The following is a 114,136-nucleotide window of genomic DNA, read 5'->3' as shown; positions in this document are numbered from 1 at the left end:
GGCTGATCTCGGCCACGATCTGCTGCTGGCTGCGCGCGCGCTCGCTCCACGGCGCCAGCGTCATCACCATGAAGCCTGAGTTGTAGGCGCCGTTCTGGCCGGCGTTTTCGAAGGTGCTGCGGATATCGCCGGAATCGCGTAGCGGCTGGATCAACCTCTCGATCTTCTGCATCTGCTCGGTCGTGTAGTCGAGGCTGACGCCTTGCGGCGCGCTGATGCGCAACAAGACGACGGCGCGGTCCTCGCTCGGCGTCAGCTCCTGGCGGATGGTGCCGAAAAGCGTGAAGGCGATGCCGGCAAAGAGCACGGCCACCAGCACCACCAGCCACGGCGCGTCGAGGCAGGCGTGCAGGCAGCGCCGGTAGGTCGCGTTCAGCGCGCCGCCGATGCGGGCGCCGACGCCCTTGCCGCCTTCATGGTGGAGCGAGGCGCTGGACAGCATGCGCGAGGCGAGCATCGGGCAAAGGGTGAGCGCGACCACGCAGGACAGAAGCACCGACATCGCCAGCACGAAGCCGAATTCGCGAAACAGGCCGCCGGTCTGGCCGGGCAGGAAGGAGATCGGCACGAAGACGGCGACCAGCGTCAGCGTGGTGGCGATGACGGCGAAGAACACTTCCTGCGCGCCGAGCACGGCGGCGGCGCGGGGCCCCATGCCTTCGTTGCGCCGGCGCACGATGTTTTCGAGCACGACGATGGCGTCGTCGACGACGAGGCCGGTCGCCAGCACCAGCGCCAGCAGCGTCAGGATGTTGACCGAGAAGCCGGCGAGATAGATCGCGGCGATGGTGCCGATCATGGCGACCGGCATCGACAGGCCGGGGATCAGCGTCGCGCGCCAGTCGAGCAGGAAGGCGTAGATGACGATCAGCACGATCGAGACCGAGAGCGCCAGCGCGATCTCGACCTCGTGCACGGCGCCGTTGACAAAGACCGCGTCGTCGCTGGTGACCTTGATCGACATGCCCTTGGGCAGGTTCTCCTGCAGCTTGGCGACCGCCGCCCTGACGCCGGTCGAGATGTCCAGCGTGTTCGATTCCGCCTGGCGGATGATGCCGAGGCCGATGCCGGTCTTGCCGTCCGAACGCAGCGCCGTCTGGCCGACGTCGGGGCCGAGCGTGACGGTGGCGACATCGCGGATGCGCGTCTTGCCGCCGACGGTGATGTTCTCGAACTCCTCCGGCGTCGTCACGTCCGCCGTCGTGCGCACGATCAGGTCCTGGTTGGTGGTGGTGATCGAGCCGGCCGGCGAATCGAAGGCGACCGAGGCAAGGGCCGTGCGGAGATCGGCGACGGTGAAGCCGTGGCTGGCGAGCTTGTTCTGGTCGACGTCGATGCGGAAGATCTTGTCGCGGTCACCGGAGACCTGGACGTCGGCGACGCCCGGGACGGCGGCGAGCTCGTCCTCGATCTGGTCCTGGACGATCACCGTCATGTCCTGCACCGACATGGTGTCGGAGGTGACCGCCAGTCGCATCACCGGCTCGGAATTGGCATCGGCCTTGACGATGCGCGGCGTGTCGGCCGTGTCCGGTATCTGGTTGGAGATGCGGCTGACGGCGTCGCGCACATCGGAGGCGGCGACGTCGAGATCGACACCGTCGTTGAACTCGATGGTGACGCGGCTGTTGCCGAAGGAGGAGGTCGACGAGATCGACTTGACGCCGGAGACGCGCGCGACCGCACCCTCGATCGTGTCGGTAAGCTCGCGATCGACGGTCTCGGCTGCCGCGCCCTCGAAGGTGGTGCTGACGGTGATGACGGGGCGGTCGACATCCGGCAGTTCGCGGATCTCGACGCCATAGAAGGCGGCAAGGCCGGCGACCGCGATCAGCGTGTTCAGCACCAGGGCCATGACCGGCCGGCGGATGAACAGCGCGGTGAAGCCGCTCTCGCTGGCGATGTTGGCGCCGCCGCTCATGGGTTGCCGGCTTCGGCGGCGCGCTGCTCCTCGCCGGCGATGCGGACCTCGCCGCCCTCGCTGACGCTCTGGGTGCCTTCGGTCACCACCATGTCGCCGCTGACGATCGGCGCGTCGATCAGCACTGTCTCGGTGTTGCGCTGGATGATGCGCACCGGAACGCGTTTGGCCTTGCCGTCGGCGACCGCCCAGACATAGGCGCCGTCGGACCCCCACAGGATGGCCAGCGGACTGACCGCCGGATAGGAGTCGCCCGGGAATTTCATGCTGATCTGGAACGACATGCCGGCGCGCAGCGAGTCCGCCGGGTTGGCGATCGTCGCCTTGACCAGCAGCGTGCGGCTGACCTCGTCGATATGGTTGTCGATTGCCGAGACCGTGCCGGTATAGACCTGGCTGGGGTTGGCGATCGGCGTCGCCGACAGTTGCGCGCCGACCTTGACGGCGGCGGCGAAGCGCTCGGGCACCAGGAAGTCGACCAGTATCGAGGAGCGGTCGTCGAGCGTGGCGATGGCCGACTGGCTGGTCACGTAATTGCCGGCGGAGATCGGCAGCATGCCGACCGTACCCGCTATGGGCGCCACGATCGAACGGCGCTGCAGGGCTAGCTCGGCGTCGCGCAACGACAGCTTGGCGTTGGCCAGCGCCACCTCGGCATCGGCGACGGCGACCGGCGTCGCGGCGTTCGAGGCCCGCAGCGACTTGACCCGGTCGAGCTTGTCCTGCGCGTCCTGCAGGCCGACCTTGGCGCGGTCCTCGGCAATCACCTCGGTGTCGGAATCGAGCGTGGCGATGACCTGGCCCTTGTCGACATGGGTTCCGGAGGCGACCAGGAATTGCACGAGACGTCCGGAACTGTAAGGGTTGACCGTCACCGAGGCGTTGGCTCGGCCGGTGCCGATCGCTTGCAGGCGGTCGTTGATGGTGGCGGTGCTCGCCGGCAGGGCGACGACATTGGCCGGTCGCCGGGTGCTGTCGCGACCGCTCGCCTGCCTTGCCGGGTCGACGGCGCCGGTCGTCTGCGCCGATGTCGCGGCATCGGCCCATTCGATGCCCCAGCGTGCCAGCACCTCATGCGCGCCGGGGAAAAAGCGTACCCAGGCGGCCGCGGCGGCCACCAGGATCACAAGCGCAAAAACGATCTGTTTCCAGGCGGCCATCGGCACTCCGGTCGGCAAAACGCCTACAGTTTCCCCAAGCAAAAAACGCAGCGACGCACCCCGGCAATGTGCGAAGCCACGCGATATCATGGCTTTATGGCAATTCTGCCGCTGCCGTGCACATTAAATCTGCGTAACGTTGGCCGGCCGCCGGACCAAAGGTTGCCTAGCGCAGCCCTTCCAGCTCACGGATGCGCTTGGCGCCGTCGGCCTCGAGCTGCCTCGTGACGGCGCCGATCAGCGTCTCGGCGACGACGAAGAGGGCGGCCGAGGAATCCCAGGCCGAGGGCACGGCGGTGCGCCCGGCGATGACATGGCGGGCGAAACGGGCGATCGGCGACAGCCACTGGTCGGTGAACAGCACGATCTGGACGCCGCGCTGATGCGCCGTCTCGGCAAAGCGCACCAGGCTGTCCTGGTAGCGCCTGATGTCGAAGATCACCAGCACGTCGCGCTTGCCCATGTCAATCAGCCGGTCGCGCCAGATGCTCTCCTGTCCGGCGAGGTGGTAGACGTCCGGCTGGACGATGGCGAGGTGGGCGGCCATGTAGCGCGCCAGCGGATCGGTGAAGCGGCCGCCGATCAGGAAGGTCTTGCCGCGCCGCTCGGCAAGTTTCGCGGCGATGTCGGCCAGTTGCTTGTCGGACAGGTGCCTGAAGGTCTCGCGCATGTTCTCGAGCGTCGCCTCGAGCATCGGCGACACCGCGCCGCCGCCGGGCGAGGCCGGGTTGAGCGTGCGCGATGCCGGCGACTGCAATTGCGCCGCCAGCTCGTCCTGAAGCGCCGACTGGAATTCCGGATAGTTCTGGAAGCCGAGACGGGCAACGAAACGCAGGATCGTCGGCGAGGACACGCCGGCGGCGGCCGAAAATTCGGCGACGGTCTTAAGCCCGATCAACGGATAGTTGGCGATCAGCGTCTGCGCCGCGCGCCGCTCGCCGGCCGGCATGGCGCCGATGCGGTCGGAAATCAGTTCGGCGATGCTGGAGATCATGGTTTTTCCCCCACCTATTGGCCCGGTCGACGCCGTTCCCCGAAATCGCGTTTGACAAAGCCGGACAAACTGTATGAAATCATCCGCAGGGACGCAATGAGACAAAATACGTAACATACGATACAGCGCTCCCGAGGGGACGACTGACTATGGAGACAGCACGGCCCGCCAGCCCTGCATCGCCTGAAACCGTAAGGGTGACCAACCCCGGCGGGGCGAGCCCATTTGTTCTGACTTGCGACCACGCCTCCAACTTCCTGCCGCCTGAATTCGGCACGCTCGGCCTGCCGACGGAGGACCTCTCCCGCCACATCGCCTGGGATCCCGGCGCACTGCCCGTCGCCCATCGCATGGCCGCCGCGCTCGATGCCACGCTGGTCGAAACCCGCATCTCGCGCCTCGTCATCGACTGCAACCGGCCGCTCGATGCGCCGGACCTCGTGCCTCCGGTCAGCGAGACCACGGTCATTCCCGGCAATGCCGGTCTGTCGGACAATCAGCGCGCCGCGCGTATCGATCTGTCGTGGCGGCCGTTCCATGACTCGATCGCAGGCATCATCGACGAGCGGCTGGCGCGCGGACAGGAAACGCGGCTGGTGTCGGTGCATTCCTTCACGCCGGTCTACAAGGGCAAGAGCCGGCCCTGGCACATCGGCATCATCCATGACGAGGACCGCCGGCTGGCAGCGCCCCTGATCGCAGCGCTCAAGCGGCTCGCCGGCGTCACTGTCGGCGTCAACGAACCCTATTCGCCGGCCGACCGCGTCTATTTCACGCTGGAACGCCATGCGCGCTCGCGCGGCCTTGCCTGCGCGATGATCGAAATCCGCAACGATGAAATCTCCGGCGAGGCCGGGCAGCGGAGATGGGCGGATCTGCTCACCGGCATTTTTTCTGATCTGGAGCCCGAGGAGGCCAGCGGCTCCCGACAACGCGCAGTGGGATAGTCAGTACAATCGGCCAGCTAAGAACTAAAGGGGACTTCAAATGGCAGCACCGGGTTATACCGAAGTTGATAAGGCGGAGGACGTAAAGCACCTCCACAGCATGGGCTACGCCCAGGAACTGGAGCGGCGCCTCAGCCGCTTTTCGAATTTCGCGGTTTCGTTCTCCATCATCTGCATCCTGTCCGGCGGCATCAATTCGCTGGCGCAGGCCACCTCCGGCGCCGGCGGCATCGGCATCGGCATCGGCTGGCTGGTCGGCTGCTTCGTCTCGCTGACCTTCGCGGTCGCCATGTCGCAGATCAGTTCGGCCTATCCGACGGCCGGCGGCCTCTATCACTGGGGTTCGATCCTCGGCAATCGCGGCACCGGCTGGGTGACGGCCTGGCTCAACCTGCTCGGCCTGATCACCGTGCTCGGCGCCATCAATGTCGGCACCTGGACCTTCTTCGTCGGCGCCTTCGGACCGGCGCTCGGCATCGAGGGCAATCTGACCAACCAGATGATCTTCCTGATCATCATCACCGGCGCCCAGGCGCTGATCAACCATCTCGGCATCAAGCTGACGGCGAAGCTCACCGACTTCTCGGGCTATCTCATCTTCTTAGGCTCGATCCTGATCGCGATCGTCTGCCTTGCCGCCGCCGAGACCTGGGATTTCAGCCGTCTCTTCACGTTCCACAACTACTCGGGCGAGGCCGGCGCCAATGTTTGGCCGTCGGTGTCGAATGCCTGGGTGTTCGCGCTCGGCCTGCTGCTGCCGATCTACACCATCACCGGCTACGACGCCTCGGCACACACCTCCGAGGAAACCATCAAGGCGGCCAGTTCCGTGCCGCGCGCCATGGTCATGTCGGTCATCTGGTCGGCCGTCTTCGGCTACCTGTTCCTGGCCGCCTTCATCCTGATGATCCCGAACATGGACGATGCCGCCAAGCAGGGCTGGAACGTGTTCTTCTGGGCCTTCGACCAGCGTGTCAGCCCCGGCATCAAGGAGTTCGTCTACCTCGTCGTGTTGGTTGCCCAGCTGCTGTGCGGCCTGGCGACGGTGACTTCGGCCTCGCGCATGATCTTCGCCTTCTCGCGTGACGGCGGCCTGCCGGGTTCGGCAGCGCTCGCCAAGGTCAGCCCGACCTATCGCACGCCGGTGGCGGCGATCTGGACGGCGTCGATCCTGTCGGTGCTGTTCGTCTGGGGTTCGACCCTGGTTTCGGTCGCCGGTACCTCGGCCTACACCATCGTGGTGTCCTGCACGGTCATCTTCCTGTTCCTGTCCTTCACCGTGCCGATCGTGCTCGGCATGCTGGCCTGGGGCACGCCGAAGTGGGACAAGATGGGCCCGTGGAACATGGGGCGTGCGATCTTCATGCTGTTCGGCGTCCTCTCCATTCTGTCGATGATCCTGATCTTCGTCATCGGCATCCAGCCGCCGAACGACTGGGCGCTCTACATCACCGTCGGCTTCTTCATCCTGACGGCGATCGTGTGGTTCGCGTTCGAACGCAACCGCTTCCAGGGCCCGCCGCTCGGCGACATCATCGCGGCGCGCCAGGCGGCGATCCAGGCGGCCGAACAGGCGGTCGGCGAAACCGGCCACTGACTTCCATAACCATGGCCATGGCCGGCCTCGCGCCGGCCATGGCTGCGTTTATCCCTCTCAACGACCAAGCGCTGGAGTGCCAAAAGAATGGCCGGAAATTTCTCGTTCGATCAGTTGAAGAAAGCGGTCTCCAATGGCGAGATCGACACGGTGTTGGCTTGCATCGTCGACATGCAGGGCCGGCTCGTCGGAAAGCGGTTCCTTGCCCAGTATTTCGTCGATTCCGCGCATGGCGAAACGCATGGCTGCAACTATCTGCTTGCCTGCGACATCGATATGGAGCCGGTGCCGGGCTACAAGGCGGCGAGCTGGTCGAAGGGTTATGGCGACTTCGTCATGAAGCCGGACCTTGCGACGCTGCGGCGGCTGCCGTGGCTCGAAAAGACGGCGCTTGTGATTTGCGACGTGCTCGACCACCACGACCATGAAGACCTCGCGCATTCGCCGCGCGCGATCCTGAAGAAGCAGGTCAAGCGCCTGAAGGATCGCGGCTATATCGGCTACTTCGCCTCCGAGCTCGAATTCTACCTCTTCAACGAGACCTACGATTCCGCCCGCAAGAAGCACTGGCACGGCCTCGACTCGGCCTCGCCCTACATCGGCGACTACCAGATCGGCATCACCACCAAGGAAGAAGGCGTCATGCGCCGGCTTCGCAACGAGATGGAAGCTGCCGGCATTCCGATCGAGAACTCCAAGGGCGAATGGGGCCCGGGCCAGGAAGAGATCAACGTGCGCTACGCCGAAGCGCTCGACATGGCCGACCGCCACGTCATCCTGAAGAACGGCGCCAAGGAGATCGCCGATTCCGAAGGCAAGTCGATCTCCTTCATGGCCAAGTACAATTACGGGCTCGCCGGCAACTCCAGCCACATCCACAATTCGCTGTGGAGCGCCGACGGCAAGACGCCGCTGTTCTTCGACAAAAACGCCGAATGGACGCTGTCGACGCTCGGCCAGCAATGGGCGGCCGGTCAGCTCAAATACGCCAAGGAATTCACCTGGTTCCTGGCGCCCTACATCAACTCCTACAAGCGCTTCCAGGCCGGCACCTTCGCGCCGACCAAGATCATGTGGAGCGAGGACAACCGCACCGCCGGTTTCCGCCTGTGCGGCGAGGGCACCAAGGGCATCCGCATGGAATGCCGGATCGGCGGCGCTGACTTGAACCCCTACCTCGCCTTCGCGGCGCTGATCGCGTCCGGCCTTGCCGGCATCGACGAGAAGCTGGAACTGCAGAAGCCGTTCGTCGGCGATGCCTACCAGGCCTCGCGCCTGCCCGAGATCCCGAAGACGCTGCGCGACGCCACCGAGACGCTGTCGAAGTCGAAGATGCTGAAGCAGGCCTTCGGCGAGGATGTTGTCGAGCATTATGTGCATACGGCCCGCTGGGAGCAGTTCGAATACGACCGCCGGATCACCGATTGGGAACTGCACAGGGGGTTCGAGCGGTACTAGGGTGCCGGGTTAGCGCCGGCGCTGCCCTCGCCCCTACGCTCTATCGGTGAAGAACGGGGAGGGGGCGTCAGCGCAGGAGTTTCGCCCTTCTCCCCGTATGGGGGAAGGTGGCGGCAGGCGGATGAGGGGCGGCGCCACGCCACATGATTTTCGATTGTTGTAAAACTGCGAGGAAGACATGACCGAGACGGTCAAACTCAAATCACCCATCGACGGCTCGATTTACGCCGAGCGGCCGGTCGCCACCGATCAGGCGATCAATGCCGCGGTCGAGCGCGCCAAGGCGGCGCAGGAGAAGTGGGCGGAGACGCCGGTCGTCGAGCGTGGCAAGTACATGCTGGCGATGCTCGAAGCGCTGGTCGCCATGACCGACGAGATCGTGCCGGAGATCGCCTGGCAGATGGGCCGCCCGGTGCGCTATGGCGGCGAGTTCGGCGGCGTCAAGGAACGCGTCAACTACATGGTCGAGATCGCCGAACAGGCGTTGAAGCCGGTCCTGGCCTCCAACCCGAAGGACGGCTTCCGCCGCTATGTGAAGAAGGTGCCGCTCGGCGTGGTCATGGTTATCGCGCCGTGGAACTACCCCTATCTCACCGCCGTCAACACCATCGTGCCGGCGCTGATGGCCGGCAGCGCGGTCATCCTCAAGCACGCGGCGCAGACGCTTCTGGTCGGCGAACGCTTCCAGCAGGCTTTCGACAAGGCCGGCCTGCCCAAGGGCCTGTTCCAGAACCTCGTCCTGAACCACGGCCAGACCGAGAGGCTGCTCGGCTCCGGCAAGATCGACCATGTCAACTTTACCGGCTCGGTCGCCGGCGGCCGCGCAATCGAGAAAGCCGCGGCCGGCACCTTCATGAGCCTCGGCCTCGAGCTCGGCGGCAAGGACCCGGCCTATGTGCTGCCCGACGCCAAGATGGACCATGCGGTCGCCAATCTGGTCGACGGCGCCTTCTTCAATTCCGGCCAGTGCTGCTGCGGTATCGAGCGCGTCTATGTTCACGAGAAGGTCTATGACGAGTTTGTCGAGGGCTTCATCGCCGAGACCAGGAACTATGTCGTCGGCAATCCGCTGGAGCAGGCGACGACGCTGGGGCCGATGGCGCAGGCACGCTTCGCCGACCTGATCCGCGAGCAGAAGGCCGAGGCGCTGCGCAAGGGTGCCACCGCGCATGTCAACATGAAGGTCGCCAGTGACAAGCCTGGCTCGCCCTATCTGGCGCCTGAAGTGCTCACCAATGTCGACCACCAGATGAGCGTCATGCGCGAGGAGAGTTTTGGTCCGATCGTCGGCATCATGAAGGTGCGCAACGACGAGGAGGCGATCGCTTTGATGAATGACAGTCCCTACGGGCTGACGGCATCTATCTGGACGCGCGACACCGAGCATGCGGCGGCGATCGGCGACCGCGTCGAGACCGGCACCGTGTTCATGAACCGTTGCGACTATCTCGATCCGGCGCTCGTGTGGACCGGCGTCAAGGACACCGGCAAGGGCGCAGCACTTTCGGCGATCGGCTACGACAATCTGACCCGGCCGAAATCATTCCACCTGCGTGAAGCGATCTGATTTTTTTCGAAAGACAAGCAATGTCCAAGCTCATCTCCAAATGGAACTACCCGACCACCGTCCGCTTCGGCGCCGGCCGCATCAAGGAACTGCCAGACGTGCTGGCAGCCACAGGCATCAAGCGGCCGCTCTTCGTCACCGATCCTGGGCTGGCGAAACTGCCGGTCGTCGCCTCGACGCTGAAGATCCTCGACGACGCCAAAGTTCCGTATGGCGTGTTTTCCGAGGTCAAGCCGAACCCGGTCGATTCCAACCTGACCGCCGGCATCGCGGTGTTCAAGAAGGGCAAGCATGACGGCGTTATCGCCTTCGGCGGCGGCTCGGCGCTCGACCTCGGTAAGCTGATCGCCTTCCAGGCCGGGCAGACGCGGCCGGTGTGGGACTTCGAGGATGTCGGCGACTGGTGGACGAGAGCCGATTCCGACGCGATTGCGCCGATCATCGCGGTGCCGACCACCGCCGGCACCGGTTCGGAAGTCGGCCGCGCCGGCGTCATCACCAATGAGGCGACGCACACCAAGAAGGTCATCTTCCATCCGAAGCTCCTGCCGGCGATCGTGATCGCCGATCCGGAGCTGTCGGTCGGCATGCCGGGCTTCATCACCGCCGGCACCGGCATGGACGCGCTGGCGCACTGCCTCGAAGCCTATTGCGCGCCGGGCTATCATCCGATGGCTGACGGCATCGCGGTGGAAGGCATTCGGCTGGTGTTCGAGAACCTGCCCAGGGCCTTCGCCAACGGCAAGGACCTGGTCGCCCGCGCCCATATGATGAGCGCCGCGGCGATGGGCGCGGCGGCCTTCCAGAAGGGGCTGGGCGCCATCCACTCGCTGTCGCATCCGATCGGCGCGCTCTACGACACCCATCACGGCATGACCAACGCCGTGTTCATGCCCTATGTGCTGGCCTTCAACCGCGACGCCATCGACGAGCGCATCGCCCGGCTCGCCGCCTATTGCGGCATCAAGGGCGGCTTCGACGGTTTCGCCAAGGCGATCATCAAGCTGCGCAAGGAGCTCAAGGTGCCGCATGCGCTGCCTGGCCTGATCAAAGGTCTCGACATGGACAAGAAGCGCAAGGGGCTGATCGCCGACATGGCGGTGGTCGATCCGACCGCCGGCGGCAACCCGGTCAAGCTGACCAAGAAGGCGGCACTCACGCTGCTGGAAAACGCCATCGCCGGCGCCGTCTGAGATCGATTTCAGGCGTCGGAATTGATCCGGAAAACGAGGGGAAAGGAAAGGGGAGAGGGCGAAAGACAAGGCGGGAAATAATTAGCCGGAAAAATAATCGCGAGGCGATTGCTACACCCGGTTAAAAAGAGTTTACTTTTTCGTACTGCGGGGTGCCGGTTTCACAAAGCTTTCATCTGGCTGTCACACGAAAACGATACCGCATCGCAGGCGTCCAACGGCGTCAGTTCAACGGAGAGAACACATGTTCAAATTCACGGGGAAAGTGCTTTCCCTTTCGGCCGCGACCCTGATGGTGTCGTCGGTGATTTCGTCCGCGGCTTCGCTGGATGAACTCGTCAAGGCGGCCAAGGCGGAGGGCGAGCTCACCACGATCGCGCTGCCGCATGACTGGTGCGGTTACGGCGCCGTCATCGATGGCTTCAAGGCGAAGTATCCGGAGATCAAGATCAACGAACTCAACCCGGATGCCGGCTCGGGCGACGAGATCGAGGCGATCAAGGCCAACAAGGACAACAAGGGCCCGCAGGCGCCTGACGTCATCGACGTCGGCCTGTCCTTCGGCCCGTCGGCAAAGGCCGACGGCCTGATCCAACCCTACAAGGTGTCGACCTGGGACTCGATCCCGGACAGCGCCAAGGATGCGGATGGCTTCTGGACCGGCGACTATTACGGCGTGCTGTCCTTCCTGGTGAACAAGGATCTGGTCAAGGAAGCGCCGGCTGACTGGGCCGACCTCTTGAAGGCAGACTATGCCAACACGGTTGCGCTCGCCGGTGACCCGCGCGCCTCGAACCAGGCCATCCAGGCCGTCTACGCCGCCGGCCTTTCCGGTGGCGCGGCCGCTGGCGAAGCCGCCGGCACCGCCGGTCTCGACTTCTTCAAGAAGCTCAACGCCGCCGGCAATTTCGTGCCGGTCATCGGCAAGCCGGCGACGCTCGCCCAGGGCCAGACGCCGATCCTGGTCACCTGGGATTACAACGCGCTTGCCGGCCGCGACACGCTGAAGGGCAACCCGCCCGTCGATGTCGTCGTGCCGAAGACCGGCGTCGTCGCCGGCGTCTACGTGCAGGCGATCAGCGCCTACGCGCCGCACCCGAATGCTGCCAAGCTGTGGCTCGAGTATCTCTACTCCGACGAAGGCCAGATCGGCTGGCTGAAGGGCTATTGCCACCCGATCCGCTTCAACGACCTCGCCAAGAACGGCAAGCTCCCGGCCGACGTGATGGCCAAGCTGCCGCCGGCCGAGGCCTATGCATCAGCTGTCTTCCCGACCCTCGATGAACAGGGCAAGGCCAAGGAAGCCATCACCAAGAACTGGGATGCCGTTGTCGGCGCCAACGTGAAGTAACACAATGTAAGGGCCGGGCGGCTTTGGCCGCCCGGCTCCTCTCCAAGACGGTAGCCGGCGCATGACCGATCTCTCCCTCTCCAATCAAGCCATTGCGGGGAAGACCGCGCCGCCCGCCGAGGCGCGAAGGCTGCGGCTGCCGACGCAGTGGCTCGGCGTCACGCCGTTCTTCGTCTTCGCGATCATGTTCCTGATCCTGCCCACGCTCTACCTGATGCTGGGCGCCTTCCAGAACGACGCAGGCGAGTTCACGTTCGAAAACATCGCGGCCCTGGCGCAGCCGTCGATCGTTGCCGCCTACTGGATTTCCATCAAGGTCAGCCTTGCCTCGGCTCTGATCGGCGCCTTCGCCGGGCTCGCCATCGCCATTGCCATCGTGCGTGGCGGCCTGCCGGACTGGATACGCTCGGCGACGCTGACATTTTCCGGTGTCGCTTCCAATTTCGCCGGCGTGCCGCTGGCCTTCGCCTTCCTTGCCACGCTGGGCCGGCTCGGGCTCGCCACCGTCATCCTGAACACCGTGTTTGGGCTGAACATTTACGCGCACGGCTTCAACATCCTGTCCTTCTGGGGCCTGACGCTGACTTATGTCTACTTCCAGATCCCGCTGATGGTGGTCATCATCACGCCGGCTATCGACGGGCTGAAGAAGGAATGGGGTGAAGCCGCCGCGACGCTCGGCGCGACCACGGCGCAGTATTGGCGCATGGTGGTCATTCCGGTGATCTGGCCGAGCTTCCTCGGCACCGTGATCCTGCTCTTCGCCAACGCCTTCGGGGCGATCGCCACCGCCTATGCGCTGACTGGTTCCTCGCTCAACATCGTGCCGATCCTGCTCTACGCGCAGATCCGTGGCGACGTATTGCACAACGCGCATCTCGGCTATGCGATCGCCTTCGGCATGATCGTCATCACCGGTCTCGCCAATGTCTTCTACATCTGGTTCCGGACCCGCTCGGAGAGGTGGCTCAAATGAAGTCCGGTAGATTCTGGGCCTGGGTCGTCTTCGCGCTGGGCGCGGCCTATTTCTTCATTCCGCTGATCGCGACCGTCGAATTCTCGATGCGCATGCGGCGCGGCGCCTATTCGTTCGACGCCTATCAGATCGTGCTGGGGGACGAGCGCTTCCAGGCCACATTCATGTATTCGGTAGTCGCGGCGATCTTCACCATCATCCTCGGCGTGCTGATCGTGGTGCCCGCGGCCTACTGGATCCGGCTGCGTCTGCCGCAGATCAGGCCGGTGGTCGAGTTCATCACGCTGTTGCCACTGGTCATTCCGGCCATCGTCATCGTCTTCGGCTACATCCGGATGTACGGCTCCAACTCGCCGCTGCCGTTCCTCGCCAGCGACACGGGCACCAACGCCCTGCTGGTCATCGGCTATGCGACGCTGGCGCTGCCCTACATGTACCGGGCGGTCGATACCGGGCTGCGCACCATCGATGTCAGGACGCTGACGGAAGCGGCGCAGATCCTCGGCGCCGGCTGGGGGACGATCATCACCCGTGTCATCCTGCCCAATGTGCTGATCGCGGTGTTGTCGGGCGCCTTCCTGACCTTCGCCATCGTCATCGGCGAATTCACCATGGCGAGCCTGCTCAATCGGCCGGCCTTCGGACCGTATCTGCAGAATATCGGCGCCAACCGCGCCTATGAGCCGGCGGCGCTTGCCATCATCGCCTTCGCCATCACCTGGGGCTGCATGTCGCTGATCCAGATCCTTTCCCGCTTCGCGCCGAAATCGGCGAACCGCCCGAACTGAAAGTCAAAGCCATGGCCGAGCCGTTCCTCTCCATCCAGCATGTGCGAAAGTCCTTCGGTGCCACGACTGTGGTCGAGGATTTCAACCTCGACGTTGCGCCGGGCGAGTTCGTGTCCTTCCTTGGCCCATCGGGCTGCGGCAAGACGACGGTGCTGCGCATGGTCGCCGGTTTCGAGGAGCCGAGCGCCGGCAAGATCGTGGTGGCTGGCAAGGACATCACGCGGCTGAAGCCCAACCAGCGCAATGTCGGCATGGTGTTCCAGGCCTACGCGCTGTTTCCCAATCTGACGGTGGCGCAGAACATCGGCTTCGGGCTGAAGGTGGCGGGCATGGCCAAGGCCGCCATCGATTCGCGCGTCGCCGAGATGCTCGACATCATCAAGCTGCCGCAGATGGCCGACCGCTATCCCTACCAGCTTTCCGGCGGCCAGCAGCAGCGCATCGCGCTGGCGCGCGCGATCGCGCCGAAGCCGAAGCTCTTGCTGCTCGACGAGCCGCTGTCGGCGCTCGACGCCAAGGTGCGCGTGTCGCTGCGCGAGGAGATCCGTTCGATCCAGAAGAAGCTCGGCATAACCACCATTTTCGTCACCCACGACCAGGAAGAAGCGCTGTCGATCTCCGACCGCATCGCCGTCATGTATGGCGGCAAGGCCGAGCAGGTCGGCACGCCGTTCGAGATCTACAACCGGCCGGCGACGAAGTTCGTCGCCAATTTCGTCGGCACACTCAACGTGCTGGAAGGCACGGTCACCGACGCCGCCGCCGGCAAGGTGCGTGTCAATGCGCAGGAGGTCGCGCTCCAGGGCAAGCTCAATGGCTCGAAGTCCGGCGACACGCTGTCGCTGGCGCTCAGGCCCGAGGCGATTTCGCTGGGGTGGCAACCCGGCCATGACACCAGCCTTTCCGGCGAGATCGCCGAAGTGCACTTCCTCGGCTCGGTCATCCGGGTGCGCGTCGGCATTGGCGGCAACACGGTGTCGCTCGACACGTTCAACAACTCGACGGCGCCACCGCCCGTGGTCGGCGAGAAGGCGGACATCTCGTTCTCGTCCGGCGACATGCTGGTTTTGCATTAGGAACAACGTCGTGGTTTCGCACGTCGTCGACCGTTGCAAACCATCAGGAGCCGATGTGTCCGCAATGACCAACCGTCGGCGCCGCCCCTCATCCGCCTGCCGGCACCTTCTCCCCGTATAGTGACGGGGAGAAGGGGCTGGCCGCGACGCCGGCGCCTCATTCCTCAACGGCGATAGTTAGCGAAATCATCGGTGCCGGCGTCTTTCTCCCCGTCACCATACGGGGAGAAATGCCCGGCAGGGCAATGAGGGGCAGCGCCGACCTGAGCGGCTAGCGTTGAAAATCCCGTCGAAGCCTTGGCCTGCCTCTTTCCAGGCAGGCCAAGGCTCCGACAATCAACAGCATCTTGCCGCTTTGCCACTGCCAAGCTCCTTGCTTCGTCGCTACGATAAGACATGGCCCTGTTCGAACTGACCCTTGTCCTGCTTTTGATCGCCGTCGCGCTGGCGGCGCTGTCGCGGCGGCTGGAGGTACCTTATCCTTCGCTGCTAGCCTTGGCCGGGGTGGGGATCGCCTTCGTGCCCGGCGCACCGACCATCGAGATCGATCCGGAACTGGCGCTTGCGCTGTTCATCGCGCCGGTGCTCCTCGACGCTGCCTATGACACCTCGCTGCGCGACCTGAAGCGCTACCGGCTGTCGCTGGCGCTGCTGGCGCTTGGCGCCGTCGTCTTCACCACCGTGGTCGTTGCCTTCGTCGGCTGGAAGATGGCCGGCCTGCCGATCGCGGCGGCGATCGCGCTCGGCGCCATCGTCGCGCCGCCGGATGCGGTGGCGGCGAGCGCTGTGCTCGGTCAGTTCAAGGTGCCGCACCGCATCACCGCCATCCTGCAGGGCGAGAGCCTGCTCAACGATGCGACCGCGCTGCTGATCTACAGGATCGCGGTTTCGGCCGCCATCGGCTCGGTCATGCTGAAGGACGCGGTGCCGGTGATCCTATTGTCGACGGTTGGCAGCGTCGTCGCCGGCTATCTGTTCGGCCGCTTCTCGCTGCTGACACTGACGCGCATCGAGGATGCGGCAAGCAGCACCGTAGTGCAGTTCGCCGGTACATTCGGTGTCTGGATAGTTGCCGACAGGCTCGGGCTGTCGGCTATCATCACCATCGTCGTCTATGCCATGACGATTGCGCGCACCGCGCCGCGCCTGATGTCGGCGCGCAGGCGCGTCAGCACCTATTCGGTCTGGGAATCGGCGGTGTTCGTGCTGAACGTGCTGGCTTTCGTGCTGATGGGCCTGCAGGCACGGTCGATCGTCGGCCGGCTCTCCGGCGACGGGCAAGGCGATGCCTTTCTCTTCGCCGCGACGGTGCTGGCCGTCGTCATCGCGGCGCGCCTCGTCTGGGTCGCGAGCTACGTTGCGGTCATGCGATGGGTTGCCCGCGTCGACGGTGAAGACAAAAAGCGCGATGCGCCGACATTTCGCGGCGCCGTGCTCGTCGGTTGGTGCGGCATGCGGGGACTGGTGACGCTGGTGGTGGCGATTGCGCTGCCGGCTGGCTTCCCGGGGCGTGACCCGATCGTGCTTGCCGCCTTCGCGGTCGTTCTCGGCACGCTGGTGCTGCAAGGCATGAGCCTGAAGCCTCTGCTCAGGATACTCGACTTCGAACCGGATACGACGATAGACCGCGAGGTGGCCGAGGCGCGCGTCGCCGTCATGCAGGCCGCGCTCGACGTCCTGAACCACAAGACTTCGGCCGCGGCGGCAGTGGTGCGCGAGCAGTATGAGGCGCAGCGCCGGGTCGCCGAGAACCCCGAGGACGCCCAGGCGGCGACCGAATACGACCGGCTGCGCCTCTATGCCATCAAGCGCCAGCGCGACGCGCTGGAGGAATTGCGCCGCAGCGGCACGATCGGCGACGAGGCCTATCACCGGCTGGAGGAGGAAATCGACTGGTCGGAACTGGCGGCGTCGCCGGCGGGGCGGTTCCAGCCGCTGACGACCTAGGCGGTTTACTCCTCCTGGCCTAGCCCCGTCGCCATTGCGGTCCATTGCAACACCATCACGGAACCGCTAGTGCCATCGCCGAAAGTTGAGCCGGGTAATCAATGAAGCTCGTCAGCTACAACATCCAGTACGGGTTCGGCAGCGACGGCCGCTACGATCTGGCGCGCGCCGCGCGCGTCGTCGACGGCGCCGACATCATCGCCTTGCAGGAGGTCGAGCGGCACTGGCAGCGAACCAACGAGGACGACCAGCCGGAAATTCTGTCGCGACTGCTGCCCGATTACCACTGGGTCTACGGCCCAGCTTTCGACATGGATGCCAGCGAGCGGCGCGACGGCCGCTTCGTCAACCGCCGCCGGCAGTTCGGGACCATGGTGCTGTCGAAGCTGCCGATCGTCTGGTCCAGGTTGCATACGCTGCCGCTGCGCCGCACCGTGCGCCCGCTCAACACGCGCAACGCCGCGCTCGAATGCATGATCCGCGCGCCGGCTGGTTCGCTCAGGGTGCTGTCGTTGCATCTCGCGCACATCGCCGCCGAGGAGCGGCTGGAGCAGATCGATTATCTGCTGGCCGAGCATCGCCGGGCGCCGTCGGACGGCGGCCCGTGGAGCGGCGCCGACGACGAACCGCAGCGCAACTGGAGCAATGGCGGGCCGGAGCCGGAGAACCCGCTGGCGGCAATCTGGCTGGGCGACTTCAACATGGAGCCTGATAGCGCCGAGTACCGGCGCATCGTCGGCGGCACACCGTACCACCGGGGGGCGGCCTATCGCGACGGTTTCGTCGATGCCGCCGCCGTCGCCAGCGAGCCGGTGGCCGATTTCCACACCCATGAAAAGATCATCGACGGCAGGCTGGCAAAGCGCCGGCTCGACCATTGCTTCGTCGGCGGCATGCTTGCCACGCGCGTGCGCTCGGTCGGCGCCGACATCGGCGAGATCGCGTCCGACCATTTTCCGCTGAGGATCGATATCGACCTCGAGACGCCAGGCCTCGCCACGACTTCCGGAGGCGGATGACCAAGGCATGACGCTTTTCGTCTTCTTCGCGGTGCTTGCCGCCGCCGCCATGCACGCGATCTGGAACGCGCTGGTCAAGGTGCATCTCGACCGCTTCCTGTCGATCACGCTGATGACGCTCGGCATGGGTTTCGCCGCGCTGCTCGTGCTGCCCTTCGTCAAGGTGCCGAAAGCCGAGGTATGGCCATTCATCCTCGCCTCGGTCTTCTTCCACATGGGCTACCGGACCTTCCTGATAGGCGCCTACAAGGCCGGCGATTTCGCCCAGACCTATCCGCTGGCGCGCGGCACGGCGCCGCTGCTCGCGGCACTCGGCGGCATGGTGGTCGTGCGGGAGGTCCCCGCGCCGCTGGCCATTCTCGGTATCCTGCTGTTGTCGGCCGGCACGCTGGTGATGTCGTTTCGCGGCGGCGTGCATCTGGAGCGCTTCAACCTGCGCGCTGTCTGCTTCGCGCTGGGCACCTCGATCTTCATCGCCAGCTACACGCTGTCCGACGGCAGCGGCGCGCGGCTGGCGGCGACCGCGACAAGCTATGCCGCCTGGCTGTTCGTCTGCGATGCTCTCTGGGCGTTGGTGCTGTGTCTCATCTTCCGGGGACCACAATCGCTGCCAGTGTTGGCGCGCGACTGGAAGGCGGGGCTGTTCACCGGTGTGCTCAGCGGCGCCGCCTACTGGATCGTCATGTGGGCGATGACCAAGGCGCCGATCGCCTCGGTGGCATCGCTGCGCGAGACCTCGATCCTGTTCGCCATGATGATCTCGGTCTTCGCACTGGGCGAGAAGATGACGCGCTGGCGCGGCGCCGCCGCGCTCAGCATCGTCGCCGGCGTCGTCGCATTGCGTCTGGGGTAATTTCTCGGCCGGTCAGTCGAGAATCTCCAGATCGACAACCATCAGCCCGTCGGTGCCGCCTTCGAGGGCGGCGACCAGCCTGGCGCCGGCACGCTGATGCGCCTCGTGCACCAGATAGGCGTCGCGGGCGGCGGCATCGCGGAAGTCGATGGTGAAGCCGTGGCTGAAGCCGCGCGCAAAGGGTTCCGGACTGACATTGGCGCTGAAATGGACCTTGTCCATGCCTTCGATCGCCCAGCGCAAAGCTTCCAGATCGGCGTGGATCGCCGCGCGTTCAGCCGGGCTGACGTCGCTGCGGAATTTGACGAAGACGCAGTGCCTGATCATGGCTCTCTCCTCAAGCGGCGCGGTTGCCGGAGAAAACGGCCGGCGGCAAAGGCTCGCGGCCGAGGATCAGGTCGGCGCCCTTTTCGCCGACCATGATGGTCGGCGCGTTGGTGTTGGAGGAGGGGACGCGCGGCATCACCGATGCATCGCAGACCCGCAGTCCCTCGATGCCGCGCAGCTTGAGTTCAGGCGTCACCACGGCCATGTCGTCATGGCCCATGCGGCAGGTGCCGACCGGATGATGGTCGGTCTTGGAACTGCGGCAGGCATAGTCGAACAGTTCGTCATCGCTCTGCAGGGCAGGGCCCGGCAGGACCTCGCGCAGCACGTAAGGGGCAAGCGCCTTCTGCCGCATGATGTCGCGCGCCAGTCTGAGGCCCTTGATCGACATGTCGCGGTCATAGGGATCGGACCAGTAGTTCGGGTCGATCAGCGGATGGTCGGCCGGGTCGGCGCTCTTCAGCCGCACCGTGCCGCGCGAGCGTGGGCGCAGGAAGGCGGAGTTCAGGGTGACGCCGGGGTTCTTAAGCTTCTCGACGCCGGCTTCGATGCCGGAGCCGAGGCCGAGGTGGAATTGGATGTCGGGCGAAGCGGCGGTCGGGTCGGCGTACCAGAAGCCGCCGGTCTCGAACAGGCTGGAGGCCACCGGCCCTTTCTTCAAAAGCAGATACTGCAGGCCGGCCCACATCGTGCGGTGCAGCTTGGCGTAGTTGTCGTAGGTGTGATCGCCGGTGCATTCGGCGATGACGAACAGGTCGAGATGGTCCTGCATGTTGGAGCCGACGCCCGGCAGGTCGTGGACTGGCGTCACGCCGACCGATCTCAGATGGTCGGCCGGGCCGATGCCGGACTGCATCAAAAGCTTGGGCGAACCGATGGCGCCAGAGGAGACGATCACCTCGCGCCCGGCGCGCAGGATCGTCTTTTCGCCGCCCGGCCTGTCGACGACCTCGACACCAACGGCGCGGCCCTTCTCGACGACGATGCGGGTGACCAGCACGTCTGTCCTGACGCTCAGGTTCCTGCGGGCGCGGATCGGCTTCAGATAGGCGACCGATGCGGACGAGCGCCGCGCGTCCTTCTGGGTCAGCTGGTAGTAGCCGACGCCCTCCTGGCTGGCGCCGTTGAAGTCCGGGTTGAAGGGGATGCCCATCTCCTGGCCGGCGCGGAAATAGGCTTCGCAGATCGGCAGCGGCGAGATCGGGTTGGAGACGCCGAGCGGCCCCTGGTCGCCATGGAAGTCGTTGGCGTAGCGCTGGTTGTTCTCGGCGCGCTTGAAATAGGGCAGCACGTCGCGATAGGCCCATCCGGCGAGGCCCTCTTCCTTCTCCCACGCGTCGTAGTCGCGGGCATTGCCGCGCGTGTAAATCTGGGCGTTGATCGACGAGCCGCCGCCGACCACCTTGGCCTGCGTGTACCAGAAGACGCGGTCCTTCATGTGCTTCTGCGGCACAGTCGACCAGCCCCAGGAGGCGATGCCCTTGGTCATCTTGGCGAAGCCCGCCGGCATGTGGATCAGCGGATGCCAGTCCTTGCCGCCGGCTTCCAGCAGCAGCACCGAATTCGAAGGATCCTCGCTCAGCCGGTTGGCCAGAACGCAGCCGGCGGGACCGGCGCCAACGATGATGTAATCGGTCATTGTCTCATCCGTTCAGAGCCGCGGTATGGAGAGCGCACCGTCGACATTGATGATCGAGCCGGTCGAAAAGCCGAACTTGCCGCTGGCAAGCGCGGCCACCACGGCGCCGATATCCGATGCCTCGCCCCAGCGTTTGGCTGGCACCAGACCGCCGTCGATCAGCGCGTCATATTTGGCGGCAACGCCTGATGTCATGTCGGTGCGGATGATGCCAGGCCGCACCTCGAACACGCCGATCCCTTCGGCAGCGAGTCGCAGCGCCAGGGTTTTCACCCACATCGACAGGCCGGCTTTCGAGACGCAGTAGTCGGCGCGTTCCGGCGAGGCCGCTTCGGCGCTGATCGAGGTGATGGTGATAATCGATTTCGCCTGATCGCTTGGTTTCGCCAGCATGGCCTTGGCGACGGCCTGGCTGAGGAACACGGTGCCGCGCAGATTGATGCCGAGGGCGCGGTCGAAATTCTCCGGCTTCAGCTCCAGCAGATCGCCGCGCACGACAGCGCCGACGCCGGCATTGTTGACCAGGCAATCGATGCGGCTGAAGGCGCCCATCGCAGTATCAACCAGCGCCGCGTGGGCGACGAGATCGGCGATGTCGCAGCTTGCATAGGCGAACTTCGCGCCGCGCGCGGTGATATTCCTGGCAAGTCCGTCCGCAGGCTTGTCGGCCAAGTCGGCGACCAGGATGTCGAAGCCGGCATCGGCCAATGCCTCGGCGCAGGCCAGTCCGATGCCCCGCGCGCCGCCCGTGATGATGGCCGCCGGGCGGGTCATGCGGCATGCTCCGTCTTGCGGATGTGCTCGGCCACGCGCAGCGCCTGCGCCGCGATCGACAGCGCCGGGTTGACCGCGGCCGAGGTCGGCAGGAAGCCGCCGTCGACGACAAACAGGTTCTGGTGGTCGTAGGCGCGGCAGAACGGGTCGAGCGGCGAGCTGCCCGGATCGTCGCCCATCCTCACCGTGCCGCACTGGTGCGAGGGCGTGCGCTTGTCGAAGGGACGCGACAGCACGATCGGATAGCCGCAGGCGCGGAAATTCTCGCGCATCACCTTGGTCAGGCCTTCCAGCGATTGCATGTTGGAGCGCCGCCACTGCATGACGATGTCCTTGCCGTCGACCATGATGCGGCTCTCCGGATCGGGCAGGTCCTCGCACATCAGGTACCAGTCGACGGCGTGGCCGGCCATGAAGTCGAGCGCGAATTTTGGGACCGTCTTCACATTGGCCCTCAGCATGTTGCCGTCGATCTTGCCGAGCAGCTGCACATTGCCGAGCGGCTTGCCGCCGTTGCCGTCCGACAGATAGTAATCGTTGAGCATCAAGGTCTTCTGGTAGACGGCGTCGTTGCGGCGGCGCGGGTCGATCGCCAGCATGGCGCTCGAATTGTGGTTCATGAAGTTGCGGCCGACCTGGTCTGAGCTGTTGGCGAGACCCTTTCCATCGGAGGAAGGCGAGCGCAGCAGGATCACGGCGGAGTTGACGGCGCCGGCCGAGAGGATGACCAGCTTCGGCGAGAGCGTTTTTTGCGCGCCCTTCTGCGTGTAGTGGATGGCGGCAATCGACCTGCCATCCGGCGATGCCTCCAGATAGTCGACATGGGCACCGGTCTCGAGCCGGATGTTCGGGTCGGCAAGGGCCGCCGCCAGCGGTCCGGTCTGCGCATCGACTTTGCCCTGGCCGGTGTTGGGAAAGGCATCCCAGCCTGTGCTGCCGTCCTTCAGCCAGGCGTCGATGTCGACGCCGAGCGGCAGCGATGCAGGATGCAGGCCGAGCCCCTTCAATTCGGCACGGGCGCGCGCGATCGGCGCCTCGTCGGGCACGGGTTTGAAAGCGTAAGGAATCGAATGGAAGGGCTCGGTCGGGTCTTCGCCCAGTGTGCCGCGCACGCGAAAAAGCTGTTCGGCCTTCGAATACCACGGCTCGAACTCCTCATAGGAGAACGGCCAGGCCGGCGAGACGCCGCCGAAATGCTCCATGGCGGAAAAGTCTTCCTTGCGGTAGCGGATCAGCACCGCGCCATAGAATTTCGAATTGCCGCCGACATAGTAGTAGTTGCCGGGATTGAAGGCTGCGCCGCCGGCCTCGCGCCACATCTCCTTCGGCCGGTAGTGGCCGTTGACGAAGATGGCGCGGGTGTCACGCGTCTCCGGCGTCGCCGGCAGCGGCTCGCCGCGTTCCAGGATCAGGATCGAGGCGCCACTGCCGGCTAAGCCGGAGGCGATCGTGGCGCCGCCGATGCCGGAGCCGATGATGACGATATCGGGGCTTGCCATGGCGGTCAGAGAATGCGCTTCTCGGTCGCCGGATCGAAGAACACAGCCTTGGTCAGGTTGAAGGCGAGCGGCGTCACCGTACCTGGCTGGATCTTGGCATCGGCGCGCAGCCGCGCCACCACCGCCTTGCCGCCAAGATTGGTGACGGCGAAGGTGTCGGAACCGGCCGGCTCGATCACCTCGATGTGGCAGTCGGCAGTGGCGATGCTGGAGGCGTTGCGTTCGGCGCCTTCCGGATCCGTCAGCGCCTCCGGACGGACGCCGAAGATGACCGGCTTGCCCTGGAAGGCCGACAAGCCGGGCGTAGCCCCGGCGAGCGGCAGCGAGATCGGCTCGCGCCCGTCGCGCTGCAGCACCACAGACAGCCCACTGCCATTGCCGCCGATCGTCGCCGGCACCAGGTTCATGGCCGGCGAGCCCATGAAATCGGCGACGAAGATGTTGGTCGGGTTGTTGTAGATCTCGGCCGGCGTGCCGAACTGCTGCACCTCGCCATCGCGCATCACGGCGATTTTGGTGGCCAGCGTCATCGCCTCGATCTGGTCATGGGTGACGTAGACGATCGTCGTGCCGGTGTTGGCGTGCAGGCGCTTGATCTCGATGCGCATGTCGACGCGCAGCTTGGCGTCGAGGTTGGAGAGCGGCTCGTCGAACAAGAACAGTTTCGGGTCGCGCACCAGCGCCCGGCCCATGGCGACACGCTGGCGCTGGCCGCCGGAAAGCTGGCTCGGCTTGCGCTGCAGCAGGTGGCCGATCTGCAGCACCTTGGCCACCTTGTCGATCGCCTTCTGGCGCTCTTCGGCCGGCACGCCGCGCATCTCCATGCCGAATGAGATGTTCCCGGCGACCGTCATGTTCGGATAGAGCGCGTAGCTCTGGAACACCATGGCGATGTCGCGCTTGGACGGGTGGAGATCGTTGATCGCGCGCCCATCGACGCGGATCTCGCCCTCGGTGATGTTTTCCAGCCCGGCGATGGTGTTGAGCAGCGTGGACTTGCCGCAGCCGGACGGACCGACCAGCACAAGGAAGCCGCCCTTCTCCAGCTCGACATTGATGCCCTTCAGGATCTCGACATTCCCGAAGCGCTTCTTCAGCCCATCAATTTCCAGAAAAGCCATGGTCGTTCCTTAAGCAAAAAGAGGGTCAGCCCTTGACCGCGCCCGCCATCAGCCCGCGCACGAAATAGCGGCCGGCGACGACGTAGACGAGAAGGGTGGGGAGGGCGGCGATCATCGCCGCCGCCATGTTGACGTTGTATTCGACGACGCCGGTCGAGGTGTTGACGACGTTGTTCAGCGCCACCGTCATCGGCATCACGTCGCCGGTGCCGGCATAGGCGGAAGCGAACAGGAAGTCGTTCCAGATGTTGGTGAACTGGTAGATCACGGTGACGACGAAGATCGGCATCGAATTCGGCAGCATGATGCGGCGGAAGATCTGGAAGAAGGACGCGCCGTCGACCTGCGCCGCCTTGATCAGTTCGGTCGGGAAGGCCTCGTAGTAATTGCGGAAGAACAGCGTGGTGAAGCCGAGACCGTAGACGACATGGACGAAGACGAGGTTGACCGTCGAATTGCCGAGGCCGAAATTGAACCCGGTCGCGTTCTGCAGGGTGACGCCGAAGCGGCCGATGCTGCCGAGGATCGTCGCCATCGGCAGCAGCACCGACTGGAACGGGATGAAGCAGGCAAACAGCATCATCGCGAAGACCAGCGTGTGGCCGCGGAAGCGCCATTTGGTCAGCACATAGCCGTTGAGCGCGCCGAGCAGCGTCGAGATCAGCACCGCCGGCACCACCATCTTGATGGAGTTCCAGAAGTAGCCCTTGATGCCGGCGCAGGTGAGACCGACGCAGGCCTCGCCCCAGGCCTTCCACCAGGGGTCGAAGGTCGGCGCCTGCGGCAGCGCCAGCATGTTGCCGTTCTGGATCTCGTCCATTGTCTTGAACGAGGTGACCAGCATGACGAAGAGCGGCATCAGGTAGAAGATCGCGAACAGCGCGAGCAGCCCGTAGATGACGATGCGGTTGATCGTCCTGCCGCTGATGCCGCTCGAGGTCGGGCGGGCGGGTGAGGCAACAGTGCTCATCGCGGCTTCTCCCTGAGCTCGGAATAGAGGTATGGCACGATGATCGCGGTCAGCGTCATCAGCATGATCACGGCGCTCGCCGAGCCGACGGCCATCTCATTGCGCTTGAAGGTGAACTCGTACATGAAGTTGGACGGCAGCCAGGCCGAGCCGCCCGGTCCGCCGCTGGTCAGCGCCACCACAAGGTCATAGGACTTGATGGCGAGGTGGGCGAGGACGATGAACGCCGAGAGGAAGACCGGCCGCAAGAGCGGAATGACGATGCGACGGTAGAGCTGGAAGGTGGTGGCGCCGTCGATCTGCGCCGCCTTCATGATCTCACCGTCGATGCCGCGCAAGCCGGCCAGAAACATCGCCATGATGAAGCCGGAGGCCTGCCAGACACCGGCAATCACCACCGTGTAGATGACGAAATCCTTGTTCTTGATCCAGTCGAAATGGAAGCTCGTCCAGCCCCACTGGTGCAGCGTCTGCTCGAGGCCGAGGCCGGGATCGAGGAACCATTTCCAGGCGACGCCGGTGACGATGAAGGAGAGCGCCATCGGGTAGAGGTAGATTGGTCTGAGCATGCCTTCGCCGCGGATCTTCTGGTCGAGCAGGATGGCCAGGAACAGGCCGAGCGCCAGGCAGATGAAGATGTAGAGGAAGCCGAAAATGCCCATGTTGGTGATCGAAGTGTACCAGCTCGAGGGCGGATCGCTCTCGAAAGTCCAGCGCCACAGCCGCTGATAGGCGCGGGCACCGGTGATGGCATAGGACGGGAAGGTCTTGGAGTTGGTGAACGACAAATAGATCGTCCACAGGATGAAGCCATAGACGAAGACGATCGTCGCCGCGAAGCTCGGCGCCAGCACGATCTTCGGCAGCAGATCCTGCAGCCGCGAGCGAACGGACGCACCTGGGCGGGCGTCGTGCTCCGGTGTCAGCTTCGCAGTGGTTTCGGCTACTGTGCTCATCGGCTCATCCAGTACCGGTTCGTCGGGGGCCGGCCGGCGCGACGCGCCAGCCCGGGCAATCCCGGACCTTGCCTCGGTGAAAGTCTCCCCCGCCCATGGCGGGGGAGATTTGTTTTGAGCGCCGCTTACTTGGCGTCGTCGATCGCCTTGACAAGCTCGGTCACGGCCTCGTCCGAGGTCTTGATCTGGCCATGGACGAACTTCGAGACGACGTCCTTGTAGGCGTTGGCGACGGCCGGCGGGGCGCCATAGCCCTGAGCCAGCGAGCCGAACAGCGTGCCGCCTTCGTTGGCGGCCTTCAGGTCGGCGATGCCCTTCTTGCCGCAAGCGTCGAAGTCGGTGTCAGGCACGTCGGTGCGGGCCGGAACCGAACCCTTGACGACGTTGAAGGCCGACTGGAAGCTCTTCGACAGCGTGGCGGTGGCAAGCGCTGCCTGGGCGGCCTTGCGGTCGTCCGGAACGTTGAACATGCCGAACATGTCGGAGTTGTAGATCACCGAGCCGTCGGTGCCCGGGAAGCGATAGCACAGGAAGTCGGTGCCCGGGGTCTTCTTGGCGGCGTGGAACTCGCCCTTGGCCCAGTCGCCCATGACCTGAACCAGCGCGTCGCCCTTGATGACCATGGCAGTGGCGAGGTTCCAGTCGCGGCCCGAGAAGTTCGGGTCGACATAGGTGACCAGCTTGGCGAGGTTGTCGAACGACTTCTTCATCGTGTCGGACTTCAGCGATTCCTCGTCGAGGTCGTTGAAGGCCTTCTTGTAGAATTCCGGGCCGCCGGTCGACAGCACGACGGAGTCGAACATCGTAGCTTCCTGCCAGTTCTGACCGCCGAGCGCGAGCGGGATGACGCCCGCGGCCTTGGCCTTGTCGAGCAAGGCGACGAAGTCGTCGAAGGTCTTCGGCTCGGCGCCGCCGATCTTGTCCATCACCGCCTTGTTGATCCACAGCCAGTTGACCGAGTGGACGTTGACCGGAGCCGCGACCCACTTGCCGTCATAGACCGAGAACTTCTGCAGGGCCGCCGGAACCGACTTGTCCCAGCCTTCCTTCTTCGCCGTCTCGGTCAGGTCGCCCATGACGCCGGCGGCGGCATAGTCGAGCACGGTGTAGCCGAGCATCTGAGAGGCGGTCGGGTAGTTGCCGGCCGCGACCATCGCCTTCAGCGCCGTCATCGCGGCGTCGCCGCCGCCGCCAGCCACCGGCACGTCCTTCCAGGCATAGCCTTCCTTGGACAGATCCTCCTTGAGGACGTTCAGAGCAGCCGCTTCGCCGCCCGACGTCCACCAATGCAGCATCTGCACTTCCTTGACGTCGGCGGCATGCGCCGAAAACGCAAAGGTCGACGCAAGAGCCGTTCCGATAAGCAGTTTGCGCAACATGTAGTTCCTCCCTTGTTGCATGCACATAACCGACGGATGTCCGCCGGGGTCTCCCAACTCAGCCGACCCACCAACCGGTGCGCTGGCCGCGATGAAACTGGATTGTCTTTTCCTCTGTATAGTCCTCGACAGCGCGCTTGCCGAGTTCACGTCCGAGACCGGACTGTTTGTAGCCTCCGAACGGCAGCTCGGGGTAACCTTCCATGAACGTGTTCACCCAAACCGTCCCCGAACGCACACTCCGCGCCACCGACATGCAGGTGTCGATGCTGGCGCTCCACACACCCGCAGACAGACCATAGGGCGTGTTGTTGGCGATGTGCAATGCCCTTTCAATCGATTCAAAAGTCAGCACGGAAAGCACCGGGCCGAACACTTCTTCGCGCGCGACGGCCATATCCTCGGTGACGCCGCGGATGATGGTCGGATCGAGATACTGGCCGGCGTTTGACGCGAGCTGGCGGCCGCCGGCATAGACGGCGCCGCCGTCGCCGGCCGCAGCCGTCACATAGCCGGCTACCTTGGCCAGATGGTCGGTGGAGATCATGGCGCCGACCTTGGTGCGATCGTCGAGCGGATCGCCGACCGTCACCCTTGCGGTCAGCGCCTTGACGGCGGCGAGGAAGTCGTCGGCGATCGCTTCATGCACGATCAGCCGGCTGCCGGCATTGCAGCATTCGCCGGCATTGAAGAAGCCGCCGAACACCGCGGCGTCGGCGGCGGCTTCGAGATCGGCGTCGGGGAAGACGATCTGGCCATTCTTGCCGCCGAGTTCCATCGACACCTTTTTCAGGGAATTCGAGGCGGCAGCCATGGTCATCTTGCCGACCCGGGTCGAGCCGGTGAAGGACACCATCTCGACCAGCGGATGGCTGACCATCGGCGCGCCGACATCGCCGCCCAAGCCGGCGAGGATGTTGACTACGCCGGCGGGGAGGCCTGCTTCGAGCAGGATGTCGCCGAGCACGAAGGTCGAGGCCGAGGTCATCTCGCTCGGCTTGACCACCGCCGTGCAGCCGGCGGCCAGCGCGAAGGGCAGTTTCTGGCTGACGATCAGGAAGGGGAAATTCCACGGCGTGATGATCGAGACGACGCCGATCGGCTCGCGCAGCACGACGCCGAGCATCGCGTCTCCGAGATTGGCATAGCTCTCGCCATGCAGCGCGCGGGAGAGCGAGGCGGCATAGCGCCAGATGTCGACGGCGCCGCCGATCTCGCCGCGCGCCTGGGCGATCGGCTTGCCGGACTCCAGCGCGTCGAGCCTGGCGATCTCTTCCAGTCGGACCTCGATCAGGTCGGCCGCCTTGAGCAGGATGGCAGCGCGCTCGGACGCCTTCATGCGCGGCCATGGGCCGGTCTCGAAGGCCTTGTGCGCGGCGGCCACCGCGGCCTCGACTTCCGCTTCGCCGGCCTGCGCATAGTGCGAGACGGTAAAGCCGTGGCCGGGGCTTCTGCGCTCCAGCACGCGGCCGTCGCGGGCCTCGACATGCTTGCCGTCGATCAGCAGCTTGTAGGTCTTCGGCGCCGCGGACGCCTCGGCCGGCATGGAAATCTTGAGGGGTGCGTTCATCGGATTCCTCTAGGACCTCGAAAAGGCCGGCTTCTGCTTGGCCTTGAAGGCATCGACGCCGGCCTTGAGGTCGCCGGTCAGCGCGATGAAGCCGCTGGCCAGCGCTTCCGTGGCTGCAGCACTCTCCTCGCCTTCGGCGACCGCGATCATCAGCTTGGCGGCTTCGGTCGCCAGCGGCCCGCGCTCGGCGATTTTTTCTCCCCATGTCCTGGCCTCGGCGAGCGCCTTGCCGGTCTCGACGACGCGGTCGACAACGCCGAGCGCAAGCGCTTCGCTCGCCAGCAGGACTTCGCCTCCAATGGTCATGCGCCGCACCGTCTGCGCGCCGAAGCGGCGCACGGCGCGCTGCGTGCCAGACCAGCCGGGGACGACGCCGATCGAGGTTTCGGGAAAGCCGAGCTTCACCTGCGTCTCCGCGACGCGGAAATCGCAGGCCACCGCCAGCTCCAGGCCGCCGCCCAGGGCATGGCCGGACAGCACCGCGATGGTCGGCTGCCGGAGCCGTGCCAGCCGGTCGAAGACACGGTGGCCATAGCGGACCCATTGCACCTGGAAATCGGCGGCGCTCAATCGCGCCCAGGCCTCGACGTCGCCGCCGGCGCAAAAGCCCTTGCCTTCGCCACGGACGAGCACGACACGCACGCCCTCAGCCAGCTCCGCCTCGTCAAGCGCCGCTTCGAGCGCGCGCAGCATCGGAATGTCCAGCGCGTTGAACTTTTCCGGCCGGCGCAGCGTGACGATGCCGATGGCGCCGTCCTGTTCGAAGCTGACGAGACGTTCAGCCATGCGCGCCTCCGAGCGAAGCGCCGCCATTCAGCAATAGGCCGATCGGCCGATCCTGGTAGAGCGACTCCGGCGTCACCTTGAGGTCATTGGCAATACCGAGCGGAATGTCGGCCTGCGCCAAGACATCGCGTTCCAGGTCGATGCCGGGCGCAAGCTCGGTCACCATCAACCCGTCGGGCGTCAGCTTCATCACGCAGCGCTCGGTGACATAGGTGATGTCCTGCCCTTGCGCGACCGCGCGCTTGCCGGAGAAGGAGATGTGCTCGACCTCTTCGACGACCTTCTTGACCTTGCCTTCCTGGTCGATGCGGATGCCGCCGTCGGCCAGCGACAGCTTGGCGCCGGCGTTGAAGAAGCCGGAGAAGACGATCTTCTTCGCCCGCGAGGTGATGTCGACGAAGCCGCCGGCGCCGGCGGTGACATGCGGCCGCGCCGAAAGTTTCGAGACATTGACCGAGCCATGGCGGTCGATCTGCAGGAAGGACAAGAGCGAGGCGTCGAAGCCGCCGGCCTGGAAGTAGATGAACTGGTGCGGCGAGGGCATGATCGCCTCGGCATTGGAGGCGCAGCCGAACTTGAAGTCGAGCAGCGGCACGCCGCCTACAGCGCCCTGCTCGATCACCCAGGTGACCTTGCCGTGCTGGCCTTCCTCCAGAAGGATGCGCGGCACGTTGGCGGAGATGCCGAAGCCGATGTTGACGGCCATGCCGTCGCGCAACTCCATGGCGACGCGGCGCGCGATCACCTTCTGGACGTTCATCTCCGCGTTGCGGAAGGTCGACAGCGGCCGGAAGATCTCGCCGGAGATCGCCGGATCGTAAGGGGTCAGCGTCGTCTGCAACTGGTCGGGCGCGACGACGATGTGGTCGACGAGCACCCCAGGCACACGAACGTCGTGCGGCTTCAGCGTGCCGTTCTCGACGACGCGTTTGACCTGGGCGATGACGACACCGCCATTGTTGCGGGCGGCGAGAGCCTGCTCCAGCCCGCCGAGATAGGCGCCTTCGTGCTCATAGGTGAGGTTGCCGCGCTCGTCGGCGGTGGTGGCGCGGATGATCGAGACGTTGGGAACGATGGCGCGGAAATAGAGCCATTCCTCGCCGTCGAACTGCTGCACCGATACGATCGGCTCGCTGGCCGCCGCGTTCATGGCGCAGCCCTGGTGGCGGGGGTCGGCGAAGGTGTCGAGACCGACCTTGGTCAGCACCCCCGGCCGCTTGGCGGCGGCCTCGCGGTGCATGTCGAACAGGATGCCGGACGGCACATTGTAGGCCGCGACCGAATTGTCGCCGATCATCTTCCAGATCTGCGGCGGCTCGGCGGATGACGGGCCGGAAGGGTAGGAGCCGCAAAGCGTGCGCTTCAACAGGCCGGGTTTCGCCAGATGATCGATGCCCTTGATGCCGTACATGTCGCCTGCGGCGATCGGGTGCAGCGTGGTGATGGCCTTCGGGTGGGCTTCGGCATCGAAGCGCTCGCCGATCGCGGCAAGCACGGCATCCGGGCAGCCGAGGCCGCTCGATGACGACACCGACACGACCATGCCGTCCTTGATCAGGCTGGCAGCCTGCGCCGCGGAAATGACCTTGCTCACGCCGCGCTCCCGAGTTTCGGATCGATGGTGACGGCCTTGCCCGATTTGGCCGATTGCAGCGCGGCTTCAGCCGCCGCCAGCGACCAGACACCGTCCTCGCCGGTGGCGGAAGGCCGGCCTTCGCCGCGGATCGCGGCATGGAACTGGCGCAGCGAGCGCGCGTAGAGGTCCTCGCGGTCGAAGCTCAGCTCTTCCTCGCCGGCGCCCGTGCGTAACAGCACCGAGCCGACCGGCTTCTGGGTCATGACATTGGTGGCGAACAGCGAACCTTCCGAGCCGTGCACCTCGAAGCCGGTGCCGGCGAATTTCGTCGTGAAGCCCTCATGCGACTGGGCAATGACGCCCGATTTGAAGCGCCAGATGCACATGGCGCCGTCCTCCAGCCCGCTGCCGGCCATGCCGACGCTTTGCGTGAAGGCGGAAATCTCGACCGGATCGTCGCCGAGCACGAAGCGCAGCGTGTCGGCATCGTGCACTGTGATGTCGAGCACCACGCCGCCGCCAGCCTCGGGCCTGCTGATGCGCCAGCCCTGCAGGTTTTCCGGCAGAAAGACGGAATGGAAGACGCGCGCGGCGATTGGCTTGCCGATCCTGCCGGCGGCGATCGCCTCGCGCATGGCGCGATGCGCGCCGGCATTGCGCAGATGATGGTTGGTGCCGAGCACGACGCCGGCAGCGTTGGCGGCGGCGACCATCTTCCTGGCATCGGCGCTGGTCAGCGCCAGCGGCTTTTCGCACAGCACATGCTTGCCCGCCTCGATCGCGGCAAGCGCTTGTTCGAGATGCAGCTCGTTGGTGGTCGAGATGTAGACGGCGTCGACGCCGGCGCCGAGCAGATCGGCGAGTGCCGAGACGCCGCGCGGAATGCCGTTCTCGCCGGCATAGGTGTTGGCGCGCTCGGGGCTGGAGCTCATCACCGCAACGACCTCGCCATCGCCCTGCGCGCGGATAGCGTTGATCACGAACTGTCTGGCGATCGTGCTGGCGCCGATCAGTCCCCACCTGACGGTCATGCCGCGTCTCCCATTCCCGGACGGCGCGGGCGGGCCGGCCCGCAGCTTTCCCTGACCACCAGGTTGACCGCGCCGATGTGGTCCTCGGCGCGGGTGGTGCGCGACTGGATCATCTTCAGCATGGCATGGGCGGCGCGCTCGCCGAGGCCGGCCGCGTCGACCGCGACGCTGGTCAGCGCGGGCATGTAGTGTTCGGCCTCGGTCACGTCGTCGAAGCCGACGACGGCGAAATCCGCGCCGGGCTCCAGTCCGTGCTTGCGCAGCGCCAGCATGGCGCCGAAGGCGACCGCGTCGTTGAAGCAAAGCGCGGCCGTCGGCGGCTCGGCCATGGCAATGGCGGTATCCAGGCAAGCGATGCCGCCCTTGCGGCTGGTCTCACCTTCGAAGACCAGCGTGTCGGCGGCGGCAATGCCCAGCGTCGCGCAGGCCTCGCGGAAACCGCCGAGCCGCTCGTGATAGACGACGAGGTCGGAAGAACCGCCGAAGAAGGCCAGCCGGCGATGGCCCTTGCCGATCAGGTGGGCGGTGGCGAGAAAGGCGCCGCGATGATTGTCGGGCGCGATCACCGGGATGCGGCTCTCGGGCAGCCGGCGCATGGCGAAGACAACCGGAACGCCGGCTGTCTCGATGCGGCGGAAAGCGCCCGGCGTGGTGCCGCGCGCCGGCGACACGATCAGCCCGGCGACGCCCTGCTCCATCAGCGACTTCAGCACTTCTTCCTGGCGCACCGGGTTCTCGGCCGTGTTGGCGATGAAGGGCACGATGCCGGCCGACTGGAAGACGCGCTCCATGCCGACCGCCAGCTCGGTGAAGAAGGGATTGGTGAGGTCGTTGATGACCATGCCGATGACGTTGGAGTGAGCCTTGCGCAAATTGGCGGCGCCGCGGTTGTAAACGTAGCCGACATCCTCGATCGCCTTGCGCACCTTGACCGCCGTCTCGGGCCGGATCAGCCCGCTGCCCTGCAGCACGAGCGATACCGTCGACTTGGACACGCCCGCCTCGCGGGCGATGTCGAGTATCGTCGCCTTGGCCCGGCTGGCCATCCAGATCGTTCCTCCCAATTGGTCAAATTTATTGGAACGTTCTAATCATGGGATGCAGCGAGAGTCAATCCGGTTTTCTGGAAAACGGAAAAATCGACAATTCTCTTACGTCAACGCCTTATTCGGTAAGGGAAGTTGTGTTGCGTTGCAGCATTCCGGCGAACCGAGCGCCAAAATCATAAAGCTTCTTGATTTATTGGAACGTTCCATCTATAGGCATGCCAAAGGGAGAGTTTCATGGACATCACCTTGCCAGGCGAGGGTGGCCGCCGCGCCAGCTACCGGCTTCTCGGCCGGCCTGCGCAGCCGGTTGCCGGGGCGCGCTTTTCGCGCATCGCCTATGCCGCCGCCCATGTCGTCGCCGACCCGCTTGCGATGACCGACCCGTGGTCGCTGCCCGTCGTCGACTGGGACAGGACGATGGCGTTCCGCCATCACCTGTGGCGCCTCGGCTTCCGCATCGCTGAGGCGATGGACACCTCGCAGCGCGGCATGGGTTTCGACTGGGCAAGCGCGAAGGAATTGATCCGCCGCTCGATCGCAGAGGCGCGGACCGTCGAAGGGGCCGATCTCGCTTCCGGGGCGGGCACCGATCATCTGGCGCCTTCCGCGGCGAGCACGCTCGACGATGTGATTGCCGCCTATGAGGAGCAGTTCGGCTTCATCGAGGGGCAGGGCGGCAAGGCGATCATGATGGCGAGCCGGGCGCTGGCGGTGGTCGCCAAAGGTCCCGACGACTATGCCCGCGTCTACGACCGGATTCTGTCGCAGGCGTCCGGCAAGGTGATCCTGCACTGGCTGGGCGACATGTTCGACCCGGCCCTGAAGGGATACTGGGGCAGTGGTGATTTCGAGACGGCGCTCGATACGGTCGTGGCCGTCATCGAGCGGCATGCCGGCAAGGTCGAGGGCATAAAGATATCGCTGCTCGATGCCGGCAAGGAGGTGGCGCTGCGGGACCGGTTGCCGGACGGCGTCGTCATGTTCACCGGCGACGACTTCAACTACCCCGAGATGATCGCCGGCGACGGCAGCAAGCACTCGCATGCCTTGCTCGGGATTTTCGACGCCATCGCGCCGGTCGCCAACGCGGCGCTGGCCAGGCTAGCCGATGGCGACCGCGCCGGCTATGACGCGCTGATGGCGCCGACGGTGCCGCTGTCGCGCAAGATCTTCGAGGCGCCGACCGAGTACTACAAGGCCGGCATCGTCTTCATGGCCTGGCTCAACGGCCACCAGGAGCATTTCGCGATGGTCGGCGGCATGCAGTCGGCGCGCGGCATCCTGCATTATGCCGATGTGTTCCGGCTGGCCGACCAGGCGGGATTGCTGGCCGATCCCGAGCTTGCGGTGGCCAGAATGAAGAGCCTCTGCGCCGTCGCGGGTATTTGACCGCGACGCCCGATCGGTTCCGATCGAAGACCACAAATTTGCCTTGGCCGGACAAATCTGTTTTCCCTATCCGTCCCGAGGGGCGGGCGAAGACGGACAATGACGGGCAAAGTGGCGCTCATCACCGGCGTGACCGGGCAGGACGGAGCCTATCTGGCGCAATTGCTGCTTGAGAAGGGCTACGTCGTCCACGGCGTCAAACGCCGTTCGTCCTCGTTCAACACCGGGCGCATCGACGACATCTATGTCGATCCGCATGAGCGCGACGCGCGCCTCTTCCTGCACTATGGCGATCTGACCGACGCGGCCAACCTGATCCGCCTCGTGCAGGAGACGCGGCCCGACGAAATCTACAATCTCGGCGCCCAGAGCCACGTCCAGGTGAGTTTCGAGGAACCGGAATACACCGGCAACGCCAATGCGCTGGGGACGCTCAGGCTGCTGGAGGCGATCCGTATCCTCGGCCTTGAAAAGTCGGTGCGCTTCTATCAGGCCTCGACCTCCGAGCTCTACGGCCAGGCCTCGGAAGCGCCGCAGAACGAGACCACGCCCTTCCGTCCGCGCTCGCCCTATGCGGCAGCCAAGCTCTACGCCTACTGGACGACGGTCAACTATCGCGAGGCCTATGGCATGTTCGCGGCCAACGGCATCCTGTTCAACCATGAGAGCCCGCGCCGTGGCGAGACCTTCGTCACCCGCAAGATCACGCGCGCCGTGGCCGCGATCCATCACCGGCGGCAGGATACGCTCTATCTCGGCAATATCGACGCCAGGCGCGACTGGGGCCATGCGCGCGACTATGTCGAAGGCATGTGGCGCATTCTCCAGCACGATGAGGCCGACGACTTCGTGCTGGCGACCGGCGAGACGCATTCGGTGCGCGAATTCGTCGAGCTGGCTTTCGCCGAGACGGGACGCACCATCCAATGGCAGGGCCAGGGCGCCGACGAGGTCGGCATCGACGCCGGCTCAGGTGCGATTGTGGTGCGCATCGACCCGCGCTATTTCCGGCCGACGGAGGTCGACCACCTGGTCGGCGACGCGTCCAAGGCCAGGGAGAAGCTGGGCTGGTCGCACAGGACCGGGTTCAGGGAGCTGGTGGCGGAAATGGTGCAGGCCGATCTCAAGCGTTCGGCCGGCGCCATAGCGGCCGGTGAACGTGGCTCGGGGGCGAGTTCATGATTTTCGATCTCAGGGGAAAACGGGTGTTCGTCGCCGGGCATCGCGGCATGGTCGGCTCGGCGATCGTGCGCCGGCTGGCGGGCGAGGACTGCGAGATCCTGACGGTCGCGCGCAGCGAGCTCGACCTGCTCGACCAGGCCGGCGTGCGGCGCTGGATGGCCGAGCACAAGCCGGACGCGGTGGTCATGGCGGCCGCCAAGGTCGGCGGCATCCTGGCCAACGACACGCTTCCGGTCGACTTCCTGCACGAGAACCTTGTCGTGCAGACCAATGTCATGGAGAGCGCGTTTCGCAGCGAGGTGCAAAAGCTGCTGTTCCTGGGCTCGTCCTGCATCTATCCAAAACACGCGCCGCAGCCGATCCCGGAAGACGCGCTGCTGACCGGGCCGCTCGAGCCCACCAATGAATGGTATGCGGTCGCCAAGATCGCCGGGCTGAAACTCTGCCAGGCCTACCGGCGGCAATATGGCGTCGACTACATCTCGGCGATGCCGACCAACCTCTATGGTCCGGGCGACAATTTCGACCTGACCAGCAGCCATGTCGTGCCGGCCCTGATGCGCAAGGCCCATGAGGTCAAGCGCGCCGGCGAGCGGACCCTTCAGGTCTGGGGATCGGGCAGGCCGATGCGCGAGTTCCTGCATGTCGACGATGCCGCCGACGCGCTGGTCTGGCTGTTGAAAAACTATTCCGGCGATGGCCACGTCAATGTCGGCTCGGGAGAAGACATCAGCATTGGGGAGCTTGCCCGCACGATCCTGTCCGTGGTCGGCGTCGAAGCCACGGTGACCTTCGACGCGACCAAGCCGGACGGCACGCCGCGCAAGCTGATGGACGTGTCGCGCCTGTTTGCCACGGGCTGGCATCCGCGCTACTCGCTGCGCGATGGATTGGAACAGACCTATGCGTGGTTTCTCCGGCATGCCGAGAAAGGCGACGTCCGCCTCGGCGCGGGCTGAACCGCAATCGCCGCTGATTGCCGCAACGCGAAGGGACGGGCTGGGCAGCCGCCTTCTGGCAATGGCCAATGCAAAGTCGGTCGCGGACGCGTTCGACTACCGCTTCGGCTTCACCTGGAACCGGACGTCCGTTGCGGACAAGACCTTCCACGTCGTCGATGTCGTAGACAGGATCTTCTCCGCCAAATTCATCGAACGGCATTGGCTGGGGGCACGGATCAGAGAATCCGATTTCGACGTTCTCGATGCGGCCACCCTCAAGCGGCTCAGTCTTGAAGCTGGCAAGCGACCAGGCAATCCGAGCGGTTGGATCTGCGACGACTTTCGCGTCCTGGATCCTTTTCGCGGCGAAGAAGCCGGGCTCTTCGACGCATCCCGGGCGCTGCGCAGCTTCGGCTTCTCGGACAGCGTGCGGCAGGCGACCGACGCAGCCGCCCGCAATCGATTTCCACGCCCCATGGCCGCGCTGCATTTGCGCAGCGGCGACATTGTCCGTGGCAAATACCGGACGCGGCTGGTCTTCGGTCGCAAGGTCATCCCCGCGACGCTGGCCAAGGCGATCGTGAGGGAGTTGTCCTCGATGGGCCTGGCGACGCTGCTGATCGGAGAGGACCGCGCCACGCTCGACTATCTGAAGGCTGAAACCGGGGCGTCGCTGGCGGAGGACTTCGGAGCCGGCGCGTTCGAGGACCGGACGCAGCGGGCATTCTTCGAAATGGCGTTGATGGCGCAATGCCAGCGGATCCATGCAGGCAGCAGCATCTTTGCCTCGATTGCGTCGCTGATGGGCGGCATTCCCCTGATCGAGACGAACACCCTGTTCGATAAATCCCGAGCCGCGGAAATCATCCTGGACGAATTGAAGGATCGCCACGCCGACTATCATCCGCTCGAGGCTGCCTTCGGCTATCAAGCGGCCTTTCTCAACCTGGAAGACCGGATCGGTCCCGCGCAGGCGCGTGACATCCTCGAGAGGGCTCACGGGCTGGATCCGCAAAACGACGTCTATGCCCTGAAAATGGCCTCGGCCTATTTTCGCGAGCACGACTATCCGTCGGGAGAGGCTGTCTTGCGGTCGCTGATGGCAGCGCAATTCCAGGCCCGCCCGCAAATCCCATTGCCGATGATGAAAGTCCTCGGGGACGAGGCTTCGGGCGGCTTTGTCTTGATGAGAGACTTCGAATTCTTCCTCGCGGCGGCCAGGGCTGGCTATCCTTGTGCTGCTGCGTGCTCGGCCTGGATCCGCCAGCAGGTGTCGGCCGAGAGGAAGGCGGCGCTGGCGATGGCGCGGCAGTCGGTGACAGCGGAGCCGGCAAATCGCATGTTCAGGAAAATCGAACGGCGAATAAGGCAGGGTCGAAAACCGAAAGCGGGGCGGCTGGCGAAATTAAGGTGGCGGCTCGCCGGACTGGCGCGGTTCTAACGCTCCGCGCCGAACCAGGAGGCGCGATCGCCCGGGGCATCGTTCGCCGATTTTTTCCGATTCGTTTGAACCAATCCATCGAGGGGCGCGACCCAGCGCCGCGTAACAAACGCGGTCATCAAGGAGAACGCCCATGTTTACTGTTTCAAGAAACGTCTTGCTTGCCGTCGTCGCCGCTTCGGTGGTCGCGGGCTGCAAGGCGACCACCCCCCGGGATTGCGACAACCTCAAGCCGAACGTCACCTATCACGGCAAATGCTGCGGCATTGGCGATGCGCCGTGCCGCGAAGGCAAGAACGGCAATCACGACCACAGGCCCGATCCCCGGCCGCAGTGAAGGCGGGGGATCAAGGCCGCAGGGAGTAGGTCGGGTCGTACTCCACCTTTTAGTTGCATCCTTCGTTCAATTGGTTGTGTTCCAGTCATATTGGCTGGCACGTATATGTTTGATAGCCGGCGCCCGCCCTTCGATGACCACGCCGGTCAGGCTCGGCATCTGCTGGCCTCCCCGCCACAGATGCCGGGCCGCTCCTTCCTCTGCGGGCGCTTCCGGTGCATCGGTCCTCTTACAAGACCTCGGCGGGGCGATTTGCCCAACAGGAGGTCGCAGCTGCAATCATCCAAAGCAGCTATCGCCGCGCCAGTCAGCGTCTTCGGCTGCTGCGTCGAGCATGCTAGATCGACATCTCGGAAGCGGGCGCACGCTTGGCATGTCCGCCAAGACGGTCGACAAGGCGCACGGTCATCAGCGCGATTTGTAAAAGGAGGCGGCCGAGAACGAGCGGTTTTTTGCGTGCCCCACGACGGAGGCCGGTCGCCAAGCTATTGAAAGGATGGTGGGCGTGACAAGGATTGAACTTGTGACCCCTGCAATGTCAATGCAGTGCTCTCCCGCTGAGCTACACGCCCATCCGATGCCGCGCATACACCATTTTTGATCCAGCGCGTCAATAGGTGGAAAAACGAAAGAAGGGCTCGTTTTGTCGCGCCCCGAAGGCGCGCCGCGATCGAGCCGGAAACGCCTCAGGCCGCCTGCAGCATCTTTTCGACCTCGTTGACGAGGTCGCGCAGGTGGAACGGCTTCGACAGTACCTTGGCGTCCTTCGGTGCCTTGGAATCGGGATTGAGCGCGACGGCGGCGAAGCCGGTGATGAACATCACCTTGAGGTCGGGGTCGATCTCGGTGGCGCGGCGCGCAAGCTCGATGCCGTCCATCTCCGGCATGACGATATCGGTCAGAAGCAGCGAGAACGGCTCCTCGCGCAAGCGCTCGTAGGCGCTGGCGCCATTGTCGAAATCGCTCACCTGATAGCCGGCGCGCTCCAGTGCCTTGACGAGGAACCGGCGCATATCGTCATCGTCTTCCGCCAGCAGAATGCGTGCCATCATATCCCGTCCGAATCACCCGCCCAACCTTGGCGCCGGGCTAGCCCGTTAACCATCCTGTATATGAGGAGGTGACGGTAAACATCAAGTGAACGAAGGCCGTATTATACTCAGTTCGGGCAGGGGTTCGGGGCGCCTAAAAGCTGGACATGCGGCTGTCGAAATGGCAGTTTTGACTCATGATGCAGTGCTGTTTCCCGGTTCATTCACATTGAAGACGGCAGCCGAGGATTTTTCGGTCGTTCCACCCTTCGAAATCCGATCGGGCGCCGAGCAGCGCGTCCCCTTCCTGTTCAACTCGCCGCATAGCGGCCGCCACTATCCCGAACGCTTCCTGGCCATGGCCAGGCTCGACCGCAACGCCATCCGCCGGTCCGAGGATTGCTACGTCGACGAATTGTTCGGCGGCGCTGTCGCTCTCGGCGCGCCGCTGCTGGCGGCGAATTTCCCGCGCGCCTATCTCGACGTGAACCGGGAACCCTGGGAGCTCGACCCGCGCATGTTCGCCGAGCCGGTGCCGTCCTTCTGCAACATCCGCTCGGCGCGGGTTGCCGGCGGGCTCGGCACCGTGCCCAAGCTCGTCGGGGAGGGGCTCGACATCTATTCCGGCCGCTTGCCGCTGGCCGAGGCTGTGGCGCGCATCGAGACCGTGTACAAGCCCTATCACGAGACGCTCAAGCGGCTTTTGACCCGCACGCATGCCAGGTTCGGCTACGCGGTGCTGATCGACTGCCATTCGATGCCGGCAAGCATCAGGGTCGGCGACAACGGCGTGCGACCGGATTTCATCATCGGCGACCGTTTCGGGATTTCCGCGACGGCGGCGCTGACCGAGACGGCGATCGCCCTGCTCACCGGCATGGGCTACACGGTGGCCCACAACAAGCCCTATGCCGGCGGCTTCATCACGGAGCATTATGGCCGTCCGGCGCGCCATCTGCATGCGCTGCAGATCGAGGTCAATCGCGGGCTCTACATGAACGAGCGGACGTTCCAGAAATCCGCCGGCTTCGACGCGCTTGCCGACGACCTCACCCGCTTCTCGGCCGATCTGATGGCGATGCCGGACCATCATTTCGTCGATCTGCCGCTGGCCGCCGAATAAAGCCAGGCGCTCCCCGCCCGCGCCGCGAGCCGGTGAAAAAAAGACCGCATCGTTTTCACGACACGGTCGAAGTCTAGGGAGGAAACGCCCAAGGAGGGCATGGACAGGAAAACCTGTCCGAGAACAAATCTATTGTGCGATGCACAAATGTCAATCGACTTCAGGCTTTTTTAATTCACAGTGAATGGGAAATTGCGTTTCGGTGGCGTTTGCGTGACATTCAGGCAACAGTTGCCGCGGCGCTAAAGTGATCCCTCCCCTTGTTCCGGCAGGAAATCATCGGCAAAGGACGGCATGCTGCAAAGCGGGAGAATCAGTTGGACATCAGCATCGACTTTATCCGGCGCATCGCGCATGCCGCCGCCGCCGAGACCTTGCCGCGCTTCCGCAGCCAGGGCGCGGTAACCAACAAGGAGGCTGGCAGCTTCGATCCGGTCACCGAAGCCGATCGCGAGGCCGAGCGGGCGATCCGCGCACTGATATCGGCCGAGTATCCCGATCACGGCATTCTCGGCGAGGAGCACGGCAGCGAGAACATCTCCAGCCGGCATGTCTGGGTGATCGATCCGATCGACGGCACGCGTGCCTTCATCTCCGGCCTGCCGGTCTGGGGAACGCTGGTCGGACTGACCGTCGAGGGCGACGCCGTCGCCGGGCTGATGTCGCAGCCTTTCACCGGCGAGCTGTTCTATGCCAACGCGTCCGGTTCCCACTATGAGGGTCCGGGCGGGCCGCGCAAGCTTGCGACGCGCAAGACGACCGACCTCGCCAAGGCGACGCTGTTCACGACGACGCCGGCGCTGTTCAAGGGCGAGGCGCGCACGCGCTACGACCAGTTCGAAAAGCAGGTCCAGCTCGCCCGCTACGGCACCGATTGCTATGCCTTCGCCATGGTCGCCGCGGGAAGCGTCGACATCGTCGCCGACCCCGGGCTGAAACCCTATGACATCGTGGCGCTGATCCCGATCATCGAGAAGGCGGGCGGCGTCGTCACCACGTTTGAGGGCGGACCGGCGGAGAAGGGCGGGGACATCCTCGCGGCGGCGACGCCGGAGCTGCACGCGGCGGCGATGGCTGCTCTGCGCGGCTGAGAGCCCGCGGTCGATCCCCGGGCGCGACTGACGGCCGTTGGTCCTGAGAGCAGGCTGTCAGCTGTCCTCGGTCATGGACGCCATGACAGTGCCCGGGCGCTGATCAGGGCGCGTCGCCGGTTCCGGGAATGAAGGCGTCGAAGGCGGCGAGAAGCTGCTCGCGATAGAGGTCCTTCTCCTGCAGGATCTCGTGGCGGGCGCCGTCGATCATCAGCAGCGAGCCGAGGCGCAGGCGCCTGGCATAGGCTTCCACCGCCTTGGTCGAGACGACCTGGTCGGCACCGGCGGCGATCACCAGCATCGGAACCTGGATCGCGCCCATGAAATCCGGATCGCTTATCTTGACGGAGGCCTCGGCCGCCGCCTTCAGCCAGCGGATCGTCGGCCCGCCGAGCGCCAGTTGCGGCCAGGCTTCGTAGATGCCGGTGTTGCGCCGGTAGCGCGCGGGATCCGACGTCACCTTGTTGATCTCGAACGGCGTCGTCTCCTTCGGCCGCGGTCCCATGGCGGCATAGAGCCGGCCAAGGCCGATCGCGCAGAACACCGCGCAGACGCGGCGGACGGTGCTTATCGACACCGGCAGATCGGGCAAGGTCAGGAAAGGCGCGATCAGCACCATGCGCCGCACCCGATTGACCATCGAAGGCGAGGCGAGCAGCGCGACCACCGCCCCGGCGGAATGGGCCAGGATGTAGTAGGGCCCGCGACAGTCAGGCAGCACCACCTCCTCGAAGAACTGCTCGAGATCGCTGGCGTAGTCGCGGAAGCTGCGGACGTAGCCTCGCTGCCGGTCGCCGATCAGCCGGTCGGAGCCGCCCTGGCCGCGCCAGTCGAGCGTGGCGACGCCGAAGCCGCGGCCGCAAAGATCGCGGATGGTCTCGAAATATTTCTCAACGCACTCGTTGCGCCCGGTGAGCAGGACCACGGTGCCCTTGAGCGGGCGGGTGGTGGCGGCAAAGACGCCGTAGCGGATCTTCTTGCGGTCACGCGTGGTGAAGAAGCCGCCGGCGGCGTTCTCCGGCGGCGGATTGTCCGGCGTCTGATAAAAGAGATCCGTCATTCGGCGTTTCGTTCTTTGCTCCGTCGCCCGAGCTGGCGAGGCGTCGCATGGTGATAGACGGCCATGCGGCAAAAGCAAAGGCGTCGCGAAGGCGAGGTGGAGACAACGAACGAGGCCGGAAGCAGCGTTGGCGGCCTCCGGCCTCTGTCGATCCGGGAGGAAGGGACGTTAACACCCGGCTCGGCCTCGTCGCGGCGTCTGTTGGGCGCGCCGCCTGATCCTTGATCCTGGCCACACCCTAACGCCGCCTGGCTGAACGCAGGCCGAAGCCGCGGTTCATCTGCCGTTCATCGAGGCGGAGATGTCGTGTCCGCAAAAAGTCTTGAAATGCCCTTTTGCGCTTCCCAAATGTCTGGTGCGGTCGCCGATGTCGGGACCGCTGGCCCATCCGAAACGCCATTCCGGGTTTCGCAGCGGCCAAACGCAAACTCTGTTGCTCAGTAGGAGAACACCTCATGCGTCACGTAGATTTTTCCCCGCTTTATCGTTCGACCGTCGGTTTCGACCGGCTCTTCACCATGCTCGATTCGCTCGGCCAGCCCGACGGCGCGCAGACCTATCCGCCCTACAACATCGAGCGCACCGGCGAGAACGCCTACCGTATCTCGATGGCGGTTGCCGGCTTCTCGGAAGACGAGATCTCGATCGAGGCCCACCGCAACGTGCTGACTGTCAAGGGTGAGCGCAAGGAAGAGGGCAATGGCGAGGGCTCCGAGCTGCTCTATCGCGGCATTGCGTCCAGGGCTTTCGAGCGGCGTTTCCAGCTCGCCGACCATGTCGAGGTCGAGGGCGCCACGCTGAAGAACGGCCTGCTCTTCGTCGACCTCAAGCGCAACATCCCCGAGGAGCTGAAGCCGCGCAAGATCGCGATCACCCAGTCCTCGGACAAGGCCAGGCAGATCGAGGCCAAGGCGGCCGCCTAAGCGCGGGCTCCAGCCTCAAAAGTCCGTCTCCTCCCGAGACGAAAGCGGCGCCGAAAGGCGCCGCTTTTTGTTTGCGCGGATTTCTGTGCCATCCGCAACAAAGGCTTCTGGCCCTTTTGAAGCAGGCGCCGGCCCAGCATGAAGGGCGATGTCCGATTTTTCCCTGGCGCTGACGGCAACCATCGCCATCACCTTCCTGCTGGCCGGCATGGTCAAGGGCGTGACCGGCATGGGCTTGCCGACGCTGGCGATGGGGCTTCTGGGCACGGTCATGCCGCCTGTCACCGCGGCCTCGCTGCTGATCGTGCCGTCCTTCGTCACCAATGTCTGGCAGCTGTTCGCCGGGTCGAGCTTCGCGTCGATCCTGCGCCGGCTGTGGCTGATGATGGCCGGCATCATGGTCGGCACGATTGCCGGCGCGCGGCTGCTCGCCAGCGACAATGTCAAATGGACGACCGCCGGCCTCGGCGCCGCCCTTGTCCTCTACGCCGCCTACACACTCCTGGCGCGCCAGCCCGGCATTCCGGCCCGGGCAGAGCGCTGGCTGTCGCCCATCATCGGCGTCCTCACCGGCCTCGTCACCGGCGGCACCGGCGTCTTCGTGGTGCCGGCCGTGCCCTACATCCAGGCACTGGGGCTCGGCAGGGACGACCTGATCCAGGCGCTCGGCCTTTCCTTCACCGTGTCCACCATCGCGCTGGCGCTTGGCCTCGCCTCGCACGGAGCGTTCGAGGTGGAGCATCTCGCGATGTCGTCGCTGGCGGTGCTGCCGGCCCTGCTCGGCATGTGGCTCGGCCAGCTGCTCAGGCAGCGCATCAGCCCGGCGACCTTCCGGCGCTGGTTTCTGATCTTCCTGATCGTGCTTGGCCTGGAGCTGCTGGCGCGGCCGTTCCTGGGCTAGCCATTAGCCCTTTGCCGCCAGCACAGCCTCGACATTTTGTCGGTGAACGGCTTCGTATGGCGCGAAATACTCGACGGCCGTCGAGGCAAACATGTCCGCGCCGAAGGTTCTCAGATCCTGCTTGGCCAGGTCAGGCTCTTGCCGGCAGGCAAGGAGTTTTCGAACATAGGCCTGGGTCGCGGCGATAAGGCTTCTGTCATAGCCACCCGCTGCAATTGTTTCGCAGGAACCGTGGTTGGGCAGGATGCGATCGAACCGCCAGCCGGCCATGCGCTCGAGGTCGATCAGATGTTCGGCGAGACGCTCCGGTTCGGAGACATAGGTGATCGAGTCCTCCAGCGTGTCGCCCGCCAGCAACAGGCCGGCATCGGGCATCAGCAGGACCGTCCCGTCATGGCTGTGGATTTCGACCTGGCGGAGTTCGACGGGGATCGCTCCGACGGTCAGATGGAGGTTGTTATCGAATATCCTGTTGGGGAGCACGAGCGGCCTGATCGGCGGGTTGCCGCCTTCGATCTCGGCCCGGCCGCGTTCAAGGGCCGAGGCTGTGAGGCGGTTGGCGATGATCTCGCAATCATGGAACACCTCGTTGCCGGCAATATGATCGTCATGCCAGTGGCTGAGCACGACGCGGATCGAGGTCACGCCCATCTCTTCGAGTGTCCGCCGGACAAGGCGGGCGTGGGGCAGGGATATATGCGTGTCATAGACAAGCGCTTGCGATCCATCGACGATCGCATAGGTGCAAATGCCCAGCGTATAAGCGCCGTCGTCGAGCCAGTTCGGCTCCTCCGACCAGATGCGAACGCCATCGAGGCGGCCATCATAGAAGCCGACAACGTTTGGCGCCGGACGAACCAGCCGCATGGTCGAGCCGAGAGAGGGCCTGGTCATCCGGTTACTCCCGATCGCTGCAACGCTTAAGGGGCGAGCAGTTGCCCGAGGCGATCGATCTCTTCCGTCGCGGTGGCGAAGCTGGCGACGAAACGGTAGATCGCCTCGTTGTCGCCGAGATGGCCGTCAAAACCTTGCGGCACGCCCCATTCGTAGAATTTGGCGCCAGCCGCCTGCAGCCTTTCGGCGATAGCGCGGTCGAGGATGGCGAAAACCTCGTTGGCTTGCGGCAGCCATGCCAGCCTGCCCGTCGGCGCGTCCTCAATCGTCTCGGCCAAATGCGCGGCCATGGCATTGGCATGGCCTGCCATCCGCAGCCAGAGGTCATCGGTGAGATAGGCTTCGAACTGGGCCGAGATGAAGCGGGCCTTGGAGAAGGTCTGGCCGGCGCGCTGGCGAAGCAGGCGCAGGTCCTTGCCGACCTCCGGATTGAAGATCACGACAGCGTCGGCCATCCAGCAGCCGTTCTTGGTGGCGCCGAAGGAGATGATGTCGACGCCGCTCTTCCAGGTCATCTCGGCCGGCGTGACACCGGTCGCGGCGATGGCGTTGGCGAAACGGGCACCGTCCATGTGGAGCGGCAGGCCGTGGCGACGGCTGACCTCGGCGATCGCCTTGACGTCGTCGACAGCGTAGACCGTGCCGACTTCGGTCGCCTGGGTGATGGTCACGGCCATCGGCTGGCCGCCGGGCGCGAGGTCCCGCGAATAGCGCTGGATGGCCTTGTCCAGCGCCTGCGGGTTAATGCGACCCAGAGGCCCGGGCACCGGCATCACGCGCGCGCCGCCCGTGTAGAAACCCATCGCGCCGAATTCATCGACATTCACGTGTGCTTCGGAATGGCAAAGCGCGATGCCGCCGATACGGTTCAACGCCGCCATCGACAACGCGTTCGCCGCCGTGCCGGTGGCGACGAAGAACACCTGAACGTCGCGCTCGAAGATCTCGTTGAAGCGGCGGTAGACGGCGCGGTCCAGGTCTCCGTCGCCATAGGCGGTGGCGATGCCGGCGGCGTGCCGCGAAAGGTTGGCAGAGATGTCGGGATGGACGCCCGCCCAGTTGTCGGATGCAAAGAACATCGAGAGGTCCGTAGCTGATTTGCAGAAGCCGGCGCGACTTGACCGTTTTGGTCTTGCAAGTGCAAGGGGCCAACTGCCGGGAAAGCGGTGATGCCAGCCGAAGCTGAGATCGGCGGACGACTGAACTTTGCGTTGCGCCTCCATCTCACGAAATTTTGTGTCGCATCCCGGCCAAGATTTTTGTGAATCGGTCTTGTGCGGGCGTCTGATTTCTGCCATAAAAAATTTAGGACAGTAGTGCTGTCTTATTTTGTCGCGCAAAACAGGCCGGACTGGCGTATCATATGGGCCATTCCGGCCGTTGCCGCGCGCGACGGGTAGACGGCTCGGCTCTGGCCTGTACGATACCGGATACGACCCAGGCGGCCAGCCGCATGGTTCGGCAAGGATTTCGCAAGACGTGCAGCAAGGATGAAGGGGAAGCAACGCGCTTCCCGAGGCAAACCAGCGCCCGAAGGGCTGGGAACGGAGGATAGGACGATGACGGAATTGACGCCATCTGCGATCAACGGCCGGGCCGCGCAGACGAAAGCGGCAACCGTCAAAAATACCTCCCTGACCAATGCCGGGCGCGCCGCCAACGGTTTCGCCGCCCAGGGCCTTTACGATCCGCGCAATGAGCACGACGCCTGCGGCGTCGGCTTCATCGTCAACATGAAGGGCGTGAAGTCGAACCAGATCGTCAAGGATGGTCTGGCGATGCTGGAGAACCTCACGCATCGCGGCGCCGTCGGCGCCGATCCGCTGGTCGGCGACGGCGCCGGCGTTCTGGTGCAGCTTCCCGACAGCTTCTTCCGCGAGGAGATGGCAGCCAAGGGCATCGACCTGCCGCCGGCGGGCCAATACGGCGTCGGACACTGGTTCATGCCGCAGGACGCGGCGCTGCGCGCCCATATCGAGGACATCATCACCGAATCGGCGCAGTCCGAGGGGCTGCCGCTGATCGGCTTTCGTGACGTTCCGGTCGACAATTCGTCTTTGTCGAAGGCTCCGGACATCGCGGCATCCGAGCCGTTCCACCGGCAGGTCTTCATCGGCCGCACGGCCGACATACCCGACGACGAAGAGTACGAGGCCAGGCTCTATCTGCTGCGCAAGGTCATATCCGGCCGCATCTATGCCGAGAACGACAACAAGGACATCGGCGCCTATTGCGTGTCGCTGTCGGCGCGCACCATCGTCTACAAGGGCATGTTCCTGGCCTACCAGGTCGGCGCCTACTACAGGGATCTCAGCGATCCGCGCTTCGAAACGGCGCTGATCCTGGTCCACCAGCGCTTCTCGACCAACACCTTCCCGTCGTGGAAGCTGGCGCACCCGTACCGCATGGTCGCGCACAACGGCGAAATCAACACCGTGCGCGGCAACAACAACTGGATGGCCGCTCGCCAGGCCTCGGTCGATTCCGAGTTGTTCGGCAACAACATCTCGAAGCTGTGGCCGATCTCCTATGAGGGCCAGTCGGATACGGCGTGCTTCGACAACGCGCTCGAATTCCTGTTCCAGGGCGGCTACAGCCTGAGCCACGCCATGATGATGCTGATCCCGGAAGCCTGGGCCGGCAACAAGCTCATGGATCAAGACCGCAAGGCCTTCTACGAATACCATGCGGCGCTGATGGAGCCGTGGGACGGCCCGGCGGCGGTCGTCTTCACCGACGGACGCCAGATCGGCGCCACGCTCGACCGCAACGGCCTGCGCCCGGCGCGCTATATCGTCACCGATGACGACCGGGTCATCATGGCCTCCGAGGCCGGCGTGCTACCGGTGCCGGAGGAAAAGATCGTCCAGAAGTGGCGGCTGCAGCCCGGCCGCATGCTGCTGATCGACCTGGAGAAGGGCCGCATCATCTCCGACGAGGAGATCAAGTCGGAGATCGCGACCAGGCACCCCTACAAGAATTGGCTCGCCAACACGCAGCTCATCCTGGAAGATTTGAAGCCGGTCGAGCCGCGCGCTTTGCGCAAGGACGTCAGCCTGCTCGATCGGCAGCAGGCGTTCGGCTACAGCCAGGAAGACACCAAGCTGTTGATGTCGCCGATGGCCACCACCGGCCAGGAAGCGGTCGGCTCGATGGGCACCGACACGCCGATCTCGGCGATGTCGGACAAGTCGAAGCTGCTCTACACCTATTTCAAGCAGAACTTCGCACAGGTCACCAATCCGCCGATCGACCCGATCCGCGAGGAGCTGGTGATGAGCCTGGTGTCGTTCATCGGGCCGCGGCCGAACATCTTCGACCTGGTCGGCAATTCGCGCCGCAAGCGGCTCGAGGTGCGCCAGCCGATCCTGACCAATGGCGATCTGGAGAAGATCCGCTCCATCGGCCACACCGAGGATCGTTTCGACACCAAGACGATCGACATCACCTATGGCTCGAACGAAGGCGCTGCGGGCATGCAAGGCGCCATCGACCGGCTCTGCGAGCGCGCCGAGGCGGCGGTTGCCGGCGGCTACAACATCATCATCCTGTCCGACCGCCAGCTCGGGCCGGACCGCATCGCCATCCCGGCGCTGCTGGCGACGGCCGCGGTGCACCACCATCTGATCCGCAAGGGCTTGCGCACCTCGGTTGGCCTGGTGGTCGAATCCGGCGAGCCACGCGAGGTGCATCATTTCTGCTGCCTCGCCGGCTACGGCGCGGAAGCGATCAACCCCTATCTCGCCTTCGACACGCTGCTCGACATGCACAAGCGCGGCGAGCTGCCGGAGGAGGTCGACGCCTACGAAGTGGTCTCGCGCTACATCAAGTCGATCGGCAAGGGCATCCTCAAGGTGATGTCCAAGATGGGCATCTCGACCTACCAGTCCTATTGCGGCGCGCAGATTTTCGACGCCATCGGCCTGAAGTCGGACTTCGTCGAGAAGTACTTCACCGGCACCGCGACGCTGATCGAGGGCGTCGGGCTGGACGAGATCGCGGCCGAGACGCTCAGCCGCCACACCGACGGCTTCGGCAACGATCCGGTGCTGCGCAACGGCCTCGAGGTCGGCGGCGAGTACATGTACCGCATGCGCGGCGAGGCGCATATGTGGTCGCCAGACGCGGTCGCCACGTTGCAGCACGCCGTGCGCCAGGGCTCGTGGGACACGTTCAAGGACTATTCGGCGCAGATCGACAGCGAGACGGCCCGCGCCCAGACCATTCGCGGCCTGTTCAAGATCAGGCTCGCCGAAGAGACCGGCCGCAACAAGGTCGCGCTCAACGAGGTCATGCCGGCGGCAGAGATCGTCAAGCGCTTCTCGACCGGTGCGATGTCGTTCGGCTCGATCTCCAGGGAAGCGCACACGACGCTGGCGCGCGCCATGAACGCCATCGGCGGCAAGTCGAACACCGGCGAGGGCGGCGAAGAGTCGGACCGCTATCTGCCGCTGCCCGGCGGCGGCAAGAATCCCGAGCGCTCGGCGATCAAGCAGGTCGCGTCAGGGCGGTTCGGCGTGACGGCGGAATATCTCGTCAACTCGGACGTCATGCAGATCAAGGTCGCGCAGGGCGCCAAGCCCGGCGAGGGCGGACAGCTGCCCGGACACAAGGTCGACGCGACCATCGCCAAGGTCAGGCATTCGACGCCCGGCGTCGGCCTGATCTCGCCGCCGCCGCATCACGACATCTATTCGATCGAGGATCTGGCGCAGCTCATCTACGACCTGAAGAACGTCAACCCGGCGGCCGACGTCTCGGTCAAGCTGGTGTCGGAGGTCGGCGTCGGCACGGTCGCGGCCGGCGTTGCCAAGGCGCGCGCCGACCACATCACCATCTCGGGCTATGACGGCGGCACCGGCGCTTCGCCGCTGACCTCGCTCAAGCATGCCGGCAGCCCGTGGGAAATGGGCCTCGCCGAGACGCATCAGACGCTGGTGCTCAACGGCCTGAGGTCGCGCGTGGCGCTGCAGGTCGACGGTGGCCTGCGCACCGGGCGCGACGTCATCATCGGCGCGCTGCTCGGCGCCGACGAGTTCGGCTTCTCGACCGCGCCGCTGATCGCGGCCGGCTGCATCATGATGCGCAAGTGCCACCTCAATACCTGCCCGGTCGGCGTGGCGACGCAGGATCCGGTGCTGCGCAAGCGCTTCAAGGGCACGCCCGAGCACGTCATCAACTTCTTCTTCTATGTGGCGGAAGAGGTGCGCGCGCTGCTCGCCGAAATGGGCTTCACCCATCTCGACCAGATCATCGGCGACACCGATCTTCTGGAGAAGCGCGACGTGATCCAGCACTGGAAGGCGCGCGGGCTCGATTTCGGCAAGATGTTCTTCAAGCCCGATGCGCCGCACGAGGCGGTGCACTGGACCGAGCGCCAGAAGCACCCGATCGACGACGTGCTCGACCGCAAGCTGATCGAGCTGGCCAAGCCGGCGCTGGAAGCCAAGCAGGCCGTGTCCATCGAGCTGCCGATCCGCAACGTCGACCGTTCGGCGGGCGCGATGCTGTCGGGCGAAGTGGCCAAACGCTTCAAGCACAAGGGCCTGCGCGAGGACACGATCCAGGTCAAGCTTACCGGCACCGCCGGCCAGTCCTTCGGCGCCTTCCTGGCGCGCGGCGTCTCGTTCGAGCTGGTCGGCGCCGGCAATGACTATGTCGGCAAGGGCCTGTCGGGCGGCCGTATCGTCATCCGCCCGCCGGAAGAGGCCAAGATCGTCGCGGCTGACTCCATCATCGTCGGCAATACTGTGCTTTACGGCGCGACCGAGGGCGAAGCCTATTTCGCCGGCGTCGCCGGCGAGCGCTTCGCGGTGCGCAATTCGGGCGTCGCGGCAGTCGTCGAAGGCGTCGGCGACCATGGCTGCGAATACATGACCGGCGGCATCGTCGTCGTGCTCGGCAAAACGGGGCGCAACTTCGCTGCCGGCATGTCGGGCGGCGTCGCCTATGTGCTGGACGAGAAGGGCGATTTCGCCGAGCGCTGCAACATGGCGATGGTCGAGCTGGAGCCGGTCCCCGAGGAAGACGACCTCATGGAGAAGCTGCTGCATCACGGCGGCGATCTCGACCATAAGGGTCGCGTCGACGTCTCCGGCGACATGACCAGCCATGACGAGGAGCGGCTCTATCAGCTGATCTCGAACCACGTGCATTTCACGGGCTCGGTGCGCGGCCGCGAGATCCTCGACAACTGGACGGCGTTCCGGCCGAAATTCCGGAAAATCATGCCGGTCGAGTATCGCCGCGCGCTGATCGAGATGGAGCGCATGCGCATGAGCGTGGCGGCCGAATAAGCATTGGACGGGCCGGAGAGATGGATCTCCGGCTGCCATCCTCACCAACAATCCTGACCCCGGACTGCGGTTGCCATGGCGGCCTTATGGGGTTAACGGGTGCGCCGACAAGTGCGTGCCTTCGGACAGCAGGGACTGGACTATGGGCAAGGTAACAGGGTTTCTCGAGATCGACCGGCAGGTGCACAAGTACCAGCCGGCCTCCGACCGCATCCGGCATTTCCGCGAATTCACCTTGCCGATGTCGGACAAGGAGGTCGAGAAGCAGGCCGCACGCTGCATGGATTGCGGTATTCCGTTCTGCCACGGGCCGACCGGCTGCCCGATCCACAACCAGATTCCCGACTGGAACGACCTCGTCTACAATGGCGACTGGGACAATGCGATCCGCAACCTGCATTCGACCAACAACTTCCCGGAATTCACCGGCCGCATCTGCCCGGCGCCGTGCGAGGAAGCTTGCACGCTGAACCTCGAGGACATTCCGGTCGCCATCAAGACCGTCGAGCAGGCGATCGCCGACAAGGCCTACGAGACCGGCCATATACGGCCCTATCCGCCGGAGAAGAAGACCGGCAAGCGCGTCGCCGTCATCGGTTCCGGCCCGGCCGGCATGGCGGCGGCCCAGCAGCTCGGCCGCGCCGGCCATGACGTGCATGTCTATGAGCGCGAGAGCCGTCCGGGCGGGCTGATGCGTTACGGCATCCCGGACTTCAAGATCGAGAAGCACTATATCGACCGCCGCATCGAGCAGATGCAGGGCGAGGGCGTGACCTTCCATTGCGGCGTCAATGTCGGCGTCGACAAGCCTGTGGCCGAACTGCTCGCCGAACATGACGCGGTGCTCTATTGCGGCGGCTCGGAAATGCCGCGCGCCGCCAACATCCCGGGCGACGACCTCGGCGGCGTGCATGACGCCATGCCCTATCTGGTGCAGCAGAACCGCCGTGTCGGCGGCGAGCCGATCCAGTCGGTGGCGTGGCCGTCGCATCCGATCATCGCCAGCGGCCAGCATGTCGTCGTCGTCGGTGGCGGCGACACCGCTTCCGACTGCGTCGGCACCGCCTTCCGCCAGGGCGCGGTGCGCGTCACCCAGCTCGATATCCGCCCGCAGCCGCCGGAGAAGGAAGACAAGCTCGCCGTCTGGCCCTACTGGGCGACCAAGATGCGCACCTCGTCCTCGCAGGCCGAGGGCGCCGAGCGCGAGTTCCAGGTGGCAACGCTTGAATTCATCGGCGAGGACGGCCAGCTGACCGGCGTCCGCTGCTGCGAGGTCGACGAGAAGCGCAAGCCGATCGCCGGCACCGAATTCGTCATCCGCGCCGATCTCGCCTTCATCGCCATCGGCTTTGCCGGGCCGGCCGCCACCGGTGTGGCGAGCGAGCTGGATGGGCAGATGAAGATCGTCACCGACAGCCGGCGCTCGAAGAACGTCGAGGCCAATGACCGCGACTACAAGACCAGCGTCGACAGGCTTTACGCGGCGGGCGACGTGCGCCGTGGCCAGTCGCTGGTGGTCTGGGCGATCCGCGAGGGCCGTCAGGCGGCGCGCTCGATCGACGAAGCGCTGATGGGATCGAGCGTGTTGCCTCGTTAAGGGTTGATAGCCGTCGTCGTATCCGGTGTCGCGGCTGACGTTGCGGGCTGGGTTTTCGGCGGCCAGGAGAAATCGTCGGCGCGGCCGGGCGAGGCAGCGGGCGCCTTGCCCTCGATGACGAGTTTTTCGCCGGGCAGGTTCGGATTTGGCTTCGCGGGGGCCGCCGCCCCGAGAAGCTCGGAGCCGCCGTCCAGCGCCGGATCGCCAAGCAGCATCGGCACGGTGCGGTCGATCACGATCGGAGCGGCATTGGGCGCCGGCGCTTCGACCGGGGCGCCCGCCGGCGCGGAGACTGTCGTCACGCTTCCGGGCGCTGCCAGCCCGAGGATCTTGGCCAGCGGCTTTTCGGTGTAGAAGGCAAGCTTGCGCTTGCCGGCCTTGGAGACATTGATGCCGTCGTCCGAGCGCAGCCGCACCGCCTGGCCGTTGATGTCGGGGCCGGTGATGACGAAGGCGCCGTTCTCGTCGACGAAACCGTCCCAGACATCGACGAACTCGCCGCCATGCTTTTCGGCGGCCGAGCGGTAGATGTCGTTGAAGGCCAGCATGTCCGAAGTCATCTTCGGCAACCGGAAAGCCGGCATGCCGACCCACAGGAACGGCACCTTGGCCTCCGCGATGGCCTTGCCCAGCGCATCGGTGCGGCGCTCATATTCCTTGGTCCAGTTCTCGGATCGCGGCTGTTCGCGCACGTCGCCGACCTTCATCTGCTGGCGGTCGTTGGAGCCGAGCATGACGACGACGACCGATGGTTTCTCGGTCTCGATCAGCGTTTTGATCTGTTCTGGCCAGTTGTAGAAATCATCGCGCACGAAGCCGGAAGAACCGTTGCTGCGCACCGCGATCCTGACGCCGGCGTTTTCGGCGAAGGCGGTGTCCAGGCCTTCGCCGAGACCGCTCGCCATGAAATCGCCGACCACCAGCACGGCGCGGGCATCCGGCGTCTTCTCGACGATCGGCGTCTGTGGCTCTGCCGGCAGGCGCGGCTTGGATTTCCTGGTCTTTGCCTTCGGCCTTGCCTTCTGGATGTCGAGCGGCGGCTCGAAGCGCTCGCTGCGGCGCGGGAACAGCAAGTCACGCAGCGACCAGCCGCGGCTCTGCTCCTCCTGCGCCATGGCGGGCGTGTGGAAGGCGCTGGCCGCAGCCACCGCCAGGACGGCGAGGGCCAGGATCAGGATCGGCGTGCGGCGAACGATCGCCCGTATGCGCCCAGCCGAAACCAATCACTTCCTCCGTCCCTGAAGCGGTCCTATTTCTTGCGGAGCCATTTGAGCACTTCCATGCTCGGATAGCCATCCTGGGTCAAGCCGGCCTTCGCCTGGAAGGCCATGATGGCGGCCTTCGATCCCTCGCCGATCTTGCCGTCGAACTTGCCGTCATAGTAGCCGTGCTCGGAAAGCCGCTGCTGCAGTTCCTGCCGCTCCTCGAAGCTCAGCTTGGTGAAGGGCCGTTTCCAGTCCTGCACCAGGCCGCTGCCACCAGCGATCTCGTCGGCAAGAAGGCCGACGGCGAGCGCGTATTTGTCGGCGTTGTTGTAGGCCTTGATGACCGAGAAGTTCTTGATCATCAGGAAGGCCGGCCCACCGCGGCCGTCGGGCACTTTCAGCGTCGCCTTGTCGGAGCCGTTCTTGAACGGCTTGCCGTTGGCCCTGACGACGCCTAGCGCCTGCCATTGCGCCAGCGTCTTCGAGCCGGCGGGGAGCTTGCCGGCCGGCAGGACGACCTCGTAGCCCCAGGTCTTGCCGGCCTGCCAGCCGTTCTTCCGCAGCAGATTGGCGGCCGTCGCCAGCGCATCGGGGATCGAGTTCCAGATGTCGCGCTTGCCGTTGCCGTCCATGTCGACGGCATAATGCTGGTAGCTGGTCGGGATGAACTGGGTGTGGCCCATGGCGCCGGCCCACGAGCCGCTGAGATGGCTTTCGTCGATATCGCCGCTCTGCAGGATCTTCAGCGCCGCGATCAGCTGGGTGCGGGCGAATTTCGAACGCCGCGGGTCGGCATAGCCAAGCGTCGCCAGCGAGCGGATGACATTGCGCATGATGTCGTTGCGCTTGAGGATCTCGCCATAGTTCGATTCCATCGACCAGATGGCGAGCAGGATGTTGCGGTCGACGCCGAACCGCGCCTCGATCCTGTCCAGCCACGGCTTCCATTTCCTCGCCATCTGCTGGCCGACGGCGACCGACTGGTCGTGCACGCGGTTGTCGAAATAGTCCCAGGCGGGTGCCGTGAACTCGGGCTGGGTGCGGGCCTTTTCCAGCACGACCGGATCGACATCGGTGATGTTCCTGAAGGCCTGGTCGTAGATCGCACCGGAGACGCCGCTCTGCACCGCCGTGGCGCGGAAGCTGGCGACCCATTGCCGGAATCCGGCATCGGCGAAAGCAGGTCCCGCGGGCATCAGCAGGGCAAGCGACAGGCTGGCCGCCGTCACGACGCTTGCAAGGCGCTTTGCGGTGCTGCGAACGGACATCTGTTCCTCCTTTTTCGTATCAGGAAGATCATTCATCGCCGAACCCGGTTAGTATTTAGTTTACCATAGGTGGGGGCGGGAACGAAAAGACGCGACGATGCTTTACGCACTGCAAGTTTTGTAAACTCGGCGTTCCTTACATCTCGATTCCGGCGCGAAAATGTCTCAGAACGGGATTGCGGAGCGCGTAATCAAGCGGATAATTGGCAGCATGAAGAGAGTTCGCAAAGCAGTCTTCCCGGTCGCTGGTCTCGGTACGCGGTTCCTTCCCGCCACCAAGGCAATTCCCAAGGAAATGCTGACCGTCGTCGACCGACCGGTCATCCAGTATGTGGTCGACGAGGCGCGCGACGCCGGCATCGAGCATTTCATCTTCGTCACCGGCCGCAACAAGGCGGTCATCGAAGACCATTTCGACGTCCAGTTCGAGCTCTACGACACGCTTGCCCAGCGCGGCAAGGACGACCAGCTCGCCCGCCTGCAGCGGCTGCAGCCGGCGCCGGGCCAGACCAGCTTCACCCGCCAGCAGGTGCCGATGGGGCTCGGCCATGCCGTCTGGTGCGCCCGCGAACTGGTCGGTGACGAGCCCTTCGCGCTGCTGTTGCCCGACATGATCATGCAGTCGGAAAAGAGCTGCATGAAGGACATGGTCGAGCTCTATGCCGAGACCGGCAACAACATCATCGCGGTGCAGGAGTGCGATCCGGCCGAGGCGCATAAATACGGCATTGTCGGCCGCGGCGAGGATACCCATCACGGCTTCCGCATCACCGGCATGGTCGAGAAGCCGAAGGCAGGCACCGCGCCCTCGAACCTGTTCATCAACGGCCGCTATATCCTGCAGCCGGAGATCTTCGGCATCCTCGAAGGCCAGGAGCGCGGCGCCGGCAACGAGATCCAGCTCACCGATGCGATGCTGAAGCTGGAGAAGCAGCAGCCCTTCTACGGCTACCACTACCAGGGCCGCACCTTCGACTGCGGCTCGCCGGAAGGCTTTGTCGAGGCCAATGTCGCCTTCGCTTTGTGGCGCAGAGACATGAATGAGAGCATGGCCGGCGTCATCCGCACGCTGCTCGACGAGATGAAGCCGTCCGAGCGGCGGGGCGCGGCGCTGTAGAGCAATTCCAGGAAAAGTGCGAGCGGTTTTCCGTCCGGAATTGCATCAAAACAAAAGGATAGAGCGGTTCGCCGTTTCGTTGAAACGGTGAAACGCTCCAGGCGCCGGCCTCCTCAGCGCTGCACCTTCAGCCCCAGGAAGATGCTGTTGGCGACATAGTCGCGGCCGGGCAGGTTGCTGTTCAGCTTCTCGGTCCTGACCCTTGTGGTGAGGCCGGCATAGCGGTTCAGCCACCACGTCAGGCCGGCCTCGGCGCTCAGGATCAGGTCATGGCCGTCGGAGCCGGTATAGTCGCGCCAGTCGAGGCCAAGCGCGGAATTCGCCGTCAGATTGGCGCGGACCTGGCGTTCGCCGGTAAGCCTGCCCGAGTAGAGCACATCGCCACTTTCCCCGGCCGTGGTGGTGCTCTCGATGGTGGTCCTTCCTGTGAGCCCGACGATGGTGCCGCGCTCGGGCGACCATTTGAGATCGGCGTTGACGTAGGGCCCCGCATTGGCCGGCAGGCGGTCGTCGTCGATCGCTTCGCGCAGCCAGCCGACGGAGAATTCGCCCGACAGTTTGTCGTCCATGTCGAGTTCGAGGCCGGCGCGCGCCCCGAGCCTGGTCGAGGAACGTTCGTACAAGTTGCTGTCGAGGCGCAGATCATAGACCCGTCGCCCTGCCTCCACCTCGACAAAAGGCGTTATGGCCGGCGAAACCTGATAGCCGGTGCGCAAGGTCGCGGAATAGAGCGTGGAGTCGCGGTCCTTCTGCGACAGTGTGGTGCCGTCCGAAAGATCGGCGTCGCCATAGAAGTCATGCGTGATCGCGCCGGTCAGCGCGTAGCGCATCTTGCCGACGTCCTTCTCGATGCCGAGGCTGCCGTCCACGGTCTGCCGCAGCGGCTGCGAAGTGACGCCGGCGATGGCGTCCGGCGAGGAGGCCGATTCCGGCACCGCCTCGTAGCCGAGCTTGGCGATGGCGCGCAGCTCGTTGTCGAGGTCGACGTTGAGCTGGCCTTCGATGCGGCCTTGCGCGTCGTTGATCTTCTGGCCCGAAACCGTGTTGCGGAAAATGCCGTAGCCGTCGATCGTGGCCGAGTTCTCGCGCCAGTCGGAGGTCGCGGAAAAACGCAGCGCCGTCTCCGACAGCACCGCCGACGTGCCGCCGCTGCTGGCATCGGCATTGGACGTCGCGGTGAAGCCCTGCTCCAGCGTCGGCCGGAAGACGAAGCTGCCGACCTTGATACCGGTTGCGGCGAAGGGGTCATCCTCGGGCTTGATCTTCTGGCCTTCGATCGAGGCGGTGCGCTCGGCGCCGGGGTCAAGCTTCTGCCTGTCGACGCTGTCGATGGTCACGGCGCGACGATTGGCGCCGTCCTGGTCCTCTCCGGCGGTTCCAGTGTCTGCGGTAGTGGTGGTCCCGGTCGCCGTTGGGTCGGTCTGCTGCTTGGTCTTCTTCTTGTCGGCGGCCTTTGTCTTTTTCTTCCCGGCGGTGTCGTTGTCCGCCTTCTTGTCCGCATCGTCGGCGCGCTGTTTGGCGGTTGAGGTCCGGCGCGGCTTGGGCGGAGAAGGGTTCTCGACGAACGGATCGTCGGTGGCGGCAGGCTGGTCGAAGATGCTGTCGTTCGCGGCCGTTCCATCGGTCTCGTCAGGCACTGCGCCGGGGCTGGCCGGCGAATAGGTGTCGGCCGGAGCGTCGGCGGTCGCGGTCGCGGGCCCGTTCAGATCCTGGGCACGAGCCCTGCTCATCTGCCTGACCTTGCGCTGCTGGTCCGACAGGATCGCCGATTCCGAAACCTCGCCGCGCAACTCGGTTTCCTGGGCATGGAGCGGCATCGGCCGCAGCAAAGCGAGGACGCTCGCCGCCAGCAACAGCGTGCTGACGGCCTTGCCCGTTCGACCTCTTTTCGTTTCAGGCTGGGCCCCGGTCATCGTCACCACTGCTTGCGCGGCGCGGGCGCGCCATACTTACCGAACCGTAAATGGGGATGGTTAACGGAGGGTTGAGGCGGGCGGTTCTCTCGCGCATTCGGTGTCCCGCATGTCGAAGCCAAAATGGTGCGTCAGGAGAGGGCCGCCATCGACCGCAGGTGGCATTTCTGTTGGACAGGCGGGCGGCGAAGCGCTAAGCGCATCAGCCATGCATGCAGGGTCCCCAGAAAAGAAGCGCCCGGACAGGCAGGCTTCGATCGATTCGGCGCTGAGAACCGTGGCGACCGAGCAGGCCGGCATGGCTGCATTTGCCGCCGCGCTCGAGAACGGGTTGGCCGAGCCATTCGCACGCGCCGTCGAGCTGATTTCGGGCATCGAGGGCCGCGTCATCGTCACCGGCGTCGGCAAGAGCGGCCATATCGGCTCCAAGATCGCCGCAACGCTGGCCTCGACCGGCACGCCCGCCTTCTTCGTCCATCCGGCGGAAGCCAATCACGGCGATCTCGGCATGATCGCCAAGGACGATGCCATCGTCGCCATGTCGTGGTCGGGCGAAAGCAAGGAATTGATGGGCATCGTCGCCTATTCCAAGCGTTTCTCGATCCCGCTGATCGCCATCACGTCCGGCGAGACCTCGGCACTGGCGCGCGCCGCCGACGTGGTGCTGCTCCTGCCGCCCGCGCCGGAGGCCTGTCCGCACGGCCTGGCACCGACGACATCGGCGCTGCTGCAACTGGTCATGGGCGACGCGCTGGCCATTGCGTTGCTCGAGGCGCGGGGCTTCACGCCCGACCATTTCCGCACCTTCCATCCAGGCGGACAGCTCGGCGCCAATCTCACGCAACTGCGCGAGATCATGCATGTCGGCGAGCGTCTGCCGCTGGTGCCGTCGGGCACCGGCATGCGCGAGGCGATCATCGAACTCTCGCGCAAGGGCTTCGGCTGCGTGGCGATCAGCGGCGCCGATGGGGCGCTGATCGGCATCATCACCGACGGCGATATCCGCCGCCATATCGCCAACGACCTTCTGGCGATGAGCGTCGATCAGGTGATGACCAGGAAACCAAAGACGGCGACGCCGGACACGCTGGTGGCGACGGCCCTGCAGACCATCAACACCTCCGCCATCACCAGCCTGATGGTGGTCGAGGACGGACGTCCTGTGGGGCTCGTCCACCTGCATGATCTGCTGCGGATCGGCGCGGCCTGAAAAAGGCGCGTCACGCTCGGGAAGCCCTACGCGACACGCCCTGATTTTCTGTTTCGAAAGCGCTGCGCGCTTTCGGGCAATCAGACAGCTTCGACAGTCAGTTCCAGGTCGGTATCGGCCGAACTGACGACGCGCACTTGCGTGCCGGCCGGCAGGTCGGGACCCGACACGCGCCACAACGTGTCGCCGAGCTTGATGCGGCCGCGGCCGTCCTTGATCGGTTCGGCAAGGGTGGCCATCTTGCCGACCTGCTGCGCGCCGCGCCGGTTGAGCAGCGGCTGGTCGGTCGCGTCATGACGCCCGCCAACCAGCTTCTTGCCGGCGAAGGCCGAGACCAGCGACAGCGCCAGGAAGGCAAGGACCTGGACTTCCCAGGTCCAGAAGCTTGCGTCCCAGATGAGCAGCGAAATCAGGCCGATCACCAATGCGGCGATGCCGATCCACAGCATGAAGATGCCGGGTGCTATGACCTCCATAACCAGGAGGACGAGGCCCAGTACCATCCAGTTCCACGGACCAAGTTCGGAAATGATACGGTCGAACATGGGAGCAGCCTCCTATGATCTCAGTTGTCGCCGGACTTGACGACCGGCGGGCGCGAACCCTGCCGCGTCGCGGCAGCCGGTCCGCCATCTTTGAAGACTTCCTTGGCGATCTCGCCAATGCCGCCCAGCGTGCCGATCAGCGACGAAGCCTCAAGCGGCATCAGCACGATCTTGCTGTTGGTGGCCGAACCAATCCTGGTCAGCGCTTCGGTGTATTTCTGCGCGATGAAGTAGTTGAGCGCCTGGACGTCGCCCTTGGAGATCGCCTCCGAAACCACTTGCGTCGCCTTGGCTTCGGCCTCGGCCGAGCGCTCGCGCGCCTCGGCGTCGCGGAAGGCGGCTTCCCTGCGGCCTTCGGCCTCGAGGATCTGCGACTGCTTCAGGCCTTCGGCGGCCAGAATCTGCGCTCGCTTGTTGCGCTCGGCGGTCATCTGGCGGCCCATCGATTCGATCAGATTGGCCGGCGGATTGATGTCCTTGATCTCGACGCGGGTGATCTTGATGCCCCACGGGTGTGCCGCCTCGTCGACGACGCGCAGCAGGCGCTCGTTGATGGCGTCGCGGTTCGACAGGAGTTCGTCGAGGTCCATCGAACCCATGACAGTACGGATGTTGGTCATCGTCAGGTTGAGAATTGCGTTCTGCAGGCCGGAGACCTGGTAGGCCGCTTGCGCCGCATTGAGGATCTGGAAGAAGGCGATGCCGTCGACACCCACAATGGCGTTGTCGCGGGTGATGATTTCCTGGCTCGGAACATCGAGCACCTGCTCCATCATGTTCATCTTGGCGCCGATACGGTCGACGAACGGCACGATGAGGTTGAGGCCCGGGCTCAGTGTTTTGGTGTAACGGCCAAACCGCTCCACGGTATAATTATAACCTTGCGGGATTGTCCTGATGCCTTTGATAAGAAGCACCAACACCAGAAAGGCAAGTGCACCAATCGCAATACCGAAACCACTGAAGTCCATTTGAATCTCCCTCAGATGCCGGCCATGGCGTTGATTCCAGGCAGCCGACTTCACCAAACACTTAGGTGTGTTTCAATAGTGTTACAATCAGGTGATCGCTCATTATTAGTGGATGGAAGAGCGCGACAGGGGCGATCGATCGCCTCAACGCAGCGGGCTCACACCCAGCCGGACAGCTCGCGCCGCGCCAGCGCCTCGATCACCGCCATGCCTTCGGCGCTGTCGTTGAGGCAAGGGATATGGGCGAAGTTCTCGCCTCCGGCATGATGGAAGGTCTCGGCCGCCTCGCGGCCGATCTCGTCCAGCGTTTCGATGCAGTCGACGGAAAAGCCGGGATTGACGATGGCGATCGATTTGACGCCGTCCTTGGCGAGCTTCTCGACCGTGACGTCGGTGTAGGGCTGCAGCCATTCCTGGGCGCCGAAGCGCGACTGGAAGGTGGTGATCAGCTTCTTCTCGTCCCAGCCGAGCTTCTGGCGCAGCAGCCTCGTCGTCTCCAGGCAATGGGCCTGATAGGGGTCGCCCTTGTCGGAATAGGGTTTTGGGATGCCGTGGTAGGAAGTGATGACCACCTCCGGCGCGAAGTCGAGGCTGGCCAGATGGCGTTCGATCGAGCGGGCAAGCGCCTCGATGTAGACAGGCTCGTCATAGTAGGGCGGCACGCTGCGGATCGCCGGCGCGCGCCTGATCTTCATCAGCGCGCGAAACAGTTGGTCGTTGGCGGTCGCCGTGGTCGTCGCCGAATATTGCGGATAGAGCGGAAAGGAAAGAATGCGGTCGCAGCCCTGCTCGACCAGTTTTTGGGCCACGCTCGCGGTCGATGGATTGCCGTAGCGCATCGCCCAGTCGACGACGACATCGGGCAGGTCACCAAACGCTTGGGTAAGCTTCTCGGCCTGGGCGCGGGTAAAGGTGCGCAGCGGCGACTCGTTCTTCTCCCGGTTCCAGATCCTGGCGTAGTTGGCGCCCGACTTCTTCGGACGGGTGGTCAGAACGAGCCCGTAGAGGATCGGGTACCAGATCGCCTTGTTGAGCTCGATGACGCGCGGATCGGAGAGGAACTCCCTGAGATAGCGCCACATCGGCTTGAAGTCGGTGCCGTCGGGCGTGCCGAGATTGATCAGCATCACGCCGACCTTGCCCGCCTTGGCCGGCGCGGGACCAGCCAGCAGCGCGCCTGCGGCCTGCGCGGCTTTGGGATCGATCGGGCTGGTCAACGTCATCAAGGGGTCTCCGGGCATCGCGAAACCAGCGATGGCGGGGCCAAATTAGCGATACGCCGTCGGTTTTCAATGCCGCGTCTGGCCGCACCTTAATACGCATGCCGGAAAGCAGAAACCCGCCCGGTTGCCCGGACGGGTTCGTCGATTTGCTGCGGCAGGAGTTATTTGGCGGCGGGCGGGATGGCCAGCGTCCCGCCGATCGGCAGCCGGTGCGCCTCGAAACCCTTGTTGGCGCCGGAGATCAGCTTCCACTTGGTGCCATCGTTATAGGCCTTCTTGGCCAGATCCCAGAAGGTGTCGCCGGCGACGATGACGTGGCTGGCCTCGGCTGGCGCTGCCTCGGCCGGCTTTGCCGGTTCCGCTGCCGGTGCCGGTGCAGCTTCGGCGGGCTTGGCCGGTTCGGCCGCGGGAGCAGGGGCCGGCGCCGCCGCAGGTGCCGCCTCAGCCGGCTTGGCCGGTTCTGCTGGAGCTGGCGTTGCCGGTGCAGCCTCGGCCGGCTTCGCCGGTTCGGCGGCGGGCGCCGCCGCGACGGTCGCCGCGATCTCGGTAATGCGGCCGTCGAGCTTGGGTGTATACGGCCGGTGCGCGCCGAGATAGTCGGCGACCACCTGCTCCAGGCCCGGGCCGTAGTCATAGGCGTTCTTGGCCTTCTCGGCGAAGACCTTGTAGCCGTCGCCGCCTTGGCGGACATAGTTGTTGGTGGCGACCATATAGTCCTTGTCGGGATTGATCGGCGCCCAGGCGCCGCCTTCCATCACCTCGACCGACTTGACGCGTCCGGCATTGGGCGCGACCGATTTGTCGAAGGAATATTTCAGACCGGCGACCTGCGGGAAGCGCCCGGCGCCGTCCTCGATCTGGCTGAGGCCGCTTTCCAGCCCGGCGACGAGGTCCTTGCCCGAGATCTGGAAGGTCGCCAGCGTGTTCTGGAAGGGCAGCACGGTCAACACCTCGCCCATGGTGACGGTGCCCTGGTCGATCGAGGCGCGCAGGCCGCCGCCATTCGAGATCACGATCTCGACGCCCTGGCCCTTGACGCGGTCGAGAATGGCGTCGGAGACGAGGTTGCCCATCTCGCATTCGCGGGCGCGGCAGTTGTCGCGGCTGCCGTCGATCGGCTTGGTGGTCTCGGCCACTTCCTTGTTCTTCAATTCCTCGATCGGCGCGCCGAGCTCCTTGATGCGGGTGAGCACGGCCGGATCGGGCGTGATCGACTTGTCGAGAAAGATCGGGTCGCCGCTCGCTTCCTTGACGACGCCGTTGTCGTCGAACACGACCTTGAACTCGCCGAGATATTTCGAATAGGAGGCCGCCTGCACCACCGGCACCTTGGAGCCGTCGGGGTTGTCGACCATCGTCGGGTAGGGGCCGGCCGCCTTCGGATCGGTGTTGGACAGAAGCGTGTGGCTGTGGCCGCCGACCACGACATCGATGCCCGGGATCTTGGCGATGACATCGCGCTCGCGGTTGTAGCCGATATGGGTAACGGCGATGATCTTGTTGACGCCTTGCGCCTTCAGTTTCTCGACCTCGGCCGTGATCGACTTGACGTCGTCCTCGATGGCGATGTTCGGGCCGGGCGAAGCGAGTTCCGGCGTGTCGTTGGTCACCGCGCCGACAATGCCGATCTTCTGGCCGCCGACCTCAAGCACGATCGATGGCTTGATCTTGCCGGCGGCGCCGGACTTGTCGTTGGCCACCACATTGGCGCTGACGACCGGGAACTTCGCCTTGTCGAGATAGGGCACAAGTGCTGTCTCGCCGTCGTCGAATTCATGGTTGCCGAGCGTCACCGCGTCCGGCTTGATCTGGTTGAGGAATTCCTCCTCCGCGGCACCCTTGTAGGTGATGTAGAACAGCGAGCCCTGGAAGCTGTCGCCCGCATTGAGCAGCAGCACGTTCTGACCCTCGAGCTTCTTGCGCTCCTGGGCGATCGCGGTGACCAGCCGGCCGGCGCCACCGACGCATTCGCCCTTTGTCTCCTCCTCGGCGGAGCACGTCGACTCGTATTTGTTGTTGCCTTCGATGCGGCTGTGCCAATCGTTGAAATGCAGGATGTTCAATGTGTAGTCGGCAAAAGATGCTCCGGCCGACAGGCCAAGCGCTGACGCGGACAGGGCTGCAAGAGCGGCAAATTTCTTCATCTTCCTCTCCCGGATGAACCTCATCAGAGGTGTCTAGCGCCATCGCTTGACTGCAGCACGACAGCCAGCTTCGAGGCATGTTCACATCGCGTTTCGGTCGATGCAAGGGGAAATCAGGACGAGGTTGCCGGCACAAAAAAGACGGCGGCTCGCGCCGCCGTCCGCTATCAGGATAGATGTCTTACCGGCTCAGACGCGACGCGTCAGCACGAAGTTCTGCCCGCTGGCGCTGGTGCAGTTGAGCTGGCTGGTGGAGATCATCAGGCAGTTGAAGCTGACCGGCGTCTGGCGGATCAGCGAGGTGCCGTGGATCTCGACCGAGGTCGCGCCCGTCATGGTGTAGCTGCCTTCGGCGAGCTTCTGGCCGGTATCGGTGGCGACGGTGGTGAAGGCGCCGGCGGTGAAGCTCGACAGACCGGTGCCCTTGGCGTCGATCCAGGAGCCTTCGACGCCTTTCGGTCCGGCCGACATCGGCGGCTCGGAAGGGCCGACGGTGGAGCAGGCGGAAGCGGCCAGCAGGCTTGCCGCCGCGCCCGCCGAAAGCAATTTGCGTGCAATGGTCATGATCAAAATCCTCTCCTCTCGCGTCGGCCCGAAGTCGGTTCGAAGCACGGCGCGGACATTCATAGTGCTAGAGCGTACTCTCCAAACGGACGCACGTCGCTCCAGGCCGCGCCCCTTCAATCGCCCGATTTCCGGGCGATTGCAAGGCAGTCGGATAGGCTGACGGCGCTGCTATCGCACCAGGATGTTGCGGAATTGCCACGGGTCGTTCTTGTCGAGATCCTCGGGGAAAAGACCCGGACGGTGATCGAGCGGCGTCCAGTCGGTGTAATAGCCCTTGACCGGTCCGAGATAGGGCGATTGCACTTCAAGACAGCGCCTGTAATCCATCTCGTCCGCCTCGACGATGCCGGCTTCGGGATTTTCCAGCGCCCAGACCATGCCGGCCAGCACCGCCGAGGTGACCTGCAGGCCGGTGGCGTTCTGGTAGGGGGCGAGCTTGCGGGCCTCGGCGAGCGACAGCTGCGAGCCATACCAATAGGCGTTCCTGTCATGGCCGTAGAGCAGCACGCCGAGCTCGTCGATGCCGTCGACCAGCTCGTTCTCGTCAAGCACGTGATGGACAGGCTGCGCCTTGCCGGCAGCGCCGAACATCTCATGCAGCGACAGCACCGCGTCGTTGCAAGGGTGATAGGCATAGTGACAGGTCGGGCGGTAGTGGACCTTGCCCTTCTTGCCGCGCAAGGTGAAGAAGTCGGAGATCGAGATTGCCTCGTTGTGCGTCACCAGGAAGCCATATTGCGCGCCGGGTGTCGGGCACCACGAGCGCACGCGGGTGTTGGCGCCGGGCTGCTCCAGATAGATCGCCGCCTGCGAGCCGTGCTTGTGCTTTTTGGCGTTCTTCGGCATCCAGGTCTCATGCGTGCCCCAGCCGAGCTCGGCCGGTTGCAGACCCTCCGAGACGAAGCCTTCGACCGACCAGGTGTTCCAGAACACGTCCATCGGCTTCGGCTTCTTGGTGCGCTGGGTGTCGCGCTCGGCGATGTGGATGCCCTTGACGCCGGCCTTCTTCATCAGCTTGGCCCAGCCTTCGCGATCATTCTGCGCCGACTCGGCGAACTCCAGGCCGAGATCGGTGGCGAGGTTGACCAGCGCCTGCTTGACGAACCACGAGACCATGCCCGGATTGGCGCCGCAGCAGGAGATCGCCGTGGTGCCGCCGGGGTTGCTGGCGATTTCCTCGCGCACGCTCTCGCGCAGCGCGTAGTTGGTACGCGCGGCATTGTCGGCCTTGTCGTCGAAATAGAAGCCGAGCCAGGGCTCGACCACCGTGTCGACATAGAGCACGCCGAGCTTGCGGCAGAGCTTCATCAGTTCGAGCGAGGAGGTGTCGACCGACAGGTTGACGCAGAAACCCTGGCCGCCGCCATTGGTCAGAAGCGGCGTCAGCAGCTTCTTGTAGTTCTTCTTGGTCACCGCATCCTGCACGAAGGTGATGCCGCGCTCGTCGAGGAGCTTGCGGTCGGTGTCGCGCGGGTCGATGACCGTCATGCGCGACTTGTCGAACTTGAAATGACGTTCGATCAGCGGCAGCGTTCCCCGTCCGATCGAGCCGAAGCCGATCATCACGACGGGACCGGTGATTTCACCGTAAACGGGCCAGTTTTCATTCGCCATTTTTTCAGACACTCCTTCAAACATAGGGAAAAGCAGGGCAATTGCGCCGGACGGTCAAGCGCTACACCACAGATCATTGTCACAAACCAGCGAAAAGCGCCAACCACCGGCCAGGCCAGCCCGGCGGCGTGGTTAAGCCGCCCTGGCCATATCGGCGAGGAAGGCGACCAGGCGGTTGCGGTCGGATGTCAGGCCCTTGTAGTCGAGCTGTGCCTGGTCGAGCGCCTCAAGCTGCGCGGCGAAGGATGCCGCGAGCGTTGCCCTGTCGGGATGGCGGGCCAGCACCTTGAGCGGGTCGAGATGGATGCGGATGGTGAACAGGATGTCGCGCGAGACCGGCAGCTTACGCGACGTCTGGCGCTCGACGCGGATGAAGGCGTGGGCGTCGACGTCGCCATCATGGAAGCGCGAGGGCCGATTGGTGGCGCGGTCGATGCGCTGCAGGTTGGAAAGCGGATGATAGAGCGCGTCGCCGGCCTGGATCGACCAGTTGTAGCGCTCGACCGCCTGGCCCTGGAGACCGTCGAACATGCGGTTGATCAAGTCGGCCGGACGCGTGCCTGGTCCGAAGCCGGGCACCGGCGCATGGATCCGCTGTAGCGGCTTGCCGAATTTTTCGGTGAGCGACCAGGATGAGGGAAAGCAGAGCGAGCCGGCGGCCAGCCGCCAGCCGCTTTCGTCCCGGCGCATCAGGATCAGATCCTCCTGGACGAGCAGGGATGCCCTGACGAGCGGCGCCTCGCGCAAGGCCGCGGTCGGACCGCCGCCGCTCTCGGCGCCGATGACCTCGACGCCGGCGCTGATGCCGCGGTGGGTACCGGGGTGCTTCGCCGCGAGATAGGCGACGACGAGGTCGAGCACCTCTTGCTGCGCCTCGCGCGTGCCGTCTTCCTCGACAAAGACCTTCTCGGGGATTTCCGCGTAGAGCCGGCGCTTCTCGGCGAGGTGGGCAGGCAAGTTCTCGTCGACATCGAGCCATTGGTCGAGGCCGAGCGGTTTCAGCCCGATGGTGAAGGGCTTTGACGAGCCGTCATAGGGCGTATGGGCGGGCCTGCTCATAATTCCTTGAACGCGTCCAGCTGGGCAACGGTCATTTTCGCCGTGAATTCGGTGACATCGTAATCGGCAGCGCCTGCCCTGGCGAAAGGATCGTCCGCCAGCCTGGCATCGAGCACGTCACGCGGACCACGCGCGATGATGATGCCGCCGGTCCTTGGCCGCTTCGGCCCGGAGGCGACGAAGATGCCTTCGGCGTAGCAGGCTTTCAGCCATTCGACATGCGCGGGCCCCAGCCGGTCAATCTCGGTCAGCGGCACCTTGTAGTTCAGCGAAACGACGAACATCGCATTCTCCCAGCCTGCGTCAGGACAGTTTTGCGGGGATCAGGCCGCGCAGCGAATTGCCGACGTAGACCGCACGGGCGGCCTTCAGATCGTCAAGGGTGTAGATCGCTTCGGCGGCGCGGCCTTCATCCAGAAGCTCGCCGCGCAATACGCCAGGCAAGAGGCCGCAGTCGAGCCGGGGCGTTGCCAGCACGCCGTCGCCGAAATCGGCGAAGAGATTGGTGATCGTGCCCTCGCAGAGCTCGCCGCGCTCGTTGGCGAGCAGCACCTCGTCGGCGCGGCTGGCGAGATATTCGGCGCGCGCGTGCTGGTAGGCATCGCGGCGGCTGGTCTTATGGCGAAGCAGCGTATCGCCGGAATCGAGGCGGACGCGCGCCAATTGCAGCCGCCAGACCTTGTCGGCGGCGAGCGGCTCATAGGGCTGCGCGGCGGCCGTCACCTCGCCGTTGCGCGCAAGGACGAGGCGGGTGCGCAAGGGGACGGTTTGCCGGCCAACCGTGTCCATCAGCACTTCGCCGACCTGTTGCGGATCGCAGGCGAAGCCGAGTTCCGCCGCAGATGCGTAGAGCCGCGCGAGGTGACGCTCGAAGCGCAGGAAGCCGGAGCCCGGCTCCCAGCGCATGGTCTCGATCAGCTCGAAATCGGCACGGTTCCCGTCGCGAAGCGCGCTTTCAAGAGACACTCCAGGTACTCCTCCTCGGCGGTGGAATCGAAGACGACGCCGCCGCCGACATTGTAGACGGCCTCGCCGCTGGAAAAGAGCGAGATGGTGCGGATCGCCACGGAAAAACGCATCGTGCCGCCGGGCGCGATCCAGCCGATGGCGCCGCAATAGACGTCGCGCGGCACGGCTTCGAGATCGTGCAGGATCTCCATGGCGCGGATCTTCGGCGCGCCGGTGATCGAGCCGCAGGGAAACAGCGCCGCAAGAACCTGGCGGATGCCGACATCGGGCAGCAGTCTCGCCCGCACGCGGCTGACCATCTGGTGCACGGTCGGATAGGTCTCGATGCGGAACAGTTCCGGCACCTCGAGCGTGCCGACCTCGCTGATCAGCGAGATGTCGTTGCGCAAGAGGTCGACGATCATGCGGTTCTCGGCCTGGTTCTTCTCGTCCTTGCGCAGGAACGATTTCAGGCGCGCGTCCTCGGCCCTGGTCGCGCCGCGCGGCGCCGTGCCCTTCATCGGATGCGTCTCGATCATGCCTTCGGCGTCGATCTCGAAGAACAGCTCCGGCGAGCGTGACAGCACGATCGGATCGCCGAGCGCAATCAGCGCGCCGTATTTCACCGGCTGGCGCTCGGTCAGCGCGTCGAAGGCGGCGAGCGGGTCGCCGGACCATTGCGCCCGCACCGGAAAGGTCAGATTGCCCTGGTAGCAGTCGCCCTTGCGGATGTGGTCGTGCAGCCGCGCGAAGCGCTTCGCATAGTCTTGCGCCGACCAGGCGGCGCGGGCGTCGAAGATCGGGCCGTTGGTCGCGGGACCGGGACGGCGCGGCACCGCCTGTTCGGCAGGAGCGTCGAAGATGCCGAGGCAGACCAGCGGCGCGCGCCGGCCCTCGGGAAGCAATGGCACCAGCTTCGGCTCGAGCAGATATCCCGCTTCATACGAGAAGTAGCCGGCCAGCCATTTGCCCGCATCGGAGGCCGCCTGCGCGGCTTCAAGCGCCGCGGGGAAATCGTCCGCGTCGTGCGCGACGATGATCTCGGCCGGCCGGTCGAAGACCAGCTGGCGGCCGCTCTCGTCGTTGCGGAAAATGGCGGACGGCAGGGACATGGCTCGAGTGTTCGGTCGGTGGTGCAGCGATCGCTCTATATGGGGGTGCGCCGGCGCGCAATCGAGGGAGCGGCGTCGAGGGCCGCAAAGGCGGCTGGACCAAAGGAAAGCGGCGGTGTCCATGCGCACCGCCGCTTTGTCATGCGCCGGAAGCGCAAGCCGATCAGGTGTTGCTGGCGGTTCCCGCGGTCGGGAAGCGGCGGGCGAATTCCGTTTCGTCGCCGGCGGCGAGCAGCTTCGCCTGCTCGATCCATTGCTCGCGCGCGATGCGTCCGTCGAAATTCAGCACCTCCTCGATGCGCTTGACGTCGTCGGCCGTCCAGGCGGCGATCTGGGCGTAACTTGTAACCCCAAGGCCTTTGAGCAGCTTTTCGTTGACCGGGCCGATACCGATCAGCCGGCGCAAATTGTCGGCCGTCCCTGTCGCCGGCTTGTCTGCTGCCGGCGCTGACTGGGCCGGTGCAGGCGCGGCTGTCTTTGCCACCGCGTTGGGGGCCGCGGCCTTGGGCGCGGCGGCCGTCCTTGATGCCGCAGGCTTTGCGGCGGCAGGTTTGGTTGCCGCCGGCTTTGCAGCGGCAGATTTGGCAGCGGCCGGCTTGGCGGCTGCGGGCTTGGCCGAAGCCGGTTTGGCCGGAGCAGGCTTGGCGGCAGCAGGCTTGGCCGCTGCTGGCGTCGAGATCAGCGCCGCGGGCGCTGGAGCGGAGGCCTTCGCCGCGCCGGATCCAGCCGGCGCTTCGCGCAGCCGGCGCTCGAGATCGGCGCGGGCACGACCGCAAGCATCGAGCTCACCGGTCAGCCGGTCGGCATCGGCACGCACCTTGTCGCGCTCGCTGCGCGTGCGCTCGAGATCTCCGCGCAGGCCGTCGAGCTCGCCGCCCAGGCGACCCCAGATGAACCAGCCGGCCACCACACCCACGATGAACGCCAGGAGCATGTAGAAAAAAGTGCTCATTCTCTCTCTCCAGTCCGATCCGTCTGCCGTGGCCTGGAGTGACGACCTTGGCGCAAGACCGTTCGATGGTTCCGCTAGGCGGAACAGCCGGCTTCAATCGAGCTGTCGGCGATCGGCTCTTCGCCATGGCCAACGGCCGCATCGCATTCGCCGAAGGTCGCCACCGGCCGAGATTGTCCCTTGCCTGAGCTCCGGCTGAGCTTGAGGCCGGACGCTATCATACGGCTTGTGGAAAGCTAACGGAAAAAATTCCCGGAGAGTCATTGAAGAACAAATATTTATGCCAAGAATAGGCCACTCCCAACACGCGTTCCGTCTAAACTATTCTGGCGACGCTCAGGGGCAGGGCCACCCTTCACTTGTCCAGCGCTTCCAGCTCGTCGATCAGGCCGCCGATCACACCGAGCCCGATCTGCCAGAAGGCGGGGTTGGTGGCGTCGAGACCGAAGGGCGCCAGCAGCTCGGAATGATGCTTGGTGCCGCCGGCGCGCAGCATCTCGAAATACTTCTCCTGAAAGCCGCGCTCGGCATTCTGGTAGACCGCGTAGAGCGAGTTCACCAGGCAATCGCCGAAGGCATAGGCGTAGACATAGAAGGGTGAATGGATGAAGTGCGGGATATAGGTCCAGAACACTTCGTAGCCGTCGCGCAGCTTGATCGCCGGGCCGAGGCTCTCGGCCTGCACCTCCAGCCAGAACTGGCCGAGCCGGTCGGAGGTCAGCTCGCCGTTCTTGCGCTCGGCATGCACCTTGCGCTCGAATTCGTAGAAAGCGATCTGGCGCACCACGGTGTTGATCATGTCCTCGACCTTCTGGGCGAGCATGGCCTTGCGCTCGCGCCGGTCGGTGGTCTGGTCGAGCAGCGAGCGGAAGGTCAGCATCTCGCCGAAGACGGAGGCCGTTTCGGCCAGCGTCAGCGGCGTCGAGGCCATCAGCGCGCCCTGGCCGCCCGCCAGCACCTGATGCACGCCATGGCCGAGCTCATGCGCGAGCGTCATCACGTCGCGCGGCTTGCCCATGTAGTTGAGCAGCACATAGGGATGCGCCGACGGCACGGTCGGATGGGCGAAGGCGCCGGGCGACTTGCCGGGCCGCACCGGCGCGTCGATCCAGTTGCGGTCGAAGAAGGTGCGGGCGATTTCGGCCATGTCGGGCGAGAAGCGCTGATAGGCCGACAGCACCGTGTCCCGGGCATCGTCCCAGCGGATGACAGCCTGCGGGGTCTCGGGCAAGGGCGCGTTGCGATCCCAGTGGTTCATCACTTGCATGCCGAGCCAGCGCGCCTTCATCGCATAGTAGCGATGCGACAGGCGCGGATAGGCCTCGCGCACGGCGGCTGCCAGGGCGTCGACCACGCTGCGCTCGACGCGATTGGCGAGGTGGCGTGAATCGGCGATGTCCTCGAAGCCGCGCCAGCGGTCGGAAATCTCCTTGTCCTTGGCCAGCGTGTTGGTGATCAGCGTGAAGGTGCGCAGATTCTTGCGGAAGGTCGCGGCCAGCGCCTCTGACGCCTGGCGGCGGACTTCGCCGTCGGCGTCCTGCAAGCGGTTCAGCGCCGGTTCCAGCGCCAGCTCCTCGCCGCCGACGTCGAAGCGCAGATCGGTCATCGTCTCGTCGAACAGCCGGTTCCAGGCGCCGCGTCCGGTGATCGACTTTTCATGGAAAAGCTGCTCGACCCGATCCTCGAGCTGGTAGGGCTTGTCCTTCCTGAGGTCGAGCACCCAAGGCCGATAGTGGGCAAAGCCCGCGTCGGCGGCGAGCGCGCCCTCGATCACCGCGTCGTCGATCAGATTGAGTTCGAGTGCAAAAAACAGAAGATGCGCGCTGGCGTCGGTCATCTTCTCCTGGATATCGCCATAGAGCTTGGCGCGCTGCGGGTCGGCGGTGTTGCCGGCATAGACCAGCCCGGCATAGGAGACGATGCGGCCGATCAGTTCCTCCAGCGACTCATAGGCGCGCAACGCTTCGCCCAGGCGGCCGGCGGCGCCGCGCTCGGCCTCGGCGGCAAGCGTGCCTTTCCAGCGCGTCTCGAAGCTGATCGCATCCTGCGCCGCCTTGGCGATGTCGCGCTTCAGCTCGGCCGCTTGCATGCCGGAATAGAGGTCGGCGAGGTTCCATTCCGGCAGGTCGCCGAGCTCCGCCGCGCCGTGACCGGACGCTACCGCCGCGAGCTGCCCATCAGAAACCATGCGCATCAAATACCTTCCAGAAGCTGGGGAAAGAGAGAAGCCGGTCAAATCCTAAGGAATTCGTTCACCGGGTTTTTTGAAACCTTATTTAGAACCCTGTGCCAAGATGATCCATGGGGATTTCTCGGGCCAGGCATCAACACAGTCATGACAGGTTCCATACTCATAGTCGATGACGATCCCGTGCAGCGCAGGCTGCTCGAGGCGGCAGTGACGAAATTCGGCCACGGCGCGATCGTCACCGACGGCGGCGAGGCCGGCCTCGGGGCTCTCGACGGACCCGGCGCGCGCGATGTGTCGGTGGTCATTCTCGACCTCGTCATGCCCGGCCTCGACGGCATCGGCGTCCTGAAGGCGATGCGCGAGCGCGGCATCCACGTTCCGGTCATCGTGCAGACCGCGCAGGGCGGCATCGAGACCGTCGTATCGGCGATGCGCCACGGCGCCTTCGATTTCGTCGTCAAGCCGGCCTCCCCCGACAGGCTGCAGACGGCGATCTCCAACGCGCTGAAGGTCGAGGCGGTCGAAGACGAGATGAAGCGCACGTCCAGGCGGCGCGGCGGCCACCTGACCTTCAAGGACCTGATCACGCACAGCCCGGCGATGGACCGGGTGATCCGGCTCGGCCAGAAGGCGGCGGCGTCCAACATCCCGATCCTGATCGAGGGCGAATCGGGCGTCGGCAAGGAGCTGGTGGCGCGCGCCATCCAGGGCAGCGGCGACCGCCGCTCGAAACCGTTCGTCACCGTCAATTGCGGCGCCATCCCCGACAACCTCGTCGAATCGATCCTGTTCGGCCACGAAAAGGGCTCGTTCACCGGCGCCACCGACAAGCACACCGGCAAATTCGTCGAGGCGCATTCGGGCACGCTGTTCCTCGACGAGATCGGCGACCTGCCGCTCGACGTCCAGGTCAAGCTGTTGCGCGCGGTGCAAGAGGGCGAGGTCGATCCGGTCGGCGGTCGTTCGACGGTCAAGGTCGACATCAGGCTGATCTCGGCGACGCACCGCAATCTCCTGCAGCAGGTCAAGGACGGCCGTTTCCGCGAGGATCTGTTCTACCGGCTCAACGTCTATCCGATCTTCGTGCCGCCGCTGCGCGACCGCCGCGACGACATTCCCTATCTGGTCAGGCATTTCATGGAGAAGGTGGCGCCTGCCGATCCGCGTCACCGTCCGCAAGGCATCTCGGCCAGGGCGCTCGCCATGCTGCAGGCCTATGACTGGCCGGGCAACATCAGGCAGCTGGAGAACGCCGTCTTCAGGGCCTCCGTGCTGGCCGAAAGCGAGCTGCTGACGGAAGAGGAGTTTCCGCAGATCCGCGCGCAACTGGAAGGCACGGTCAAGCTCGATGTCGAATTTGCCGCGCCAGCGCCTGAGCTGAACGGTGACGACGACGTGGCCGGCGAGCCGGGGGTGGTCGTGGCCGAGCCCGATCCGCCGGCAAGGCTGCAGCCGCGCTTCGGGACGCTGCGGGCACTGGACGAGCGCGGCAATGTACGCGCTCTGGCCGAAGTCGAACTGGAAATGATCAAGCTCGCCATCGACCATTACAATGGCCAGATGAGCGAGGTCGCGCGCCGTCTCGGCATCGGCCGTTCGACCCTCTACAGGAAGCTCAAGGAATACGGCATCGACCCGGAAAGCGGCCGCATCGAGCGCCTTGCATCCTGACCCGCCGAGCCCTGTTCGCAAGCTCCGGACCAGTTCCGTCCCCTGGTGCGGGCCCGCTCGGCATTGATCGCGGCGCCGGCGGCGCCGCAGCGACTCGATTATGGCTGCGATCACGCAATTGAGGCCCGCGGTAACAGATTGTGTTTCGGCCAAAGGCGGAAAAATGATCTAAACCAGCAATTTACCAAGAAACGCAGTGCAACATTTTTGACGGGATATCGCCACGGTGTTACCGCATTTCGGCTTCAATAAGCGATGATTAACCATTAGGATCGATATTCGGATGTGAGAACAACACATCCGTTTGGGCAAATCCGGGGACAAACGGCAGCCTGCAAGGCCATTTGATTTGAACCAAGTCGAACGACACACAGACGGGCGGCATTATCACATGAGCGTCTGGCCGAGATGGCTGGCTGCTGTGATTGTTGCGCTTGGTTTCCTCGCCGCGGCCGTGACCGGCGCCAGCGCCGAAGTTCGTTCGCTGAAGCTCTATCACCTGCACACGCACGAAAAGGCCGAGATCGTCTACAAGCGCAATGGGCGCTACGATCCCGAGGGCCTGCGCAAGATCAACATCATCCTGCGTGACTGGCGCCGCAACGAACCGACCAAGATGGATCCGCGGCTGCTCGACCTGGTCTGGGAAGCCTATCGGCAGAGCGGCGCCACCGACTACATCCAGGTCGTCTGCGGCTATCGCTCGCCGGCGACGAACTCGATGCTGCGCAGCCGCAGCCGGGGTGTCGCCGAGAAGAGCCAGCACATGCTCGGCAAGGCGATGGATTTCTATATCCCCGGCGTGCCGCTGAAGAAGCTGCGCAACATCGGTCTCAAGATGCAGGGCGGCGGCGTCGGCTACTATCCGTCGTCGGGCTCTCCGTTCGTGCATATGGATGTCGGCAATGTGCGCCACTGGCCGGGCATCAGCCGCCAGGAACTGGTCGGGGTCTTCCCGAACGGCAAGACGCTGCACGTGCCGAGCGACGGCAGGCCGCTGCCGGGCTACGAACAGGCTTTGGCCGCCTACAAAGCCCGTAAGGGCGCCGGCACCCCCAACATCGAACTGGCCAGCGCCGGCGGTTCGACCAAGCGGTCCGGCGGGCTGCTTGCTGCCTGGTTTGGCGGCGGCGATGACGAAGCGGACGACAGCGCCGATGTCGCGACTGCCGCGCCTGCGCCCAAGCCGAAGAGCGCGAAGCCGGCCGCGGTCGCCAAAAGCAGCAACCTGCCTGGCATCGCGATCGTGTCACCCAAGGACGCGCAGCGCGCCAACATTCCACAGATCGCCGACGACAATTCGGCCGATTCGGAACCTGAGCAGGACACGCCGGAGACGATCATCGCGGCGCTGCCGCCAAAGGAGGTCCCGCTGCCGGACTTCGCGCCGCGTCCGAAGACCGATGTCGGCCAGCAGGCGCCTGAGAACGTGCCGTTCGGCGTGGCCGACGCCTCGACGACGACCGAGCAGGGGGTGGCGACTGCGCATGCGCCGGTCAGCGTGCCTTTCGGCATGACCAATCCGACTGCTGCGGATGCCGCGACTGCTGCCGCAGATCCAGCGCAGGTCGCGGTCAACAACATCCCGCTACCGACATGGCGTCCTGACCGTTCGTTGCCGGCCGATCTCGCAGCGCAGGACAAGAGCGTGCTGCTGGCGCTGGCCGACACCGCCCAGCACAACAAGACCGCGACCGATGCGTTCTCGGTCCTGCCCAGCGCGCGTCCGGATGAGGCCAAGGCGGACGAGGTCAAGCCGGATGAAGTCAAGGCCGTTCTAGACGAGGCCAACGCCACGAGCGAGGCCAGTGTCGCGAGTGGCGACTATCAGGTCGCCTCGCTCGAGCCGCGCTCGGCATTCAACGATCCGTCCGGCGTCGATGCGGCCTCGCCGCGCGACGCCATCGCCAGCCGCCCGGCCGGTTCCGATCCGGCGCTGGCAATCGGTGCCGGCGTGAAGACGACGCGCAAGGAAGCCAGGGCCAGCGCCCGCGACCTGAAGCCTGGGCCGAAGGCAATGGTGGTTGCCGCCGCGCCGCAGGCCGCGCGCTGGGCACTGAACAGCGGCGAATACGTCGCCACGGTCTCCGGCGCCACGACGGCGCCGCGCTATGCCTACAACATCGTGCATACGCCGCCGAGCGAGGTCTATACGGCGGGCTTCCAGGCCGACAACCAGATGGCGGATGCCAACCGGTTCACCGGCAATGCCGTGAAGTTCCTCTCGGTCGCCCGTTTCCAGACCAAGTAGGCGACAGGCCAGACAATCGCAAAGCCGCGCCGGGCGACCCGCGCGGCTTTTGCTTTTGAGGCAGGCAATCCGCGGCGCCGTTCGGGTCGGCGCTGGCTTCGGCGGGGCCGGGATGCTAACGACGTGACGCCTGCTTTCCCGCTTCGTCTAACGGTAGGACAGCGCCCTTTGAAGGCGTGAATCGTGGTTCGAATCCATGAGCGGGAACCAGCGGCTGCCGACCCGTCAGCAACCGGCTCGGGCCTGCGCATCGCGCGCTGATTGCATTCCAGGCAACTGGCCCGGTCGGTAGCCGGCCGGGTCTTTCGTGTCCCGGACGCTACTTCTTGAGCTGGCTCGCCGCGCGGGCCAGGGCCTCGATCTCGTCCCACTTGCCGGCCTTGACCATGTCGTCCGGCGCTACCCAGGATCCGCCGACGCAGACGACGTTGGGCAGGGCGAGATAGTCGGCGGCGTTCTTGGCGCTGATGCCGCCGGTCGGGCAGAACTTCACGTCGGCGAGCGGCGAGGCGAAGGCCTTCAGCGAGGCAATGCCCCCAGATTGCTCGGCCGGGAAGAATTTCAGGAAGCGCAAGCCGGCCTCGCGGGCAGCCATGATCTCGCCGGGCGTGATGGCGCCCGGCAAAAGCGGCACCTCGCTGTCCTTCGCCGCCGCCAGGAGCTGGCTGGTGATGCCGGGGCTGACGATGAATTTCGAGCCGGCGCGTGCTGCCTGGTCGAACTGCCCGGCGTCGAGAATGGTGCCGGCGCCGACGATGGCGTCCTCGACCTCGCCGGCGACGCGCCGGATCGCTTCCAGCGCATCGGAGGTGCGCAGCGTGATCTCGATCGCCGGCAGGCCGCCACGGGCGAGCGCGCGGGCTAGCGGCACCGCATCGGCGACATTGGCGATCTTGAGCACCGGTATGACCGGCTGGCCATTGAGGAGCGACAGGAGCTTCTCGGTCTTGCTGGGCATTCGCTTGGTCTCTCCGGTATCGATCGATTTCAACCGATTAGCAGAAGGGGTATCCCGAGTCCACGAAACGAGGCGTGTCGCGATGTCACGTACCGGCGGCGCCGCTTCCCCGGATGGCGGCTGGCCGGCTCCGCCTTGAATCGGCTTTCACCACGGTTTAGTGGCATGGCGATGACAATTTCCACCCGAACCAATTCTGTGCGCGTCGCCGCGCTGTACAAATTTGCCCGGCTCGACGGCTTCGAGGCGCTGCGCGCGCCGCTCGCGGCGTTCTGCTGCGGGCGCGGCATCAAGGGCACGCTGCTGCTTGCGCATGAGGGCATCAACGGCACGGTTGCCGGCAGCGAGGCCGACATCGCCGCGCTGGTCGACCATCTGAACTCCATCGAAGGCCTCGCCGGCCTCGAGGTCAAATACAGCGCCGCCGCCGACATGCCGTTCCACCGCATGAAGGTTCGGCTGAAGCGCGAGATCGTCACCATGGGCGTCGAGGATCTCGATCCGGCGACCAGCGCCGGCACCTATGTCGCGCCCGCCGACTGGAATGCACTGATCTCGGACGAGAACACCATCGTCATCGACACCCGCAATGCCTATGAAGTGTCGATCGGCACCTTCAGGGGCGCGGTCGATCCGGCGACCGCAAGCTTCCGCGAATTCCCGGCCTGGGTCGAGCGGCATCGCGACCAACTCGAAGGCCGCAAGGTGGCGATGTTCTGCACCGGCGGCATACGCTGCGAGAAGGCGACGGCCTATGTGAAGTCGCTCGGCTTCGAGGATGTGTTCCATCTGAAGGGCGGCATCCTCAAATATCTGGAACAGGTGCCCGCCGAAGAGAGCCTGTGGCAAGGCGAATGCTTCGTCTTCGACGAACGTGTGTCGGTGTCGCATGGCCTTGCCGAAGGCGAGGCCGAACTCTGCCGCGCTTGCCGGCATCCGCTGACGGTCGAGGACCGGCTGTCGCCGCGCTATGCGGCCGGCGTGTCCTGCCCGCATTGCCACGAGGTCCGCTCCGACGAGGATCGCGCCCGCTACACCGAACGCCAGCGACAGGTCGAACTGGCCACCGCGCGAGGCAAAGGCCCGCATATCGGCAGCTAGCACCGCTGCCGACCTTCGTCGCATCACCACGCGACGGAGTAGCGGTCGATGACCCACAGCCACGTGCCATCCGCTTGCCGGCGGGCGACCTCGGTGGTGATGGTGCCGTCGGGAAGCCGGGTCGAGGTGAGCGCCAGGTCGCCATTGATCGCCGCGGGCCGCTGTTCGCCGCGCTGGAATTTTCGCCCCGTCGCGATGATCTCGGCGAACAGCGCGCGGATGGCCTCGCGGCCACGCGTTAGATCCTTCTCGCCGCTGTCGATGACGGCGTCGGGCGCGAACAGCGCCACCATGCCGTCGATGTCGCCGGCCCATTGCCGGGCGATCAAAAGACGTTCCAGGTCCTGCGGATCACGCGCCGGCTGGCGGTCCTGCTCATTGGCCATTGCAAGGCTCCTCTCCTCGACAGAACCCAGACTAGGCCAGACCGAGGCCGGTTTCGACACATCGGTTCCAACTTCGAGGCGCGCCCGCATTTGTCGCAAAGCGCCTGCCCGTCATTGTAATGTCAGCATGCGGGACCTACGTCTGCGACGTCCAAACCTGCTCGTCCATGTTTCGGCGCGGGCCCAATTCTGGAGGCATTGATGTTCGATCCCAAGAAGCTTCTCGACGATCTGCTCGGCTCGCAGGTTCCCGGCACCAGCGGCACCGTCCGCGACAAGGCCGGCCAGGCCGTGCAGATGGCCAAGGACAATCCGCTGGCCGCCGGCGCGCTGGCCGCGGTGCTGCTTGGAACGGGAACCGGCCGGCAGGTGACGGGCACCGCCATCAAGCTCGGCGGGCTGGCCGCGATCGGCGGCCTCGCCTACAAGGCCTACCAGAACTACAAGGCCGGCAACGCGCCGGCCGAGACGCCGGCTGCCGGCGAGCCCGAACTCTTGCCGCCGCCCAAGGATACCGCCTTCCACCCCTCGCAGGCCCCGCAAGGCGAGGAGGAGTTCACGCTGACGCTGGTGCGGGCGATGATCTCGGCGGCGAAGGCCGACGGCCATGTCGATGACGAGGAGCGCCAGAAGATCGCCGGCAAGCTGCAGCTCGCCGGCATCGGCACCGAGGCGGAACAATTCCTGATGGCGGAGCTGGAGAGCCCGCTCGACCTGGATACGCTGGTCGCCGGCGCCCAGACCGACGCGCAGAAGCTCGAACTCTATACGGCCTCGCGCCTTACCATCGATCCCGACACGCGCGCCGAACGCGGCTATCTCGACCTGCTTGCTGGCCGTCTCGGCCTGCCGGACGCGCTGGTCGACCACGTCGAGGCGACGGTGTCGGCGGCCAAGGTGCCGGTTTCCGACAAGCCCGGAACCTCGCCCAATCCACGCTGGTGAGGCGGAGGCGGAACAGCCGACGCCGCGCACGGTAACGTCTCGTTAACCGAGGAAGCGCATCATTCTAAGCAGTCGGACCGGCTTTTCCTCCTCCCAAGCCCGGTTCAGATCAGGGCGGTCGCCAATGACCGCCCTTTTTGTCGGGCCTGATGGCTGACAGTTGGCTTGCCATCGCTTGCGTCATTTGCGATGCCAAGTTGCAGCGATGACCGGAGGACACCGATGACTGCCATGACAGAGAAAACCGCCATCGTTACCGGCGCCGGCACAGGCATCGGCAAGAGCGTCGCCACGGCGCTGCTCAGGAACGGCTGGAACACGGTGTTCTGCGGACGCCGCAAAGCGGTGTTGGAGGAAGCGATCGCCGAGGCCGGCAAGACCGAGGCCAAGGCGCTGGCGGTTGCCTGCGACATCAGCAAGGCCGATCAGGTCGACGATCTGTTCGAAACGGTGGTCGAAGCCTTCGGCCGCGTCGACCTGCTCTTCAACAATGCCGGCATGGGCTACAAGTCGACGCCGATCGACGAGATCCCGGTCGAGGTCTGGAACGATATCGTCGGCGTCAACCTCACCGGCTCGTTCCTGTGCGCCCGCGCCGCCTTCGGCGCCATGCGCCGGCAAAAGCCTATGGGCGGCCGCATCATCAACAACGGCTCGGTGTCGGCCTATGCGCCGCGTCCTGGCTCGGTGCCCTACACGGCGACCAAGCACGCCATCACCGGGCTGACCAAGACGCTGGCGCTCGACGGCCGGCCCTACGACATCGCTTGCGGCCAGATCGACATCGGCAATGCGCTGACCGAGATGGCGCAGCCAATGACGGTCGGCGTGCCGCAGGCCAACGGTTCGATCGCCGCCGAGGCGGTGATGGATGTCGAGCGCGTCGCCGACGCCGTCGTCCACATGGCCAGCCTGCCGCTCGACGCCAACGTGCTGTTCATGACGGTGATGGCGACGAAGATGCCGTTCGTCGGGCGCGGGTAGCGCCCGACCTTCCCGCGAGGGAAGCGAGGTCACTTCTTCAAGAAGGTCTCGATCCGCTCCAGCGCGCGCAAGATGTTCTCCTCGGAATTGGCGTAGGAGAGCCTGATATAGCCTTCGCCGAGAGTGCCGAAATCGGGACCGCCGATCAGCGCCACGCCGGCGTCCTCGAGCAGTGCCGAGGCGAGCTTCTTGGCCTTCCAGCCGGTCTTCGAGACATTGGGGAAGGCATAGAAGGCGCCCTTCGGCGTGATGCAGGAGATGCCCGGCAGCGCGTTCAGCCCCTCGACCACGATCTTTCTGCGGTTGTCGAAGGCGCGCATCATCTTTTCGACATCGTCCTGCGGGCCGTCGATCGCGGCGATGCCGGCATACTGGCTCGGCGCGTTGACGCAGGACCAGCAATTGACCGCCAGCTTGCGCACTTTGTCGTAGAGATGCGCGCCCTCGTCGCCGTTCGGCCAGATCGACCAGCCCATGCGCCAGCCGGTCATCGCCCAGGTCTTCGACCAGCCATTGAGCACGATCAGCCGGTCGCGGATCTGCGGGAAGTTGAGCAGCGAAAAATGCGTCTCGCCGTCATAGGTCATGACGTCGTAGATCTCGTCGGAGAGGATGGCGACATGCGGATGCGCCTCCAGCCCCTTGACCAGCTTCTCGATTTCGGCGCGCGGGGTGACGCCACCGGTTGGGTTGGCGGGCGAGTTGAGGATCAGCAGCCTGGTCTTCGGGGTGATCAGCGCCAGCGTCTCGTCGGCAGAGAAGGCGAAGCCGTTTTCCTCGCGGATCGGCACCGGCACCGGGGCGGCGCCGGTGAACTCGATCATCGAGCGATAGATCGGAAAGCCGGGATCCGGATACAGGATCTCGGCGCCCGGCTCGCCGAACATCAGGATCGCCGCGAACATGGTCGGCTTGCCGCCGGGCAGGATCATCACGTTCTCCGGTGAGACCTCGACACCAGTGGTGGTCAGCGTGCGGCGCACGACCGCCTCGCGCGTCGCCAGCAGGCCGTTGGCCGGCGTATAGCCATGGTGGCCGTCGCGCAGCGCCTTGATCGCCGCCTCGACGATGTGCTGCGGCGTCTTGAAGTCCGGCTGGCCGATGCCGAGATTGACGATGTCGCGGCCCTGATGGGCAAGTGCGGTGGCGCGCGCCAGCACCGCGAAGGCATTTTCCTCGCCGAGCCGGTCGAAAGCCGCGATCGTGTGGAGCATTTTTCCCGTTCCTGTGGTTCTTACTGTGGGCGAGCGTTTTTGTGAGCGTCCTTCGGCAAAAGTCAAACGGATTGGAGTTTTCGGTGTCGGAAAATCTCAAGGATTGGCAGCCGCGCCCGCGCCCCGAGCGCAAGGTGCTGGAAGGGCGCCATGCCAGGCTCGAACCGCTGAGCGCCGCAAAGCACGGCGACGGCCTCTACGAGGCCTCTTCGGTGTCCGATATCGGTGGCCGCTTCGCCTGGCTGCCCGACTATCCGCCGGAAACCCGCGACGCTTTCCAGCCGTGGCTGGACAAGGTCGAGGCCAGCGAGGATCCGCTGTTCTTCGCCGTCATCGACAAGGCGAGCGGCAAGGTCGCCGGGCGGCAGACGCTGATGCGCATCGACCCTGCCTATGGCGTGATCGAGATCGGCAACATCTATTGGGGGCCGCTGATCTCGCGCAAGCCGGCGGCGACCGAGGCGCAGTTCCTGTTCATGAAATACATCTTCGACGATCTCGGCTATCGCCGCTACGAATGGAAATGCAACAACCGCAACGAGCCGTCGAAGCGCGCCGCCGAGCGTTTCGGCTTCAAGTTCGAGGGCATTTTCCGCCAGCACCTTGTGGTCAAGGGAGAAAACCGCGATACCGCGTGGTACTCGATCATCGACAAGGAATGGCCGGCGCTGCGCGAAGCCTACGAGGCATGGCTCGATCCGGCCAATTTCGACGATGAAGGCCGCCAGAAGCGGCGGCTCGAGGATTTCCGCGCCGCGTCCGGCGCGTAGCAGGAGTTCCGCGATGGCGCACAGCCACGATCATGGGCCTGGAGGGCATGGCCACAGCCATGGCGCGGGCCATGTGCATGGCTCGACCGACAAGAAGCGGGTGCTGATCGCCGCCTGCCTGACCGCCGGCTTCATGGTCGCGGAGGCTCTCGGCGGCCTGCTGACGGGATCGCTGGCGCTGCTTGCCGATGCCGGCCACATGCTTGCCGATGCGATCGCGCTCGGGCTCGCGTGGTATGCCTTCCATCTCGCCGGCCGCCCGGCCACGGTTCGCCTGACCTACGGGTTCGGCCGGGTCAAGACGCTGGTCGCCTACACCAACGGCATCGCCATCTTCGCCATCGCGCTGTGGATCGTCTACGAAGCCTGGGGCCGCCTGATGGCGCCGGCGCCGGTGCTCGGCGGGCCGATGCTGGTGGTCGCGACCGCCGGCCTGCTGGTCAACATCGCCTCTTTCTTCGTGCTGCATGGCGGCGACCGCGAAAGCCTCAACATGCGCGGCGCCATCCTGCATGTGCTGGGCGACCTGCTCGGCTCGGCCGCGGCCATCGCGGCGGCCCTGGTCATCCTGGCGACGGGCTGGACGCCGATCGATCCGATCCTGTCGGTTCTGGTCTCGCTGCTGATCCTGTGGACGGCGTGGTCGCTGATGCGCGAGGCCGCTCATGTGCTGCTCGAAGGCGTGCCGGCGAGCCTCGACCGCGACGTGATCGCCAAGGATTTGGAAGTCGCGGTCAAGGGCGTGCGCGAGGTGCACCACATGCATGTCTGGTCGCTCGACGGTTCGAGCAACATGGCGACGCTGCACGCCTGCCTGAACGACGGGGTCGACGCGCACAGCGCGGTCAGCGCCATCAAGAAGCGGCTCGCCGCCGAGCACGGCATAAGCCATGCCACCGTCGAACCGGAATTCGGGCATTGCGCCGACGATGATGACGATCACGATCACGACCATGATCACGCGCATCATGCGGCGCCGCATCGCGGTCACTATCACTGATGGATCGCGATACACGCAATGCCGCGCTTGGCGCGTTCTGGGTGCTGCTCCTGTTCGGCATCGCCGCCTATTTCCTGCCGCGGGTGATGCTGGCGGCCGGCAGCGTCTCGACCATCCTGGCCGCCGCCATCGCGGCCGTCTTCATGGTGGCGATTTTCGTGGTCTTCTGGCTGCGTGGCCGCAGCCAGCGCAAGAAGGATCCTTGAGATGCGCGTGTTGATTACGGGCGCCGCCGGCATGGCCGGCCGCAAGCTGATTGCCCGGCTGGCCAAGGACGGGCAGCTGCGCGGCCGCAAGATCAGTGCGCTCGAGCTGCACGATATCGTGGCGCCTGAAGCGCCCGCCATGCCGGGGGTCGATGTCTCCCTCCACACCGGCGACCTTGCCGCGCCGGGCGCCACGGCAAGCCTGCTCGCGGCGCAGCCGGACGTGATCTTCCATCTGGCCGGCATCGTGTCGGGCGAGGCGGAAGCCAATTTCGACCTCGGCTACCGGGTCAATCTCGACGGCACGCGCGCGCTGTTCGACGCCGTGCGTCTGGCGGGGTTTGCGCCGCGCCTCGTCTTCACCTCGTCGATCGCGGTGTTCGGCGCGCCGTTCCCGGATGTCATCCCGGACGAGTTCCACCCGACGCCGCTGACCTCATACGGCACGCAGAAGCAGATGAGCGAGGCGCTGCTCGCCGACTATACGCGGCGCGGCTTCTTCGACGGCATCGGCATCAGGCTGCCGACCATCTGCGTGCGGCCAGGCAAGCCGAACAAGGCGGCCTCGGGGTTCTTCTCCAGCATCATCCGGGAACCGCTCGCCGGCCAGGAGGCGATCCTGCCAGTGCCGCGCTCGGTGCTGCACACCCACGCCAGCCCGCGCTCGGCGGTGAACTTCCTGATCCATGCGGCGGAGATCGACGGCGCCGCCGTCGGGCCGCGCCGCAACCTTACAATGCCTGGCGTCGCCGTCACCGTCGGAGAGCAGATCGAGGCGCTGGAACGGGTCGCCGGATCGAATGTGGCGAAGCTGATCCGCGAGCAGCCCGACGACACCATCTGGGCGATCGTCAAAGGCTGGCCGACACGGTTCGAGGCGAAGCGCTCAAGGGAACTTGGGTTCGCCGCCGAGACGAGTTTCGACGAAATTATCCGCGCCCATATCGAGGACGAACTGGGTAACAAATTGGCGGGTTGATCCGCCGTCAGACGCCGCCGGTCAGGCTGGCCGACAGCAGCAGCAGCCCCACCACGAAGATGAACGCCGCGCCGCCGATCTCGACGAAGGAATGGATGCGGTTGCCCATGCGGCCGTCGCCGGCGAAATAGACGGCCCAGTTCTTGGCGGTCACCGCAAGCGTCGCCAGGGCAGATACGGTGATCGCTGTGCCGATCGACATGGCGAGCACCGACAGCAGGCCGCCCAGCCAAAGCCCGTTGAGCAGGGCAAAGCTCAGCACGATCAGCGCACCGGAGCAGGGGCGGATGCCGACGGCGGCCACCGCCGACCACGCCGTGCGCCAGTCGAAATGGTCGCCCGACAGCAGCGCCGGATCGGGCGCGTGCGAATGGCCGCAGGTCTCGCAGACTTCGCCGGCGGCGTGGTCATGATGGTGGTGATCGTGCGCGCCGTGGTCGTGGCGATGGTGATCATGCGCGCCGTGGCCATGCGCGTGCGAATGGTGGGCCGCGTGGTCGTCCTGGTCGTGCGTGTGAAGCGCGTGGGCATGCGCGGCGTGCGAATGACCCGCATGTGAATGCCCTGCGTGCGAATGGCCGGCATCCGAGTGTCCTGCATGCGAGTGCCCGGCATGGGCCGCCGAGAGGCTGTAGGCCGTGCCGGCGCCGAACAGGCGGCGGATGGCGGGACCCGCCTTGCGCCAGAGCAGCCAGGCGCCGAACAGGGTGACCAGCACATAGCTCGAGATTTCCAGGAACCATGCCGCGTCGGTCATCGACACCGCGGTGCCGCGCAGCACGAAATAGGCGAGCATCATGACCACGACCGCCGTCAGCCCCTGCAGCAGCGCCGAGACGAAGGACAGCATGATGCCGCGCTTCAGCGCCACCTCATTGGCCACCATGTAGGACGAGATCACCGCCTTGCCGTGTCCGGGGCCGGCGGCATGGAAGATGCCATAGGCGAAGGAGAGGCCGATCAGCAGCCACAGCTTGCTGCCGTCCTGGCGCATCGCCTTCATCGCGCTAGCCAGCGCATGGTAGAATTCCTGCTGGCGCAGGTTGATCCACATCAGGATATGGGCGAACGGACCGCTGGCGGAGGGCGCCATGCCGTCATTGGTGCCGATGCCGAGCGAGCTCTGCGCATGGGCGACGCCCGGCAGATGCGTCATCACCAGGGCGGCGGCCAGGAGGCCGAGTGCTAAACGGATATTCGTGGGATACCCCACGAATATCCGCCTAGATTCCCTTGTTTGCCGCAGGTTCCGATCGCAAAACCGCAGGACACTTTTGCGGAACCTGCTTGCGCGCAGCGACGGTTTCATCACCGATCTATCCTTCCGGCGGGCAGTTCAGTTCGAGCTTGGTGGCGAAGATCTTGCTCATGTCGGTGCCTGTCGGATCGTTGAAGAAGGCTTCCGTCAGGGTCTTCTGGTTCTGGGCGATCGCCTCATCCGGGTCGGGGCGGACGACCTTCCTGGTGCAGGTCGAGGGCAGGCCCTCGACGGTCAGGTTCGAATCGTCGGTGAAGTCGATCGCGGTGTAGAAGGTCGGGTCATAGACGCCGATGTCGATCTTGCCGGTGAGCTTGATCGGGGCCTTCGGTTCGGATTCGAACAGGATGATCAGCTGGTCATTGTCGAAATTGGCCATCAGGTGCGGCGGCGGGGTCATCGCCACATCCTTGCCGTCCTGGGTGACGAGCTGGAAATAGTTGAACTCCGCCAGCGAGGAATGGACGGTGTCGGCCACTTCCTTCAGCTCCTTGTCGTCAAGCTTCAGGTCGGAGTTCTTGTCGAACTCCATCATCACCGTACTCGAAAACAGGTCGTCGAAACGCCAGAGATGGCGCAACGCCTTCACACTTTGGTGATCCTCGCTGAGGATGACGTCGAGTCGCGCTTCGGCGAAGACGTGGGGATGCACCTCGGCCGGTCCGACCGCCGCGAACGTCGCCGCCAAGGCGGAAGACAGCATGATTGCTTGCCGTTTCAGGTGCATTTGCGGATGGCGATTCCGTGGCTTTGGATGGTTGCCCGAGAGTTACCAAAAAGGGGGCGAAATTGGGACCGCGTCGGCTGCCGGCGTGTCAGGCGCTTTCTCGCGTCTTGAACCACTGCACCAGGAAATCGACGAAGACGCGCACCTTTGCCGGCAGATAGCGCCGGTGCGGATAGACGGCGAAGATGCCGCTGCCGGAGAGCAGGCGGTCGTCCAATGCCGTCACCAGACGGCCGCTCTCGATCTCGGGGATGGCGATGAAATCGGGCAGCATGGTGAAGCCAAGGCCGGCAACGGCGGCAGCCCGCGCGGTCATCGGGCTGTTGACCTCGATCGGGCCGGATACCGACACGCTCATCGTCTCGCCGGCGTCGCCCTTGAACGGCCAGTTGGTCAGCCAGCGGCCATTGGTGTCGATGATGCAGGGGATGCGGGCGAGGTCCTGCGGACGCATCGGCATGCCGTGCTTGGCGATTAGGTCCGGAGATGCGCACAGCCTGACCGAAAAGGGCGCAAGGCGCCTCGCGATCAGCGAGGAGTTCTCCAGCCTGGAGATGCGCACGGCGAGGTCGAAGCCCTCCTCGACCAGGTCGACGAAACGGTCATCGAGATGGATGTCGAGCACGATGTCGGGATGCTCCTTGGCGAAGTCGATCAGCGACTGGCCGATCGGCGCGTCGGCGAAGGTACGCGCCGCCGAAAGCTTGATGCGGCCGCGCACATCGCCGGAGGATTCGCGCACCGCATCGGCCAGGCTGTCGACCTCGCGCACGATCTCGGAGGCGCGCCTGTAATAGGTATGGCCGGCCTCGGTCATCGAGAACTGCCTGGTAGTGCGGTTCAGGAGCAAGGCGCCGAGCTCGTCCTCCAGCTCGCGCACATATTTCGACAGCAGCGCCTTGGAGCGGCCGATCTTGCGCGCGGCGGCCGAAAAGCCTTCGGCCTCGACGACGTCGATGAAGGCGCGCATGCGGGTCAACGTGTCCATGGCTCAGGCCTTTCGTGCGGCGTCGAGGAGTTTTCGGCCGAGCCGTATCAGGGCGACATCGCTCCCGGAAGGGCCGAGCAGCGACAGGCCGAACGGCGCGCCGTCGACCGATCCGAGCGGCAGCGTGATCTGCGGGAAGCCGGAGAGGCCGGAGAGGCACAATAGATGCAGCGCCCTTTCGCGGTAGGTCTGCAGCTGTTCCGGCGCGCTGTTGACGAGCGGCGCCGCGCCCGGAACGGTCGGCAGGACGAGAAAGCCATGGCTGCCGAGCAGGGCGGCGAGCTCGGCACGGAAGGCCAGCCGGCGGGTCGTCTCGGTTTCGACCGTCCTGGCATCGACGGCACGGCCAAAAGCAAAACGCTCGTCGACGCCCGGCCCGAGACCGCGCTCGCCGCTGCTGATCCAGTCGCCATGCTCCTGCCATGCCTCGAAGGCCTGCAGGCGGCGAAAGCACCAATAGAGCTCGTCGGGGAAGGAGGTGAAACTGTACTCCACCTGCGCATGCTCGCCGATGACGGAAGCGGCGAGCGCCTTCATCCTGGCATATTCGGCGGCCTCGGCCGGACCCGACACCAAGGCGTCCAGCCAGCCGATCGACAGTGGCAGGTTGAGCGCATGCTGATGCGGGTCGCGGCCGAGCAGCAGCTTGCCGACCGCCTCATAGGTTTCGATGTCGTCGGCGAACCAGCCGAAGGTGTCGAAGCTCGGGGCGAGCTTCATGGCGCCGTCGAGCGATATGCGGCCATGCGTGGCGCGCAGCCCGATCAGGCCGCAAAAACTCGCCGGCGCGCGGATCGAGCCGCCGGTGTCGGAGCCGGTGGCGATGTCGGCGAGCTTGCCCGCCACCGCCGCCGCCGATCCCGATGATGAGCCGCCGGTGACGCGCTCGGGCGCGGCCGGGTTCACCGGAAACGGAAAGTGCGCGTTCTGGCCCATCAGCGAGAATGCGAGCTCGTCGGTCTGGGTCTTGCCGACGAATCGCGCGCCGGCATCGAGAATCATCTGCACCGCGGGAGCGGTCCGCGACGCCGCGTGAGCCGCTGCGAACTTGCCTGGATTGCCGCAGCCGGTGCGATAGCCGGCGACGTCGTAGATGTCCTTCACCGCCAGCCTGAGACCAGCCAGCGTGCCCAATTGCGCATGCGCGACAGGCATTTGGCGAAGGTTCAGGAAGGCGTTGAGCGGTCCGTGCGTGCCTGTCATCGTTCGATATCCGGATACGGTAATCCGTAGATTGTTCGATGCCGGAAATTTTACAACCGCAGCTTACGATTTTTATTGATTGTGAAATCCTACGCTCTTATATCGCGCTTGCCCAAAGTCGCACGTGCCTGTGGGTGTCCGCCGATCCTCGAATGGTGAGGGCAATCGGTAAGGTAACTGGAGCCAACCACTCCAGTCGGTCAGTGGCCAACCACAAGATCGAGGACACCTTGAAGCAACGACGGTGCGGGCCTTTCTGGTTCTCTTCCGGTTGTCCAAAGACCGGGGTTACTAAAGAGGCACACCTTCATTGCCGGCAGTGCGGACGGGTCTCCCATCCAAGCCAAGGCAGACAAAGCGAACCGAGGCCGGGCAAGGCCAAGGTTCACCGCCGCGAGACGGCATTTCATGGTTCCGGGGTCTCCACCGGCTGGTTCCATGGATATTCCGTCCCGCCTTTGTCCACCGCGTGTTCGCGAGGCCGACAGCCCGCGTCCCGCAGCCTTATTGCGCGCCGAAAGGCGTTATGGAGAGACCCCGATGGCCACCCAGCGCATCCTTGACTTCCTCGCCACCCGACGTCCGAACGGCCCATGCCTCGTCGTCGACCTCGATGTCGTGCGCGACAATTTCCGCGCCTTCGAGAAGGCGTTGCCCGATTCCAAGATCTACTATGCGGTGAAGGCAAACCCGGCGCCGGAGATCCTGCGCCTGCTTGCTGCGATGGGCTCGTCCTTCGACACCGCATCGGTTGCCGAAGTCGAGATGGCGATGGACGCGGGTGCGCCCGCGGACCGCATTTCCTTCGGCAACACCATCAAGAAGGAGCGTGACATCGCGCGCGCCTTCCATCTCGGCATCCGCCTGTTCGCGGTCGACTGCGTCGAGGAGGTCGAGAAGATCGCCCGCGTCGCACCCGGCGCGCGCGTGTTCTGCCGCGTGCTGACCGACGGCGAGGGCGCCGAATGGCCGCTGTCGCGCAAGTTCGGCTGCGTCCCGGCGATGGCGGTCGACGTGCTGCGCCACGCCAAGGCGCTCGGCCTCGACGCCTATGGCGTGTCGTTCCATGTCGGCTCGCAGCAGACCGATCTCACGGCCTGGGACCGCGCGCTGGGCGATGCCAAGAAGGTGTTCGCGACGCTCGCCGACGAGGGCATCGTGCTCAAGATGGTCAACATGGGCGGCGGCTTTCCGACCCGCTACCTGAAGGACGTGCCGGTGGCGCAGGCCTACGGCCAGGCGATCTTCTCGGCGCTGCGCAAGCATTTCGGCAACGCGCTGCCCGAGACGATCATCGAGCCGGGCCGCGGCATGGTCGGCAATGCCGGCGTCATCAAGTCGGAAGTCGTGCTGATCTCGAAGAAGGCCGACAATGACAATGTGCGCTGGGTGTTCCTCGACATCGGCAAGTTCGGCGGTCTCGCCGAGACCATGGACGAGGCGATCCGCTACCCGATCGTCACCGCGCATGACGGCAGCGAGACCGCGCCTTGCGTGCTCGCCGGCCCGACCTGCGATTCGGCCGACGTGATGTACGAGAAGACGCCCTATCCGCTGCCCCTGTCGCTGACCATCGGCGACGAGGTGCTGATCGAAGGCACCGGCGCCTACACGACGACCTACTCCTCGGTCGCCTTCAACGGCTTCGAGCCGCTCCGATCCTACGTGATCTGACCGGTTCGCAAGGACCGTTCAGATCATCCCAGGTGGGCGCCTGTCGCCCACCCGGGCTCGCTTGTGGAACAGATCTCCGCTCGTGAAGGATCGCGGACATGGACTACCTGATCAAATCGGCCATTGCGGACACCGACATTGCCCCCTCATCCGGCCCTTCGGATCAGCTCTTCTTCGCGGGGGAGAGGAGCCCGATGGCAGCGCTTGCGCCCTCCCTTGCCCAATGGGCACAGGCTGGCTCGCGCGGCGAGCCGGGTGAGGGGGCCTCACAGGCTCCGGCATTCGCCATCGTGGCCGAAAGCGCCGGCGATATCGAAGCGCGCGAGGACCTGCTCGACCGTGCCATGGGGCCTGGGCGGCGCAGGAAGTCGTCGGAGAAGTTGCGGCGCGGCCGCCGGCCGTCGGAAGGCCTGGCCTTCGTCGCGCGCGATGCCTCGGGCGCGGTGCTCGCCACCGTGCGGCTCTGGGATGTGAGCTTGAGCGAGGGCGGTGCGGCGGCACTGCTGCTTGGCCCGCTGGCCGTCGATCCCGCGCTCAAGGGCGCCGGTATCGGCTCGGCGCTGATGCGCCATGCTGTCGCCGAGGCGGCGCGCCTCGGCCATGGCGCGATCCTGCTCGTCGGCGATGCGCCCTACTATGGGCGCTTCGGCTTCTCGGCGGCGAAGACCGGCGCGCTGGCGATGCCCGGCCCCTATGAGCGGCACCGGCTGCTGGCGCTGGAGCTGGTGGAAGGCGTGCTCGACGGCGCGCGCGGCACGCTGAAGGCTGCCGGGCGCAAGCTCAAGTCGCTGCCACTGGTGGCCTGAGACAGAAACGCCGCCCACGGGGCGGCGTTTTGCTTGGTTTTTCGAGAAGGTCAGCCGAGCAACTGGCTGAGCGCCATGGCGACGGTCATGTCGCCCTCGATCTTTATCTTGCCGGACATGAAGGCCATGGTCGGGTTGAGGTCGCCGGCGATCAGCGAATCCAGATCGTCGAGCGAAAGCTTGACGGTGCAGTCGGTCGGCGCGTCGGTGGTCGAAACGCTGGCGCCGTCGATGACGATGACGCCGTCGCTGCCGGTATCGAACTTCACCGAATGCTCGAAGCCCGCGCTTGCCACGCGCGACTTGATCCTGTCGGCAATCTCCTGAACGCTCACGGCGGTTCTCCTCATCTCGTTGCGTTTGATGCGCGGCGGCGCTTTGCCCGGCGCATGTCGCGATCACGGTCGCTGACGCATATAGCTTCGCATTGACGTTTACGTCAACGTGGTGGCGATGCGTCATCTCGCATCACCTCGGCAGAGCGGTAGGCCGCCGTGCCTCGGCGGGCGATCAATGCTCCGCCTGGAAAGGCTTGGTCATTGCTTGCGCGGTCTCGCCGGCATTCTTGCGGCGGCGCAGCGCGTTGTCGCGGATCTCGTCCTTGGACAGGAAGTTGACCTGGTCGACCAGGACGTCGTGCACCAGCTCGACCCCGACGCGGGCGTTGATGGTGTCGTGGATCGCCTTGCGGAAAGTATCGAGATCGATCGTGTCCTTCTTGGTGAAATCGATCTGCGGGTTGGAATAGAGATAGGAATAGACCTGGTCGGTGATCAGCGCCTGCGCCGGGATCGACAGTTTCTTTATCTGCTCGGGCTCGACCGTGTAGACGAGCTTGGTGAGAAAATAGCCGTCGATCCTGCCGTCGCGGATCAAGGGCACCGAGATGATGTCGGTCTTGACGTAGTCGAGGCCGCCCAGCATCGGCTTCGGCGTCTCGCCGACGCCGGCCTTGCCGGCCGCCTGGAACGAATAGAACACGGCGCCGAGCGTCGCTGCGCAGATCCAGATCGCGGCGGCGATGAACTTGATCACCGGTCGTTCCCTCGCATGGGCCTCGCGGCCGAAGTCATGCCCGGGCCCAGCCGAATTCGCGGGCCGAATAGGTGCCGTCGGCCTCGGCGCGCTGGATGGCGTTCTTCAAGAGATTGGCGACCTCGTTGACGGCGTTGAGATGGGCAAGGATCGCCGCCTCGTTCTTGGCCAGCTTCTGGCGCAGCCGCGCCAGCCCCTCGCGATGCTGCTCCAGGAATTCGATCTCGTTGGCGCCCTTCATGGCGCGGGTCAACTCATAGAGGTAGCGGCTCTTGCGGGCGTTGGAGGCCTTGAGGTCGTAACCTGTGCTGGCGCGGATGCCCGCTGTCTCCTCGTCGACCGCTTCCTCGATGCGGCCGATGATGGCGGCGAGGTTTCCAGGTCGCGCGAACTGGACGGGCGCTTCCGAGGTCCGCGCCGGCAGGTTGGAGAGTTCGGATTGGTCGGCCATGAGGATCCTAAATTTTCGTCTCGGTTTCTATGGTCGTGTCGTCGCCGGTCATCGACCGCGCGGCCTGGCGCTGCAGCTCCTGCACCATCGAGGTCGACAGCCGGGTCTGCTGGTCGATCTCGGTCTTTTCCGGCCCACCCGAAACCGGGCCGACAGGCACGGTGCGCTTGCCGTCCATGTAGTGGTCGGCAAGCAGCGACCTGGCGATGCCGATGCCGCCGCGCGCGGCCATCGCATTGGCCATCTGCTCGGCCATCTGCGATTTCCACATGTCGCCGGCGAGGCCCTTGCCGTAAACGCCCTCGGTGTCCTTGGGCATCATGTTCTGGATGAAGGTCTGCAGCACCATCGCCTCGAAGCGCTGGAACTTCTTCTCCGGATTTGCCGCCTCGGCCTTGTCCGCCGTGGCGCGGGAAAGCATGGTGCCGGTCGTGGCGACCGAAAACGCGTCGGAGGCGCCGTCGGTGCGTTTCGCCAGTGCGGCCCGCGCGGCCTCGACATCCGTCGGCTCGGCGGCGCGGGCAACGTCCAGAACGATGTCGCTGGGTGGAGAGATTGCCAAAAAAGTCCGCCTCTTGCCGATTTTCGTGGCACGGACAATGGCGCAACAAGCTTGCGGCAGGCTTGCGGAGAGCGAGGCGACGCGATCGGCGCCGGACCGATACGCGGTCGGCGAGAATCCCTCTGCCGGCCAACGCCGCGACACGGCTTCAAGTCTTATTTTTCGAAGTATTAATACGTTAACGGCGCTGCCTCGCTAACGGCCAAATTGGGCAGTTTAGAAACCGCTCATTAACCCGCTCCCCTCATCCTCAAGTCCACGCACTGGAGACGTTGATCGTGAAACGCGATGTCGCGCTGATCGCATTCTTGCTGTCGCTTGCCTGCCCGTTCGCCTCGCAGGCCGGGACGATCATGGAAACCAGCGGCAAGGCGTTCGCGCCGCCTGCCTTCTTTTCGTTCTGCAGTCGCCAACCCAGCCTGTGCAGCACCGCCGGGGGAAGGAAGGTCGTTGCCCTGCAGCCGGGACTGAGTTCCGAATTGAAGCAGGTGAACCGCTCGGTCAATTCGCGCATAACAGAGCTCAGCGACCAGGCCACCGTCGGCAAGGAAGACGACTGGCGCGTGCCGACCGTCTCCGGCGATTGCGAGGACATCGCGATCCTGAAGAAGCTCGAACTGATGAAGCGCGGCTGGCCGGCTTCGGCGCTGCTGCTGACCGTGGCAAGCTATCACGGCGAAGGGCATACGGTGCTGACGGTGCGCACCAGCGAGGGCGACCTGGTGCTCGACAATCTCACCAACTCCGTCCGCGACTGGTCCAGCACCCCATACAGCTATTTCGCCCGGCAGGCGCAGGGCAATGGCAAGCGCTGGGAACGGATCGGTGCAGCCAGGCCGGTCAAGGCCACCGCGACGGGCGGCTGACGCTTCTCAGGGCGCCGTCCAGCGCCAAGGCGGAAGCCACCGCTATTCCTGTTCCCGTTTCTGGGCGATCAGATCAAGCCGCTCGCGGTCGGAGCGTTCGCGCTCGTCGCGGCGGCGCACGTCCTTGTAGGCGCGCTCGACCATGTTGGTGCGTGCAGTCGCCGTGGCGATGAGGCCCGCTTCCTGCCTGGCACTTTCCAGGCTGGCCTCCTGGCGCACCAGGGCGTTGGCGATGCGGCGATGGTAGAGGTCGGGGAACAGGCCGGCCAGCGACTGGTCCGCGTCGAAATGCTCGACCAGTTCCCTTGCCTCGGCCTCGGCGGTTCCCGCCGCCGCCACGAATGTCGCATGGCGCGTCTCGTGCAGAGCCTTCAGCTGCTCCTGCACCTTGACCAGTTTCCGCAATCGCTCCTTGCGCGTGGTCATCGCTTCACCGGGCGAGCGTCAGGTCGACAAAGCCATCGACGAACAGCGACAGCAAGGTGCCGATGGCGAAATAGAAGATGATCAGCCCGCCGGCGATGACGAAGGGCAGCGAGATGAAATAGACCGGGATCTGCGGCGTCAGCTTGTTGACGAAGCCGATGGTCAGGTTGACGAGGATGGCATAGGCCACGAAGGGGCTGCCGAGGCGGATGACCAGGAAGAAGGCGTCCGACACCGTGTCGGTGACATCGACCAGCGCTGCCTGCGGGTTGAAGAAGACATTGACCGGCGCGACCGCATAGGAGGCGACCAGGGCGCGTACGATCTCGTGGTCGAAATCGAAGACGAAGAGCAGCAGCAGCGCCGAGAACGAGATGATGGCGGCAAGCGCCGCCTGCGGTTCCGGCTCCTCGATCGCCGGCCCGCCCGAGCCGCCATAGCCGATCAGCATGGCGATGGCCGAGCCGATGAAGCGCAACGCCTCCATGTAGAGCCTTGTCATGGCGCCGATCAGCCCGCCGACCAAAAGCTCGGAGACGATCATCGGCGCCAGGATCTGCGGACGCGGATCGACATAGGGGTAGATCCGGTCCCAGAGGAAGGCGAGCAGGCCGCCGGTGGCGGCGACCGACACGAACAGCCGCACCTGGATCGGCACGCGGGCGCTCGACAGGCCCGGCATCAGCATGAAGCAGGCGCCGATGCGGCAGAAGGCGAGGAAGGCGGCGATGACGACGCCTTGCGAGAGCGCGCTCACGAGATCGTCCCGAGCACCTTGATCTCGACGCCTTTGGCGATCTCGACATGGGAGAGAACGGGGAGCGTCGTGAACAGGCGCTCGATGATCATGCGCACATAGGGCCGCGCGTCGGGCGCGGTGACGAGGACAAAGCGCTCGCCAGCTTCGAGATGCTTGCGGATCGCCTTGGTCGCATCCTGGCCGAATTCCTCGAGCTGGCGCGGGTCGATGTCGAACTCGCGCACCTCGCCCTTGGCGTCGCGCTTGAGGCTCTGGTGGAAGGCTAGGTCCCAGCGGTTGCCGAGGCGCAGCACCTTGAGCATGCCGCCCTCGGAAAGATCGCCGCAGATCTGCTGCGCCATGCGGATGCGGACGTGCTCGACGATCTGCTCGGTGCGCCGCACATGCGGCGCGATCTCGGCGATGGCCTCGATGATCAGATGCAGGTTGCGGATCGAGACGCGCTCGGCGAGCAGAAGCTTCAACACTGCCTGCAGGCCGGGATAGGAGATGTGCGAGGTGCAGATCTCGTCGGCGAGCTTGCGGTACTCCGGGTCCTGTCTTTCGAGCAGCGCCTTCATGTCCTTGTAAGAGAGCAACTGCGGCAGGTTGTTGCGGATCACCTCGGAGAGGTGGGTGAGCAGCACCGACATGTTGTCGGCATAGGTGTAGCTCTCGCGCTTGAGGTCCTCGGCGAAGGTCTCCAGCACCGAGAAGGCGCGCATGCCGAAGGCCGGCTCGCGGATCTCCTCGCCGGGCAGGTCCGGCACGTCGCGGGTGCCGAGCAGCACCATGATCTCGCCGACGCGCATCTGGTACTCGGCGACGACAGTGCCGTGGACCTTGATCTGGTAACTCTTCGGCGGGATGGCGAAGTCGTCGGCGACGCGCACTTCGGGCACGACGAAGCCGTATTGCTGGGCGAATTTCTTGCGCATCTTGGCCATGCGGAAGACCAGCTCCTGATGCGACACCAGCAGGCGCGTCGACAGCTGCTTGCCGATCAAGAGCTCGATCTCGGCGGTGGCAAGCGAGGCCTTGACCGAGTTCTTCTCCTCCTCGGCCTTTTTCGCCTTCTCCTCGTCCTTCAACGCCGCGGCGGCGGCCATGGCGCGGTTGTGGCGCAACGGGATGACGTAGCCGAGACCAGCCATGCCGCCGGCAAGGGCAAAGAACGGGAACAGCGGCAGGCCGGGCATGAGGCAGAGGATGACCAGCAGGAAGGCGGCGACATAGAGCGCGCGCGGGTGTGCGCCAAGCTGGCCGAACACGGCCTGGTTGGCCGAGCCGCGGGTGCCGCCCTTGGAGACCAGCATGCCGGCGGCGAGCGAGACGATCAGCGCCGGAATCTGGGTGACGAGACCATCGCCGACCGACAGCTTGATGAACACGTCGGCGGCTTCGCCCATGCCCATGCCGTGGCGGATGTAGCCGATGGCGATGCCGCCGACGATGTTGATGGCGGTGATGATGAGGCCGGCGATGGCGTCGCCGCGCACGAATTTCGAGGCGCCGTCCATCGAGCCGAAGAAGGAGGATTCCTCTTCCAGCTCGCGGCGGCGCAACTGCGCCGTCTTCTCGTCGATCATGCCGGCGGAAAGGTCGGCGTCGATCGACATCTGCTTGCCGGGAATGGCATCGAGGGTGAAGCGGGCGCCGACCTCGGCGATACGGGTGGCGCCCTTGGTGATGACGATGAAGTTCACCACGATCAGGATCAGGAAGACAATCAGGCCGATGACGAAGTCGCTCGACATCACCAGCTTCGAGAAGCCCGAAATGACATAGCCGGCCGCGTGCGTGCCTTCATTGCCGTGCGACAGGATCATGCGCGTGGTGGCGATGTTGAGCGACAGCCTGAGCATGGTGGCGATCAGCAGCACGGTCGGGAAGGAGGAGAAGTCGAGCGGCCGCTGGATCCACAGCGCCACCATCAGGATCAGCACCGACAGCGCGATCGAGAAGGCGAGGCCGATGTCGATGAGGAAGGCCGGGATCGGCAGGAACAGCACGGCCAGGATGATGACGATGCCCAGCGCGAAGAAGACGTCGCGGCCGTTCTTGGCCGCCAGGCCCGCCGGGATTGTTTCGCTGATCGCCATATCGTCCTCAAGTCTCCAGCCCGCCGAACGCGCGGCAGCCTTTCGAGCCTAACCGGCCAAGCTTGCGCGAAGGTGGGAGACTGGCTACTGCCGATGGCGCGGCATCCTCAGCCGCGGGCAACCTTCAGAAGGGGACCGGCATGCTCGTGATCATCGGCACCATCCGCTTGCCGGCGCACAGGCTGGACGAGGCAAGGCCGGCCATGCAGACGATGGTTTCGGCGAGCCGCGCCGAGCCGGGCTGCCTCGAATATTCCTACGCGCAGGATGTCCTCGACGCCGGGCTGATCCGCGTCACGGAGGTGTGGAGCGACAGGGCCGCGCTCGAGGCGCATTTCCGCTCGCCGCACATCGCCGACTGGCGATCGAGCTGGGCGGCGCTCGGCATCGGCGACCGCAAGCTCGTGCTCTACGAAGCCGGCGACGCCAGGCCGACCTGACAGAGCAGCCTGCATCGATATCGTCGCGATTGCCGCAGCGCCAAAATGGCGCCACATGCAGTCGGCATTGCAATTGCCACGCAATGCCGCCGGGCGTATCAGGCCGGCAGCTCTCCATTCCCTTCGGATATCGGCCAACCGCTCCGATGACTGCCACAAACCACAGCCAAGTCTATGCCCGCCGGCTGCGCGCGGTGCTGATCCGATCGATCCCGCTGCTCGAGGCCCGCGGCATCGTCATCGTCGTGCTTGCGGGTGTCGTCGGGGTGATGTCGGGCGCGCTGGTCACCGGCATGAGCGAACTGGTGCAGGGCATGCACTGGCTGCTTTACGGCGTGCAGCCGGGCGGCCGGCTGTCGGCGATGTTTTCGCTGGCAAGCCCGGTGCAGGCGATGATCCCGGCGATCGGCGGCATCCTGCTTGGGCTGAGCGTGATCTGGCTCAGGAAGCGCAAGTTCCGCACTCCGGTCGATCCGATCGAGGCCAACGCGCTCTATGGCGGGCGTATGTCGCTCACCGACACGTTCATCATCGTCGGGCAGACGGTGCTGTCCAGCGGCTTCGGCGCCTCGGTCGGGCTGGAGGCCGGCTATACGCAGGTCGGCTCTGGTCTGGCGTCGCGGCTGGCGCGCGCCTTCAGGCTGCGCCGCAACGACGTGCGCATCCTCGTCGGCTGCGGCGCCGCCGGTGCCATCGCCGCCGCCTTCGACGCGCCGCTGACCGGCGCTTTCTACGGCTTCGAGCTGATCATCGGCATCTATTCGGTCGCCAATGTCGCGCCGGTGATGACGGCGGCCATCTGCGCCTCGCTGACGGCGGAAGTGTTTGGCGTCGTGCCGTTTCCGCTGGAACTGTCCGGCCTGCCCGCGCTGACCGCCAGCCAGTACATCCCATTCCTGCTGCTCGGCCTGCTCGGCGGTGCGGCCTCGATCGCCATCATGCACCTGGTCAGCCTGATCGAGCACGGCTTTGCCCGGCTGTCGGTCGATGCGTCGCTGCGGCCCTTCATCGGCGGCATCCTTGTCGGGCTGCTCGGGCTGGTGACGCCGCAGGTGCTGTCCAGCGGCCATGGCGCGCTGCATCGCGAGTTCGCGATGAACTATGGGCTTGGCGTCGTTGCCAGCGTCTTCGTGCTGAAGCTGGCGGCCTCGGCGATCTCGCTCGGCTCGGGGTTTCGCGGCGGCCTGTTCTTCGCCTCGCTGTTCCTCGGCGCGCTGCTCGGCAAGGTCTTCGCCGGCGTGATGGCATTCGCCTCGCCGGCGACCGGCATCGATCCGGCGGTCGCCGCCGTCGTTGGCATGACCTCGCTCGCCGTCGGCGTCGTCGGCGCGCCGCTGACGATGACCTTCCTGGCGCTGGAATCGACGCGCGACCTGACGCTCACCGGCGTCGTGCTGGCGGCGTCGCTCATGGCGGCGATGCTGGTGCGCGAGACCTTCGGCTATTCGTTCTCGACCTGGCGTTTCCACCTGCGCGGCGAGACCATCCGCAGCGCCCACGACGTCGGCTGGATGCGCAGCCTCACGGCCGGCTCGATGATGCGCAAGGATGTCCGCACCATCGATGCTGCGACGACGCTCGGCGCCTTCCGCAAGGCGGTGCCGCTGGGCTCGGCGCAGCGCGTCATCGCGGTGGATGAGGGCCAGCACTATGTCGGCGTGCTGATCGTGGCGGAACTGCACAGCGAGGTTTCGGATGGCGAGACGCCGGTGCGCGCACTCGCCCGGTTCAAGGACGCCGTGCTGGTGCCTTCCATGAACGTCCAGACGGCGGCCGAAACCTTCCAGCGCGCCGGTGCCGAGGAACTGGCCGTGGTCGAGGATTTCGCCGATCGCGTCGTGCTTGGCCTTTTGACCGAAAGCCATCTGATGCGGCGCTATGCCGAGGAACTCGACAAAGCGCGACGGGACCTCTCCGGCGAAGGCTAGCGGCTTTCGCCGGCGCCTGCAATGATCAGGCTGACGACAGCACAGCAGACACGACGCCCACCTGATCCCTTCACCCTCCCTCCGGAAATTCTCCCATGCAAGCCAAGCGCAACGGCGACATATCGTTCTGGTATGCGGATATCGGCGGGGTTCCCGCGCCGCGGCCGCCCTTGCCCGGCGATATCGAGGCCGATGTCGCCATCGTTGGCGCAGGCTACACCGGCCTGTGGACCGCCTACTATTTGAAGAAGGCGAGACCGTCGCTGCGCATCGCGCTGATCGAGCGCGAATTCGCCGGCTTCGGCGCGTCGGGCCGCAATGGCGGCTGGCTGTCGGGCGGCTTCACCTGGTCGCGCGAGAAATATCTCAAGACCTCGACCCGGCAAGGTGTCAGCGCCATGCAGGCGGCGATGGTCGGCTGCGTCGACGAGGTGATCCGGGTGGCGGCCGCCGAAGGGATCGATGCCGACATTCGCCGCGTCGACAATCTGACGGTGGCCACCAACCCGGCGCAGCTCGAACGCGCCCGCGAGGAGTGCGAGACGATCCGCGCTTGGGACGTCGATCCGAACCGCGTCGAGATGCTCGATCAAGCGGCGACGCGGGCGCGCATCAATGTCCGCGACGTCCTTGGCGGCTTCGTCGTCCATGGCCAGGCGCGGGTGCAGCCGGCCAAGCTGGTGCGCGGCCTTGCCGCCGCCGTCGAGCGGCTGGGTGTGCCGATCTACGAGCAGACGACGGTGACCGCCACCGCCAAGGGCTGCGTGACGACCAACCGCGGCACGGTGCGAGCGGAAACCATCATCCGCGCCACCGAGGGTTTTACCGCCGGCATTCCCGGCGAGGAACGGACCTGGCTGGCGCTCAACAGCGCGCAGATCGTGACCGAGCCGCTGTCGCCTGAACTGTGGCGCGCGATCGGCTGGGAAGGGCATGAGCTGCTCGGCAGCGCCGCCCATGCCTATTGCTATGCCCAGCGCACGCGCGAGGGGCGCATCACCATGGGCGGGCGCGGCGTGCCCTATCGCTACGGCTCGCGCACCGACGTCAACGGCCAGACGCAGCAGGCGACGATCGACCAGCTGCATCAGATCCTGACGACGCTGCTGCCGCAGACGGCGGGCTGCCGCATCGAGCATGCCTGGTGCGGCGTGCTCGGCGTGCCGCGCGATTGGTGCACGACGGTTGGCCTCGACCCGACGACCCGCATCGGCTGGGCCGGCGGCTATGTCGGGCTGGGTGTCTCCAGCTCCAATCTTTCGGGGCGCACGCTCGCCGACCTGATCCTCGGCCAGGACACGGAACTGACGCGCCTGCCCTGGGTCAACCGCAAGGTGCGGCGCTGGGAGCCGGAGCCCTTCCGCTGGCTCGGCGTCCATTCGATGTACCAGCTCTACCATCTCGCCGATCGCCGCGAAGCCGCCGGGCTTTCGCACACCTCGAAGCTTGCCGCCCTGGCCGACGCCATCACCGGCCACTAGAGCAGTTCCCCGTTTCACGGAAACGGCGGCCTGCTCTAACTCATTGTTTTGACGCAATTCCGGACGGAAAACCGTTCACACTTTTCCTGGAATTGCTCTATTGCGGATCAGCATTTCATGGAGCCCAATTTGATCGATCTTTCGACTTTCCACGACCTCGCCACGGCCGATATCGGGGCGTTCTCGCCGAAGCCGACCTCCATCGAAGGCGACCAGGTCGAGGCGGTGCGCTCGTTCTTCCAATCGCCGGACGGGACCGTCGATATCGGCATCTGGGAATGCACGCCGGGCCGCTTCACCGCCGATCGTTCAGGCTCGTCGGAGATTTGCCACATCATCTCGCGCCGGGTCGAAGTAGCGCGCGCCGATGGCGAAAGGCGTGAACTCGGTCCGGGCGATCTGCTCGTCCTGCCGCAAGGCTGGAAGGGCGAATGGCTGATCAGGGAGACCACACGCAAGCTCTATATGATCCAGAGCGCCCCCTGATCGCAGGCGACGACCGATCCCGAACCGGGTCAGTGCTCGATCGGCCCCCTCGGTGAGACCAAGGCGGTGCCGGCGGTGGTCGGCCGCTCGATCATGCGGCGCACATGCGGCGGTTCCCCGCCGCTGTGCAATGCCCGGATGCGTTCGCCGACGACGGCGTCGGCATGGGTCGCCCGCCTGTTGTGGCGGATATACTCCAGCCAGGTCGGCGTGTGGTAATGCTCGATCCACACGGATGGATTTTCCAGGTCGCGCGCCAGTGTCCAGTTGCGGGCGCCGTCACGGCGGCGGATGCGGCCGCGCTCGGCCATGGTGGCGAGGAACTCCGGCACGTCCTCGTCGCGAATGATGTACTCGATCATGATGGCGATCGGGCCGCTGCGCGGCTTGAGGTCGAGCCCCAGATGCGGCTCCTTGAAGCGGTTGAGCGGATCGAGGTTGAGCACCGCATGCTGCGGCAAGGGCAGGACGAGGCCGATGGCGCCACCCGCCAGCATGGTGATGCTGGCCGCGATCAGCGCGGTCTCGGCGCCATGCGAGTCGGCGACGACGCCCCAGACCCAGCTGCCCAGCGCGATGCCGCCGAAGGTCGCCGTCTGGTAGACCGAGAGCACCCGGCCGACCACCCAGCGCGGTGTCGACATCTGCACCGTGACGTTGAAATGCGACAGCGCGAGCACCCAGCAGGCGCCGCCGATGAGCAGGCCGAGAGCGGTCTGCCAGGCGTGAAGGCTGACGGCGGCGTTGAGGGCGCAGACGGCGAAGCCGCCAAAGGCCATGCGCACCATCGTCTCCGAGGACAGCAACTGCCTCAGCCGCACGCTGATCAGCGCGCCGCCGACGGCGCCGATGCCGAAGGCGCCGAGCATGATGCCGTAAGTCAAGGCATCGCCCTTGACGACATCGCGCGCCACCAGCGGAAGAAGCGCCAGCACCGCGCCGGCGCTGAAGCCGAAGGCCGAGCCCCGGACCAGCACCTTGCCGATGTTGGGCGACATTGCGACATAGCGCAGGCCGGCGCCCATCGCCGCGCCAAGCGTCTCGCGCGGCAAGGTCTGCGCCGGTATCTCCGGCTTCCAGCGAAACAGCACGATGATCAGGCCGATATAGCTCAGCGCATTGGCGGCGAAGGCCGCGGCGGCGCCCGCTGCGGCGACGATGACGCCGCCGATCGCCGGGCCGACGCTGCGCGTCAGGTTGAAGCCCATCGAGTTCAGCGCGACGGCCGCCGGCACCTTGGAACGCGGCACCATGTCGCCGACCGAGGCTTGCCATGACGGGCTGTTCAGCGCCGTGCCGCTGTCGATCAGGAAGGTGAAGGCGAGCAGCGTCCACGGCGTGATCAGGCCGAACCAGGTGAACAGCGTCAGCAGCGCCGAGACGACCAGCATGAAGGTCTGCGCCACCAGCATCACCTTGCGCCGGTTGAAGCTGTCGGCGATGGCGCCGGCGACCAGCGCGAACAGCATGATCGGCAGCGTGGTCGAGGCCTGGACCAGCGCCACCTGGTAGGACGAGGTGGCGATCGTGGTCATCATCCAGGCGGCGCCGACGCCCTGGATGAGACCGCCGAAATTCGACACCAGGCTGGCCGACCAAACGGCCCGGAAGATGCCGTGGCTGAACGGCGCCAGCGCCGAGACGCGTTCGCTGTCCGGCTCGTCATCGATCATCCGCGCTGTCCCGCTTCACACGCCGTTGGCCTGCCGCCGCGGCTGTCCTCTCCGGAGATGGAGCATGGCGACGCGGGGCGGACCGTTGCTTGAAAAAGATTATGCTCCAACAACAGGATAGCGAGGCAAAAATGCGTCGTTACGCGGCTAAGCCAATGGTCTGGCCGCCTTGGACCAACCGCCCGCCGGGCGTACGGTTGGGCCGAACCGCTTAACCAGACGCTTCTGCGGCCGCGGCATGCAGCGCATGGGTGAGGTTGCCCGCCGTTTCGCCGCCGGCATGAAGGCGCAGGAACAGTTCCATGCCGACGAGGCGTAGTCGCGAGGCTTCGTCGCGCCTCGCCAGGTCGACAAGGTCCTCGACGGCGGCGGCGGGCCATTTCAGCGCGTCGCGCAGATAGCCGCCGCGCAGCAGGCCCTGGCTGCCCTGGGTGAAGCCGGACGAGATTTCGAAACCCTTCTTCGGTGCGTAGACGTTCTCGCGCGGCAGGTGCTTTTCGGCGACCTTCTTCAATAGCCACTTGCCGGTCTTGCCGCGCAATTTCTGACGCCTCGGCAGATGGATCGCGAAGTCGATCAGCCGGTTTTCGATGAAGGGAACCCTGAGCTCGACCGATGCCGCCATGCTCAGCCGGTCATGCCGGTTAAGCAGGTCCTGCAAATGCGAATAGAGATCGTAGAGACAGCATCCAAGGAAGGCGCGATCGCCGAGCGGCGTCACCGGTTCGAGCCGGTCGAAGATCCTGGTCTGCAGGAAATTGAGCTCTGGCGATAGCGACCTCAGCACGAGATTGCGCTCCGAGGCCGAGCTGTTGCCGGTCGATGTCTTGAATGGCGCATGGCGCAGGCGCCCGAACTTGCGATCGAGCCAGCGCTTCGAGCGGAACAGCCGTCCCGGCCAAGACCATGCCTGCCAGGCCCGCATGCTTTCGGCCTGCCATTTGTAACCGCCGAAGAGTTCGTCGGCACCTTCGCCGGTCAGCAGCACCTTGACGCCGTCGGCCCGGCATTGCTCGGCCAGCGCCAGAAGCCCGACATGGCTTGCGTGCCAGCCGTCGCTCTCAAGGTGCCAGACCGCTTTCGGCCAGAGCTCGAAGAACCGGTCCCTGTCGACCGGCACCCGGCGCAGCGGGACGCCGGCGCGGCGGCCGGTCCGTTCGGCGTTCTCCGCCTCGCTGCGGCCAAGCCGGGGGTCGACGACATAGCCGTGGATTTCCGGCCTGAAGCGCTTCGACAGCGCTGTAATCAGACCGGAATCGACGCCGCTGCTGCAGGCCGTGGCGATGCTGGCGTCGGCGATGCAATGGATATCGATGCTGTCTTCGATCAGCGCTTCGAGCTTCGCCATATGCTCGTCGTCGGAGATGCGGTCGCCGGTGATGCGCGCCGCCTCCAGCACATCGAGGACGTGCCAGAAACAGCGCTTCTCGATGCCGGCGTCGGTGATCTTCCAGAGGCCCGCCGGCGGCAGGCGTTCGATGCCGTCGAACAGGCTGAAGCTCGAATCGCGGTGCTGCCAGGCAAGCCGCAAGGTGATCTCGCGCGCGTCGATGCGGCGGCCAAAACCGTCGCTGGCGAGGATCCCCTTGTCCTCGGAAGCGAACAGGATCCGCTCGGCCGTCTCGGCCACCGCCATAGGCTTGATGCCGAGGCGGTCGCGGGCGAGCCACAGGGCGTTGTCGCGCGCGTCGAAGTAGGCAAAGGAAAACATGCCGTCGAACAGCGGCACCGCCTTTTCAGGACCCCAATGATGCAAGGCCTGCAGAACCACTTCGGTGTCGGAGACGCTGCGGAAAATACAGCCTTCCGCCTCGAGCGTCTGGCGCAGCGAGCGGTAGTTGTAGACCTCGCCATTGTAGGCGAGCACGCCCTTGCCGCATGCGGTCAGCATCGGCTCGCGGGCGGCGGGAGAGGGATCGATGATGGCAAGCCGGCGGTGACCCAGGGCGAGCCGGCTGCTGCTCCAGCTGTCATGGTCGTCCGACCCGCGATGCGCCAGCGCCTGCATCATGCGGGCGATGTCCGACAGGTCGCCGGCGCCGATCGGGTCCCGCTTTCGCCAGACGCCGGCTATTCCGCACATGGCCTGCCGGCCGGTTTAGTCTGCCCCATGATTTTTCGAACACCGCCTGAGACCAGTGGCGCCCACGCCGCGCAATTCACAATCTAGCCGCTACCGGGCTGCCCGCAAGCCGTCAGGAGAGCGCAAGGAACAGGCACTCCGCGTTCCGCGTCAGAAGCCGTGCTCGATGCGCTCGAAGATGACGTTGGTGAAGGCCGATATCTGACCGCCGATGAATGGGCCGGTCAGCGCCACCACCAGCATGATGGCGACGATCTTCGGCACGAAGGTCAGCGTGATTTCCTGGATCTGGGTCAGCGCCTGGATCAGCGCGATGCCGATGCCGACCGCCATCGCCACCAGCACCACCGGCGCGGAAGCGGTCAGCACCGTCCACACCGCGTATTGGACGATATCGAGGGCGTCGGCCTCGTTCATGGGTCGTGACCGAGCCTGTCGCCTAGCTCGCCGCCTTGACCGAAACGCCCGAGGTGACGGGAACTTCGGTGCCGTTCTGCAGCACCGCGATGAGGCCGCTGCTGGCCAGGCGCACGGAGGCCACCGTGCCCGTCGTCTTGCCGTCGGCGGAGGTGATCGAGCGGCCGATCAGGGCATCGGCCTGCGACAGGGCCGAGGACTGCATGATCTGGTCGAGCTTGGTGTTGGTCTGCACCGATTGCTCGACCTGCGAGAAGGTGGCGAGCTGGGCGACGTACTGTGTCGAGTCCATCGGCTTGGTCGGATCCTGGTTCTTCATCTCGGCGATGAGGAGCTTCAGGAACGACTGGTAGTCGACCGCGGTCTTCGAGGTCGACGTGGTGGTCGAGTTGGCACCGGTCGGTATGGTGGTCGTCATGTCCACGGTCATCGGCATCAAGCTCCTACGGCCAGCGGGCGCGCCGCGCCCGGAATATCGTCATTGCCGCCAAGCGCGCGGCGTTCGAGCGGATAGAGCGCGCGGATCGCCTTCAGTGCCTCATAGACATGGTCCTCGCCGACCATGCGGTCGATCTGCTTCAGCGCGCTGCAAATCTCACCGTCCTCGAAGCTCGCCAGCAGCATGGGCAGCGAGCGGCGGAACATGTCGCGCGCCTCGGAGGCGCTCGCCGGGTTCATCAGCATGACCTGCAGGATGAAATAGAGCTGCCTGAGCGGGGTCGACGCCTGATCGGCCTGGATGACGTGGCTTTCGAGCAGGAACTGGACGTCGTTCATCAGCTCGATTGTGACCTTGCGGTCGACGCGGATGACGGCGCCGTTGATGTAGATCTTCTCGTTCGGCTTCAGCGATATCTTCAGCGTGTTGGTCATTGGATGCCGTCCCGGATGATCTGGGAGACCTCGATCAGGCCTTCGAAATTGTTGGTGCGGCCCTGGCGGATGTCCTCGGCCTCGCGCAGCAGCCACAGGCCGATGGAGATCAGGTTGGCGCGCAGCTCCTTGGGCAAGGCGTTGTCGCTGGAGCCGAGATCCTCGACGAAGGTGGTCCAGATGCGGTTGGTGAAGTGCAGCGCCTCGATCGCTTCCATGGAATCCTGCCCGACTGCGGCCGCGGCCGACAGCATGTCGATCGAGCGGGTGAGCAATTCCCGCTCGCGGTCCTTGGCGTCGGAGACGGAGTCGGTCTGGATGTCGGCGTAGGAGAATTGATACATCGTCGGGGCTCTGCCGTTCCGGTGGAAGTTTTCAGGTCAGGTAATTCAGCAGGCTGAGCTGCTGCAGGCGCGCGGTCAACGCGAATGAGGTCTCGATATGCTGCGTCAGGTCGGCGATGCGGGTCGCGGCTTCGGCGGGATCGACGCCCTCGAGATCGATGATGTGCTTCTCGAACAGGTCGACCTGGGTCTTCATGCGGTCGCTGGCGTCGGAGACACGTTTCTGGGTTAGGCCGACCTCCGAGCGCACCTGGACGATGCCGCCGATGGCCTCGCCGACCAATGTCTGGGCGCGGCTGACGACGGTGTTCTTGGCGGCATCGCTGATGTTGCCGGAGAACAGGTTGGCGACCATCGCCGCCGCCATGGCGAGCTTGCGGATGCCGTCCTCATTGGCGCTGACCGAGGTCTGCGTGGTCTCGTTCAGCGCGATGCGGCTGGTGATCTGCTCGTCGGTGGCGTTCGACCAGGTGCCTTGCCAGCCCGAGCCGAGGAATTGCGGCTCGACGCTGGTGGTGATGAAGTCGTCCATCTGGGCGGCAGTGATGTTTGCTGCGGCCGGATCGCTCTGGGTGAAGCCGAAATAGGCGACGAAGGAGGCGTCGAAAGCGGCTTTGGCGGGCGAGCCGGCGGCGGTGAAATCGTCGACCGGCTTGACGTCGGTGTTGGTGCCGGCGAACAGATACTCGCCATTCACGCTGGTGTTGAGGATGCCGGTCATCTGCTGCAGCGCCGACGCGCCGGCCTGCTGGGTGATGCTGGTCGAGGAATCGCCGGACACGGCGCTGGTCAAGGCCGAAAGAAAGTTCTGCGCGACGTCGGAGAGCTGGCCGAGCGCATCCTGCGTCGACGTCAGCCGGGCGGCGACCAGCGCGTTGGAATCGATGATGCCGTTCAGCCGGTCGAGATCGCGCTGGAAGGTCACGGCCTGGGTCGTGCGCCCGCCGAGCGCCAGGCCGACATCGGCGACCTTGCCGGTCGTTGACTCCTTCGTCGCCTTGACCAGATCGGACTGCATGCGCATCTGCTGGTAGCGCATGGCGTTGGATATTGCGGCTGAGGAGACGGCTGTCGCTTTCATCGATTATCCCACGGCATTCATCAGGGCGTCCAGCATGTCGTCGACGGTCTTCATCATGCGGGCGGAGGCCTGGTAGGTGTGTTCGAGGTCGAGCAGCAGCGACATTTCCTGATCGACATTGACGCCGGTGTCGTTGGACAGCGCCTCGGCCGTGCGCGTGGCCAGCGCCTCCTTGGCGTCGGCGGTGGTCGAGGCCTGCTGGCGCACGCCTTCGAACCAGCCGATCGAGTTGGCGGCGTAGTCGGCGACGCTGGATGTCGCCGTGATACCGGCGGCGGCATCGAAAGCCATCGGCTGGTCGAGCCGGTCGCCATAGGCGATCAGGAGGTTGGCGTAGGACGAGCCGGAAGTGTTGAGCACATAGGCAGCGCCATTGGCGCCGCCGTCGCGCAGCAGCGCCGGGGTCATGGCGGCGTTGACGCTGATCGAGCCGGCAAGGCCGTCGACCAGCGTGCCGGCGGCGGGAATGGCGGGCGCGCCGGACCAAGTGAACAGGCCGGCGGCATCGGGCTGCGACGAGGAGGTCTCGGCAAAGGCGGTGATAAGCCCGCGGGCGGTCTCGTCGAGCTGGCTCTGCATGGTGGCGGCGACGCCGTCGCGCAAGGTGATCAGGCCGGCGAGCTTGCCGACGGCGCTGGTATTGCCGCCGCTGCCAGCCGAGAGCGGAACGTTGTCGATGGAGATGGTGTTGCCGGGAATGCCGGCGGTGTAGCCGGACGAGGGCGTGAAGGTCACCGAGCGCGGCACCGTCTCGAACAGCGTCGTGCCGTCCGTGGTGGTGATGACCATGTCGTTGTCGCCGCGCGTGAAGGTCGAGACGGGAACATATTCGGCGATCTTCTTCAGGATCGCGTCGCGCTGGTCGAGCGCGTCGGAAACGTCGGTGCCCGAACGGGTTCCGGAAATGACGGCCTTGTTGGCGTCCTGGAACTGGCTGAGCAGCTTGTTGAGGTCATCGACCGCGGTGGCGATCTGACCGTCGGTCTGGGTGCGGAAATCCTGGATCGCCTGGGTGCCGTCATTCAGCGAGCGCACGACGTCCCTGGCCGCGTCGATGACGCTGGCGCCCAGATTCTGGTTGGACGGGGTCGTCGCATAGAGCTGCAGCGCCTGCTGCAGATTGGCGATCGCGGTCGAGGGCGAGGACGCGTTGTCGACGCCGTTGACGGCCAGCTCCAGCTGGTCCATGCCGCTGTAAAGCGCGCTCTGGCCGCTCCATGCGGAGAGGGCGCTCAAATTCTGCCGGAACAGGAGGTCGCTGGCCGCCCGCTGGATCACCACCGAGCGGGCGCCCGGCGCCGTGCTGGTGACGACAGCCGTGCGGCGGGCATAGTCGCTATTGGAAGCATCGGCGACGTTGCGCGAGACGATGCTGGTCTGCTTCGAGGTGGTCAGGAGCGCCGACTGTGCGATGCTCAAGGCGGAGGTCAGCGACATGCGGGTCTTTCACGGGCCGAGGCCCGACAGTTATCTCTTCAGGTTGACAAGGACATCCATCAGGTCGGAACCGGTCTGGAAGACTTTCGAATTGGCGGTGTAGCTGCGCTGCGCCGCGATCATGTTGGTCAGTTCCTCGGCGATATCGACGTTGGAATTTTCCAGCGCGCCGGAGACGATCGAGCCGAGCTTGCCTTCATTGGCGAAGCCGATGCGCACCGCGCCGGAATCGGTGCTCTGCGCGTAGACGTTGCCGGGCAGCGCGGTGAGCCGGTCCGGGCTCGTCACGTCGGCCAGCGGGATCTTGTAGAGCGGCTTGGTGGAGCCGTCCTCATATTGCGCGTAGATGATGCCGTCCTGGCCGATCTGGATCTTCTCGATCGTGCTCGGCGCGTTGCCGTTGACTTCGGCCTCGGAAACCGTGAAGCCGGTGCCGAGCTGGGTCAGCTTCGACATGTCGAGGGCGAGGGTGGAGCCGTTCGGCACGGTGAAGGAGATGCCGGTGGTGGCGCCGGTGAGCTTGCCGGTGGTGGTGTCGAAAGTCAGGTTGGCCGAGGCCAGGGCGCCGCCGGTATAGGGGAAGGACGTGCCGGCCGTGGCCTTGGACTGATCGAAGACCGAGACCTCCCAGGCGCCTGAGCCGGTGTTGGTGAAATAGACGTCGAGCAGCACCTTGTTGCCGAGATTGTCGTAGGCGACCAGCGACGACTTCGAGGTGTATTCAGCGGTCGCGCTGTTGCTGGACGGCAAGGCGCCCGCAGGCGGGGTGGCACCCGCCGGCAGATTGCCACTGAAGACGCCTTCGGTGCTCGGCGTCGCGGTCATTTCCTGGTCGGAGATCTGCACCGGCTCCAGGCCCTCGAAACCGTTGGCCGTCGCCGCCGGATCGCCATTGGCGTAGCTGTAGGCCATCAGCTGATAGCCGGCGGCATTGACCAACCTGCCCTGGGCGTCGGCGACGAAGGCGCCGGCGCGGGTCAGATAGGGCGTGCCGCTCGGATCCTGCACGACAAAGAAGCCATCGCCGTTTACGGCAAGGTCGGATACCGAGGTGGTGTATTGCAGCACGCCTTGCGAGCTGATGGCGGAGCGGATCGTCGTCGTGACGCCGCCCGAATTGTAGGCGCCGCCGGTGCCCGGCATGATCAGCGTCGAGAATTCGGCGGAGGAGCGCTTGTAGCCCGTGGTGTCGGAGTTGGCGATGTTGTCGGCGACCGTGGACAGGCGATTGGCCTGCGCGTTCATGCCGGAGACGCCGGTCCGCATCATTCCGTAGAGGCTCATCGAAACGTCTCCTCAATACCCACGACGGTGGGGCCCATGACAGTGGCCGCGAGCCTATGCCGCTTGTCTTGCGCGAGGCTGGCGCGGATTTCGGCCATCAGAACACCAGCCGGTAGCCGAGGAAGCGCTTGGAATCGATCGGATCATGGCCGAGCTTTTCGCGCAGCTTCTTGCGCAGCTTGCTGATGTGGCTTTCCACCACGTTCTCCTCGACCTCCTCGTCGAAGATGCCGTAGATGGCGTTGAAGACCTGGGTCTTGGTGACCCGTCGGCCGCGGTTGCTGGCCAGATATTCGAGGATGCGGCGCTCGCGGCGCGGCAGAGGCAGCGGCTCGCCGTCGATCTCGGGATCGCGGCCGTCCATGAAGATGCGCATCGAACCGACTTCGGTATAGGTCACGTCCTCATGCGCGCGGCGGCGGATGGCGGTGATGCGCGCCAGGATCTCGCGGATGTGAACCGGCTTGCGGATGACGTCGTCGACGCCGCTCTCGAACAGCCGCAGCGTGTTTTCCAGCGAGTGCTGTTCGCTGAGCGCGATGACCGGCGCGCCGGTGCGGTCGCGGATCTGGCGCGGCGAGATCGCGCCCTCGCGGCAGTCGCCGATGAGGAAGGCCCTGACAGAGCGCAGATCGGTGTCGGCCGCGGAGCTCACCCATTCGCCGAACTCGCTGGGCGCGAAGCCCGCGCTGGCCACTCCCTCGCGATCGAAAAGTGAGCTGTAGCCTTCAGTTACGAGCTCACGCTCGTCAACGATCACGATCATCGGCCCGCCCTCCGAATCATCTCATTTGCCCCGTGGAAGGAGGCGTAACCGGTGGCGAGAATCCTGAACAACCGTCATTTCTTGTAGCTATTTTCTTGGGAGTTTTTTGGGGACCCGAAAATAAGCGCAGTCGCATGGGGTGTACCGGAGTGCATTGGCGCGCGCCGCGCAGAACGATGCGGCAGGCGCCGGAGAGGCCGGAAAGCCCCTGTGCGCCTTGGAACATGGGTGCATCTATGGGTTGCAGAATGAGCGAGCGTTGGGCGTCCATTTGCCGAAGCCGGTAGCGACCATGTTGGCGATGACGCGACAGACATAGACCTTCTGCGCGGGGTCGTTGCCGGGGCCGGCATGATAGCGGGCCACCGCCATCGACCAGGTCATGTGACGGGCATGCAGGCTGACCAGGAAGCGCGCCGCGTAGTCGACATTCTGGCGCGGGTCGAGCATGTCTTCGACACTGCGAAAGTGCGACGCGTGGTAATGATGATTGATCTGCATGCAGCCAAGATCGATCAGCGTCTTGCCCTCGCGCCGGGCGCCCTCGAACGTCGCCAGGGCCTCGGCCCGGCTTCGCGGGAAGATTGCTTTTCCCTCTATATTCATGGCGTTAGGTTGAAGGCTGCCCTTCTTGCCGGTCTCCGTCAGGCCAACGGCATAGAGGATGCCGGCCGGCACGCCGTAGCGGTCGGCGGCGCGCAGGATCTCGGGTTCGCAAGGGTTGGTGGCGGCGCTCGCGGCGCTGATGGCGGCGCTAGATAAACATGCCGTC

General features: G+C 65.2%; 102 protein-coding genes and 2 tRNA genes (3 of these 104 only partly in view). 42 read left to right on the top strand and 62 right to left on the bottom strand.

The features are described from left to right. From EN846_RS08360 to EN846_RS08350, 3 genes are all read right to left on the bottom strand, one after another. On the bottom strand, positions 1 to 1,921 hold the 5' portion of the coding sequence (locus EN846_RS08360) for an efflux RND transporter permease subunit (protein WP_127391348.1). Its footprint begins 1,211 nt before the window's first position; 1,921 of the gene's 3,132 nt are visible here — the first part of the coding sequence; the start codon lies at positions 1,919 to 1,921; its stop codon lies beyond the left edge, outside the window. Then, complete coding sequence (locus EN846_RS08355; RefSeq protein WP_135913829.1) at positions 1,918 to 3,081, bottom strand: efflux RND transporter periplasmic adaptor subunit; 1,164 nt, start codon at positions 3,079 to 3,081, stop codon at positions 1,918 to 1,920. The genes EN846_RS08360 and EN846_RS08355 overlap by 4 nt, the downstream gene beginning before the upstream one ends. Positions 3,082 to 3,247: 166 nt before the next feature. Then, the gene (locus EN846_RS08350) at positions 3,248 to 4,075 is read right to left on the bottom strand and encodes a MurR/RpiR family transcriptional regulator (RefSeq protein WP_127284149.1); all 828 of its coding nucleotides are present in this window, start codon (positions 4,073 to 4,075) and stop codon (positions 3,248 to 3,250) included. A gap of 149 nt (positions 4,076 to 4,224) precedes the next feature. Between EN846_RS08350 and EN846_RS08345 the strand changes: the two genes are divergently transcribed. From EN846_RS08345 to EN846_RS08285, 12 genes are all read left to right on the top strand, one after another. After that, positions 4,225 to 5,022, top strand: coding sequence for an N-formylglutamate amidohydrolase (locus EN846_RS08345; RefSeq protein ID WP_127308953.1), 798 nt, complete (start codon positions 4,225 to 4,227; stop codon positions 5,020 to 5,022). 40 nt (positions 5,023 to 5,062) lie between these two features. Beyond that, the gene (locus EN846_RS08340) at positions 5,063 to 6,619 is read left to right on the top strand and encodes an amino acid permease (RefSeq protein ID WP_135913828.1); all 1,557 of its coding nucleotides are present in this window, start codon (positions 5,063 to 5,065) and stop codon (positions 6,617 to 6,619) included. An 87-nt stretch (positions 6,620 to 6,706) separates the two neighbouring features. After that, positions 6,707 to 8,077: a glutamine synthetase family protein gene (locus tag EN846_RS08335; RefSeq protein WP_127393994.1), complete on the top strand. Its 1,371-nt coding sequence runs from the start codon at positions 6,707 to 6,709 to the stop codon at positions 8,075 to 8,077. A gap of 178 nt (positions 8,078 to 8,255) precedes the next feature. Next, the gene (locus EN846_RS08330) at positions 8,256 to 9,644 is read left to right on the top strand and encodes an aldehyde dehydrogenase family protein (protein WP_127393993.1); all 1,389 of its coding nucleotides are present in this window, start codon (positions 8,256 to 8,258) and stop codon (positions 9,642 to 9,644) included. 20 nt (positions 9,645 to 9,664) lie between these two features. Beyond that, positions 9,665 to 10,837 (top strand): iron-containing alcohol dehydrogenase, encoded by a 1,173-nt coding sequence (locus tag EN846_RS08325; protein ID WP_128346300.1) that lies wholly within the window; start codon positions 9,665 to 9,667, stop codon positions 10,835 to 10,837. A gap of 244 nt (positions 10,838 to 11,081) precedes the next feature. Next, positions 11,082 to 12,188, top strand: coding sequence for an ABC transporter substrate-binding protein (locus EN846_RS08320; RefSeq protein WP_127308957.1), 1,107 nt, complete (start codon positions 11,082 to 11,084; stop codon positions 12,186 to 12,188). Between the two features lie 61 nt (positions 12,189 to 12,249). Further along, entirely contained in the window at positions 12,250 to 13,164 is a 915-nt protein-coding gene (locus EN846_RS08315) for an ABC transporter permease subunit (protein ID WP_127308958.1), read from the top strand. Then, complete coding sequence (locus EN846_RS08310; RefSeq protein WP_126058391.1) at positions 13,161 to 13,952, top strand: ABC transporter permease; 792 nt, start codon at positions 13,161 to 13,163, stop codon at positions 13,950 to 13,952. Before EN846_RS08315 ends, EN846_RS08310 begins: the two co-directional genes overlap by 4 nt. Positions 13,953 to 13,963: 11 nt before the next feature. Continuing rightward, positions 13,964 to 15,028 carry an ABC transporter ATP-binding protein gene (locus EN846_RS08305; RefSeq protein ID WP_127393037.1) on the top strand — a complete coding sequence of 355 codons (1,065 nt, stop codon included), beginning with the start codon at positions 13,964 to 13,966 and terminating at the stop codon, positions 15,026 to 15,028. 396 nt (positions 15,029 to 15,424) lie between these two features. Further along, positions 15,425 to 16,975, top strand: coding sequence for a sodium:proton antiporter (locus EN846_RS08295; protein WP_128346301.1), 1,551 nt, complete (start codon positions 15,425 to 15,427; stop codon positions 16,973 to 16,975). Positions 16,976 to 17,076: 101 nt separating this feature from the next. Continuing rightward, positions 17,077 to 17,994 carry an endonuclease/exonuclease/phosphatase family protein gene (locus EN846_RS08290; RefSeq protein WP_127393036.1) on the top strand — a complete coding sequence of 306 codons (918 nt, stop codon included), beginning with the start codon at positions 17,077 to 17,079 and terminating at the stop codon, positions 17,992 to 17,994. A 7-nt stretch (positions 17,995 to 18,001) separates the two neighbouring features. After that, positions 18,002 to 18,847 (top strand): EamA family transporter, encoded by an 846-nt coding sequence (locus EN846_RS08285; RefSeq protein ID WP_128346302.1) that lies wholly within the window; start codon positions 18,002 to 18,004, stop codon positions 18,845 to 18,847. Between the two features lie 12 nt (positions 18,848 to 18,859). Here the strand turns inward: EN846_RS08285 and EN846_RS08280 are convergent, their stop codons facing one another. From EN846_RS08280 to EN846_RS08220, 13 genes are all read right to left on the bottom strand, one after another. Then, positions 18,860 to 19,174, bottom strand: a complete 315-nt coding sequence (locus tag EN846_RS08280) for a Dabb family protein (protein WP_127394099.1) — start codon at positions 19,172 to 19,174, stop codon at positions 18,860 to 18,862. A 10-nt stretch (positions 19,175 to 19,184) separates the two neighbouring features. Continuing rightward, entirely contained in the window at positions 19,185 to 20,813 is a 1,629-nt protein-coding gene (locus EN846_RS08275; protein WP_127394098.1) for a choline dehydrogenase, read from the bottom strand. Positions 20,814 to 20,825: 12 nt separating this feature from the next. Continuing rightward, on the bottom strand, positions 20,826 to 21,587 hold the full coding sequence (locus EN846_RS08270) for a 3-ketoacyl-ACP reductase (RefSeq protein ID WP_128346303.1): 762 nt from the start codon (positions 21,585 to 21,587) through the stop codon (positions 20,826 to 20,828). Further along, positions 21,584 to 23,086, bottom strand: coding sequence for a GMC family oxidoreductase (locus EN846_RS08265; RefSeq protein WP_128346304.1), 1,503 nt, complete (start codon positions 23,084 to 23,086; stop codon positions 21,584 to 21,586). Before EN846_RS08265 ends, EN846_RS08270 begins: the two co-directional genes overlap by 4 nt. Before the next feature lie 5 nt (positions 23,087 to 23,091). Then, positions 23,092 to 24,207, bottom strand: coding sequence for an ABC transporter ATP-binding protein (locus tag EN846_RS08260; RefSeq protein ID WP_127310893.1), 1,116 nt, complete (start codon positions 24,205 to 24,207; stop codon positions 23,092 to 23,094). A gap of 25 nt (positions 24,208 to 24,232) precedes the next feature. After that, positions 24,233 to 25,177, bottom strand: a complete 945-nt coding sequence (locus tag EN846_RS08255; RefSeq protein ID WP_127391823.1) for a carbohydrate ABC transporter permease — start codon at positions 25,175 to 25,177, stop codon at positions 24,233 to 24,235. Continuing rightward, positions 25,174 to 26,133 carry a sugar ABC transporter permease gene (locus EN846_RS08250; protein ID WP_126058401.1) on the bottom strand — a complete coding sequence of 320 codons (960 nt, stop codon included), beginning with the start codon at positions 26,131 to 26,133 and terminating at the stop codon, positions 25,174 to 25,176. The genes EN846_RS08255 and EN846_RS08250 overlap by 4 nt, the downstream gene beginning before the upstream one ends. Before the next feature lie 125 nt (positions 26,134 to 26,258). Beyond that, positions 26,259 to 27,512 carry an ABC transporter substrate-binding protein gene (locus EN846_RS08245; protein ID WP_126058402.1) on the bottom strand — a complete coding sequence of 418 codons (1,254 nt, stop codon included), beginning with the start codon at positions 27,510 to 27,512 and terminating at the stop codon, positions 26,259 to 26,261. A gap of 58 nt (positions 27,513 to 27,570) precedes the next feature. Continuing rightward, positions 27,571 to 29,082, bottom strand: coding sequence for an aldehyde dehydrogenase family protein (locus tag EN846_RS08240; protein WP_127391822.1), 1,512 nt, complete (start codon positions 29,080 to 29,082; stop codon positions 27,571 to 27,573). Between the two features lie 9 nt (positions 29,083 to 29,091). After that, a complete protein-coding gene (locus tag EN846_RS08235; protein ID WP_128346770.1) occupies positions 29,092 to 29,868 on the bottom strand; it encodes an enoyl-CoA hydratase/isomerase family protein in 777 nt (258 codons plus the stop codon). Then, the gene (locus EN846_RS08230; protein WP_127391820.1) at positions 29,861 to 31,462 is read right to left on the bottom strand and encodes an acyl CoA:acetate/3-ketoacid CoA transferase; all 1,602 of its coding nucleotides are present in this window, start codon (positions 31,460 to 31,462) and stop codon (positions 29,861 to 29,863) included. The genes EN846_RS08235 and EN846_RS08230 overlap by 8 nt, the downstream gene beginning before the upstream one ends. Next, the gene (locus EN846_RS08225; protein ID WP_127391819.1) at positions 31,459 to 32,475 is read right to left on the bottom strand and encodes a Gfo/Idh/MocA family oxidoreductase; all 1,017 of its coding nucleotides are present in this window, start codon (positions 32,473 to 32,475) and stop codon (positions 31,459 to 31,461) included. Before EN846_RS08225 ends, EN846_RS08230 begins: the two co-directional genes overlap by 4 nt. Then, on the bottom strand, positions 32,472 to 33,521 hold the full coding sequence (locus EN846_RS08220; RefSeq protein ID WP_135858270.1) for a LacI family DNA-binding transcriptional regulator: 1,050 nt from the start codon (positions 33,519 to 33,521) through the stop codon (positions 32,472 to 32,474). Before EN846_RS08220 ends, EN846_RS08225 begins: the two co-directional genes overlap by 4 nt. A gap of 237 nt (positions 33,522 to 33,758) precedes the next feature. Between EN846_RS08220 and EN846_RS08215 the strand changes: the two genes are divergently transcribed. From EN846_RS08215 to EN846_RS08195, 5 genes are all read left to right on the top strand, one after another. After that, complete coding sequence (locus EN846_RS08215; protein WP_127391817.1) at positions 33,759 to 34,913, top strand: dihydrodipicolinate synthase family protein; 1,155 nt, start codon at positions 33,759 to 33,761, stop codon at positions 34,911 to 34,913. A gap of 99 nt (positions 34,914 to 35,012) precedes the next feature. Further along, positions 35,013 to 36,095: a GDP-mannose 4,6-dehydratase gene (gene gmd, locus EN846_RS08210; protein ID WP_127391816.1), complete on the top strand. Its 1,083-nt coding sequence runs from the start codon at positions 35,013 to 35,015 to the stop codon at positions 36,093 to 36,095. Then, positions 36,092 to 37,054, top strand: coding sequence for a GDP-L-fucose synthase (locus tag EN846_RS08205; RefSeq protein WP_127391815.1), 963 nt, complete (start codon positions 36,092 to 36,094; stop codon positions 37,052 to 37,054). Before gmd ends, EN846_RS08205 begins: the two co-directional genes overlap by 4 nt. Then, positions 36,999 to 38,477, top strand: coding sequence for a hypothetical protein (locus EN846_RS08200; protein WP_245518494.1), 1,479 nt, complete (start codon positions 36,999 to 37,001; stop codon positions 38,475 to 38,477). Before EN846_RS08205 ends, EN846_RS08200 begins: the two co-directional genes overlap by 56 nt. Before the next feature lie 133 nt (positions 38,478 to 38,610). Next, positions 38,611 to 38,814, top strand: coding sequence for a hypothetical protein (locus EN846_RS08195; RefSeq protein WP_127393614.1), 204 nt, complete (start codon positions 38,611 to 38,613; stop codon positions 38,812 to 38,814). 497 nt (positions 38,815 to 39,311) lie between these two features. Here EN846_RS08195 and EN846_RS08190 read toward each other — a convergent pair. Together EN846_RS08190 and EN846_RS08185 are read right to left on the bottom strand one after the other, a co-directional pair. Further along, positions 39,312 to 39,386 (bottom strand) — tRNA-Val (locus EN846_RS08190). Positions 39,387 to 39,500: 114 nt separating this feature from the next. Next, positions 39,501 to 39,863: a response regulator gene (locus EN846_RS08185; RefSeq protein ID WP_006199474.1), complete on the bottom strand. Its 363-nt coding sequence runs from the start codon at positions 39,861 to 39,863 to the stop codon at positions 39,501 to 39,503. Between the two features lie 163 nt (positions 39,864 to 40,026). Here EN846_RS08185 and EN846_RS08180 point away from each other — a divergent pair, with 163 nt between their 5' ends. Further along, complete coding sequence (locus tag EN846_RS08180; RefSeq protein WP_127393615.1) at positions 40,027 to 40,968, top strand: N-formylglutamate amidohydrolase; 942 nt, start codon at positions 40,027 to 40,029, stop codon at positions 40,966 to 40,968. Positions 40,969 to 41,285: 317 nt separating this feature from the next. Beyond that, the gene (gene hisN / locus EN846_RS08175; protein ID WP_127393616.1) at positions 41,286 to 42,059 is read left to right on the top strand and encodes a histidinol-phosphatase; all 774 of its coding nucleotides are present in this window, start codon (positions 41,286 to 41,288) and stop codon (positions 42,057 to 42,059) included. 103 nt (positions 42,060 to 42,162) lie between these two features. Here the strand turns inward: hisN and EN846_RS08170 are convergent, their stop codons facing one another. Next, positions 42,163 to 43,119: an alpha/beta hydrolase gene (locus tag EN846_RS08170; RefSeq protein WP_127393617.1), complete on the bottom strand. Its 957-nt coding sequence runs from the start codon at positions 43,117 to 43,119 to the stop codon at positions 42,163 to 42,165. A gap of 455 nt (positions 43,120 to 43,574) precedes the next feature. Between EN846_RS08170 and EN846_RS08165 the strand changes: the two genes are divergently transcribed. Both EN846_RS08165 and EN846_RS08160 read left to right on the top strand, forming a co-directional pair. Further along, positions 43,575 to 44,042, top strand: a complete 468-nt coding sequence (locus EN846_RS08165) for an Hsp20 family protein (protein WP_126058414.1) — start codon at positions 43,575 to 43,577, stop codon at positions 44,040 to 44,042. 148 nt (positions 44,043 to 44,190) lie between these two features. Beyond that, on the top strand, positions 44,191 to 44,943 hold the full coding sequence (locus tag EN846_RS08160) for a sulfite exporter TauE/SafE family protein (protein ID WP_127392019.1): 753 nt from the start codon (positions 44,191 to 44,193) through the stop codon (positions 44,941 to 44,943). Between the two features lie 3 nt (positions 44,944 to 44,946). On the opposite strand, the gene EN846_RS08155 is transcribed toward EN846_RS08160, so the two are convergent. Continuing rightward, positions 44,947 to 45,837, bottom strand: a complete 891-nt coding sequence (locus EN846_RS08155) for an MBL fold metallo-hydrolase (protein ID WP_127392018.1) — start codon at positions 45,835 to 45,837, stop codon at positions 44,947 to 44,949. A gap of 26 nt (positions 45,838 to 45,863) precedes the next feature. After that, on the bottom strand, positions 45,864 to 46,916 hold the full coding sequence (locus tag EN846_RS08150) for a low specificity L-threonine aldolase (protein ID WP_127392017.1): 1,053 nt from the start codon (positions 46,914 to 46,916) through the stop codon (positions 45,864 to 45,866). 480 nt (positions 46,917 to 47,396) lie between these two features. Between EN846_RS08150 and gltB the strand changes: the two genes are divergently transcribed. Both gltB and EN846_RS08140 read left to right on the top strand, forming a co-directional pair. After that, positions 47,397 to 52,133: a glutamate synthase large subunit gene (gene gltB / locus EN846_RS08145; RefSeq protein ID WP_127392016.1), complete on the top strand. Its 4,737-nt coding sequence runs from the start codon at positions 47,397 to 47,399 to the stop codon at positions 52,131 to 52,133. Between the two features lie 142 nt (positions 52,134 to 52,275). Beyond that, complete coding sequence (locus tag EN846_RS08140; RefSeq protein WP_127392015.1) at positions 52,276 to 53,730, top strand: glutamate synthase subunit beta; 1,455 nt, start codon at positions 52,276 to 52,278, stop codon at positions 53,728 to 53,730. Here the strand turns inward: EN846_RS08140 and EN846_RS08135 are convergent. Both EN846_RS08135 and EN846_RS08130 read right to left on the bottom strand, forming a co-directional pair. Continuing rightward, a complete protein-coding gene (locus EN846_RS08135) occupies positions 53,727 to 54,953 on the bottom strand; it encodes a DUF459 domain-containing protein (protein WP_127392014.1) in 1,227 nt (408 codons plus the stop codon). The genes EN846_RS08140 and EN846_RS08135 overlap by 4 nt on opposite strands. 26 nt (positions 54,954 to 54,979) lie before the next feature. Continuing rightward, complete coding sequence (locus EN846_RS08130) at positions 54,980 to 56,203, bottom strand: lytic murein transglycosylase (protein WP_127392013.1); 1,224 nt, start codon at positions 56,201 to 56,203, stop codon at positions 54,980 to 54,982. Positions 56,204 to 56,405: 202 nt separating this feature from the next. Here EN846_RS08130 and galU point away from each other — a divergent pair, with 202 nt between their 5' ends. Then, a complete protein-coding gene (galU, locus tag EN846_RS08125) occupies positions 56,406 to 57,320 on the top strand; it encodes a UTP--glucose-1-phosphate uridylyltransferase GalU (RefSeq protein ID WP_187331333.1) in 915 nt (304 codons plus the stop codon). A gap of 113 nt (positions 57,321 to 57,433) precedes the next feature. Here galU and EN846_RS08120 read toward each other — a convergent pair whose 3' ends face one another. Then, positions 57,434 to 59,233, bottom strand: coding sequence for an outer membrane beta-barrel protein (locus EN846_RS08120; RefSeq protein ID WP_135858268.1), 1,800 nt, complete (start codon positions 59,231 to 59,233; stop codon positions 57,434 to 57,436). Positions 59,234 to 59,441: 208 nt separating this feature from the next. Between EN846_RS08120 and EN846_RS08115 the strand changes: the two genes are divergently transcribed. Next, entirely contained in the window at positions 59,442 to 60,443 is a 1,002-nt protein-coding gene (locus EN846_RS08115; RefSeq protein ID WP_127392802.1) for a KpsF/GutQ family sugar-phosphate isomerase, read from the top strand. An 80-nt stretch (positions 60,444 to 60,523) separates the two neighbouring features. Here the strand turns inward: EN846_RS08115 and EN846_RS08110 are convergent, their stop codons facing one another. From EN846_RS08110 to EN846_RS08055, 12 genes are all read right to left on the bottom strand, one after another. Beyond that, positions 60,524 to 60,988 (bottom strand): NfeD family protein, encoded by a 465-nt coding sequence (locus tag EN846_RS08110; protein ID WP_127284907.1) that lies wholly within the window; start codon positions 60,986 to 60,988, stop codon positions 60,524 to 60,526. 20 nt (positions 60,989 to 61,008) lie between these two features. Continuing rightward, the gene (locus EN846_RS08105; RefSeq protein ID WP_127284908.1) at positions 61,009 to 61,959 is read right to left on the bottom strand and encodes an SPFH domain-containing protein; all 951 of its coding nucleotides are present in this window, start codon (positions 61,957 to 61,959) and stop codon (positions 61,009 to 61,011) included. A gap of 158 nt (positions 61,960 to 62,117) precedes the next feature. Next, positions 62,118 to 63,182 (bottom strand): ferrochelatase, encoded by a 1,065-nt coding sequence (hemH, locus tag EN846_RS08100; RefSeq protein WP_127284909.1) that lies wholly within the window; start codon positions 63,180 to 63,182, stop codon positions 62,118 to 62,120. 161 nt (positions 63,183 to 63,343) lie between these two features. Next, positions 63,344 to 65,326 (bottom strand): bifunctional metallophosphatase/5'-nucleotidase, encoded by a 1,983-nt coding sequence (locus tag EN846_RS08095; protein ID WP_135913827.1) that lies wholly within the window; start codon positions 65,324 to 65,326, stop codon positions 63,344 to 63,346. Between the two features lie 189 nt (positions 65,327 to 65,515). Continuing rightward, positions 65,516 to 65,890 (bottom strand): hypothetical protein, encoded by a 375-nt coding sequence (locus EN846_RS08090; RefSeq protein WP_127284911.1) that lies wholly within the window; start codon positions 65,888 to 65,890, stop codon positions 65,516 to 65,518. Positions 65,891 to 66,061: 171 nt separating this feature from the next. Beyond that, positions 66,062 to 67,507, bottom strand: a complete 1,446-nt coding sequence (locus EN846_RS08085; RefSeq protein ID WP_127392804.1) for a homospermidine synthase — start codon at positions 67,505 to 67,507, stop codon at positions 66,062 to 66,064. 132 nt (positions 67,508 to 67,639) lie between these two features. Beyond that, complete coding sequence (locus tag EN846_RS08080; protein ID WP_128347013.1) at positions 67,640 to 68,566, bottom strand: DUF3445 domain-containing protein; 927 nt, start codon at positions 68,564 to 68,566, stop codon at positions 67,640 to 67,642. Beyond that, entirely contained in the window at positions 68,563 to 68,850 is a 288-nt protein-coding gene (locus EN846_RS08075) for a YciI family protein (protein WP_127394285.1), read from the bottom strand. Before EN846_RS08075 ends, EN846_RS08080 begins: the two co-directional genes overlap by 4 nt. Before the next feature lie 19 nt (positions 68,851 to 68,869). Continuing rightward, a complete protein-coding gene (locus EN846_RS08070) occupies positions 68,870 to 69,532 on the bottom strand; it encodes an aminotransferase class IV family protein (RefSeq protein WP_127394286.1) in 663 nt (220 codons plus the stop codon). Continuing rightward, positions 69,481 to 70,626: an aminodeoxychorismate synthase component I gene (locus tag EN846_RS08065; protein WP_128346138.1), complete on the bottom strand. Its 1,146-nt coding sequence runs from the start codon at positions 70,624 to 70,626 to the stop codon at positions 69,481 to 69,483. Before EN846_RS08065 ends, EN846_RS08070 begins: the two co-directional genes overlap by 52 nt. Before the next feature lie 163 nt (positions 70,627 to 70,789). Next, complete coding sequence (locus EN846_RS08060) at positions 70,790 to 71,578, bottom strand: proton-conducting membrane transporter (protein WP_128274616.1); 789 nt, start codon at positions 71,576 to 71,578, stop codon at positions 70,790 to 70,792. Positions 71,579 to 71,933: 355 nt separating this feature from the next. Beyond that, the gene (locus EN846_RS08055) at positions 71,934 to 73,772 is read right to left on the bottom strand and encodes a M3 family oligoendopeptidase (RefSeq protein ID WP_187331325.1); all 1,839 of its coding nucleotides are present in this window, start codon (positions 73,770 to 73,772) and stop codon (positions 71,934 to 71,936) included. Between the two features lie 141 nt (positions 73,773 to 73,913). On the opposite strand from EN846_RS08055, the gene EN846_RS08050 reads away from it, so the two are divergent. The 3 genes from EN846_RS08050 to EN846_RS08040 all read left to right on the top strand — a co-directional run bounded on the left by EN846_RS08050 (position 73,914) and on the right by EN846_RS08040 (position 77,901). Next, positions 73,914 to 75,440, top strand: coding sequence for a sigma-54 dependent transcriptional regulator (locus EN846_RS08050; RefSeq protein WP_127286201.1), 1,527 nt, complete (start codon positions 73,914 to 73,916; stop codon positions 75,438 to 75,440). 391 nt (positions 75,441 to 75,831) lie between these two features. Further along, the gene (locus tag EN846_RS08045) at positions 75,832 to 77,691 is read left to right on the top strand and encodes a DUF882 domain-containing protein (RefSeq protein ID WP_127286202.1); all 1,860 of its coding nucleotides are present in this window, start codon (positions 75,832 to 75,834) and stop codon (positions 77,689 to 77,691) included. Positions 77,692 to 77,827: 136 nt separating this feature from the next. After that, positions 77,828 to 77,901, top strand: a tRNA-Gln gene (locus EN846_RS08040). 109 nt (positions 77,902 to 78,010) lie between these two features. Here EN846_RS08040 and EN846_RS08035 read toward each other — a convergent pair. Further along, the gene (locus tag EN846_RS08035) at positions 78,011 to 78,649 is read right to left on the bottom strand and encodes a 2-dehydro-3-deoxy-phosphogluconate aldolase (RefSeq protein WP_127286203.1); all 639 of its coding nucleotides are present in this window, start codon (positions 78,647 to 78,649) and stop codon (positions 78,011 to 78,013) included. 171 nt (positions 78,650 to 78,820) lie between these two features. On the opposite strand from EN846_RS08035, the gene EN846_RS08030 reads away from it, so the two are divergent. Continuing rightward, positions 78,821 to 79,750 carry a rhodanese-related sulfurtransferase gene (locus EN846_RS08030; protein ID WP_127393550.1) on the top strand — a complete coding sequence of 310 codons (930 nt, stop codon included), beginning with the start codon at positions 78,821 to 78,823 and terminating at the stop codon, positions 79,748 to 79,750. Positions 79,751 to 79,773: 23 nt separating this feature from the next. Here the strand turns inward: EN846_RS08030 and EN846_RS08025 are convergent, their stop codons facing one another. Continuing rightward, complete coding sequence (locus EN846_RS08025) at positions 79,774 to 80,136, bottom strand: nuclear transport factor 2 family protein (protein WP_127311956.1); 363 nt, start codon at positions 80,134 to 80,136, stop codon at positions 79,774 to 79,776. A gap of 201 nt (positions 80,137 to 80,337) precedes the next feature. Here EN846_RS08025 and EN846_RS08020 point away from each other — a divergent pair, with 201 nt between their 5' ends. After that, a complete protein-coding gene (locus EN846_RS08020) occupies positions 80,338 to 81,081 on the top strand; it encodes a tellurite resistance TerB family protein (protein WP_127285380.1) in 744 nt (247 codons plus the stop codon). Positions 81,082 to 81,312: 231 nt separating this feature from the next. After that, complete coding sequence (locus tag EN846_RS08015) at positions 81,313 to 82,065, top strand: SDR family oxidoreductase (RefSeq protein ID WP_127285389.1); 753 nt, start codon at positions 81,313 to 81,315, stop codon at positions 82,063 to 82,065. Between the two features lie 29 nt (positions 82,066 to 82,094). Here the strand turns inward: EN846_RS08015 and EN846_RS08010 are convergent, their stop codons facing one another. After that, positions 82,095 to 83,279, bottom strand: coding sequence for a pyridoxal phosphate-dependent aminotransferase (locus EN846_RS08010; protein WP_127285381.1), 1,185 nt, complete (start codon positions 83,277 to 83,279; stop codon positions 82,095 to 82,097). Positions 83,280 to 83,362: 83 nt separating this feature from the next. Between EN846_RS08010 and EN846_RS08005 the strand changes: the two genes are divergently transcribed. From EN846_RS08005 to denD, 4 genes are read left to right on the top strand one after another with little or no spacing between them, the layout of a single operon-like run. Beyond that, positions 83,363 to 84,049: a GNAT family protein gene (locus EN846_RS08005; RefSeq protein ID WP_127285382.1), complete on the top strand. Its 687-nt coding sequence runs from the start codon at positions 83,363 to 83,365 to the stop codon at positions 84,047 to 84,049. Between the two features lie 13 nt (positions 84,050 to 84,062). Beyond that, positions 84,063 to 85,049, top strand: coding sequence for a cation diffusion facilitator family transporter (locus EN846_RS08000; RefSeq protein WP_127393348.1), 987 nt, complete (start codon positions 84,063 to 84,065; stop codon positions 85,047 to 85,049). Further along, a complete protein-coding gene (locus EN846_RS07995) occupies positions 85,049 to 85,255 on the top strand; it encodes a hypothetical protein (RefSeq protein ID WP_127285384.1) in 207 nt (68 codons plus the stop codon). Before EN846_RS08000 ends, EN846_RS07995 begins: the two co-directional genes overlap by 1 nt. A gap of 1 nt (position 85,256) precedes the next feature. Beyond that, positions 85,257 to 86,234: a D-erythronate dehydrogenase gene (gene denD, locus EN846_RS07990; protein WP_127393349.1), complete on the top strand. Its 978-nt coding sequence runs from the start codon at positions 85,257 to 85,259 to the stop codon at positions 86,232 to 86,234. Between the two features lie 7 nt (positions 86,235 to 86,241). Here denD and EN846_RS07985 read toward each other — a convergent pair whose 3' ends face one another. The 4 genes from EN846_RS07985 to EN846_RS07970 all read right to left on the bottom strand — a co-directional run bounded on the left by EN846_RS07985 (position 86,242) and on the right by EN846_RS07970 (position 90,410). After that, positions 86,242 to 87,390 (bottom strand): nickel/cobalt transporter, encoded by a 1,149-nt coding sequence (locus tag EN846_RS07985; protein ID WP_187331334.1) that lies wholly within the window; start codon positions 87,388 to 87,390, stop codon positions 86,242 to 86,244. Between the two features lie 160 nt (positions 87,391 to 87,550). Next, complete coding sequence (locus tag EN846_RS07980; RefSeq protein ID WP_127285386.1) at positions 87,551 to 88,219, bottom strand: DUF1007 family protein; 669 nt, start codon at positions 88,217 to 88,219, stop codon at positions 87,551 to 87,553. Positions 88,220 to 88,307: 88 nt separating this feature from the next. After that, a complete protein-coding gene (locus EN846_RS07975) occupies positions 88,308 to 89,207 on the bottom strand; it encodes a LysR family transcriptional regulator (protein ID WP_127285387.1) in 900 nt (299 codons plus the stop codon). Between the two features lie 3 nt (positions 89,208 to 89,210). Then, positions 89,211 to 90,410, bottom strand: coding sequence for an amidase (locus tag EN846_RS07970; protein ID WP_127285388.1), 1,200 nt, complete (start codon positions 90,408 to 90,410; stop codon positions 89,211 to 89,213). Positions 90,411 to 90,950: 540 nt separating this feature from the next. Here EN846_RS07970 and odc2 point away from each other — a divergent pair. Continuing rightward, the gene (odc2, locus tag EN846_RS07965) at positions 90,951 to 92,084 is read left to right on the top strand and encodes an ornithine/lysine decarboxylase (protein ID WP_127311543.1); all 1,134 of its coding nucleotides are present in this window, start codon (positions 90,951 to 90,953) and stop codon (positions 92,082 to 92,084) included. A gap of 98 nt (positions 92,085 to 92,182) precedes the next feature. Next, positions 92,183 to 92,890 carry an N-acetyltransferase gene (locus EN846_RS07960; RefSeq protein WP_348630820.1) on the top strand — a complete coding sequence of 236 codons (708 nt, stop codon included), beginning with the start codon at positions 92,183 to 92,185 and terminating at the stop codon, positions 92,888 to 92,890. A 50-nt stretch (positions 92,891 to 92,940) separates the two neighbouring features. On the opposite strand, the gene EN846_RS07955 is transcribed toward EN846_RS07960, so the two are convergent. The 4 genes from EN846_RS07955 to EN846_RS07940 all read right to left on the bottom strand — a co-directional run bounded on the left by EN846_RS07955 (position 92,941) and on the right by EN846_RS07940 (position 94,938). Further along, complete coding sequence (locus EN846_RS07955; RefSeq protein WP_127310776.1) at positions 92,941 to 93,225, bottom strand: SCP2 sterol-binding domain-containing protein; 285 nt, start codon at positions 93,223 to 93,225, stop codon at positions 92,941 to 92,943. Positions 93,226 to 93,400: 175 nt separating this feature from the next. Next, complete coding sequence (locus tag EN846_RS07950) at positions 93,401 to 93,925, bottom strand: hypothetical protein (RefSeq protein ID WP_127286090.1); 525 nt, start codon at positions 93,923 to 93,925, stop codon at positions 93,401 to 93,403. Positions 93,926 to 93,959: 34 nt separating this feature from the next. Then, the gene (locus tag EN846_RS07945) at positions 93,960 to 94,376 is read right to left on the bottom strand and encodes a hypothetical protein (protein WP_127392410.1); all 417 of its coding nucleotides are present in this window, start codon (positions 94,374 to 94,376) and stop codon (positions 93,960 to 93,962) included. A 7-nt stretch (positions 94,377 to 94,383) separates the two neighbouring features. Beyond that, positions 94,384 to 94,938, bottom strand: coding sequence for a rod-binding protein (locus EN846_RS07940; RefSeq protein WP_245493300.1), 555 nt, complete (start codon positions 94,936 to 94,938; stop codon positions 94,384 to 94,386). A 278-nt stretch (positions 94,939 to 95,216) separates the two neighbouring features. Here EN846_RS07940 and EN846_RS07935 point away from each other — a divergent pair, with 278 nt between their 5' ends. Further along, the gene (locus EN846_RS07935) at positions 95,217 to 95,804 is read left to right on the top strand and encodes a transglutaminase-like cysteine peptidase (RefSeq protein ID WP_127392409.1); all 588 of its coding nucleotides are present in this window, start codon (positions 95,217 to 95,219) and stop codon (positions 95,802 to 95,804) included. Between the two features lie 42 nt (positions 95,805 to 95,846). Here EN846_RS07935 and EN846_RS07930 read toward each other — a convergent pair whose 3' ends face one another. The 3 genes from EN846_RS07930 to flhA are packed head-to-tail and all read right to left on the bottom strand — an operon-like array spanning position 95,847 to position 99,071. Beyond that, positions 95,847 to 96,230 carry a hypothetical protein gene (locus EN846_RS07930; RefSeq protein ID WP_127310775.1) on the bottom strand — a complete coding sequence of 128 codons (384 nt, stop codon included), beginning with the start codon at positions 96,228 to 96,230 and terminating at the stop codon, positions 95,847 to 95,849. A 4-nt stretch (positions 96,231 to 96,234) separates the two neighbouring features. Beyond that, complete coding sequence (gene fliR / locus EN846_RS07925; RefSeq protein ID WP_127392408.1) at positions 96,235 to 96,987, bottom strand: flagellar biosynthetic protein FliR; 753 nt, start codon at positions 96,985 to 96,987, stop codon at positions 96,235 to 96,237. Beyond that, entirely contained in the window at positions 96,984 to 99,071 is a 2,088-nt protein-coding gene (gene flhA, locus EN846_RS07920) for a flagellar biosynthesis protein FlhA (RefSeq protein WP_127392407.1), read from the bottom strand. Before flhA ends, fliR begins: the two co-directional genes overlap by 4 nt. Before the next feature lie 140 nt (positions 99,072 to 99,211). On the opposite strand from flhA, the gene EN846_RS07915 reads away from it, so the two are divergent. The 4 genes from EN846_RS07915 (at position 99,212) to EN846_RS07900 (ending at position 103,406) form a co-directional block, all read left to right on the top strand. Beyond that, positions 99,212 to 99,511 (top strand): putative quinol monooxygenase, encoded by a 300-nt coding sequence (locus EN846_RS07915; protein ID WP_127392406.1) that lies wholly within the window; start codon positions 99,212 to 99,214, stop codon positions 99,509 to 99,511. Positions 99,512 to 99,657: 146 nt separating this feature from the next. After that, the gene (locus EN846_RS07910; RefSeq protein WP_127392405.1) at positions 99,658 to 101,439 is read left to right on the top strand and encodes a chloride channel protein; all 1,782 of its coding nucleotides are present in this window, start codon (positions 99,658 to 99,660) and stop codon (positions 101,437 to 101,439) included. Positions 101,440 to 101,534: 95 nt separating this feature from the next. Then, positions 101,535 to 102,920 carry an FAD-binding oxidoreductase gene (locus EN846_RS07905; RefSeq protein ID WP_127392404.1) on the top strand — a complete coding sequence of 462 codons (1,386 nt, stop codon included), beginning with the start codon at positions 101,535 to 101,537 and terminating at the stop codon, positions 102,918 to 102,920. Positions 102,921 to 103,037: 117 nt separating this feature from the next. Then, on the top strand, positions 103,038 to 103,406 hold the full coding sequence (locus EN846_RS07900; RefSeq protein ID WP_127392403.1) for a cupin domain-containing protein: 369 nt from the start codon (positions 103,038 to 103,040) through the stop codon (positions 103,404 to 103,406). Positions 103,407 to 103,435: 29 nt separating this feature from the next. Here the strand turns inward: EN846_RS07900 and EN846_RS07895 are convergent, their stop codons facing one another. Beyond that, positions 103,436 to 105,079, bottom strand: a complete 1,644-nt coding sequence (locus tag EN846_RS07895; RefSeq protein ID WP_128346275.1) for an MFS transporter — start codon at positions 105,077 to 105,079, stop codon at positions 103,436 to 103,438. Between the two features lie 211 nt (positions 105,080 to 105,290). Further along, positions 105,291 to 107,162, bottom strand: a complete 1,872-nt coding sequence (gene asnB / locus EN846_RS07890) for an asparagine synthase (glutamine-hydrolyzing) (protein WP_127393885.1) — start codon at positions 107,160 to 107,162, stop codon at positions 105,291 to 105,293. A gap of 150 nt (positions 107,163 to 107,312) precedes the next feature. Then, entirely contained in the window at positions 107,313 to 107,579 is a 267-nt protein-coding gene (gene fliQ, locus EN846_RS07885; protein WP_126058467.1) for a flagellar biosynthesis protein FliQ, read from the bottom strand. 22 nt (positions 107,580 to 107,601) lie between these two features. Beyond that, positions 107,602 to 108,009 carry a flagellar hook assembly protein FlgD gene (gene flgD / locus EN846_RS07880; RefSeq protein WP_127310921.1) on the bottom strand — a complete coding sequence of 136 codons (408 nt, stop codon included), beginning with the start codon at positions 108,007 to 108,009 and terminating at the stop codon, positions 107,602 to 107,604. 5 nt (positions 108,010 to 108,014) lie between these two features. Then, the gene (flbT, locus tag EN846_RS07875; protein ID WP_127310922.1) at positions 108,015 to 108,452 is read right to left on the bottom strand and encodes a flagellar biosynthesis repressor FlbT; all 438 of its coding nucleotides are present in this window, start codon (positions 108,450 to 108,452) and stop codon (positions 108,015 to 108,017) included. Then, positions 108,449 to 108,796, bottom strand: a complete 348-nt coding sequence (gene flaF / locus EN846_RS07870) for a flagellar biosynthesis regulator FlaF (protein WP_127286503.1) — start codon at positions 108,794 to 108,796, stop codon at positions 108,449 to 108,451. Before flaF ends, flbT begins: the two co-directional genes overlap by 4 nt. Before the next feature lie 31 nt (positions 108,797 to 108,827). Continuing rightward, complete coding sequence (locus tag EN846_RS07865) at positions 108,828 to 109,877, bottom strand: flagellar hook-associated family protein (protein WP_128346276.1); 1,050 nt, start codon at positions 109,875 to 109,877, stop codon at positions 108,828 to 108,830. 3 nt (positions 109,878 to 109,880) lie between these two features. Next, on the bottom strand, positions 109,881 to 111,314 hold the full coding sequence (gene flgK, locus EN846_RS07860) for a flagellar hook-associated protein FlgK (protein ID WP_127393854.1): 1,434 nt from the start codon (positions 111,312 to 111,314) through the stop codon (positions 109,881 to 109,883). A gap of 30 nt (positions 111,315 to 111,344) precedes the next feature. Next, positions 111,345 to 112,598 (bottom strand): flagellar hook protein FlgE, encoded by a 1,254-nt coding sequence (locus tag EN846_RS07855; protein ID WP_127310926.1) that lies wholly within the window; start codon positions 112,596 to 112,598, stop codon positions 111,345 to 111,347. Positions 112,599 to 112,695: 97 nt separating this feature from the next. Next, positions 112,696 to 113,364: a response regulator transcription factor gene (locus tag EN846_RS07850; RefSeq protein WP_126058474.1), complete on the bottom strand. Its 669-nt coding sequence runs from the start codon at positions 113,362 to 113,364 to the stop codon at positions 112,696 to 112,698. Positions 113,365 to 113,598: 234 nt separating this feature from the next. Then, positions 113,599 to 114,136 carry the 3' portion of a lytic transglycosylase domain-containing protein gene (locus tag EN846_RS07845; protein WP_245493343.1) on the bottom strand. It continues 53 nt past the right edge of the window, so the window shows 538 of its 591 coding nt (coding positions 54–591); its start codon lies beyond the right edge, outside the window; its stop codon occupies positions 113,599 to 113,601. Then, positions 114,119 to 114,136: the final stretch of a flagellar hook-length control protein FliK gene (locus EN846_RS07840; protein ID WP_128346277.1), read on the bottom strand. Its footprint extends 1,377 nt past the window's final position; the window shows 18 of its 1,395 coding nt (coding positions 1,378–1,395); its start codon lies beyond the right edge, outside the window; its stop codon occupies positions 114,119 to 114,121. Before EN846_RS07840 ends, EN846_RS07845 begins: the two co-directional genes overlap by 71 nt.

This window comes from Mesorhizobium sp. M4B.F.Ca.ET.203.01.1.1, from assembly GCF_004791025.1.
Taxonomy (GTDB): domain Bacteria; phylum Pseudomonadota; class Alphaproteobacteria; order Rhizobiales; family Rhizobiaceae; genus Mesorhizobium; species Mesorhizobium abyssinicae.
The sequence above is the reverse complement of the archived record's forward strand: the minus strand, read 5'-3'. Positions and strand labels throughout refer to the sequence as shown.

Bases quoted from the DNA above. Each gene is read 5' to 3' on its own strand.
- EN846_RS08355 (WP_135913829.1), bottom strand. From the start codon at position 3,081: ATGGCCGCCTGGAAACAGATCGTTTTTGCGCTTGTGATCCTGGTGGCC.
- EN846_RS08350 (WP_127284149.1), bottom strand. From the start codon at position 4,075: ATGATCTCCAGCATCGCCGAACTGATTTCCGACCGCATCGGCGCCATG.
- EN846_RS08345 (WP_127308953.1), top strand. From the start codon at position 4,225: ATGGAGACAGCACGGCCCGCCAGCCCTGCATCGCCTGAAACCGTAAGG.
- EN846_RS08340 (WP_135913828.1), top strand. From the start codon at position 5,063: ATGGCAGCACCGGGTTATACCGAAGTTGATAAGGCGGAGGACGTAAAG.
- EN846_RS08335 (WP_127393994.1), top strand. From the start codon at position 6,707: ATGGCCGGAAATTTCTCGTTCGATCAGTTGAAGAAAGCGGTCTCCAAT.
- EN846_RS08330 (WP_127393993.1), top strand. From the start codon at position 8,256: ATGACCGAGACGGTCAAACTCAAATCACCCATCGACGGCTCGATTTAC.
- EN846_RS08325 (WP_128346300.1), top strand. From the start codon at position 9,665: ATGTCCAAGCTCATCTCCAAATGGAACTACCCGACCACCGTCCGCTTC.
- EN846_RS08320 (WP_127308957.1), top strand. From the start codon at position 11,082: ATGTTCAAATTCACGGGGAAAGTGCTTTCCCTTTCGGCCGCGACCCTG.
- EN846_RS08315 (WP_127308958.1), top strand. From the start codon at position 12,250: ATGACCGATCTCTCCCTCTCCAATCAAGCCATTGCGGGGAAGACCGCG.
- EN846_RS08310 (WP_126058391.1), top strand. From the start codon at position 13,161: ATGAAGTCCGGTAGATTCTGGGCCTGGGTCGTCTTCGCGCTGGGCGCG.
- EN846_RS08305 (WP_127393037.1), top strand. From the start codon at position 13,964: ATGGCCGAGCCGTTCCTCTCCATCCAGCATGTGCGAAAGTCCTTCGGT.
- EN846_RS08295 (WP_128346301.1), top strand. From the start codon at position 15,425: ATGGCCCTGTTCGAACTGACCCTTGTCCTGCTTTTGATCGCCGTCGCG.
- EN846_RS08290 (WP_127393036.1), top strand. From the start codon at position 17,077: ATGAAGCTCGTCAGCTACAACATCCAGTACGGGTTCGGCAGCGACGGC.
- EN846_RS08285 (WP_128346302.1), top strand. From the start codon at position 18,002: ATGACGCTTTTCGTCTTCTTCGCGGTGCTTGCCGCCGCCGCCATGCAC.
- EN846_RS08280 (WP_127394099.1), bottom strand. From the start codon at position 19,174: ATGATCAGGCACTGCGTCTTCGTCAAATTCCGCAGCGACGTCAGCCCG.
- EN846_RS08275 (WP_127394098.1), bottom strand. From the start codon at position 20,813: ATGACCGATTACATCATCGTTGGCGCCGGTCCCGCCGGCTGCGTTCTG.
- EN846_RS08270 (WP_128346303.1), bottom strand. From the start codon at position 21,587: ATGACCCGCCCGGCGGCCATCATCACGGGCGGCGCGCGGGGCATCGGA.
- EN846_RS08265 (WP_128346304.1), bottom strand. From the start codon at position 23,086: ATGGCAAGCCCCGATATCGTCATCATCGGCTCCGGCATCGGCGGCGCC.
- EN846_RS08260 (WP_127310893.1), bottom strand. From the start codon at position 24,207: ATGGCTTTTCTGGAAATTGATGGGCTGAAGAAGCGCTTCGGGAATGTC.
- EN846_RS08255 (WP_127391823.1), bottom strand. From the start codon at position 25,177: ATGAGCACTGTTGCCTCACCCGCCCGCCCGACCTCGAGCGGCATCAGC.
- EN846_RS08250 (WP_126058401.1), bottom strand. From the start codon at position 26,133: ATGAGCACAGTAGCCGAAACCACTGCGAAGCTGACACCGGAGCACGAC.
- EN846_RS08245 (WP_126058402.1), bottom strand. From the start codon at position 27,512: ATGTTGCGCAAACTGCTTATCGGAACGGCTCTTGCGTCGACCTTTGCG.
- EN846_RS08240 (WP_127391822.1), bottom strand. From the start codon at position 29,082: ATGAACGCACCCCTCAAGATTTCCATGCCGGCCGAGGCGTCCGCGGCG.
- EN846_RS08235 (WP_128346770.1), bottom strand. From the start codon at position 29,868: ATGGCTGAACGTCTCGTCAGCTTCGAACAGGACGGCGCCATCGGCATC.
- EN846_RS08225 (WP_127391819.1), bottom strand. From the start codon at position 32,475: ATGACCGTCAGGTGGGGACTGATCGGCGCCAGCACGATCGCCAGACAG.
- EN846_RS08220 (WP_135858270.1), bottom strand. From the start codon at position 33,521: ATGGCCAGCCGGGCCAAGGCGACGATACTCGACATCGCCCGCGAGGCG.
- EN846_RS08215 (WP_127391817.1), top strand. From the start codon at position 33,759: ATGGACATCACCTTGCCAGGCGAGGGTGGCCGCCGCGCCAGCTACCGG.
- gmd (WP_127391816.1), top strand. From the start codon at position 35,013: ATGACGGGCAAAGTGGCGCTCATCACCGGCGTGACCGGGCAGGACGGA.
- EN846_RS08205 (WP_127391815.1), top strand. From the start codon at position 36,092: ATGATTTTCGATCTCAGGGGAAAACGGGTGTTCGTCGCCGGGCATCGC.
- EN846_RS08200 (WP_245518494.1), top strand. From the start codon at position 36,999: ATGCGTGGTTTCTCCGGCATGCCGAGAAAGGCGACGTCCGCCTCGGCG.
- EN846_RS08195 (WP_127393614.1), top strand. From the start codon at position 38,611: ATGTTTACTGTTTCAAGAAACGTCTTGCTTGCCGTCGTCGCCGCTTCG.
- EN846_RS08185 (WP_006199474.1), bottom strand. From the start codon at position 39,863: ATGGCACGCATTCTGCTGGCGGAAGACGATGACGATATGCGCCGGTTC.
- EN846_RS08180 (WP_127393615.1), top strand. From the start codon at position 40,027: ATGGCAGTTTTGACTCATGATGCAGTGCTGTTTCCCGGTTCATTCACA.
- EN846_RS08170 (WP_127393617.1), bottom strand. From the start codon at position 43,119: ATGACGGATCTCTTTTATCAGACGCCGGACAATCCGCCGCCGGAGAAC.
- EN846_RS08165 (WP_126058414.1), top strand. From the start codon at position 43,575: ATGCGTCACGTAGATTTTTCCCCGCTTTATCGTTCGACCGTCGGTTTC.
- EN846_RS08160 (WP_127392019.1), top strand. From the start codon at position 44,191: ATGTCCGATTTTTCCCTGGCGCTGACGGCAACCATCGCCATCACCTTC.
- EN846_RS08155 (WP_127392018.1), bottom strand. From the start codon at position 45,837: ATGACCAGGCCCTCTCTCGGCTCGACCATGCGGCTGGTTCGTCCGGCG.
- EN846_RS08150 (WP_127392017.1), bottom strand. From the start codon at position 46,916: ATGTTCTTTGCATCCGACAACTGGGCGGGCGTCCATCCCGACATCTCT.
- gltB (WP_127392016.1), top strand. From the start codon at position 47,397: ATGACGGAATTGACGCCATCTGCGATCAACGGCCGGGCCGCGCAGACG.
- EN846_RS08140 (WP_127392015.1), top strand. From the start codon at position 52,276: ATGGGCAAGGTAACAGGGTTTCTCGAGATCGACCGGCAGGTGCACAAG.
- EN846_RS08130 (WP_127392013.1), bottom strand. From the start codon at position 56,203: ATGTCCGTTCGCAGCACCGCAAAGCGCCTTGCAAGCGTCGTGACGGCG.
- EN846_RS08120 (WP_135858268.1), bottom strand. From the start codon at position 59,233: ATGACCGGGGCCCAGCCTGAAACGAAAAGAGGTCGAACGGGCAAGGCC.
- EN846_RS08115 (WP_127392802.1), top strand. From the start codon at position 59,442: ATGCATGCAGGGTCCCCAGAAAAGAAGCGCCCGGACAGGCAGGCTTCG.
- EN846_RS08110 (WP_127284907.1), bottom strand. From the start codon at position 60,988: ATGTTCGACCGTATCATTTCCGAACTTGGTCCGTGGAACTGGATGGTA.
- EN846_RS08105 (WP_127284908.1), bottom strand. From the start codon at position 61,959: ATGGACTTCAGTGGTTTCGGTATTGCGATTGGTGCACTTGCCTTTCTG.
- hemH (WP_127284909.1), bottom strand. From the start codon at position 63,182: ATGACGTTGACCAGCCCGATCGATCCCAAAGCCGCGCAGGCCGCAGGC.
- EN846_RS08095 (WP_135913827.1), bottom strand. From the start codon at position 65,326: ATGAAGAAATTTGCCGCTCTTGCAGCCCTGTCCGCGTCAGCGCTTGGC.
- EN846_RS08090 (WP_127284911.1), bottom strand. From the start codon at position 65,890: ATGACCATTGCACGCAAATTGCTTTCGGCGGGCGCGGCGGCAAGCCTG.
- EN846_RS08085 (WP_127392804.1), bottom strand. From the start codon at position 67,507: ATGGCGAATGAAAACTGGCCCGTTTACGGTGAAATCACCGGTCCCGTC.
- EN846_RS08080 (WP_128347013.1), bottom strand. From the start codon at position 68,566: ATGAGCAGGCCCGCCCATACGCCCTATGACGGCTCGTCAAAGCCCTTC.
- EN846_RS08075 (WP_127394285.1), bottom strand. From the start codon at position 68,850: ATGTTCGTCGTTTCGCTGAACTACAAGGTGCCGCTGACCGAGATTGAC.
- EN846_RS08065 (WP_128346138.1), bottom strand. From the start codon at position 70,626: ATGTCCCTGCCGTCCGCCATTTTCCGCAACGACGAGAGCGGCCGCCAG.
- EN846_RS08060 (WP_128274616.1), bottom strand. From the start codon at position 71,578: ATGAGCACTTTTTTCTACATGCTCCTGGCGTTCATCGTGGGTGTGGTG.
- EN846_RS08055 (WP_187331325.1), bottom strand. From the start codon at position 73,772: ATGCGCATGGTTTCTGATGGGCAGCTCGCGGCGGTAGCGTCCGGTCAC.
- EN846_RS08050 (WP_127286201.1), top strand. From the start codon at position 73,914: ATGACAGGTTCCATACTCATAGTCGATGACGATCCCGTGCAGCGCAGG.
- EN846_RS08045 (WP_127286202.1), top strand. From the start codon at position 75,832: ATGAGCGTCTGGCCGAGATGGCTGGCTGCTGTGATTGTTGCGCTTGGT.
- EN846_RS08035 (WP_127286203.1), bottom strand. From the start codon at position 78,649: ATGCCCAGCAAGACCGAGAAGCTCCTGTCGCTCCTCAATGGCCAGCCG.
- EN846_RS08030 (WP_127393550.1), top strand. From the start codon at position 78,821: ATGACAATTTCCACCCGAACCAATTCTGTGCGCGTCGCCGCGCTGTAC.
- EN846_RS08025 (WP_127311956.1), bottom strand. From the start codon at position 80,136: ATGGCCAATGAGCAGGACCGCCAGCCGGCGCGTGATCCGCAGGACCTG.
- EN846_RS08020 (WP_127285380.1), top strand. From the start codon at position 80,338: ATGTTCGATCCCAAGAAGCTTCTCGACGATCTGCTCGGCTCGCAGGTT.
- EN846_RS08015 (WP_127285389.1), top strand. From the start codon at position 81,313: ATGACAGAGAAAACCGCCATCGTTACCGGCGCCGGCACAGGCATCGGC.
- EN846_RS08010 (WP_127285381.1), bottom strand. From the start codon at position 83,279: ATGCTCCACACGATCGCGGCTTTCGACCGGCTCGGCGAGGAAAATGCC.
- EN846_RS08000 (WP_127393348.1), top strand. From the start codon at position 84,063: ATGGCGCACAGCCACGATCATGGGCCTGGAGGGCATGGCCACAGCCAT.
- EN846_RS07995 (WP_127285384.1), top strand. From the start codon at position 85,049: ATGGATCGCGATACACGCAATGCCGCGCTTGGCGCGTTCTGGGTGCTG.
- denD (WP_127393349.1), top strand. From the start codon at position 85,257: ATGCGCGTGTTGATTACGGGCGCCGCCGGCATGGCCGGCCGCAAGCTG.
- EN846_RS07985 (WP_187331334.1), bottom strand. From the start codon at position 87,390: ATGACGCATCTGCCGGGCGTCGCCCATGCGCAGAGCTCGCTCGGCATC.
- EN846_RS07980 (WP_127285386.1), bottom strand. From the start codon at position 88,219: ATGCACCTGAAACGGCAAGCAATCATGCTGTCTTCCGCCTTGGCGGCG.
- EN846_RS07975 (WP_127285387.1), bottom strand. From the start codon at position 89,207: ATGGACACGTTGACCCGCATGCGCGCCTTCATCGACGTCGTCGAGGCC.
- EN846_RS07970 (WP_127285388.1), bottom strand. From the start codon at position 90,410: ATGACAGGCACGCACGGACCGCTCAACGCCTTCCTGAACCTTCGCCAA.
- odc2 (WP_127311543.1), top strand. From the start codon at position 90,951: ATGGCCACCCAGCGCATCCTTGACTTCCTCGCCACCCGACGTCCGAAC.
- EN846_RS07960 (WP_348630820.1), top strand. From the start codon at position 92,183: ATGGACTACCTGATCAAATCGGCCATTGCGGACACCGACATTGCCCCC.
- EN846_RS07945 (WP_127392410.1), bottom strand. From the start codon at position 94,376: ATGGCCGACCAATCCGAACTCTCCAACCTGCCGGCGCGGACCTCGGAA.
- EN846_RS07930 (WP_127310775.1), bottom strand. From the start codon at position 96,230: ATGACCACGCGCAAGGAGCGATTGCGGAAACTGGTCAAGGTGCAGGAG.
- flhA (WP_127392407.1), bottom strand. From the start codon at position 99,071: ATGGCGATCAGCGAAACAATCCCGGCGGGCCTGGCGGCCAAGAACGGC.
- EN846_RS07915 (WP_127392406.1), top strand. From the start codon at position 99,212: ATGCTCGTGATCATCGGCACCATCCGCTTGCCGGCGCACAGGCTGGAC.
- EN846_RS07910 (WP_127392405.1), top strand. From the start codon at position 99,658: ATGACTGCCACAAACCACAGCCAAGTCTATGCCCGCCGGCTGCGCGCG.
- EN846_RS07905 (WP_127392404.1), top strand. From the start codon at position 101,535: ATGCAAGCCAAGCGCAACGGCGACATATCGTTCTGGTATGCGGATATC.
- EN846_RS07900 (WP_127392403.1), top strand. From the start codon at position 103,038: ATGGAGCCCAATTTGATCGATCTTTCGACTTTCCACGACCTCGCCACG.
- EN846_RS07895 (WP_128346275.1), bottom strand. From the start codon at position 105,079: ATGATCGATGACGAGCCGGACAGCGAACGCGTCTCGGCGCTGGCGCCG.
- asnB (WP_127393885.1), bottom strand. From the start codon at position 107,162: ATGTGCGGAATAGCCGGCGTCTGGCGAAAGCGGGACCCGATCGGCGCC.
- fliQ (WP_126058467.1), bottom strand. From the start codon at position 107,579: ATGAACGAGGCCGACGCCCTCGATATCGTCCAATACGCGGTGTGGACG.
- flgD (WP_127310921.1), bottom strand. From the start codon at position 108,009: ATGACCGTGGACATGACGACCACCATACCGACCGGTGCCAACTCGACC.
- flbT (WP_127310922.1), bottom strand. From the start codon at position 108,452: ATGACCAACACGCTGAAGATATCGCTGAAGCCGAACGAGAAGATCTAC.
- flaF (WP_127286503.1), bottom strand. From the start codon at position 108,796: ATGTATCAATTCTCCTACGCCGACATCCAGACCGACTCCGTCTCCGAC.
- EN846_RS07865 (WP_128346276.1), bottom strand. From the start codon at position 109,877: ATGAAAGCGACAGCCGTCTCCTCAGCCGCAATATCCAACGCCATGCGC.
- flgK (WP_127393854.1), bottom strand. From the start codon at position 111,314: ATGTCGCTGACCTCCGCCTTGAGCATCGCACAGTCGGCGCTCCTGACC.
- EN846_RS07855 (WP_127310926.1), bottom strand. From the start codon at position 112,598: ATGAGCCTCTACGGAATGATGCGGACCGGCGTCTCCGGCATGAACGCG.
- EN846_RS07850 (WP_126058474.1), bottom strand. From the start codon at position 113,364: ATGATCGTGATCGTTGACGAGCGTGAGCTCGTAACTGAAGGCTACAGC.